Source organism: Brakhagea baltica (genome assembly GCF_052161605.1).
Lineage (GTDB): Bacteria > Planctomycetota > Planctomycetia > Pirellulales > Pirellulaceae > JBKCUI01.
The window spans coordinates 1,787,819-1,903,161 of the sequence record NZ_CP197409.1; the positions used below are offsets into that span (position 1 = coordinate 1,787,819).

Genomic DNA, 115,343 nt, shown 5'->3' on the forward strand with positions numbered 1-115,343 from the left:
ATGGCCTAGGGGTCGCGCGACGAACGATTACCAAGTATCGAAAAAAGATGGGTATCCCTAGTAGTCGTCAGCGTCGCGACTGGGGCAAATCCTGAGGGTGGCGGACGATTCTGGCGATAAGCCAAGGTCGCTTTTAGGGAGGCTGTGGTTTGGACGGATATGGCAACCCTTTCAAGGCGCCTTACTCGCGGGCTTCCATTCGGTGTTCAGCTTTCCATAGGTTATCACCTTGGTGGTGGAACCGCCAGGTGCCTGAGTTCACCGCCCAAGCTGCGGATTTCAGAGTCAGACTAAACCCAACTTCCATTTCGGTATTCTTTTGCCAAACCATTGGGCCTGTTTCGATTAGCGAAACGCAACCACGGCCGCCGCTCAGTTCCCCGGAATAGTCAAGAAACAGCTGGCGGTGCATAGGGAGGCGGCGCACCAAAAGTGTTCCCCAGTAAGTTGGTTGAAGTGGCAATTCGAAGGCCATCAAGCTGCGATCGTCGGGGGATTCTCCAGAACGTGTCTGAAGCAGTAGGTCCAGGTGGTCGGAACGTCCCAACAGCGGAGTCGTTTTGTGCTTCAGCAGCGTGAATCTCATAAAAATTAGAAAAGTATCGGAATTAGAAAACCAGCCCCTACAGGCGGAACTAATCATACCATTTGTCATCAAAATCGACGTTGAAGGCTGCGCAATCGGTATGTGTGTATCGATTTGACTACAGTTTTTGATGGTTTTAGGGTGGAAACGTTGTAAATCCCATCAGATTTTCCCTTGAAACCCACCCGAATGGTGCTTGTTGGTTGCCAATCGAGGCGCGGCAAGGTCTGCGCGATCGATGCAAATTTGCATCCCAGACGGGTCTAATTATACTCGAAATCGAGGCTAAACCGAATGGTCGCAACGACAAGGGAGCCGTATCTCCCTTTAGTTCGACCGGTGCTTTGCCTCGACCTCGTCATTTCGCAGCTCGTTTTTTGAGCTGGGGCGTTAACGACACTTTTGCACTGAGGGTTGGTGATGACCATCCGCCGGCTTCGTACGAACAAAACTTCTCAAGACACAAATTCCACTTCCTCTGAGCGTTTTAGCAGGCAGCGCAACGATACCGCAAGGTCGAATACCAAGCGGTTCGCGTTTCGCAAGAGCCTGATTGAGACGCTGGAATCCCGACAGTTAATGGCGGTGGGGCCACGATTAATTGGCGTTCAGCCAAACAACAGTGATTTGATCGAGAATGGCGTCATTCGGACCGTTGCGCCCACAGAGCTGACTTTCCGGTTTGATCAAGTCCAGGTTATTGATCCCGCATCATTGAGTGGAATCCGAGTCACGCGAGCTGGAGGAGACGGTTCTTTTGGACTGCCCTCGGTCTCGACCGACTTCGGCTCGGACGGTCGGGTTGACATTCAGCTCACAGCACGTAACGCGGGGGATTTTTTGCGGATCGATGTGTCCACTAGCAACTTGGGACCAGGTGCAGGTCCGCAATTGTCGTTGAATGGATCGACTGCCTCGATCGTTTTGAATTCCGCTTCGGGATCGTTGATCACGGCTACCAATCTCGTTAATGCAATAAACAGTTCGCCTGCATTGTCAGCTCGGCTAAGTGCCAGACTTAACGGTGGGCATGCCGCGACTGCGCTCGGTGGAGCGGCGGCAGATCGATACGGCAGTATCGTCATGAGGACTGACAATGACGTTATCGTACAACCCGGAGCAGTGATCATCGGTGATCGTCCCAATGAGAACGAAGTCACTCTGAGGTTCGCCGAGAATTTGCCTGACGATGTTTACCGACTGGAGGTCTTTGGTTTTGATGATGCGGGTAGGGGAATTACTGGTCTGCGAAATCTAGATGGTCAGCTGTTCCAACCCTCAATGTCCGGCACTCGTCAAGACACTATCGAATTCCGATTAGATCTTGGATCTCGGGTCACGGGTGTTGTTCCGCAGCCAGTGGTTCGAAGTGCAAATGGGGAGCTGACGCAACTCAGGGATACCATTGTCGTTTATTTCGATGATGACAAGTTGTTTGTTGAGAACGATGCGAATGGCAATCCGACTTCTGCTAGTGCTGAAAATCCCGAATTCTACCAGCTCTACTTTACCGCTAACACGGTTCGCAACACGGACGATGATATCTTCTTCCCTGTTTCGGCTCGGTACAATGCGTCTGCGAATACCGTAACGCTCCGGTTTAATGACGATCTAGATCGATTGGCGGGGCCATCTTCGAATCCATCGGCCTTTCGGCTACGCGTCGGGACTCGCGAGAGTCGCCCCATGGAACCGGTGCAAAGCGAAGCGGCAGCAACTGCCATCATCGATATGAACACCGACGGGGCCGCTCGTGTTAGATTCACTGCTCGGGCTATAGGTTCGGCAGGTAACGGGATCACGGTCAATTTCGTCAACAGTAACAATCCTAACGGCGGTGAGCCAACGGTGACTGTCAATGGGTCTGCCATTACCGTCGACCTGGTTTCCTCTACGACGACCGTGGATCAGGTCATCGCGGCTCTGGAAACGTCGGCGGCGGCCACATTGGTTCGGACAACGCTCGAGCCCGGGTCGCAGGGCAATTTTGTCGTTGGTTCAAGACCTATCAACTACAGGGCTACACTCGTCGGGCTGGGGGATACCTTTGACACCTCGATGAACCTGGGTACGATCGGTTCCGCAGCGGTTCCTCAAACCAGTTTGATTTTGCGATCTGAGTTGCGAGCTGGGGTTCACCGATTGGATTTGCCTGGTGGGCCTGACGACATCAGCCAGCGGATCGTTCCCGAAGTGTTTGAAAATCACATCAATCCCGATTTCGGTGCTGATGATTTCCCCGGAATACGCACGCTGTACTACAACTTCCAAGACGTATATGGCACCGTGCTTGGCTCGCCAGTTAACAATTCCATATCCGAAAAACAGAAAGAAAGAATCCGAGAGGCACTCCACCTTTGGACTCGTCACCTCGGAGTTCAGTTCGTCGAAACTGCTAACGCGGGTATAACCTTTGCACTAGGTGACTTGAGAGCAGTTCCGACTGCGGGATTCCGACAAGCTGGCAACACAAACTTCCAAGTTCGGATCGATCCAGAATACAACCGATCCCTGGTGGTTTTCTCCGCGAGCAATTCTTGGCAGAACGAGTATGGAGAGAGCTTGACCCGTTCCGCAGCGGCTAGCATTGGGTTCGTTCTCGGCTTGTCCTATGCTGGGGATTTGGAGCCCGACACGCTGATGAGCATGGATCCAGGGTTCCTGAACTTTCCGCCTGGTGCTGATAGGAATTTCGAGCCGATCTTCCCAGGAAACCAGGACGTAATTCATGGGCAATATCTACACCGGCCTGAGGGAAGCGACGTTGATTTCTACCGATTCGACATCGACTTTGGACCTAACGGCGAGAACAGGACCGGGGTTTTCGTTGCTGAAACATTTGCAGAGCGAAGCGACCTAGGTAGCTTGCTTGACACGCGACTGGCGTTGTACAAGCAAGTTCAAGCGACAGCTATGTCGAATTTGGGAGCAGGCCAGGATATTCAAGTCTCCTTCACTGCGGAACAGCCCGGCAAACTCGGTAACAATTTGCAGATTTTCGTCACTCGTAGCCCTCGTGGAGAGAACGAACTACCATTGGTGCAGGTGTTCCCAAATGCCATCGTCGTGGATTTGAACTCGACGGTTGGTAGCGAGAGTACGGTTCAAGATTTTATCACTGCTCTCGATAACGACATAGCGGCTCGATCGCTGGTCAAGGTACGCCTGGAATCTGGCGCCGCAGCAACGAAGATCGGCGGTCTTAATATTACGTATTCTCCGATCACTCTTCGCGGTGGTCGAGTGGATCTTATCGCGCAGAACGATGACTACTTTAGTCGTGATTCGTTAATTCGAATAAATTTGGATTCCGGAGTCTATTTCGTAGGTGTATCGGCTTCGGGGAACGATCAATACGACCCTACCATTCCGAATTCCGGATTCGGTGGGCGCACCCAAGGTCACTACGACCTGCGGATGACTTTCCGCGCTCAGACGGACGGCGTTGACACGATTACGGATGTCGCGATGAACGGCGACACACGAGTTCCATTGGACGGTAATGGTGACGGCTTGCCTGGTGGAGTGTATGACTTCTGGTTTGAAACTCGCCAGCTAGACCGTTCGTTCCGTTTCACCTCCGGCGCAGTGAGTGGCTTGGAAGGCCAGATCATTACTTTGACGAGTGCGGATGGAATCGTTCGCCGATTCGAGTTCAGTCAGGATTTGATCGTTGGAACGGGAAATACAAGAATCCCTTACTCTCCAACCAGTTCCGCGTTGGATTTGGCGATTGCAACCGCGACGGCGATCAACTCTCGAACAGAGCTGAACATCACCGCTTCTGCATCGGGCGACCGGGTGACTCTACGGCGCGAGCGATTGTTGCAGGTAAGCCCAGGTCTCAATCAATTCGTTGATGTTCTGGGACGAACCATTTTCGTTGACAAGTCTGCTGGTCCAAACGCAGATGGTTCGCTAGAGAGACCATTCAACAATATATCTGCTAGCGGTGTTCCAAACGCGTTCGGGGCCACATTCCCAGGTGACATCGTTCGAATACTACCTAACGGTGGTATCGATGGCAGGATGGAAACGCTCAATGACAACCTGGCTTACGAAATTGGATTTGGATTGCTAGCCGGTACAGTGCTTTCGGATGGTGCGTCGATGGATGTGCCTAGGGGAGTTAACGTAATGGTCGAGCCTGGGGTTATCTTCAAGCTGAATCGAGCTCGCATCGGCGTGGGTAGCTCGACTCTTGGGGTTGACCGCAGTGGGGGAGTGCTGCAAGTTCTCGGAGCACCGATTTTGCTTGACGCGAACGGCAATGCTGTATTGACGCCTGAGGGACAAAGAGCGGCTGGTAGCGTTTACTTTACGTCCTGGCTGGATGAATCGATCGGATTAGATAACTTCTCGCCGACCACGACTCCTCGAGCTGGAGATTGGGGCGGCTTGGTTTACCGTCGAGATCTCGACCGAGAGGCTGGTCGCTTTGATCTCGAGGACGAAGGGATTTTCTTACAATATTTGAACAATGCTGATATTCGCTTTGGAGGCTCCAACGCGGTAGTCGTTGATTCTGTTCAGCGTACGGTTCATTCGGTCGAGGTATACGGCTTCCGCCCAACCATTACCAATAACAGAATTACAAACAGCGCCGGTAACGCAATGCTTGCAACGCAAGACAGTTTCCGAGAAACGTTGTTCAGCGAGCCACTTTATCAGCGTCGTGGCATTTTCACGCCCGATTACGATCGCGTCGGCTTGAATCTTCGCGGTAACATAATGTTGAACAACTCGGTCAACGGTTTGTTCGTTCAGATTCCTACTCCACTGCCTGGCGGCGAGCAACGGCAGCTTGAGGTGCCTGTCCGATTCAATGACACCGACATCGTGCATGTCTTCTCTGAGAATCTCCTGGTTCGAGGTCGTCCTGGTGCGAGCATATTGGACCAAACGATTCCACCAACCAACTTCGTGTCCTTGCAAGGAACCACTGGCGGAAGCTTGATTCCTGGTTCCTATAATTACAAAATAACCTTTGTCGACCGAAATGGATACGAGACTCCACCGTCGGAAGCGACGCAATCGGTTGTAGTAGCTGCTGGCCAATCTGCCGTTCGATTGTTCGGTTTGCCCGGCACCTCGGGCGAGTATGTTGCACGCAGGTTATACCGAAGCGATGTCAATGGCAGCGGTACCTATCGGCTTGTCGCAGAACTCGACGCGGCTTCGACCAGCTTCCTAGATCGCGGTCAATCGCCAGCTGATGTCGATGCTTCGTTGCTACGCGATAGGCCGAATGTCTCTGCTGTTGGAGTCACGCTTGCGACGGGAGCTTCAACCCTTGCCATTGGCACCTATAACTATCGAATTGTTATGGTGGATTCGATGGGACGAGAAGGCTTGGTATCCAACGTAACGCAATCCGTCACCACCAATGGCACGCAGCGCAACATAACGCTTAACAACTTGCCAGCAGTGCCTGAGAGTTATGTCGCTCGTCGAATCTACCGCAGTGCGGTAGGTGGCGCCGGTACGTATGTTTTGGTAGCTACAGTTGGTCCGGCTTCGTCTGTTTACACCGACACGGGTGCAACGATCGGCACACCGCTATCGATTGAGACCTTTGGGAATTTGCGGCCAACTCTCAGTGCGTCCGTGGTTTTTGATCCAGGGATGATTGTCAAACTCGAGGGGGCTCGAATCGAGTTGGGGCAGACCGCCAACTTCATTGCAGAAGGTACCGTTCAGAATCGGGTTGTCTTCACCAGCAAGCTTGATGATCGATTTGGTGCGGGTGGAACATTCGACACGAACAACAACGGTTCGAATCTTGCAAGTGATGCTTCACGCGGCGATTGGAGCGGTATTTATGCTGCTCCCGGATCGAAAGTGAGCCTTGACTATGGTGTATTAGCACATGCTGGTGGTGTTTCTCGAATTGAAGGAACACTCAAAGCATTTAGTCCGATCGAGTTGCAACAAGCCGATGCGCGGATAGCGCACTTTATCTTTGAGAATAACGCCAATGGCATGGGCGGTCAGGGGCCAATCGATCGGCTAGGACGTCCCGCGAACGAGAACTATCCGTTCGGAAACAACAACAGCCGAGGCTCGACGTTGTTTATCCGAGGAGCTCAACCGATCGTTGTAGGAAATATCTTCCAGAACAATAGCGGCACCGCCATCACAATAGACATCAACTCTATGGACGCTACCATTCGTGGTGACCTAGGTCGTCAGACGGGTGCTGTCGATCGATATACGACTATGGACACCAATCGCGGTCCATTGTTCCGGGGCAACATGTTGTTCAACAATGCCATCAATGGTCTAGAGATTCGCGCCGATGCAACCACGAACAACTTGACCGAGAATGTTCTGGCGGTGCGTGATCTGCAACGAAACTCGCTATCCACGGAAAGTGTTTGGGACGATACTGACATCGTGCACGTGTTGTTCGATTCGGTAACGGTTGGCAACCTACAGCATAGCGGTGGTCTAAGGTTGCAGAGTTCCGTGAACGAATCATTGGTCATCAAGATGGAGGGACCTGGATCGAACTTTGACCAAGAGCGAGGGACAGGTTTCACGGCTACCGGCTCTTTCGGTGGAGTTGACAACCGCGTTGGTGGCACGATCCACGTCATCGGTCAACCTAACTTCCCCGTTATCTTTACCAGTCTCCGGGATGACACCGTGGGAGCAGGCTTGCAGCCAGATGGAACCCCGCAAACCGATACCAACAATGACGGCTTCGCAACCATTCCTAGACCTGGTGATTGGCGCAGCTTGTTGTTCGATACCTATAGTAACGATCGCAATGTTAGACTCGTTATGGAGATCGAATCCCCGAACTCCGTTGCTCCTGGAGTGAACGACACAGTCGTCACAGCTCAGTTCCTGGGAGCCCTTGCCCCGAACGCTTCCAAGTCGGACGAGAATCTACCGCTTGGATATGTCGTTCATGGTGTTATTAGCGAACCTGGCGATAAAGACGTTTACAGCTTCACGGCGGAGGCCGGGACAGAAGTTTGGTTTGATATCGACACGAACACCTCCAGTTTGGACACAGTGATCGAGTTGTTGAATGGCAATGGCGAAGTCATAGCCCGAAGCACAAACAGTCTCGAAGAGCAGTTGGATCCCTCGCTGATTTTGCGTACGGATTTGATTGATCCGTTTTTTGTCAATCCACTTATTCGCCGAACAACGGAAAGCGTGCGTCGATCGGCATCTGGCATCTTAAAGGATGATGGTTCAACTAACGAGAAAGATGCAGGTTTCCGCATTCTCTTGCCTGGAGTAGCTGGTTCGCAAAGCACTTATTTTGTCAGGGTAAGAAGCAACGGCGTTAATGTGGACAATCCACGGGCAGGTCTTACCAGCGGTGCTTACATGATGCAAATCCGTCTCCAGGATATGCAGGAGTTTGCTGGTTCGATTGTTCAGTTTGCTGATATTCGTTATGCGACCAATGGCATTCAGGCCAACGGATTGCCATCTCGTTCACCGTTCACAGGTGAAGCCAAGGTTGGAATGTATGACGGAACTCTGTTCCACCTGGACAATAATACACCTTTCTTAACCACCACCAATGTCGGTTCGGTTCACATGACCGATCTGCAGGCGATTAGTGTTGCAGGTACACTCGCCTCTTCGTTTGCGGAACACCGCATCGTGTTCAGTGTTGGAATACCAACCAGCGGTTTGGTGGGAGCGGCCTCGGGAAGTGCAACCTATCCAATCGTTTTGGATATTGATTATGCTGATGGGCTGAACAGACCCGATTTGCAAATGACTTTGCTTAATGCAGCGGGAACACAGATAGCGTTTAGCGCATCTAGCAATGTGTTTGACGACCAAGCTGGGCCACTACGGGGTGCAGACTTGGCAGATTTGAGCAGAGGTTCCGTTGGAACGGGTGATCCGTTCATCAAGACCTTCCTGCCTCGAGGTACGTACACGGCGGTAATCCGTGCCCAATCCGCCTTCACGGGAAGCGGGGCATATCAGCTAGAAATCCGAGCTGGCGATTCCGATCCGAACTTGTTGCGAGGGGCATTCGGTACTTCGATCCAGGTTCCAATCGGTTTGGAAATACCAGATAAGTCGGTCATGGAGATGACCGATGGGGTCAATCGAATTCGGTTCCAGTTTACTTATGATGGAACCTTTGACTTCGGAAACACTCCGATTCCGATCACAGCGACCTCGACAGCTCCTCAGATCGCGAGAGCACTGCGGGATGCGATCAATGCCATGTTCACTCAGAATCGTTGGCGAATCAGCGCAGCCAATAGCAATGGAGTAGCGACTGGCGATGCGGGGACGAACCGAATGTTGCACCTCGTCGGAGATGTGCAATTCCTGAGTGGTGCTGACTTGCTCGGTGCAGGCGCGATCATTGTCTCCGAGGGTAAAGGTGATGTGAATGTCCGACGTGATCAGGGACAGTTTGTTGTTGCGAACAATACTTTTAGCAACGTAAGGGACTTCGCGGTATGGTCCGCACCAGCTGACAAGCATTATGCGGATGGAAGAGCGCGCCAGCCTGTTCAAGGCAACACGTATGTCCCTCCTCCGACACTCGGTGGTGCGTACGCCCGAAACCTACCTGTTTTGAACACTGTTCCCTTCGGCGTTGCTGCTGGATCGGTGGCAGAGCGCGCTGGGGTAACCCCAGGAATGGTCGTCGTTAACAATCTATTTGACTCGGCGGGGCTTGGTGGGCTGCACATCCAAGGAGAGGGCCCCACCTGGAGAATCACGGCTCGGCCAGGTCTTAGAGATCGAATTCAGAATGCGAACGCGATCAATGATCACAGTGGTTCGTTCATAAACGACGGTGATCAGTTGTTTATCGACTTCCAAAGGCAATCGGTTCGATTTGAATTTGATGATATCGCTGGAGCGGGTACTGGTGCCCCTGCCTTTGGTAGCGGTGTCGTAGGCGGTAATGGCCTCAACAATGCGGACGCCATTCCCATCTATTATCGGGAGGATACCGGCGGCCAGTACATGCGGCCTGCTGGCGATTTAATTAGCGGTGATGCTTCTGATGACGTCATCAAGCAAATTCATGGCTCCATTCTTGGTAGCCCCTTGGTAACTAACGGTACTACACAAAGGCTCGATGCGTGGATCGAACCCCAGGCGAATGTTATTATCGTCAATCCTGATGATAATTCTACATGGATCTATCCAACAGCTTCTTTGATTCTACGCGGTCCACAGGCTATCGTGCAATCGAGAGGAGTGTTCGATATTCAGCGATTGGGAGAATACACCGCCGCCCCATTTGTGCGTGCCGTCAATAACACGATTATCGGCAATAGCGGCCGAGCTTCCTTCCATGCCTCAACGGTAGATGTGGAAGGCAACAGCACGATTGCCGGAGCCACAGAAACATGGCAGGGAACCGGTGGTAACCCCAAGATTTATTCGATGGAAGGAACGCTACCAGCGGATCCGTTATCGACAGGGTCGTCAGATGTCGACATGTTCAAATTCCGTTTGGAAATCGGGCATCGAGTTCGGGTTGATGTGAGCTCACTAACGGAGGGACTGGACACTACACTTCGAATTTTCAACTCTAGCGGTGTCGCTCAGAATATTGGCGGATCGCCAGAACCGACCGTAATAGTTGGGTCTGTGATTGACTTCACTGCGACGGTACCTGGAGACTACTATCTGGGAATCAGCGCGAACGGAAACAATAACTACGACCCACTTTCCTTTGCTGACAGGGCACGTGGCAACTCCCACGGTTCCTATCGATTGAACCTGGAAGTGATCAAGCCCTTCAGCCATGTAATTACGGTGGATGGAGCGGGTTCCTATGCCAATGGAGAAACCTTTACGATTACTCAGGTTTCCGATTTACCGGGGCAAGGTACTAACACAAGAACGTTTGAGATTGTGGTGGGCGGACCTAGCGCGACGCCACCAGCAAACGGAAATATTCCAGTGTACATCGGGCCAGAGTACAGAACCCCTGATGTGGCACGTGCCATTGCGGCGGCCATTAACAATTCTGGTATGAATAATATCCAGAACTTGCCAAATGGTTTCGACAATTTCGGAAACCCACGGCTTGCCAACCCACTGGCACCAGTGTCTGCAATAGCAATCAACGGCGAAAATGGGTTTTCTCCCACGACCGCTCTGTCGCAGAACACTCCTGTTGGCCAAGGTAACTTGGATGTGGGTATCAATTCTGGAGCACCACGCGGTGCTCAATTGCAAGCTGGCCTCAGCAGGTTCATAGCAGGTCAAAATGATTTTGCGCCTTTTGATGTGACCGTAACCCAAGGGCAAAGCAACGGAGTAACAGCGGCTACCACCACTCAGCAAACGGGAACGCATCGCGGTTTCGGCCACGACCGGACCATGTCAATTGCGGTTCTTCCGTTGGTAAACTCCCCAGTTACCGCAACGGGCCAAGGAACGACGGAAAAGTATGTGATTGTCCGCAACGCCTACTCCATCGTTTGGAATAACAGACGTGTAGAGGGTGGCAACACGGGCAACAACATCAACTCGCTTTTGCCCGAGTCCGGAATCTTGGTCACGGGTGGTGCCTCGCCAACCTTGATGAACAACGTCTTCTTCAATGTTCAAACACCTATCGTACAGGAGCGACCTTCGGTCACGCAAACGGTGACTCGCGTTGCTCAGCGGCCATCTGCTGTTGTCGTGGCTGGGAACACCTATCAGTACTTTGATGGGGCACAGCCGCCCGCTCGATTGGGCGTGGCTATCGAAGCTGCACCGACCAATGTGCCTAACACCGGTATTGACTTCAACCAAACGGCGGGTGTTACAGAGAACTTGTTCGTAAACGTACCTGGTGGCAATCTCCTTCCCTCCCAGCGGTCGCGGATCATCGATAGCTCGATCGATTCGTTGCCAGAGCGAGAGGGCTTCCGTACGGTCAAGCAAGCGATTGGAATTGCTCCATCACCAATCTTGGCTCCAGATCGGGATTTGAATGGCGTGCTCAGAGCGGACGATCCGTCGATTGCGCCTCCCAACGGGTTGGGTGGAAACATCTTCAAGGATCGCGGTGCCTTTGAACGTGCTGACTTTATCGGGCCAACCGCTATCATCCTGAATCCAAAGGATAATGATGCACAAGGTGTAGACCAAGACGCAACGGAGTCGATTATTGTGCTTAACAGCGGGGTCTATCCTGAATTCCGCATCCAACTGCGAGACGGTTTCGAGACGGCAAATCTCGGTGGTGGAACCGGCATTTTAGATGATTCCGTAGTCGGGCGTTCTGGTGGCAATCGAATGCCTGGATCTGCTGTAACGATTACAGAGAACGGACGTCTATTGGTTGAAGGAATCGATTACGCGTTCTCTTACGACTCGACGACAGATCAAATCGTCTTGAGACCGTTGGCAGGTGTTTGGCGAAACGATCGCGTCTACGACATTTCGCTCAACAACCGGGATCGATTTGTAATCGATGCAAGCACGGGCGATATCGTTTCCGACGGTGACCTGTTCACGATTCGAGATAGTTCGGGTGGTTCGGTTATATTCGAATACGATAGTGGGTACCGGCTACAGATTCCTCAGGGAATTCAATTGCAGATTCCATTAGCAGGTGGAGGCGCTGGAGGGATCGTCGATGGTGACCGGTTTGTCGTGTTCGATCGAGGTACTAGCCACGTATTCGAATTCGACTCAAACAACAACTCGATTCCTGGCCACCTTAGAATTCCATTCACGAGTTTGTCTTCCAGACAGAATATTGCGGAGGCGGTTCGAGCTGCGTTAGCAAGTATTCCAGCTCTTCAGCCGCAAATTCTAAGCAGTGGAGATGTTTTTGTTGGTGCCGTTGCGGGAGTGACGATCGACACCACTAATACACCGGCGATTAACCAACCCAATTCCACGCTAGCGTTGCAAGTCCCCGAGCTTGGAACCAGACCAGGTGGAATCACAGATGGACAAACCTTTGGCGTTTCCGACGGACGGTCTTCGTTTGTATTTGAGTTTGACTCCGATAACGCGATCGCTCCAGGAAATGTTCGGATCGACATTTCTCAGGCAACTTCGCCAGCCGATGTTGCCAACGCCATGATTTTGGCACTGGACAGCATAGGTTTGGGAATCTCCCCAACCATCGTGGATCAAAGAAATGTACACTTGTCGTTGACCAATGCAGGACGAGTTGATCTGATCAGTTCGAATCTAGCCTTGGTTGGCGTGTCTCGGGCCATTGCCGATGGTCAGTCTATCACCATTGTGCGAACGACCTCGACTGGAGTGACAACCCGGACCTTTGAATTCACCACCGATGCGACTGTGACTCCTGGAAACATCGCTGTGCCGATTTCGTCTAGTGATTCTCAGGAGGAGATCGGTGTCAAGTTAGCAGATGCCATTCAGCAAGCCGGATTGGAATTAGAACCACGGCACGTGAGGGACGGTAACGTGTTTGTTGGCGGCTCGGAGGAATACTCGATCACCGTGTCACAAGCTCCAACGGTTGGTTTATTCGGGCGTCCTGGGGTAAGGGGTAATTCGACCCTTGAGATCTTCGGAACGTTGTTGATGCAGCTTCCTGCTAGGGGTGGAATCGATATTCCAGAAGATTCGACCTTCACTATCTCGGCAAATGGTCGCACGGTAACATTCGAGTTTGATAGCAACTTCAGCGGTGCATCGCTCCCGAACAATGTCGTGATCAATTACAACCAAACCATTACCGCAGCGGATTTGGTAACGGTAATGATTCCGATCATCGCAAATGCTGGGCTGGGATTGGCTCCTCGCGATGCTGGGGGTGGTCAGATCGATCTGGGACTCTTGCCCACTAGTGCTGTGAATCCACTAGGATCTGGAATCACACTTTCGAGAGGCAACGTTCTTGATGGCGACTTCTTTACCATCAACAACGGAACGATTTCGGTAAGCTTTGAGTTCGAGAACTTGAGCGTTGGCAACGGACGCGATCCAAACCGTGTTCCCATTCGCTACAACAATCAAAGCTCTCGACTCGAAGTTTTGCAAGCCATGAAGGCTGCAATTGAATCGACTGCACTCGGGTTGACCACAGAGATACAAGCCAACGGTTTGAAGTTACTTGATAACCCTAGGTACAACATCAACATTGACAATGCTCCGTCGTTGTCTTTGACTGGGGTTCCAGGTGGGGCTATTCCTGTGAACTTTGTTCAGGATGAATCCTTCTCGGAAGAGGAAATGCGCAACGCGATTATCCGGGCGATCAACCAAGCCAACTCAGAAGGCAAAACTTCTCTTTCGGCTCGCGTCCGCGGAGGTTCGACCTTCTTTGTAGAAAACGCTGTTACCATCAGTCCTGAAGTAACGAGTTTCTATCTGAGAGGTATTGCCGACAAAGCATCTAACTTCCTCAAGAGCAACCGCATAAATGGTGAAACGCAATTCACGATCTTGATGCCTGGAATTGAGTTGGATTACGGTGATGCTCCTGATCCCGTCACGACGACTCCAGGTCGATACCCAACAACTCTGGCAAACGACGGTGCTCGGCACGTCATCATCCCGGGCGGATTGCGTCTTGGAGAACTGGTAACGCCGGATCTTGATGGACGCCCGACGCCACTGGCGAATGGCGACCAGGGAGACGACGGGGTTTCGTTCCAATTCCAAGGTTTGGCCATGCCGTTGTTCAATCGTCATGTCAGCACAAGCGTGACGGTGCAATTGAGTCAGCCAGGTTTTGTTGATGCGTGGATCGATTTCAACGCGGATGGCGACTGGACAGATCCAGGTGAGCATGTGTTGCAGAATATTGAGTTCACCTCGACAAGTTTGGTGCAAACTTTTGAGATTCGCGTTCCATCGACCTTCCCTGTGCCTGCGACTGGCTTGACGTCGTTCGCACGATTCCGCGCTTCGACAGCTGGCAACCACTTGCCGACCGGTTTGGCCTTGGACGGCGAGGTTGAGGACTATTTGGTTCGAATTATCCCTGGTGTACCGCCGATCCCTACAAATGATCAGTACACGATGGACGAAGACCAAGTCGGTGGGCTAGTGACGACCGATCCGGACGGAACACTCACTCCTGGATTCGTTGTGGATGACGGCGTTCTCGCTAATGATCAGCGATTGGATAGCCGGCCACTTCGAGCCAGACTGGTCCAGTTTGATGGTCCGGGGGATTTGATTAACTTCAATTCCAATGGAACATTCACATACATTCCGCCTCCGGACTTCAACGGTCAAGTCACTTTGGTTTACCAGCCGTTCATCGTCATTGATGAGCTGCGTGGTGAAATTATCGAGAGCGAAACGTTGGGAACAGCGACCATAACGGTTCGGCCTGTGAACGATCCGCCGGTAGCGAACACGTTCACGATGACGACGCAAAAGAATCTGGCCAAGAGCTTGACTCAAGCAGAGGTCATTGAGCGTTCCGGCGCGGTACCTGGACCGGAGAACGAAAGTGATCAGACATTGACCATCACCGTCCCCAACAATGTAACCAATCAATCGGGATCTGTGTCAGTCGTGTCAGGTGTCTTAACCTACATTCCGGCTCCAGGGTTTGTCGGCAGCGATACATTCGTTGTTACGTTCACCGATAATGGTAGGACGGGAGATCTCCCAGATCCACGTTCGGTGAATCGAGTTGTTACGGTTGTCGTTACGGATCGCAATGAGCCGCCAGTAACGACACTGAAGACAATTGACATCAACGAGGACGAAGTATTTGAAGCAGGTGTGGATTTCTTCCTGGAGGGGGATTCCCCTGTCGAACTTGATCAGTTCCTCGTCTTCACCGGAGTGGAGCCAATCAGTGTAAACGGTGGTACGGTTGAGTTTGTTGGTGGGCGAGTGATCTACACACCTCGATTGAATTTCAACGGCACAGACACATTCTTCTACTTTGTGACGGACAGCGATCCAGCTGATCCACAAACATCGCGAGGTACGGTATTAGTCAATATCGCACCTGTGAATGATCCGCCTGTTAGAATTGGCGAGAACATGGGGACCCTCACATTCCAGGAGGACGGTCCTGAACAAACGCTAACGATGTCCGTTTACTTTACGGATCCGGATATTGAAACCGATGGTGACGTTTTAACGTACAGCGTGAGTTCCAGCACCAACCCAACGCTGTTGGATATTAATTTCGTTGGTGAAACGATGTTTATTCGTCCACGACCAGATGCAAACGGAACCGCACTGATTACGGTGCGTGCGACCGATCGTGAAGGGTTGTTTGCGACCAGCCAGCTGACAGTGGTCGTGACTCCAGTTAATGATGCTCCTCGGTTGGTAACTCCGCTACCTGATTTGAACGTAAACGAAGATCAAATCATTGATCCAATCGTCCTTTCGCCGACCTACTTCTTCGACCCTGATGTTATCACGAATGGTGATGAATTGCGGTACGAGGTTCAGGTCAGCAATCCAGATTTGGTGACGGCGACGGTGGTCAATGGGGCATTGCGTTTGACCCTCGCACCAGATGCGTCCGGGTTTTCCACGGTAACGGTGACTGCTATCGATTTGGCAGGCTTAAGTGTATCAGACACATTTGATTTGGTAGTTGCTCCGGTCAATGATGCACCGAGATCGAATCCGAATAGTTACTTTGTCCCATTGGGATCCGTCTTTGTGACAACGGATGCGAGAGGTAATCAAACACCGTCAACGAATGATAACGGTGTTTTGTGGAACGACAGCGATCCTGAGGGGGATCCTTTCACCGCAGTTTTGGTAACACCGCCAACCCGTGGAACGTTGACATTGAATCCTGACGGAACATTCATCTACCGATCCAACAGTGCCCAGGCAACGGTTGGATCTGTGGACACCTTCCAGTACCGAGCGGTGGATTCGTTCGGAGCCCAAGGTGCGGTGACGACGGTGACCTTGAACATTGGCAATCGGCTTCCCTCTTCACATCAGAACCCAACCAATCGTTATGATGTCAATGCGGATGGGTTTGTTTCACCAATAGATGTGTTGCTCATCATCAACTTCATCAATGAAAATGGAGGGGGAGGAACTAGCATTGCTAACGCACCTGCTCCCCCGCCCTATCGTGACGTCGACGGGGACGAATTCATCGGGCCTTTGGACGTGCTCGCACTGATCACCTTCATCAACACCGAATCTTTCCGAGGGGGAGGAGAGGGAGAAGGCGATTCGGCGGATGGCGACAGCGTGTGGGTAATGCCGACGATGGACATCGGTCGCGTGCCTTTTTCACAAATGTCGACGCGAGACGGAGCCAATGTTCCGGTAGCCTTGGATTCTCCGGTCTATGGCCCACTTCCGCTTAGGAAGGCTGTGGACGCACAAACGTTGAGTTTGGCGGATTACCTCAGCAATCTGGATGAAGACGAAAGTGCTGTCGCATTAGCGTATGCGACGGAGCCAGTTGGGGATAATGAATCTCTGGACGCTTATTTCGCGGACGTATTCCGCGAGTAGTTATTAGAATGTCACCATGGGCACCTCGACGGAGGTGCCCATAGCAATTTATAAAGAATTAGCCCGAATCCACTTGTCCAATTAAGAAGCCTCACAAAGGTAATAGTCAGAAATGGGAATTGACGCATCAAAACTGTCCAGTCGCATCAAGTCTCTTGTGGAAGCCAAGAGGAAGAAATTTCGACGCCTCATGTGCGAAAGCTTGGAGCGACGAGAGCTCTTGGCGGTGTTCGCTCCTGGTACACCCCAGAGTTACATCGATTCATGGAATTCCGCGAATCCGATTCTGCAAGCCAGAGGTAATTGGAGAGAAGGGTTAACTTCTCCCATCGGGGGGGCCGGATTTAATGCACCAGGAGATCGCTGGACAGTTCCGACGGGTGGCGCAAGTCCGAATGAAGGAAACCCGGCAACAGTCAGTTGGAGCATTGTCCCTGATGGAACTCCAATCGGGACCCCGGGAGACTTGCAATCTTCCAATTTGATTGCGTTTCTTGACGGCATTTACGGAACAGCTCCTGGCCCTGTTGGAAACCGCCCGTGGTTCCGGATCATCGAGAATGCTTATAACTCGTGGTCGGACATCAGCGGCCTGCAATTCGTCTACGAACCCAACGATGATGGCGCGGCCTACTCATTCACATCACGAGGGATCGTCGGGGTCCGCGGAGATATTCGAGTCGGTGGGCGTACCGTAGACGGGAACTTCGGAGTTTTAGCGTATAATTTCTTCCCGAGTAACGGTGGAGCTAGCGGGTTTGATGGCAACATGGTCATTGATACCTCAGATATCTGGTACTCCCAAAATGCGGATGGCCCGAATGGTGAGAACCGTGGGTTTTTTAATGTCTTGATGCATGAAATCGGACACGGGATTGGATTGGACCATTCGTATCCAATCAACCAAACGAAGCTATTGGAGCCTTTTGTCTCGTTACAGTTCATCGGTGCCCAGCATGATGATATCTTGGGTGCGCAAACGCTTTATGGAGATCGGTTTTCGGGCAATAATTCCACGTCGACCGCTACGAATTTAGGGAGTCTGGAGAATGGGGTTGTTAACCTAGATGGTCTTTCGATTCATCGAAACGAGAGCGATGACTTCTTCCGATTCCGAATTGAGGCTCCTGGACGGGTGTCGGTTCGGCTTAATCCGGTAGGGTTTGAATATGTTGTAGGAAACCAAGCAAACTCTACGTCTCAGACCAATTCGTTGATTTATAAGGACCTTTCGTTCCAAATCCTAACTGAGGCTGGGGACGTTTTAGCTTCTGTAAATAGCACAGGTCCTGGAGGGATCGAGCAGATCAATGATTTACAATTACCCTCTGCTGGGAATTACTTTGTTCGCGTTTCGGGAGCTGGGTCTCAAACGCAACTTTACAATATGCGTCTGACGTTGTCGGGAATTACCACAGGTACAAACCAAGAAACATTCCGACTGCTTTCCGTCGCGCCCAACTCTGGCGATATTTTCAGTTTCAATCAGTTAAATGTTTTGGATGTTGCACCTACGGAACTGGTGTTGCGGTTTGACGATTTTATCGACACCAACGACTTGAGTGGAATCGAGTTGTGGGCCGCTGGTAAAGACGGGGAGTTCGGAACGGCGAACGATTACCAAGTCACTCCTGGATGGATCGGGGCGGGTGATAACTCGCGAGTGATCATCATGCGTTTTGCGGAAACGCTCAAGGATGACTTGTATCAAGTGCGTATCCGTACGACGGGGCCTAATGCCCTTCGTAACATGAGTGGACTCGCCATCGCGCCAAGGGAATTCGATTCGACTATTGATGATCTGACTGTGAATACAGTCGATTTCCGATTGCAGTTGGGGGCTCAGATTTTGGGGGTTGTACCCCAACCTGTAGATCGATTGCCGAATGGTACTTTGAATCCCCGCCTCGATATCATTCGCGTTTATTTCAATGATGACGATTTGTTCGAGACGGCGGTTTCTACCGGCGATATCACCCCGAACCCTACCGTTGTTGATCCTGCGTATTATCAACTTGTTTTCACGGCAGACACCATTCAACCTCACGACGATCAGCGATTCCTGCCAACCACGATCCATTACGATCCTCAAACCAACATGGCAGAATTGCGGTTCGCCGCGCCGATACACTCGTTGGTTCCGGGGGGAGGGACATTCCGATTAAGGATCGGTTCACGTGACGTGGTCAAGTCGACGTTAAATCCGCCGAACGTCACCCTGCTCACAGAGAATACTTTTCCAGGCGGAGAGGTGGGGTCGACCGTTACGGGAGCGGGTCAGATAGGGCCATTTGTTGGTTCTCGCGAATTCATCATCAGTGGAAGCATTATAACAACTTCACCCAATGTTTTGCCCCTGCCGTTTCCCGGATCGAATTTCGAACCAGGGCATCGAGACATTCAGGACGAAAGCCATTTGGATGGACAGGGTGATACGAATCCACAAATTTCAACCGTCTTATACAACTTTGCCTTAAACCGAAGTTATGGGAACGATTCTGCTGGACGGCCTCTATTCACGACGATCACCCCAGAGCAAATACTTCGGGTGCGTGAAATCTTCGATCTTTATTCGCGGCAGATGGGTATCGATTTCATCGAGAGCGAAAGCGACGGATTGACAATTGTCGTCGGTGACTTGTTTCCTTTGACGGGAGTAAGTGGGGGCGGGGTTGCTGGTATTGCTGGAGGCGGGCTGGCAATTATGGATTCCGGTCAAAACTGGGACAACAGCTTTGGAGCGGGGTTCTTTGACACCGCCATGCACGAGATTGGTCACCTTCTGGGGCTTGGGCATACCTATGACCTTCCCAACAATACGAACATGGGAAGCGAGTCCGAACTCTCCATACCGTCCGATCCACAAACTTGGTCGTTTCCTGGTGATCACGACGTCACTCATGGATTGCACCTTTATCGTCGCGACAATCGCGACGTGGACATGTATCGTTTCGTGGTGCCTGCGGGTGAGAAGGGGAATCTACGACTGGAAATACTTGCTGAACGCTTAGCGACCAGCAGCAATCTTGACGCACATTTAACTCTCTTTAAGCGAGGGGCTGATGGTGTTGTTCAAGTCGTTTCGGCGAATAGTCGAAGCTTTGGTTTGGATCCCTTTATCGAGATTGAAATCGAGGCTTCTGCATCGGATACGGAGTATTTCATCGCGGTCACAGCGATTGGCAACGAGGACTTCAATCCGCAGGTAGCCAACACTGGTAGTGGGGGCTTTAGCCAAGGCGAATATCAACTTCGAATTCATTTTCAATCCACGCTTGCTCAGACAACCCCGCTCACTATTCAGGATGTGGATGGAACTCCCATCGATGGGGATGGCGATGGCATAGCTGGCGGAGACTTTAATTTCTGGTTCCGGGCAGTAGCCCCATCAACAGGTGGTGTTCCCACGCAACCAAGAACCATTTTCGTAGATAAAGCTTATTCGGGAGCGATCTCGAACGGTTCTCCAAGCCAGCCGATGACCAATCTGAACTTTGCAAGTTGGCCGTTGCAGTTTCGCCCGCAACCTGGTGATATTGTTCGGGTTGCTGGTTTCGAGGGTGTGGCCGATTTAACAGAGATCCCAGCTTACGAATTTGGACGAGGGGGAGTCGGCAACCAAGTCCTAGCCGACGGATTGACCCTTCAAGTTCCTCGCGGAGTGACACTCATGGTCGACGCGGGAGCAATCTTTAAGCTCCAAGGAAGTCAGATCAGCACAGGTAGCCAAACCGCTGCGGTGGACAATAGTTTGTCAGCTCTGCAGGTTTTGGGCACCCCGCAGACGCCTGTTTTCTTCACCAGTTATCGAGATGAATCTCTAGGGTTGGATACCAATCCACTTTCGACCACACCAAACTCCGGTGATTGGGGTGGTTTGTTCCTTCGTGGAGATATTGATATTGCACAAGGACGTGCCAATTGGGAACGGCACGGGATCTTCCTGAACTACATAGCAGGTGCGAACATTCGGTTTGGCGGTGGTCAAGTAACCGTCCTAACAGGAAGCCCGTCGCGAAACGCGATTTCCATGCAATCGACCCGCCCAACGGTTCTGAATAACAATCTGATTTTGAACGCGAGCGCCGCCATGTCGGCGACTCCCAATAGCTTCGAGCATAGCCGGTTTGTGACTCCCAAGTATCAGATGGGGGGGGCATTTACTCCTGATTATGATCGCCAGGGACCGGAAATCCGTGGCAATCGCTTGATTGATAACTCTGTTAACGGTTTACTGATTAAAACCGAGACCCTGCCTGGGCAACCGCTGACCACATTAGACGTGCCAGCCGTTTTGAAGAGCACTGACATTGTTTATGTGCTAGCAGAGAATTTGATCATTTCTGGTCAGCCAGGCGGAAATATTTTGGATACAGTCGGTCCAGACGTATCTTTGATTGCAACACAGAACGTCGCCGCGACAAATTCAACGCTGGTGGCTGGTAGCCAAGTTCGTTACAAAGTCACGTTTGTTGACCGTTGGGGAAATCAGGGCATGCCTAGCGCCGCAACGGTGCCGCATACCGTCATAGCGGGCAATGCCGTTCAGATTTCCTCGTTGCCAGCGGTGTCTGGCGACTTCCAAAGTCGTCGTCTTTGGAGGAGCCTCGATGGGATCAATTATTCATTGGTCGCGGAACTAGACGGAGCAACGTCGACGTTTGTGGACCGCGGTGTCACGCAAACTCCGGTGCTTGCAAATCCGAACGCGACCTCGGCTATACGAGGACGCATTGACTCCCGTCTCCAGATTGCTCCTGGGGCAATCGTGAAGGCAACGGGATCCAGAATTGAGGTTGGGTTTGGTGGGCAGTTAATCGCCGAGGGGACTGCGGATAGGCCGATCATTTTCACCAGCCGATCTGATGACAGGTATGGGGCTGGTGGAACGTTCGATACCTACAACGACGGAATCAGTACGAACCCTGGTGCTGGCGATTGGGGGGGGCTCATTGCCCGTCATTTGTCGTCAATCAGTGTGGACAACGCCGTTATATCGTTTGGAGGGGGCGTTTCTTCTGTTCCCGGTGGTTTTGCCGGCTTTAACCCTGTAGAGATTCATCAAGCGGCAGGAAGAATTGCAAACACTAGGTTCGAATTAAATGGCTCGGGCACGGGCGGTAATGTTGGACCGACACGGGAAGGTCGCGGGCCAAATGACGCGACCGTCATCTATGTCGTCGGAAGCCAACCGGTGATCGTTAACAACACTTTCCGTGGTAATTCGATTGGTCAGACTGCTGCCATCAGTATTAATGCTAACGCATTGAATTCCGTTAATGTATTGGATCATGGACGTCAAACTGGTTTAAACAATCGCGTTTCAAGTTCTATTAGCAATGTCGGGCCCTTGGTGCGAGACAACGCCATGATTGAGACCGCGCTGAACGGGAAGCGGGTTCGCGGTCAAGTCTTGACAACGGAGTCAATTTGGGACGATACAGATATCGTTCACATACTTCAGAGTGTGATTGTCGTTCCTGATTTCCATACTTACGGTGGGCTAACTCTAAAGAGTCGTGTTGATGAGGGGTTGGTTGTCAAATTGGGGACTGGGGCAGGGTTTACTGCGTTGGGACGCCCGCTCGATATAACAGACCGCATCGGCGGTTCCTTCCGAGTTTTGGGGACTCCAGGGTTCCCTGTTGTATTGACCAGCTTGGCGGACGATACGGTTGGGGCGGGCTTTGATCCTAACGGTCGGCCATTATTGGATACGAACAACAATGGCCCATCGACTGGGACTCCGGGTAGCTGGAGAAGCATCCGTTTCGAGCCGTACGCTAATGATCGCAACGTCGCCAAAGTGGTGGAACTCGAAACCGACATGTTGCAGGACGAGGGTACCAACGATGATGTCAATGTAGCTCAGGAATTGGGACGGTTGGCAACGCATCCGATGGGGGGGGACGAAAATCTCCGTCTCGGTTTTGAAGTAGACGGAACAATCGCAACACCGAGCGATTTGGATGTATACCGATTCTTGGGAACGGCAGGAACACAGGTTTGGTTTGATATTGATCGAACTTCCGGTTCGCTCGACGCAGTCCTGGAGTTTTTGGATGAAGATGGCAACATCCTAGCACAAAGCAATAGTTCTCTGCTAGAAAGTCGTGGACTAGCCCAGCGATTTGTGTCGAGTGATACGACCAAGATTCTTCCCGCCCAAGTGAACGGGCTGGACGCAAATTTCCACGCGCCACGCAACCCGTTTGATGCGAATATTGCGACCGATTTTCATTCGGTAAATCCGCACGATCCGGGAATGAGGATCGTACTCCCCGGGACTCCTGGGGAACCGACGACCTATTATGTAAGAGTTCGCAGCAGCAACTCTCCATCAGGTAGTAATCCGGCCACGACTCCTGCGTTGCAAGACCCAGCGTTACTACGTGCGGGGCTATCGATGGGGAATTACCGATTGCAAGTTAGGCTATCGCAGACAAATGAAGTACCAGGGTCGGTGGTTCAGTATGCCGACATACGATTCTCGACGAATGGGATCGAGGCTCGCGGAATGCCTGGCTCTTCACCACTTTTGGGTCAAACTGCCGAATCTGTTGACGCAAGGGGATCGCTGGACGGTTCCGTTGCCACAAGCCTTGGTAATATTGCTAACTCTGATCGAGGCTCGATTTCCGTTGCAGGGCAGTTGATCGCTCAGAACGATATCGATTCCTACACATTCTCCATTAGCCGCGATTCGGTTCAGGCAAGTGGTGGATACCATGTCGCCGTCATTTTCGACATTGATTACGCCGATGGTTTTGGGGGCCCGGATACCTCTCTATGGGTATTCCGGATTGACGGTGGTACGGAGCAACTAGTCTATGTAGGCACAGGTTCTAATATTGCCGATGACCAGCCTTCGCCGCTCCGAGGTAATGACGTTACCGATCTCACGAGGGGCTCGGCGGGAACGCGGGATGCTTACATCGGGCCAGTGGAACTGCCCGAGGGCAATTATCGGGTCGTCGTTACCAATAGTCGTCTCGTTCCTCAAACGCTCGAGCAGTTTACGCTTGCTACCACCGATTCCGATTTAACCAGACTTGAGCCGGTTAATTCTGTTCGGCGTTTGGCCATTCATCGGTTTAATCCGCTGGGTGACGCGGAAACCAATTCGCAAGCGGCGGTTACGCAGGTGCTGTTCGATGCGAACCCAGGCAATCAGAGAGTGGAGTGGAACCTCTCCGACATTCTTTCTTATGTGGTTCGTGACTTCGGGACGGGTAGCCGACTTAGCTTCGCCAATCCGATGACGGGGGCACGGATCGCTGAAGTAAGCGAGTTTGTCAGAGTTAATGACGCCGCGATGGGGCCCGATGGGCGGTTGGTGGGATACCAAGTTCAGACAACTGCGGTAACCAACGACGCAAACGGTGGCAATTTTGTAGTATTGAACTCCGTCGGAGCACTTAACAGTGACGCCGTCCCCACGGGAGCTTCGACACAAGAGGGGACGTCGGGCATCCAGACTTTTACCACTCAACGGACAGACGCATTTACGGCCAACCCAACCTTCGCGATACAGCAGAGAGACCATGATGGACCAGGTAACGGAAATCAGCCAATTGGTGACGGGATTGTTTTCAATGGACTGTCCTTTTATCTAAACGATCCTGGCCAGGTCAAACTGTTTGGAGTGGGCTCCAGAGGCAATAATCAAACTTCTTTCGGGTTTCCCGTTTTCGACGAGAACGGAAACGTTGCCGGGGTTAATCCGGCTCAACGAAATTTCAACACTACCAACATAGTTTATAGGTTAGATCCTTTCACAGGAACCGCGATTAATCCCCAGGGAGTTGCGGATCGAGACGGGAACGCCCGAGTCAACGGAGCAGGAACAAATCGCGTTGAGTTTGGACGGTTTCTTTCCGGAACCGAGGCGAACAACTTTACCGACGGCAGGGTCTCTGGTTTAGCCGCTATTGGCAATGTTCTGTATGCGGTAAGTAATTTAGGAGAGTTTTTTGTTGCACCATTGGGAGCTAATGGAAATACAGGTTTTGCTTCAAACTTTGTGTCAACAAATCCGGCAGCCGTCTATTCTGGTCGGTTGCCAACAGCTACGATCATCGATCCGGAAACCAATGCTCCCGTTGTATTCGAAGGGCTCACAGCTGGGCCCCGCAATCTACAAGGCGGAGCGTTTGCCAATTTGCTCTTCGGCATCACCGCCAATGGTACTCTTTACGCGTTCAACACTAACGGGCAGCTTCAGCCTGTTTTCCCTGGTTTTTCCTATAAAGTGCAAACGACAACCCCGAGTCGGGCACTCGGAGGTGGCATAAAAGGAATCGACTTCTCCCCACTCGATATCAATCTGTGGCACCTCAGTGATCTGAGAGCGGGTGAACCTGGAAGCGGGCGTCCCCCCGCTCCAGACGGGTCGCAAACCGGCAACGAACCAGGCGATCGAAACCTCTACTTTGGCTTCAGAGATACTGGTGCGGTCACCCGTCAACAGGGGCAATGGAATCAGCTATATGATGGTTTTTACAACCAGACCTACAATCTCCCTGGCGGTGCACATGGCGCTTTGCTCACCAAGCCGATTGACTTAAGAAACTTCTCGGCGGATGACCTGCCGATGTTGTACTTCAACTATCTTATCGATTCTGAAAATCAAAATAGCGACCTGCAGCAGGACGGAGCGATGCGGGATGCGTTCCGCGTATACGGTGCTGGTGAGGATGGTCAGTGGGTTCTTCTGGCTACCAACAATACTGCTAGCGACCAAGGGCTGGTTAGGGATGGACGCAACGGTGCGACGGATGAACTCGACAATGCCGTAAATGGGAACTTTGATTCGTTCGGTAACCCATTGATTAGTCAAGAACTCTTTGACCAGAGTGGTTGGCGTCAGGCAAGGATCCCACTAGGCGCACTTGCTGGAAGAAACAACGTACGGCTACGCTTCGAGTTCAGCACTGCGGGCTCGTTTGGAACGGGAGATCCGCTCCTAGGTGGAATGGAATTGACTGCCATCGCAGGCAACCGTATCGTAGACGGCACAGGTTTCGTTTTGGGCGATGTCGAGGTACTGCCAAATATCACGAATCCAGCAGATGCTCTCGCCTTCTTTAATACGGCGAATCCTCGCCGGTTCGAGTTTGATTTAGGATTGGTGCTCTCTCTACCGAGCGGTGCAAGTATCCAGGATGGAGTAAGTAGTATCAACGGTATTGGTGCATCCTTGGTATTCTCGACGACCACGGATGATGCGAACACCATTCTGTACTCAGTCAACGACAGTCCTGCCCAGTTGGCACAACGTGTCGTCAACGCACTCACGAACAAGAGGGGGATTGCTGCAGCACGAATCAGTACAGATCCTGCGCGTCTCAATGTCATCGCGGTCGCAGATTTGCCAGCGGGGACGTACTCCGTAACATCCTTGCTCGCAACGGTGATCCAGGGGCTGCCAGGACGTACAGCAGCAAACTGGCCAATTCCTGGTGCGGCTCCGTTAACGATTCCAATCGTGGCTGTTCCCGTTCGCCTCGATATGACGCCGAACCAAGTGGGCGCGGAAATGCGACGTGCGTTTGCAACGGTGTACAGCAACCCTGACATGCTAGCGGCTGCTGGACCGACGGCCATTGATCAAGCGACAGCAGCTTGGCCACATCATGAAAACATTGTTCGACTTTACCGTCGAATGGCGGTTCCCGTGACCGGTGGGCTTGATCCTAGTTTCAACAACAGTGGAATCGGGATCACTGTTTCCAGGGTGGGAGATGTTTTTGGCGCGGATTTAAATAATCCTAGTCGTAGTCAGCTCGCACATATGGATGAGCGTGCTCTGAACAATAATTTCCAGGGTATTTTCATCGACGATATCATCATCGGCTTCGCGGAACGAGGCGAGATGGTGTTCAACGCTAACACTTTAGCGCTCAACAGCCCTTTCGTGCCCAATCGCGAGTACGCTGGAAATCTCTATGCGGACTTACCGGTAATCGATACGGGGCGTTATCAGCTAACGGTCCGCACGGCCGCCGAGTATGGGACATCGGAGGGGACTGGGCTCCTCGGTGGAGGCGGGTCGGGTTCTCTTTCTCTCCTCGGACCGGATGGTCGCGATTTTGACACCAACGATCGACTTTCTAGGACGCTTGGAATAGAAGTCAACGCCAATGCCGCTGGCAACATAAGCGACGGAACGACATTCACCTTGACGGATACGAGCCGCAGCGTGACCTTTGAGTTTGACGTAACATCGGGACCAGGAGACATTGCGGCGGGAGTAGTTCCAGGGAATGTCCCAATTTCGATTTCAACTCAGTTCACACCAGAGCAGATTGCGACAGCGATTCGCAACGCAATCAATTCTCCGACTGTGCAATCTCTAATCAATGTGCGAGCCTCGATCCGGGGGCAAAGTCAAGGATCTGCAATCAGTAACAACAGCAGATTCATTGAGTTGCACGGCCCCGTTTCGACCAATCTAGCGGGCGGCTTTTCCTTTACCGCCAACACGTTCCTCAGTACGATCGTTTGGGGCTCGGAAACCGATTTCGGCGAGGACTTGGGCGACTCGGAGAGATTGCGACCTCAAGGACAACTATTGCTCGTCGGCAACACGATTACCAATGCATCGGGCTATGGGATTGTGACCGAAGCGGGGACTCGCAGTCAACCGTTTGGCACCGTGGGTCCAAGACCTTATCCAGGTTCACCAATTAACTATCCCACGATCAACTCACAACGACTTGCTCCGGGCGCGGTCATTATGAACAACGTCCTGGCGAACAATGGCGCCGGGGGAGTTCGTATATCTGGTGATCCAGCAATCGATGCAACGGTACAGATTGCCCGGGTCATCAATAACACGTTCTTTTCCGGCACTGATGGAGTTCTGATTGAAGGGGGAGCGTCACCCACGATCCTCAACAACATCTTCTCCAGTACGGGAACTGCCGTGCGAGCCGTCGGGGGCACCACAGCTGTTCTCGGCGCTAATCTATTCCAGAGCAACACGACCAATTTCACTGGAGTCACCCCAGGGGAATTTAACATTCTGCTCGGCCCCGCTGAACCATTGTTCGTGAGCACGACGAATCGTAGATTCTATCTTGCTGCTGGATCGCGAGCCATTGATGCATCGCTCGAAGCTCTCCAGGAGCGTGCGGCATTGTCGCAGGTCAAGAACCCGCTTGGATTGCCACTGAGTCCAATGATTGCTCCCGATAGAGATGTGAATGGGCTTTTGAGAGTCGACGATCCAGCAGTTCCGTCGGCAAGTGGCCTTGGTGCGAACGTGTTCAAGGATAGGGGTGCTGTGGAGCGAGCAGACTTCGTTGCTCCGGTTGCTGTTCTTCTTCAGCCGCAAGACAATGATGCTGCGGGTGTTGATCAAGACCGTTCGGTGACCTACATTCGACTCGATGACGGGCGATTGGATTTCTTCTCCATCCTATTGGAAGATATCAATGGCACGGGGCCGGATCCAGCTACCGTTGTTGCCTCTGCGATCACTCTGACTGAAAACGGTCGAGTTCTCCGAGAAGGATCCGATTACGTGTTGGGTTACAACGCGAACAGCCGAATTTTGCGTCTCACGCCACTAGCGGGGATTTGGCGAAACGATAGCGTCTATGAAATCACGCTCAACAACCAGGTTGGGCGTCGGGTTGCGGTGCCATCGGGAGCTTCGATAGTTGAAGGCTCCACGCTGACCGTTGCAGCCCCAGGCGGATCGATCGTTTTCGAATTCGATAATGACGGCACCACCATCCCGGGCAACATTCCGCTCGAGTACACCGCCTTTTCTTCTGGCTACGAGCTTGCAGCGAAGATTTCCTATGAGATCAACCGCCGAGGTATCGCAGGGCTTGCGAGTCGCGTCGAAGGGTCGGGCCGCATTGTGGTTACAGGGTCGAGTGCCATCACATCCAGCACAGGATCCACTGTTTCGGTCACGAACATCAATCCGATTCGGGATCTTGCGGGAAATATCCTCGCACCGAATCGGGCGAATGCCTTGACTCAGTTCACGATTGTGATGCCAGCCGCTCAGTTGGACTTTGGGGATATCCAACGACCTAACATTCCAACCCTCGAGGGGAACGCACGTAACGGGGCTCGCCATGTTATTTTGCCTGTCGATGAGCGGCGTTTGGCTTTGGGAACATGGAGCGCACCTGATCTGGAAGGCATTCCAACGGCCGCAGCAGATGGTGATGACAACAATACCATTTTCAATCTAGGTACGTTGGGTGGCCTAGGTGGCGTGGTGCAAGGCCCGGCCGGGGCAGCTCGTTTGGCGTTTCCTCCGGCAGCGTTTCTAGATGGTCAAACTGTCACGATTACTGACGGAATCAATCGACCATTGACTCCGGTAACCTTTGAATTCGATACCGATGGTATAACCACCGGAGATCCTAACACTTTTGTCGTCGTCCTGTTGCCATCAGATGATGCGACTCAAGTAGCACAAGCATTCCGTGATGCAGTTTGGCAAGCTATTCTAGCTGGACGCCTTACAGGACTGGTTCCCGTGCAGGACGGTACCGAAGTGAGCTTAGGAGGAGGTTCGCAACATTTGGTAGATTTGGTGAATGCTCCTAACGTTATTCGCCTGTCGGTAGGGAATGTCGACATGGTTGTTCCGACGGACACCTCCACACTTGCTGATGGTCAAAGCTTTTCGATCACCGACTCGGTCGGGCGAACCTTAGTCTTTGAAATCAACGATCTCTCGTCTGCCAATCCTATTGTGAGTGCAGGCAGTATCGCGATTGACGTGGATCTTTCTGTAAACACTGCGGAGCAAGTGGCACTGGCCATCGCATCAGCAGTTCAGCAGCAGATCAGCATTGGAAACATTTGGCTAGGTCGGGCATTTGCTGCTGGTTCAACGGTTTCCATCATCGGGGATGACGAAGATGGCATTCGCTTCATCGGCGAGTTCAACTCTCGCTCTAATCCAGTCCGAGTTCAGATTCTCTCAACCGGATTCGGTATGCTGGATGCTTGGATCGACTGGAACGGCAACGGCGGATTCTCTGCAGCGGAACGGGTTGTCTTTTTGGAAACCCCCACGACGAACAATACGGTGGCAACCAGTATTCCGATTGTTCCCGGACTCAATGAGTTTTATATCCGAACCCCTCTCAATGCTGTGGTAGGAGTGACAACAGCGCGTTTCCGACTAAGCACAACCGGTGGACTGCTGGTTAACGGGGTCGGCATTGGCGGTGAAGTCGAGGATTATCTAATCGAGATATTGGATGGTTCTCCACCAGTCGCGGTCAACGATAGCTATCAAGTCAATGAAGATGAATTGCTGATGGTTTCGATGATTGGGAATGGGGTTCTTTCCAATGATACTGATTTGGACTCGTTACCTTTGGCACCTATGCCAGGTGTGAATATATGGGTTCACGATGAAGATCCTACAACGCCGGGCATCGAACCCTTGGTCGATGTGCAATTTGGAACGCTCATATTACTGGCTGATGGCCGTTTTACGTACACCCCGGATCTGGATTTCAACGGAATCGATTTCTTTGTCTACCGAGCTACTGATGGACGACTAATTAGCAACGAGCCCGCAACGGTTACGATCACTGTCAATCCGATTAATGATGACCCCGTAGCGTTTGATGACACGATCACCATGCTAGAGGACGCTACTTTAGCGGAATCGGGAATGACGTTTACGGCTAACGATTTCCCTCACTTCCGAATGGCCGACCCCGCTTTCGCGGGTGGATTCAATCTCAATGAATCAGGACAGGTTTTGACGGTTGTAGGTACCGAGATCGTTACCGAAATCGTGAGTGACCTCGGGATTAGTGGTACCGAAGTTCGCATTGCGTCGAAAGTTGGCCAGGGTATCTATGGAATCCGAGTTCGAGTCGAAACAAGCGATTTAGGCCTCGGAGCACTTCCTGTCGTATCCGTACCGAATCCGAGTACCATTCGGGTCACATTGAACAGCCATGCTGCTTCTCCATCTACCATTCAACAAATGGTCGATGCTATCCTTGCGAATTCAGCTGCCAGTGCTTTGGTCGACGTAAGCGTGCTCTCCTCGAACGGGGCGGAGGTCATCGGAACAGCCGTACCAGACTATTCACCCATTCTTGTCCCACCGCGGGGCGGAGACGTCAACGTTGTTGATAATGTAGTTACCTACACTCCTCCGTTGCATTACAACAATCTCATCGGCGGTCCGGCGATCGTTCGCTTAACCATTGCCGATGATGGAACGGCCGGACCGGTTGCAGGCTTGACCGCTACAAGCACGCTTACCATAAACATTACTCCTCTAAACGATCGCCCAAGCTTTACGCTTGATCAAACCTTGATCGACGAAATCGAGGATCCGGTACCTGCATTACGATCTTACGAGATCGTGCGAGATATAACGCCTGGACCGGACCAGGCGACCGATGAACTGGAATCGCAGCTTGTCGATCGATTTGAGATTCGAGTTCTTGCGAACCATCCTGATCCGGAGAGCTTGTTTAACGTTCTACCACATATCGTTGGTGCCCCAACGGATACCATACGTCGTTTAGAGTACGTTCTAGCTCCAGATGTTAACTGGATCATTGCAGGAGGAGACCTCTTCAACACTGATGGACTGGGAGATATCGTTCTCGAAATAGTCGCGTTTGACGACGGTCCCACAAGCCCGGCGGGAAATGTCAATGAATCCCTGGTTCAACGCGTCACCATTAGGATTGAACCCGTCAATGACGCCCCAGAGTTTACTCTGCCAGCTACCCATATCTCTCAAGAGGATGCTGGGGTTATTACCGTTCCCGGTTTTGTGACCGATATCCGTGCAGGAACGACGACAGCGACCGACGAGCTATTAGGAAGTCCGACTCACGATATACCACCGCAGCAAGTCCAATTTGAAATCGTATTCTGGGACGAAAACTTGTTCGTTTCCATCCCAACGATTACTCCTGATGGAACGCTGGAGTACCAGATCCGGCCTGATATCAACAGGAATTACTACAACACAGTTGGTGTTGCAGGGGTGACGCCAGTCATTGATCCAGTGGTTCGAGTAAGGCTCGTTGACGACGGCCGATCGGATGGGCCCAACGTCAACACCTCCGCAGTTCAAGCATTCACTGTGATCGTTACGCCAGTGAATGATCCACCGGTGCCAGGGGATCTGACTTTGGCTTCAGTGGAGGACATTCCGCTCGAGGTGGACGCTAGCCAGTTGACGTCGATTGCTCGCTCGGGACCGATCGATGAGGACTTGGTAGAACTCCAAGAAATTCGATTGACCAGCATCCAGCTTGTTACTGCTCAGGGCGGTACGATCGTTCCGGTATTTGCGGACGATGACAGTCGAATTTTGACCTTTACATATATTCCTCCGCAAGACTACTTCGGATTGGATACAGTCGAGTATGTAATTACGGACAATGGTACCGATGATGGCGAACTCAATGAACTGAGTGCCACGGGTGTGCTCACCTTTAACGTCGTACCAGTCAACGACCCGCCGTCATTTACGCCGGGTGAAGATGTCGTTCTGAACGAAGATGCACCGGCATTCGTTATTCAGTGGGCGACGGATATTTTGCCTGGTCCTCCAAACGAGGCCGATCAGACCGTAAGTTTTGAGATATCCGTTGTCAACTCCACCCTGTTTGCTCCATTCTTCAGCGTCGCACCTGAGATTGACTCAACAGGCGTCTTGACATTTACCTTGGCCCAGGACGTCAATGGTACAGTGCTCCTGGAGATTGTAGCAGTAGACTCAGGGCCATCCGGTGGTCCGAATAATGACAACAACCGTTCTTCGGTTCACACATTGACACTAACCGTGAATGCCGTGAACGACGTGCCGTTATTCACCCTAGATCAAGATTTGGTGGAACACATCGAAGACCCCACCCCGGCTCTTGTGCAATTGCCGATTATCTCCGGTGTTTTCCCATCGCGTAGTACCGCTTTGGATGAGCTGCTTGAACAGACCGTTAGCTTCGAATTGACTGTCGTGTCGGCGGTTCCAGATCGATTTGTGATTCCCCCTAGGATCGTAGGAACTGGAACCTCGCGCGTTCTTGAGTATCAGCTCGCGCCGGACGTCAATCGCCTTAACTCTGGCGGTGACATATTCGTCGATATTGTTGCAGTGGATAGTGGTTTGGGAGACGATCCTAACGTAAATACCAGTGGGATCGTTCGTTTAACACTACGCATCACAGAAGTAAACGATCCACCTGAGTTCGATATACTCTTTAATACGATAACCATACAGGAGGATGCGCCTCTGCAATTCCTGCCAGCGTTCTACTTTAATGAACGACCAGGACCTGCAACGGCTGTTGATGAACTAGATCAGACTATCACTAGAACGGTATCTGTTCCAGCGGGTGCAGAAGTGCTTTATTCGGTTCTGCCTAGATTGAATTCAGGTGGAGATTTGGAGTTCCAATTCGCACCAGACGTGAATAGCAATTTTGCCGCAATTTTTGGTATCGCTAATGCCTTTGAGATTTTCATTACGGCAACAGATGATGGACAAGAAAACGGCGTAACGATTCCAAGATCGACGACGCAAACGCTGACGGTAAATGTTACACCCGTCAACGATCCACCAGCATTCAATTTGAGTCAGAACCAAGTTGTGATTCTAGAGGATGCGGGACAGGTTTCTTTCAACAATTTTGCTTTGAACGTTCGCCCAGCAACGAACGCAACAGCGCTCGACGAAGTTGATCAGCTGCTTACGTTCGACCTAACCTTTTCGAATCCCGCTTTGTTCTCGGTGGTACCGACCATTGACTCCAGTGGTCGCCTATCCTTCCAGACAGCACCCGATCGAAATGGTACTTCGGTTGTGACTGCTCGTTTGCGAGATAACGGTCTAGCTGGACCTCCTCCGAACTCGAATTTGGGACCGTTGTTGACGTTCACGATTTCCGTGACGCCAGTCAATGATGCACCTGAGTTCACGATTCCGTCTTCCTTAACCGTTTTGGAGGACCAGGGGGTTGTATCAGTACCAGGCTTCGCGACAGGTATCCGCCCGGGACCTGAGACGGCTATCGATGAGAACAATCAGGTACTAACTTTTGTTTTGGAGTATGCAGATCCCGCTGTTTTTGAAGTTCTTCCATCGCTCCAAACAGACGGAACCTTGACATTCCGCACACGACTGGACGTCAATTCGAACACACCTGGTATCAATCCGGTTGTGAGATTCCGGCTTCGTGATAATGGTCCTTCGGATGCTCCCAATATTAATATATCGACGGAGCGATCGTTTACGTTGAACATTACACCGGTCAACGATCCACCGATTCCGGGATCCATTAGGATCCCAGGTGTTGAGGATGTTGTATTAGAGGTCGGGCCTGGTCGGGAGTTTGATATCGATGATATCTTGGCAACCGTAGTCCCAGGGCCTATCGATGAAATCATCGAGGGACAAACTGTTCGCATGACCCAGATTGAGCGAACGACTCAACGAGGTGGACAGATACTGCCGGTCTTTGAGAATGGCGTCATTGTTTCGTTCCGCTACGTTCCACCTACGAACTTGGCAGGAGATGATTTCGTTCGCTATGTAGTGACCGACAATGGTAATCCGGAAGCGAGTGCGACCGGCACCATTACCTTCGGTGTGGCTCCCATAAATGACCCGCCGCAGTTCACTGCGGGGCCGAATATCAGCTTGCTCGAAGATGCTCCTGCTTTCAGTCAACCTTGGGCGACCAACATTTTGGCTGGTCCACCATCCGCGTTGGACGAGATATCTGGTCCGAATGCGCAAACGGTATCGTTTGAGGTACGGGCGCTCACGACGAGCTTCTTCGCGGTGCAGCCTGCTGTTTCGCCGGCTGGGGTTCTGAGCTTTACGTTGGCGAGAGATGTCAACGGTACCACGGTCGTCGAAGTTATCGCTGTGGACAGCGGCCCTGGCGATGCTCCGAACAATAATCGTTCGACGGTTCACCGTTTGACGATTAATGTTGCAGCTGTCAACGATCCTCCCGGATTCGTTTTGGGGCCGAACATTACGATCGCGGAAGACTCGGGGCCATTCGACGAGCAGTTCGTCTCGAACATCGTACCGGCGGAGGGATTGAACAACAATCCGCCGACAGGTCAGGACGAGTTGGGGCAAACCGTTACGTTTATTGTTACCAACAGCAACAACAATTTGTTCTCAGTTCAGCCGACAATCACTCCTGCGGGGCGATTGAGATTCGTACCGGCCCCGAATGCATTCGGTGCGGTGACGGTTACGGTGATTGCTCAAGACTCGGGGCCAAGCACTCCACCGAATCAGAATCAGTCTTCGCCTGTTACATTCCAAATCATGATCACTCCTGTGAACGATCCGCCGTTTGCCGTGAATGATCGTTACGAAACCACAGAAGACGATGTGTTGACTGTGGCCGCGCCTGGGGTTCTCGGAAACGATATCGATCCAGATCTGCCTGATGACGTACTCGTAGTGGCCGAGCCAGGTACGTTGCAATCCAATCTTGGGGCTGTTGTAGTGCTAAATGCCGATGGTAGCTTTACCTACGACCCAAGGAATTCTGCGCGTATTCAGGGTTTGACAACGGGGCAAACAGACGTCGATACCTTTACCTATCGTGTTCGGGACAGGTCGGGATTGTTGAGTAATCTCGGAACCGTTTCGATAACGCTGACTGGTATTAACGATGCACCGGTGGCAGTCGATGATCGTTTCGTCGTAGCAACGGGAGTTCCGGTGATCCTGTCCATCTTGGACAACGACTTTGACGTCGATACACCGATTGACGTAGGATCGGTTACGATTGGCATACTGCCGCTGAATGGAACGGTTAATGTACTCCCCTCCGGTCGGGTCCAATATACGCCACGAGCTGGATTCGTAGGGGAGGATACATTTAGCTATAGAGTTCGAGATAGCCTAGGAGCGCAGTCCAACGAAGCAATCGTACAAGTCGTGTCAGGAATATCTCCGATTGCGGCTGATGATTTTGCTACCACGACTAGAAACGTGCCGATCGACATCAATTTGGTACTCAATGACGTGTCGTTCACAGGCGGACTAAATTTCAATTCGCTGCAGATTGCTTCAGGCCCGGACACGGGAACAGTAACCATATTGGGAGATGGAATTGTTCGATACACTCCGGCGACGGATTTCGTGGGAATCGGAAGCTTCCAGTACTTCCTGTCTGATACAGACGGTATACCTAGCAACCTTGCCACGGTAACGGTTCGGATCGTAAGTTCTCTTAATCAGAATCCTTCGAATCGTTTTGATGTTGATAACGATGGATTCGTATCGCCGATCGATGTGTTGATTCTGATCAACGAACTCAATTTGAACGGCAGTCGAATCCTACCGCCAAGTGCACCTCGTCCTCCATTCCTGGATGTGGATGGTGACGGTACGATTAGTCCGCTCGACGTTCTTCAAGTTATCAACTTTATTAACGAGCGAGTCGGGTCAGGAACCGGTCTCGGTGAAGGCGAGGGAGAGGGTATGGAGTCCCTAGGGTGGTTCGACACGGTTCAAATCATGAGCCCTCAGAGGTTTGTTGAGGTTTGCGAAGCCGAGTTCAATCGCCAGGTTGAGCGCGAAATTGGCAAATATCTTACACTTGGCCTTGCTGACTCCCTGAATATGGGCCCCCATCCGTACGCCGGAAGCTCCGAGGATCAGGAGTCAGACTCCTTTGAAGACATGTTGGCATTTGTTGCCGATTTGGAAGAGGAGCCTGCAAATGTACTCGATGATCTGTTTGCTCGAGACTGGAGCTAGTTGGAGCCTAGAATTGGATTGAAAAATGTCGCAGCCCCTACTCGGGGCTGCGATTTTTTTTTATGATCGTGTTGGTTTGCCATCGGTCCCATTGCTGCACCCGCATCTGACATTTCGTCGAATTATCCTGGTTGCCTGTGGACCAGAAAGAAGTTTCGACAGAATGGAAGATGTTTTGGCCCCACAAGTAGAGAAGTGCTTGAAAGAAACATTTCATTTGGAGACGTTTCGTGATGGCCAGCTATCTGTGATCCGGTCGTTATTAAATGGCAGCAATGCTGCTGCTATCTTTCCCACTGGTGGCGGAAAGTCGTTGTGTTACCAGTTACCGGCCTGTTTACTACCCGGTACGACGATCGTAGTTTCTCCGCTGTTGGCACTGATGAGAGATCAGGTCGATCGGTTGGTGAAACTGGGAGTTGGGGCGATTAGACTTGACTCAACCCTGACTGCGAAGGAGCATTCGGATGCGATGGCTGAACTGCGGTCCGGAAAGGTGAAATTGCTTTATGTCGCGCCAGAGCGATTTTTTAATGAGCGATTTCGTGAGGTCTTAAATGATTTGCCGATTTCTTTGATGGCGATTGATGAATCGCATTGCATCAGTCAGTGGGGGCACAATTTTCGGCCTGACTATCTCAAACTGTCTTCTATTGCAAAGTTGCTTAGGATTCCACTCATCCTGGCATTAACTGCGACGGCTACCTCCGAAGTAATAGAGGACATTAGAAATGGGTTTGGAATCGAGGAGGAAAATGTAATTTGCACTCCCTTTTATCGCCCCAACTTGCAGATTCGCTTTCGAGTTTCGAACGCAAAACAGCGTGCTAAAGAGTTGCTTGAACGATTAACTTCGCTACCACGCGGCAGCACGATCATTTACGTCACCACTCAGAAAACATCGGAAGAAGTGGCCCATTGGTTGACCGAGAATGGTTTCGCTGCGCAGGCGTATCACGCTGGCTTGGAGGACGATTTGCGAATGCAGATCCAGGACTGGTTCATGCAGGAAGACAACGCCATTGTGGTGGCTACGATCGCGTTTGGCATGGGTATTGATAAGCGAGATGTTCGCTATGTTTTTCATTGGAATGCATCAAAGGGAATCGAGAATTATGCGCAGGAGATTGGGCGTGCTGGCAGGGATGGATTGGAGAGTCTCTGCGAATCCTGGATCGTCCCGGAAGATAGGTCCACACTCGAGAATTTCGCCTACGGTGATACACCATCGCTTGCGTCTGTATACGGACTGCTCGATTTGATCGCGCATCAACCTGATTCGTTTTATTTGTCCTTGTATTCTTTGGCGTATCAATTCGATATCAAGCAGATCGTGATTCGCACGATACTTACCTATCTGGAGATTGATGGATACATCGAGGGTATTGGGCCACGACACGACAGTTACGAGTTCAAGCCCTTTGTTTCTTCTAAGGAAATATTGAGTCACTTCGAGGGTGAGTACCGCGCTTTTGTTCGTGATGTTCTAAGTTTGTCCGTGAAGAAAAAGCTTTGGTTTAACCTGCCTCTATCCAACATTTGTGAGCGATTAAAATGCGATCGAAAGCAAATCATTTCACTGATGGATCATCTTGTCGAACGAGGTTGGTTGGAGGTAAAGGTAAGTGGACTACTTTACGGTTATCGAAGACTTGTACCGATCTCGGAGCCCTCTCTGATTGCCAGCGAGATATTCAACAAGCTTGAGGCACTCGAGCGTCATGAGATTCGGCGGATTGATCAGCTCTTTCAGCTAGCCGTAGGAACGCAATGTCAGAGTAAGCGACTTGCGGAGTATTTTGGACAATCGGTTCAGGAGCCATGCGGTCAATGCAGTTCCTGCCGGGGCGAGACATACCGGGTGTTACCCGAGGGAGAATTTGCGAGGATAGGGACTTCTGCCCTGACTGGTCTAAGGCAGTTAATGCGGGAAATGCCTGAGGTGTTTGACGAGCCAAGTCGCCGAGCAAAGTTCCTGTGCGGAATCAGTTCCCCGCTGCTCAGTCGACGACGCGTGTCTAATCACCCGTATTACGGGTGCTGTTCGTCCGTTCCGTTTTCCGAAGTATTAAAAGCCGTTTCTTTCTAGAAATCCACACTGCTGCCAGTCAAGGGAAATTGAATCGCCTCTAGGCGGGTTTGGGCCGTTTTTGTTCGGCAAGGCATTCTTTGGGAATGCTCCGAAAATCGCCCGTGTGCACATGGATGAGAACGAGTCCGAACAGGGAAAGAAGCTGCAAACAAAGTTGCCTCAAAGGGCCAAGGTGGAGAACGAATTTGGTCGACAGGACCGGTGCAGTTCCGGTTATTCCTAGGAATCTTGTTGCGTGATTTTCTAAACCTTCCTAGTATAGCTAGATCGATCTGTATAGATGTATTGATCATAACCAATATTCGAACCAAGATGAATCCGCAACGGGTACTGATCTTATGAGCACGTCGTTTAAACACTCTCGCAGTAAACAGTCGCCAAAGCGGTCCTACCAATCTGTTGGGCGAAGTAGAGAGTTACGGCGTTCTTTTCGGAGAAGGCTTTTTGTAGAGACACTTGAATCCCGTCGGCTCCTCGCTGCCGATATCGTTCCAAGCGAGCCGGTTTCCATTCCCAGGGCACCTCTGGATTTGATGCTGGCCAACCAGGAGTACTTTCGTCAGTTCGATGGGATGTCTAGGGCAGAAGCCAGTCAGGCAGGGATAACGAACCTAGATAATACGTTTCGTCTGCATAGTCGACCGAATGCGACCAAGACCATTTATCTCGATTTCCATGGCTTCGTTGCGACCGGTACAGCTTGGAACGCCTTTCGCGGACGTGATCCGATTATTTCGCCTCCCTACGACCCGGCCAACAATGGCCCCGAATTTTCGAATGGCGAGCTGTTAGAGATTCAGGCGATCTGGCAATTGGTATCTACCGACTTTTCTCCGTTTGACATTAATGTTACTACGGAGGATCCCGGTGAGGCTGCGTTGGTGAATACCGGCGGAGGAGACGATAGGTGGGGGATACGAGTCGTGTTCACGCCGGATGATTTTCCTTTACCTGGCAGTGGGGGTGTCGCGTTTATCGATAGCTTTAACTGGGGGTATGAATCCCCGGGTGCGAGCGACACGCCAACTTACGTGTTCAATATTGGGGCGATATTTGCTGCCGCAGCAGCTAGTCATGAGGTGGGGCATACGATGGGCCTTTCTCATGACGGCACCAATGCGCAGCACCCCACACAGCCGAATGTCGAGTATTACACCGGCCATGGGACAGGCGAATTTAGCTGGGGGCCGATAATGGGGGTCGGCGGTTATTATCGTAATGTGACCACATGGGATAATGGCGTTTACTTTGGAGCAAACAATGGTGGTGCAAACGCAAACTATGGAGCTGGCCCAGATGACTTGCAGGTAATAACGACACGAAACGGGTTCGGGTATAGATTAGACGATCACGGTGGCACGATCGATACCGCTACAACTTTATCAGGACCAGTTAACGAAGCTGCGCGAGTAGAGATATCAGAATACGGTGTTATTGAAAGATCTGATGACCTAGATTTCTTCCAATTTCAAACCGGCGACGGACCGATCAACTTGACCATCAATCCATATGTTACCGAGATGTTTGTTAATGGTCCCAATGGATTTGTGCGAACCATTGAGGACTCGTTTCGCAATGCAACCAATTGGTCTCAAAACCAAGGGACGAATCTCAATGTTGAAGCGAGATTGTATGACTCTCAAGGTGCGCTGGTCGCGATTGCTGACAAAGTAGGTTTGGCGGCTCAATTTATAAACTTGGATCTCGTAGCGGGAACTTATTACCTCTCAGTAGATGGGGTTGGGTTCGGTGACCCGACAGCTAACCCACCGCTTGGCTTTACTGATTACGGCAGCCTCGGGGAGTATATGATCACGGGCGATATCACTGTTGCCCTAGGTCTACAAGTCTCGCGAAATCCCGTTATCTACGTGGAAGACAATCCAGCTGTGCCTATCGTTACATCCGCTCGTTTAGTGGATGCGACACCGGGAGGTTATCAAGGCGCCGTGGTATCGGCATCTGTCGTACCATTCTCCGGCCACACCGACGAGCTTCGATTTCTGCCCCCATCCGGTAGTGCGATTCGACGCGAAGGGACCTCGATTTTATTCCAGAACCTGGTGGTTGGAACATTGATTCATCTGACTCCAACCGATTTAGAAGTCAGATTCAACGCGGCTGCCACGCCAGCAGCCATCGAAGCAACAATTCCCGCGATCGCATTCATAGCGACGGGAGATGCGCCCGATCCGCGTCCTCGAAGTATTTCTCTAAGCATTCAGAAGGGGATTTTCTCGTCCACCACTGTCCTGCCACTGACGGTGATTCCTGTCAACGACGCTCCGATCGCCTTCCCAGTTTGGCTCGACCCCATTGATGAGGACAATGTGGATAGTCCTGGCACCTTGGTTCGCGATGTACTGGCCCGCGGTGTGATTGATCCTGATGGTGAGCAGCCTGTGGGAATCGTTATTAGTCAGAACCCCAATTCTCCCGACGGGACTTGGCAGTATAGGGCTGGAGCTGACTGGAGAAATCTGGGGCAGGTTTCAATCAACAACGGATTGGTTTTGGGAGTAGGTGCTCGCCTCCGATTCGTTCCATCGCAAGACTTCTTTGGCGATGCCCCGCTCTTGAGTTACTACGCAATTGACCCGACTTACTCGGGTAGTTTCACGACGAATACGGCCCGTGTTACCGCAGAAATCCCTGCCTTGATTGCAGCGACGACAAGTTCGGTCGCACCGAGTTTTATCAATAAAGTGATTCGACCAGTCAACGATGCACCGGTAGGTAACTATCCGAGTTTATCGGTTTCGGTTCTTCAAGACGACACTTTCACTTTGGTGTTGCCAGAGGATTTGTTCTTCGATGTCGACGATACAGAAATCGCTTTGAGCATTAGAAATCCCGGTGGTACCGCGTCGCCATCGTGGATTCAGGTGGATTCGGCCAATGGAATCATAACCGGCACTCCGAGAAACAATAACGTTGGAGTCACGGTTGTTAATATCGTGGGCACGGATCCTCACGGCTTATTCGGGATAGTACCCTTGATCATTACGGTTATAAATGTGAACGACAGGCCCGAGCGAGTTACTCTCACACCATCGGAGGTTCCAGAGAACAGTAGGAATTTCCGAATCGGTTCGTTCACCACTTTTGATCCTGATCCAGGTGATCGTCATACCTACACGGTCGATGATCCTCGGTTTTTCGTCATCGACAACATTCTTTTTACCTCACCTAATGCCAATATTGACTTTGAGGTAGAAAGGTCCATTACTGTCAACGTGATGGTGACAGACTCTGGTACTCCTCCACTGTCGTTGGTACAGCCAGTGGTAATAACTGTATTAAACGTAAATGAGTTTCCACCTCGCTTCGTGGAATCACCTGTTTTTACCGTTTCCGAATCCTTGGAGCCTGGTTCGCCAGTAGGTTTTTTGGTGGCAGTGGACGATGATGCGGATACAGTCGTGACGTATCAAGTTTTGAGGGCTTCGCCATTCTTCGATGTTAATCCCGCGACTGGACTGATCAGCCTTAAACAAGGCAGGACCTTGGACTGGACAGCGCAGTCCGTCCATGAATTCGTCGTTGTTGCCTCGGACGGACAACTCGGTTCGGCTGCTCAAACAGTTAGGGTTAATGTGGTTCCGAGAAATCGATTCGCCCCAGTCTTTACAACCACGACCCTAGAGGTCTCGGAGGTGACACAACCCGGTGTGCCTTTTGCTCGGATCATTGCCACAGATCCTGATCCGATGTCATCGGTCAACTATGAGGTAATCGATTCCGATTTGCCGCCGTTTGATTTGAACCCACAGACGGGAGACCTTACCTTGAGACCCGGGGCATCGTTTGATGCTTTTGTACGGAATCAGTATTCGATTTCCGCAAGGGCAACAGACAATGGAATCCCCGCACTTTCTGCCGAGATCGTCATTCCGATTACGATTCTTCCAGTCAGGAGACCTCCTACTTCGATCGGCACCAACCCTGCTACGGTACAGTCATCGATTTCGGGAGCGGTTGTGGGGCAAATTCAGGTGGTGCACACCAATGCCAACATCTCCTATAGGGCAGAATCGATTGATTCACGATTCGAGGTCGTAGATAACATCCTGCGAATGCGTCCGGGAAGAGCGATAGCGGAGAGTGAACCCGCGACGGTCTTAGTCCCCATGAGGGTTCGCGAGGTACTTGCTGATGGATCGACAGGACGGACTTTCTCGATGAATCTATCGTTGGGACGGGTCGCGAATCCCTCCCCATGGCAGAACCGACTCAACCAATTTGATATCAATGGTGACACCAACGTGAACCCTTTGGATGTCCTGGTCCTCGTCAACGCTATCAATGATGGTTTCTCCTTGACGATCCCCAGACCTGCATCGACTCTCTCGATGCCATTTTTTGATGTCGACGGAGACAACAGTTTGACACCGATAGATGTGTTGCTGTTGGTTAATCTGCTCAACACCCAGGCAGCTGGTGGGCAGGCTGAAGGCGAATCTCGAGACTTTGGCCCAGCGCTCGATTCCTCTTTAGATCTCGCGCTTTCGTCGGTTCTCCACGATTTGGAGAACGAAAGAGACGAGAGACGAAGAAGAATGATATGATTTGACTAGCCGTATCGAGAATCCGTATCAGGCTTGATTTTGCGTAGTAAATCTTGCCTTAGGGTGTCATCCATCTCCGTTGCAACAAGATAGACTTGCAGTGCTGTCTTGAGACGGTTCGCTTGACTGCGAACTGACTCCCCTCTTCGATCTCGGTTCTTCAGTGCTGTGATTTCCACATCCAGAAGAGTGCAGATACGCGTGCTGAGTTGTTGGCCTCCTGCTTTCATCTCCACATCTGCAACTTCAATACTCATCCGGAATCGACCTAGTCTCTCGTTTTTCGCTTTCGGTATTGGTGCCACGCGACAGTCCAGTTCCAGCACGATATTGCTCTGGTCAACGTGATGGACGACGACGTTATACTCTTGTACGAACCCTTTGAGTTTTTGAAGCGTCACCGCCTTCGGAACACTCGTGATTAGTTCAGTTCGCATGGAGTAGTTGCTCGACGTTCCTAACCAGCGAAACCATCCCGTGCTCGGAGAGGTATTCGATTGTGTTTTGGGAACGGTTTCTTCACCCAAACAAACGACTCTATCTCGTCCACTTTCTTTCGCAATGAGTAGCCCTTTATCGGCCCTCCCCAGGACGGTTTCGTCGGAATCCTCTGGAGTTATTGCTGCAACGCCAAAGCTCGCGGTGAGATACTGATTCCTGATGGCTGGAATAGGCAGCCGACTGAGTTTTCGACGGATGTTCTCACTGAATTCCTTTGCCTCTTTCAAATCACATTGTCCACAAAGGATAACAAACTCTTCGCCGCCGTAGCGAGCGATAAAATCGGATTCGCGACACGACTGTTTTAGTAGATTCGCAAAAGCAATCAGTGCCTCATCGCCGGCTTGATGGGAAAAGTTATCATTAATCTTCTTAAAGTAATCGATGTCACAAATAATGATGCTGCCTGGCTCATGAGTTCGTTGGTGGTGTGCAACAAACTCAGGGAGGAGGCGATTGAGTTCACCACGGTTAGCAACTTTAGTTAGTTGATCTTGGCAGGCTCGCTCCCTAAGGTGAATAATCTTCTGCTCCAGTTCAGCCGTCTCACTGACATCTTCGAGAATCATAGCTGCACCGCATAGTTGATCTTTCTCGTTTGTGATCGGCACAACCTCTACGGAAACCTGAACGAACGACGATTCAGAAGCTTTTATGGAATAGCGACTCTTCGACTGCTGGTTCTTCTCCAATAGTATCCGGAAAGGGCACATGGACTCGTCGATGCAAAAGCCCTCCGTGTCTCTGAGATTCGCGATATCCGTTGTCCAACGTTGATGGAGTACTGTCTGAGAGGTCCGTCCCGTAATCTTTTCTGCTGCCGAATTCCAATCCAGGATTCGGTATTCCGTATCGATGAAGATCACACCATTCTGGATGTGATTCAGCATTCTACGATAGAAGGAGTTGTTCAGCGAATGCACTATCGAGCTACCAATTCGGCTAGCATCATTGTCGATTCCAGGATTGAACAGTCGCTCTAGGTCATGTGATTCCAATTGGTTGATCCAGCGTTTGGCGACTTCGCTTTGGATTACCCGATCATGGCTCAGTACGAGTTCTGCAAAGCTGCGAGCAAGTTTCGGATCGAATTGTTTGCCCCCTAGACGAATGATCTCAGCCAATGCGGATTCTGTGGGCAGGCTATCGCGGTAGCATTGCTTAGCCGTCATGGAGTCGAAAGCATCGATGATATTCACCAGGCGACTCGCCATAGGCGCGATGCTATCGGAATGAATGCTGCTAGAGTTTTCGAAGCTGGTTCCGATACCAGCTATTGAGATGAGTAGCTCACGTTTTGCACCTGCGGCTCTAAGGATTTCAAGCCCTACTTGAGTGTGCATATCCATGAGGTTTTGCTCAACCTCTATCAGTCGTTCCGGCTTTTGCAGCACACGATCGGGAACCCCGATCTTGCCAATCTCGTGAAGTAGAGCCACGCATTCGAATAGTTGCAATTGATCTTCTCGCAACCCATGCTTGATACCCCAAGCGGAAGTCCAAAGTGCAACTCGCAACGAGTGCAATGCAGCTGGTGGGTGTTTGGCCCTAAGGGCAACATAGAGCCCAGCGATCGAACCGAACCTCGAACTCACCATCGTTTGAGCCGAAGCGTCGCCGTCTTCGTGCGGTTCTCGCTCGCTCGGCAACAGTGGCCAGTTGTGCACAAAACTGGCTAGATCGATGTTCGCGGTGCTGTTTGGAATCGTCGGGTTCATAATCTGGGGGGGACTTTTATCGAGGAATGAACGGTGTAATCTACGATCTGATCCGAAACCGATGCGAATATTCGACCGCATCAAACCTTAGATATCTCGCTATCGTGAAAAGCTTTCCGGATCATATGGAATGTTCTGGAAAAAACGAATCTGTGTTTATTCCGGGATCTGCTGAAAAAGACGGCGAGACCGGTTATCATCAGGTTTCACAACTCCTACCCACCGACGGTTATCCTGCCATGACGTTCGCATTTCATTACCCCAAGACGATTGGTTTCCTAGGTTGTTTCACGCTGGGATGGCTGTTCTGCGGAGCACTTCAGGCCCAACTCCCTTCCGGCTGGAAACAACACGACTGGGACCGCCCTCGCCCTCCTGTCGTGGATCCCGGTCCGGAACCCCCGATTCTGCCGGCTCCATCCGATGCTCTGATTTTGTTTGACGGCAGTAATCTGGACCAATGGCGTGCTGCCGACAAGGGACCAGCGAAATGGGTCATTAAAGATGACGCGATGGAGCCTGTTCCGAACGGAGGCTATGTCTACACTGCCGAATCGTTTGGGGACTGCCAACTCCATATTGAATGGGCTTCACCAAAGCGAGTCAGTGGATCGAGCCAAGGACGAGGAAACAGTGGAGTATTTCTCCAGGGGCTTTTTGAAGTTCAAATTCTTGACTCTTACGACAATCAAACCTATGCAGATGGGCAAGCGGGAGCAATTTACGGACAGTATCCCCCACTGGTAAACGCTTCCCGAAAGCCCGGCCAGTGGCAAACCTACGACATTGTCTTCCGAAGACCGCATTATGCAGAATCGGGTGAACTGGTCCAACCAGCCCGGCTAACAGTCTTACACAACGGAATATTGATCCAAGACAACGTCAAGCCTGTTGGCCCGACCTCCTGGATTCAGTTTCACAATTATTCGCCAACCCCCGAGCGATTACCTATTTCCCTGCAGGATCATGGTAACCCCGTCAGGTTTCGCAACATATGGATTCGAGACTTACCACCAGAATCGATCGAACCACCCTCCGTGCCCTACGATCCTGTGGTCGTCGAACTGACATCGCAGCAGATTGACCGAATTGTGGGAAGCTACTCCAGAAAAGGGGGAGGCACCTGGGAGATTTCTTATAAAAACGGTAAACTTTGGTTTCATACCATTCCCCGACCCTTGGAAATGATTCCTCACAGCGAACGGGAATTTGGTTTAAAATACACTGCCGGATCGGTTGACCTCGTATATGATGCTGAGGGGAACCCATCGGAGATTTCGTTCACCATGGGTGGCTCCACCTCACGCGGTACGCGAGCGCGTTAGTTATTGCGACGATTTTCTTTGACATTCATGAAAGACAATTGATGAACAGCGGACTACTTGCCCAAGCTCCCAGCGGCGGACCGATATACGCCATCGTGTTAGTGCTTCTATTGATGGGATTTGTGTTCGGGGCGATCTTTCTCGCCATCTTCTCCCGGTATTTTTGGCTCTGGATCCAGGCCAAAATGACTGGTGCAGGCGTAACCATCGTCGATCTGATCGGAATGCTTTTTCGACGTGTTGATGCCCGGACCATCGTACGGGGAAAGATCATGTCGATCCAAGCTGGCATCGATGACGCCGACCTCACAACCCGATCTCTCGAAGCCCACTATCTAGCCCGCGGAAATGTGCCTTTGGTGATTCGGGCTCTCATCGCAGCTCGCAAGAGCCGTCAAATTAGCCTCTCGTTCCGCGAAGCAGCCGCCATCGATTTGGCTGGCCGGGATGTGCTAGACGCAGTTCAAACAAGCGTCTACCCCAAGGTTATCGATTGCCCCCCCAAGGGTAGTTCCACTCCTTACCTAGATGCGATCGCTCGCGATGGAATCCAGCTCAAGGTAAAGGCTCGGGTCACCGTGCGTGCTAACCTGCAGCGACTCATCGGCGGTGCGACCGAAGAAACGATTATCGCACGGGTCGGTCAAGGTATCGTGAGCGCCATCGGGTCCTCGGCCAGTCATAATGTTGTTCTGGAAAACCCAGAAGTTATTTCCAAAAATGTTCTCGCGGCCCGACTCGATGACCAAACAGCGTTTGAAATTGTTTCGATCGATATCGCAGATATTGATGTCGGCGAGAATATCGGTGCTCGGCTACAAGCGGACAAAGCCGAGGCGGATACTCGCGTTGCACGGGCACGGGCTGAAAGCCGACGTGCAGAAGCTGTTGCCACCGAGCAGGAAATGATCGCTCGCATCGAAGAAAGTCGAGCCGCAGTGGTGGCATCCGAAGCCGACGTACCCCATGCAATCGCCCAATCGATGCAAACTGGTAAGCTGACGATTATGGACTATTACAAGCTTAGAAACATTACGGCGGACACCGAAATGCGACAAAGCATTGCTGGCACGAGCACCACCGGACCAACCAACCCGACTCGGCAACAGCCTTCGTAAAAAACAGCGCAATCCCGAACGAGATTGCAGCTTGCCACAACAGTTGCATATTCCAGGACAAATAATCGCCCGAAAGGCAATGAGCACAACATGTCTGATGACTTGGATGATTTCCTGAGACAAGCAGCAGAACGCCGCAAACAAAGACAGCGACAAAAGGAAACTCGCGGTTCACTCGCCGATTCAGCACCTGCGCCCCCTCCGGCGAGTGCCCCCGCTCCGCAGTCACGTAAGCCGATTTCAACCTTCGAATCACAACCTCTCAGCCAACAGCAAACCGTCGCCGAATCCCGACAGAAACAGAGCGAACATGTTGTTGTAGCGGAAGTTGTCGAACCATCTCGATTGAAATCGCAGTTCGATGCTCCCGCCAAACCGATCAAGCAACCGAAGAGACAAAAGCAACAACCGCAATCAATCAAACCACAAACATCTTCGTTAGCGAGTACTTCTGCAGCACCACAGGCATCATCTAGTTCTGCGCCGATCAACGCTCCGTTGAACTCGTCGAATATTCTCCTAAGCATTCGAGATCCACAGTCCTTAAAAACTGCGATCATCGTGCATGAGATTCTAAAGCGTCCCTGGCAAGATTAGCCTCCGAAGGGCTTGACTCTCGCGTCTTAATTCCAGCAAGGTCCCCTCAACCTCGGTGGAGCCTGAACGTAGTGGCTTCTGCGAGACTTCTAAACCACAGTGAGTGGAAAACGACTACAGAATTTCTCTCTTGCGATCGACGTAATCCCATAGAACAAAACGATCCAGGTCATTGCCGGCGGTAAAAAAGACCCTGCCTTTGGTTTGTTCAGCCATGCGATGTGCGAAACGAATATCTTCCTCAGATTGGGACCAACTGGGAACCAGAAAAATGTTGATCTTGATCCCGTCAGCGGCGCATGCCATAGCTTCTCGCATGGTTTCCCGCTCGGTGCGAATATCCGGTGGGTACAACAAGAACAGCATCTCGTTTTCAAAGTGTGCAGTCGGTAGACCATCCGTAATCAAGACGATTTGTTTGTTGACGGTATCGGCTGTTGCTAGGTTTTGCCTGGCGAGCCTAAGGGCATGCTGAATATTGGTAAAGTGGGTCGGGATGTCGTATTCGCCAACCTTGGGATCGCTCAAGTCCGCCTTGAGTCGAACCACCGGGTTATGAATCGTGACCGGCTTGGGCATCAGATCGATGATTTCTCCAGGCCTTGTCAATTTGGCAAAGGAATACATCTCGATAAATCGCAGAAAATCACCTGGGTATTGCGAAGTAATCAAACCTTGGAGAGCCAACGCCATTCGTTTGACGTTCCTGTACTGCCCGTCGTACCTCATCGACCCACTCATGTCCATGATGACCACCGAAGCACACTTCGGAGTATTTTTGGTTTTGTAAACCTCCAAGTCTTCGACTCGTAGCCTTATGGGAGATTCCCCCGGTCTCTTGATAGCCGCATTGAGTATCGACTGAGTTGTGTCGAGGTTTGCTACGGAGTCACCAAACTCATAGGGCTTCGTGCTGGGAAGCTCTACACTGCCGTCACCGACGATACGCCCTTCGTGACGACCAGATCGCGAAGCAGCCAAATTCGAGAAAATGCGATCCAACAATCTAGACTGAAACGCTTTGTATGCCTGCGGGGTCAGGTGATACTGCCCCCCTTCGCCACGCTCCAGTCCCTGCCTTTCCGCTTGTTCCCGGACCATGTTGCTGATCTGTTCTCTCAGTTCATCTAACTGGTTTAGGTCAGCTTCTGGAAACAGATCAGAGAGTGACTCTGTATCAATCAAACCGATTTGTGCCGTTTTTGCCGCCTCTTCGATTTGACGAAGCAGTTCATCTATCTTCTCCAAGATCTTTTTTATCTCGATAGCGTCGGGAATACTTAGGCGTTCATTTCCCGAGAATTGATACTTGGCTTGCAGTTCTTCGATCTCATAAAGATCGGTTAGCGACTCCATGGCATGCAGAACCTGAGCCGAGAACTGCGGCGCAGATCGATCAGAGCGATACCATAGTTGCTCGAGCAAATACAACTGTTTGGAGTTGATGGCTTGGTGGTAGTCGCGTGCTAGGTCGTCCGGTGGCTTGATTCGTTTCGCGGTTTTCTCAAATCTCTGCGATGCTTTTTTGTCTAGCCCATCGATGGAATAGGTCTCGAGGATCTTTCGTTTTCGCTCCTCGAGCATTTGTCGAATCGAGTCTAGGCTCGGACCTAGCCCCGCTATTTGACTGGGATCCAGGTGGATTGCGTTTGCGAGTTCCTCCTCCGTTAATTGGCGGTAGCTTCCGTAGGTGAGCGCATGCTCGAACGCACCGCTCACCAGGTCGGGTGACTCCGCAGTAGGACTAGGAAACTCTGATGGATTAAACTTCTGGTAGACGTGAACAATCCCACCAACTTTTTCAGAACGCATGCCGTACTCCCTTTTTCTCCGATATTATAGCCCCTCGGCAAATATCCAGAGCACATGCTGTCCGTGAACCTGATCTTTTCAGAGTTACGGAACCGAATGTTTGCGGTTTAGGTTACGCTTCATCTTAACATCTGAGAGTTTCCAGCGACGTGCGAGCTGCTGCGCAACAAAGCACTTTGGTGTACCCAATTCGGCGGCTTTCTGCATGGCAGATTTTCCGCTTATGCTAAGTACTATTTCGGCTCACGACATTTCTTGGCGCACTCGCGACACGCTTTCGCGCAAGCAGCACAAGCGGCATCGTCCGAGTGTTTCTCGCACTCGTCTGCACATCGGTCACAAGCCTCTGCGCAAACAGCCATCATCGCAGCCAACATAGGCCCCTTGCGAGCTGCGATCGCATCGCACGCAGCGCAGATTTGAGCACAATCTAGACACAGCTGTATACACTCTTTTCGGCCACTTTCATCTAAACAAGCAGCGACGCACGCCAGGCAGGTAGACCAGCAGCTGCCGCAGTCCGTACAACAAACCTCTGTATGATCGTCGTTTGCTGCGACCCGGTTTGCGAGCCCTGCAACTCCGGCGACCAACGCGGCACCTCCAAGTACAATATCTCTTCGTTCCATGGTAATCCTCACTTCGCAATAGAAAAAACAAACCTAATTGACACCACGTTTCGCGTCCTCCTCGATCAAGCATAGTCCCCGCTCGAGCAAATCAATGACGCAGTGATCCACAATGCGATAGTACACGTTGTTACCCTCACGTCTGCCAGCAACGATCCTTTTGTCTTGCAAACGCTGGAGCTGATTGGAAATTGCTTGGACCTTCATTTCCAAAGCTTCCGCCAACTCCATCGGTGTTGCCTCATCCTTTACGGCGATTTCATGCAACAACCTCAACCGTGTATCGTTGGCCAGAACCTCAAACAATGCCTCGACCGCAACGGCTTGCTCGTACGACATTCGCGGTCGTTGCTTCAAACTCGCTTTAACCGGACAACTGCTTGGAGTACTACTATTACGCACTTGATGTTCCTTTCTCTATACACTACTACGTGTAATTGTGTATTGCAAGACAAGGATTTCTGATAATCCGAAACAAGCCAAAAAATCCCCCATGATTGCCGGGCCAGTTGTGTTTATTATCTCTCTTCGCTTGATTTCAGAAGCAAAAATGGACCTCACGAAACACCAGGAGAATCTTTAAAAATGGCCAGGGAACGAGGAGCGTTGCTGACGCCAGTGGAGCTCGACTGGGATTCCGAGGAAGAAATCCCCGACGAGATTGAAGAGGTCCTGCGTATCGCGGATGAAATGCTGCAAACCTACTGGGATCAATGGCACCGGCGTCCGATTGAACAATACGTCGCGTGCGACTTTCGGGATGTATGGCGTGCCATTCACGCTGTGACTAAGGCCAATATCTCAATTGGTAACACCTTCCTCGAATGGGGAAGCGGGTTCGGCGTGGTGACCGGTCTGGCGTCGCAGCTGGGCTGGGATGCTGTGGGAATCGAGGCGGAACCGTTTCTTGTAGAGCAATCCAAGCGGTTCTTGCGTAAAACCGGGCTAACGGCACAAATCGCTTGCGGAAATTTCCTTCCTCCTGGTGCTGATCGGCTCGCGAAGAAACAAGCCAACCATGCCTCACTCTTTCATGACATCCCGTCCGCCTACGCCGAGCTAGACTTACAATGGGATGATTTTGCATTAGTATTTGTATACCCATGGCCTGGCGAGCACCATTTCTTGAAAGAAGTCTTTCGGGTTTATGCACAGGAAAATGCGTTGCTGCTCCTATTTCTGGGGCCATACGAGATCGAACTCTACCGAAAAACAGAGCATTAAACATTGATGAAACTTAAGAGTCTGCACGAAGATTTTCTCGTCGAGGAAATCACATCGGCACGTCCCTCGAGGGGCCCCTTTGCGTTTTATCGATTGGAAAAAAGAGGGATCGGCACCCCCGAAGCGATAAGTGCGATTTTGCGGGATTGGAATTTGTCGCGCAAAGCCGTCAACTACGGTGGCCTAAAGGATCGCCATGCCGTAACCGTGCAGTATCTGACGATCCACAAAGGTCCGAATCAATCTCATGAGGATCGTTCGTACAAGCTCGAGTATCTAGGCCAATTGTCAGAGCCCTATCACGCCAACCACATTAACGCTAATCGCTTTTCCATCAGGCTGCGGAATCTCGCGCACGCCGACAGGATCGAGATGGACCGCCGATGCGAAGCCGTTGAGGCGAACGGTATCGTCAACTACTTCGACGATCAACGCTTTGGTTCGATCGGTTACTCGGGTGAACTGATCGCTGTCCCGTGGTGCAAAGGGGACTATGAACGAGCTCTTTTCTTAGCCATGGCGGAACCAAACAGCCACGATCGAGGGCGAGAAAAAGAACAAAAAGAGATCATGCGAGAGCACTGGGGAGACTGGGTGACGCTCAAGCAGAAACTGGATCGATCGCACCGCCGCAGCGTAGTCACCTACCTCGTAGATCACCCGACTGGTTTCAAACGGGCAGTCGCTTTGATTCGACAGGACATGAGAAGCCTCTATCTCTCCGCGTTCCAAAGCTGGGTCTGGAACCGTTGGCTTTCGCAGCTGATCCGCGAAGGACTCGGAGAAGAGAATTGCACCTCTTACCAGTCCAGGTGCGGAGAGCTGTGTATTCCTAAAGGGGGAGCTAGTCTGCGACCGATTGATAAACTGAGAACCTCGGAGCTGCCTTTGCCTTCGTCAAGACAGCATGATTGGGATGAGTCGACCTTGCCGAGCCTGGATGCAATTCTCACCGGCCTCGGACTAACGAGACGAGAGATGCGGCTCAAGTATCCTCGCGATAGTTTCTTCTCGAAAGGTTTTCGTCGCACGTGGCTCAAGCCTGACAGCTTCAAATACAGTTGGGCAAACGACGAGCTGAACAGCCAACGACTGGCGCTGGACTTGTCGTTCGAGTTACCTCGGGGTTGCTACGCCACCATGGTCGTTAGAGCCATCTCCTCCACGCAGTGGGACACAGAAGAAGACCTAGCCTCGCTGGAGGCCGATCTCGACGGCGAAGACCTCGGCGGAGAAAGCCTCGACAACGAAGAAGTCGGCCGTAGCAGCGACGACTCGACAGGCACGAGTGCTGATGCATCGACGACTGCCGATACATCGAGCTCGCAGCCCCGATAGGTAATACCTCAGTACTGTATAGCTCGCCAGCGAGCCGTTCAGCAGCGAGCCGTTCAGCAGAGATTCGCAGCGACTACACTCCGACTGCGGCTTCGGTTCGTGCGGTACTGGAGTTAGTACAAGTTTCCTGTGTTTCGGTGCAGGATGCTGCGAGGGATCCAAAGTTTAACTCCAGCTGCTCGTACTCTCTGGCAAAGCCATGCTCCTTGTAGAGCATGCTTGGCTGGACATCGTGATTGTTCTGGTACTTTTCACTGCAGTACTCCTGAATGCTACCCGTGATCTCATGGAAAAAGATCTGGCAGATTCTGAGTCCAGCGTAGATGCGAACTGGTTGCACTGCAAACATTTCAATCGTCCAGTGACCACAAAAACCCACATCGCCAAAACCTGAGGCGCAGTGCACGAAAAGCCCTAGCCTGGCCACCGAGCTTCTGCCCTCGATCATCGGGACCAAGTTGCGAGTCTCCGTGTACTCCATGGTCCTGCCCAGATAGATCTGCCCTGGACTGAGAATGATTCCTTCGTCGGGAATCACAATGCGTCGGAAGCGATTCGGTTGCTTGGCGTCCAGAACAACTTCTTCGTAAACGAGCAGTTCGTTGTGCAGCGTCAGGTTGTAGCTGTTTGGGTTCAAGCAGTCTTCCTGGAACGGGGAGATGCTAATGTCGGAGCCCAATCGCTCTCGAATCTCTTGGCCGGAAAGGATCATGGCTGTCAACACTCCCGAAAAACAAGACTCAGCAACGCCGGGCTCTCGAGCCCAACCACCAATAGCCCTAGCATAACAACTTGCAGACTCGAATGGCACTAGATCGAGGAAAAACTTCCTAATTGGAGCATTCGAATGGCCGGAAAGCCAACTCGCGCGACAGAAGCCTCGCAATTGCTAAATCTTCTCAAGGCTTTTATGGCTCTGACATCAGCGCGCGAGAGCTTGGCGTATCCGGGTGGCACGCTCTGAGGAACGAAGAGCGCGCTGGGGCTCCACACTCGCAGCTATGGTTTACCACCGCTTCATCCGGCCAAGTTGGTGGAGCTTTCGAACAAGCGAGAAACTTTACTGGACAAGCCAGCGAAATCTAAAGATTGACACTATCGTTTTTTCCCCCGAAGAATGCTGGTGTCCTTTCCGGTATAATAGGGCACGTCAGGGGGGGGCTCTAACTGAAATAGATACTTCAGTAACGTCTGCGAAAGCACTCGACTTCCGGGGTAAAATGAGCGACCCTCTAACCACGGGAAACGCTAGTTGCGTCGATTCCTGCGTCTTGGGAAATGGTCATTGCCGCTGAACATGACTCATACTTTTACGGTCGGCTAAATAGAAGAGTACAATCCATGAAGAGAATCGAGGTTGCTGGTGAGAAAGCTATTGCCGAAATGCAACGCTTACGATCCGAATTTCCAGATACCGGTCTTTGGCCAATCCTCCTGGGCGACGATGAAGAGCTAGAGCGTATTGAGGATTGCTTGGAAGATTCGTCCGAATCGCCAGCCGAAATCCTGAGCGCTAGCAATGCGATTGATGCAAATGCTTGGTTCGTAGCCCGAACCCTTGAGGATCCAGAACTTTACCAATGTGAGGAAGGGGACTGGCCCTATGTTGAACCTGGGGAGATCGGAATCGTTACTCACCTAGATCTCTCCGGTTCCAAACCAAAGAAAAAAGTGCACATAGGATTGCTTCCCGTAATCCACTCTTTCGAATCCTTTGCTCAACTGAATTGGGGTGGATGGAATGATTGTCCATTCCCTAAGGAACACTGTGCTATTCACCGCTATTGGAAAGAAAAATACGGGTCTGAGGTTGTCAGTGTCACAGGTGATATTGTCCAATGCTTTGTGGCGAATCCGCCCCGTGATCGTGCCATGGCTATGGCTCTCGCAAGGGAACAATACAAGTATTGCTACGATATTGTCGATCAGGGTACGGGAACCATCGCAGCACTTGCAGCCAGTTTGCTCAATGCCAAGACTTGGTACTTCTGGTGGGATTAAAGATCGAGCCCCATGGACCGCAACGAGTTTTTAAGTCGATTCGCTGATCTGGCTGATGATCAGCTTCATTCACTACGCAGATCTGCTAGACTCGACGACTGGCCGAAGGAACCGTCTTTTTACATTGAACTCAGTAAGCTGTTTTTTACTGGTGATCCTCACAATGTTGATGAACGGCAGCGATTCGTAAGCATCCTACGAGAAATGGTCTACACTGACGGTCGAACTCTAGCGGCCTTGCTGTGGATTGCAGACAGGGCATTGTTAGAGCCCCAGCTTTACGGGGGAAACGGATTGAATTCTCTGGCAGGGATTTGTTGCTTTTTGGAATGGGCCGACCTCGCTGAAGATGAGAAACAGAATCTACGCAGATGGATGATTCGCTTCCTTGAAGAAAGAAAATATCTGGCCTTCAATGCGGAACAGTGCCTGAAGCTGCTTGATTCCTCTGAAAACTGAGAGAGAATTGCTGGGATCAATTGTTAATCTTTGGACAACAATCATGAGTCACCGGAAAGAGAAACGACGCATCGCCAATGGTGGCATGCCCCCTGGCGCTGTTCCTGCGGATACGTCAAAACAAATACCAGTCAGCCCTTATGGATCAAGCAAGAAATTCTACGTTGACATCGCCTTCAGATGTAGCGATTGCGGAGCGGATGAGATTTGGACAGGGGAGCAACAGAAGTGGTACTACGAGGAAGCCAAGGGATCACTGTACGCTACCGCCAAGCGTTGTCGTGGATGTAGAAAAGTATTAGCAGCGGTGAAAAACGTGCAACGCCGACAAATGGCTGAATCGGATAAAAAACAAGTCGGAACACCGAATGAGTAACCTTGCCGTGCTGTGAGATTGGTCCCAGCCACAATCCTGTCCCTTAGGCGAAACGTTATGAAGTTTGAAATCTCTCCAAAATTACTCACTCGCACGAAACCAAAGGTGCACGCTGATTGGGCTATATGGGAGAAAAAGAATTTCAACATTCATCGTGGAATCATCGGGCTTAATGCACCCAAAACCGATTCAATACACCAACTAGCCACACAAATCCGACAGGGTGTGCGAGAGGAGTTCAAACCAAACTGGTTCCGAGGTTTTGGATTTGGCACAATTATTCACTTCCATGATGTTCCTACCGACTTTGCAGAGATCTGTCAGCATATCGACACGAGAAACAAAACGGGTGGGGTTTGGCAATGGGCCGTGGTGATCTTACAAGAAGATAAATTAGCGATCGCGATACATACTTGGCTACACGGCTATCTGCGACCTGTGTATGACTCAATACTTCAACAGCTAGAGCATGATGGCTTTGAGTGCCATGCCTCCGATGCGGAAATGGATGAGCTAATAGCTAAGTTGCAAAAGATACAGGCAGCTTGTAGGATGATTCAAAGGGTTGCAGGAGTTGTCACATAGTAACCGTGTACTCCCAAGTTACCGTTCAAATGTCTCTTGATGCTACGTTCCCTGGATGGCATCTAGGAGAATTTTGCTGTGAGCTCGAAAGCAACGCGATGGATCGCAGCAATACCCAACAGTTCTGTGGAACCGATGATGCGATCGATCGATAGGCTGCCAGATTCTACACGGCACAATTATCGATGCCGTATGAAAAACGCGATCGCTTTAATCTCGACCAGTGAGCATCAGCGACTTCCAGGAAAAATTTTAGTTGCGGTGTCAAAGGATTTGCAGCGGATTTGGCGCATTACTAGACTGGTAGGAGACGAACCAGATAAAGTCAAAGAGATCATAGCCCAAAGATCTCAATGCAATTGGTATGATGAGAAGTGGCACTAGGTTCACAGGGGCTCCAATGCGTACCTTACTTGCATTTCTAGTCTGTACAGCTGCGATCATCATCCTTTTGTTCCTAGCTGACAGATCAACGATCCTGTTTGAATGTCAACTTTCGACACGTCATCGACTTGTGATTCGACAGAAGTCGATGCTATCCAATGAGATCGTTCTTCAGATCACATACCATAACCCTCCAGCAATCGGCCTTTATGCTGTCGCCGAACAAACCGTCATTCGCCCACCCAAACCGTTGTCGTTTTCCACAATTACGGATACCGAATCCGGTGTCATAAGCGTGTTTGACAACGATGGCGTCGGTTTCCTTTTGCTATACAATCCGGATAAGGACGACCTATGGGATTCGACGGGCCGTTCCGTTGGTTGGAACGGTTCGAATGTGAAGGAATGGAAAGATTTACTTGCCGAGTTAATTACTAGAAATCCTACCATACCTTACAGTGATTTGCCTGGGCAGCCACCTTCTTGACGGAATGGTACGGAGATCTAGACATGTTATCGCACTAAGCCAGTTTTAATTTGTCGCAAAAACGTCGCGAAAGGGGGCAAGATACTTACGTTGTGGCGACCAGTCGGCGATGGCGAAGACAACATCGGAAAACTGGCGTTTGAATGCCCCGCTCAAGGCAGCTTTGAAATCCTCTGCTGTTAGCCGCGAATCATTCATGAATGCCCCGCAACCCCATGCCCCTAACACTAGACTGTGATAGTTTAGCCCGGCTGCGATCTGAAGGATGCGATAAATGCGGGCTTGCAGCAGTTCTCGCGAACGAGGCTGACCAACACTAGGTGCATAAGGGGCGGCGGCGGTGATTATGTCGATCAGAACTGGCTTGTCGAACGTGTCTGCGGCGTCAGTGCAAAAGAAGGGAACCATCGGTGAAACGATAGCCCAGTCCGTCGATCCGGACTCGTCCAGGTAGGCATGATGCAGATACATGGGATCGCTTACCAAAGTCCAATAAAGGGAAGAACACCGACAAAGTGACTCTTCTTGCGCGTTGGCACCTGTTAAAAAACCACCACCTGGCGAAGTACCATTGGCAAAGTTCAGTACCAGCGGTCGCTTTCCTTGATCGATCAGTCGCAGCGCCGCCCCAAGAGTCGTCTCGTTCGTTACTTGTACACGCGTACAGTCAAACGCTGGTGATGGAATGGGTGGTAACTCCTGCCAAGGTGGGATCGATTTCTTGGATAAGCAAGCTGCAATGATTTCCTGACGCCAATCGACTATTTTACCGCCATTACTGTCGTACGTACCGATCTCGACGGCTGTTTTAACAAGTCGCGTCCGATAAAACGCGTATTCGCGAGATATGTGGAGTTCCTTTTTTCTGGCATCTGCTAATTCGTCGGAATCGAGACATTCAATCGCTATTAAATCTTTAGACATTATCGCTGTACCTTACGCAAAGGTCATGAAATGGATAGCGACATATTGTAACAAATTGCTTTGCATTGTTATGCAATCTTGCGACTGTTATTCCCAATCGATGCTCCTAGCTCGCAACTCCGATCGAGAGAAGATATACTACGACGGAAACGCTAAAACGCCAACCTCCCCCTCCCTCATTGCATAACCTCCCAAAATGTCTCTTGGTTCCAGATCTTGGATTCGACTCAACGACTCAGACAACTGTGTTGTCGCTCTTAGCACCATTCACGCTCACGAGCTAATCTCGATTGGCCCCTCTACAATCCAAGTGCCACAATCCATTCCTGCTGGCCACAAGGTTGCCTTGGCACCGATCCCCAAAGGACACGAGGTCATCAAGTACGGCTGGTCGATCGGTGCTGCGAGCCAGGATATTCTACCAGGCGAACATATCCATGATCACAATCTTAAATGTGAACATCGCATGGATTACACCGAGCTAGCGAGCCAGACACCACAGCCAATCGCTCCGTTAACAAATCGCACGTTTCTTGGTTATAAGCGACCGAGTGGAAAGGTCGGGACTCGTAACTACATCGCTGTGATCTCCACCGTGAATTGCTCCGCCTCCGTTTCCAAAGCGATCGCAAACTACTTTACCCCCGAACGATTGGCTCAATATCCTAACGTTGACGGCGTCGTTGCATTCAAGCACGATAGTGGATGCGGCCTAGCCTATAACGGTATCAAGCATCAAGTTCTCAGCCGTGTCTTGGGTGGGATAGCCAAGCACCCCAATATCGGGGCCTATGTCTTGATTGGACTTGGGTGTGAACAGAATACTCTCGGGCATCTCACGCAGTCGCAAAACTTAGTCAAATTGCGTTTGCCGAACCAAGACATCAGCACCCCAAACTATCTCGCAGAGATCCCGGTGCTCTCGATGCAAGATCTCGGGGGGACGGCAGCAACTGTTAAGCGTGGCGTGGACATGGTCACTGAGCTATTACCGATCGTCAATCGATATGAGCGAGAAACCGTTCCTGCGAGCGAGCTCATTCTCGCTACGAAATGCGGTGGATCGGATGGGTACTCGGGAATCACTGCTAACCCTGCGCTCGGTATCGCGGCGGATATGGTCGTCGCTTGTGGCGGCACTGCCATCTTGTCCGAAACTACGGAGCTCTACGGAGCAGAGCAATTGTTCACCAAGCGTGCGGCCAGCCCTAGTGTTGCAAAAAGTTTGCTGGACAAGCTGGAATGGTGGGTCGAATACACGCGCCACTACAACGAAGAGTTCGATAACAATCCGTCGCTCGGCAACAAAGCAGGCGGGCTGACCACGATTGTGGAAAAATCTTTGGGGGCAGCCAGCAAAGGTGGAAGTACGGCATTGCAGCACGTTTATGAATATGGCGAAGAGATTTCTCACAAGGGTTTGGTCATTATGGATTCGCCCGGTTTTGATCCGGTTTGCGTAACGGGTATGGTAGCAAGCGGGGCGAATGCGATTGTCTTCACAACCGGTCGTGGCAGCTGCTTTGGTTGCAAACCGGTCCCGAGCATGAAGGTTTCCACGAATAGCGAGCTGTACCAACGGATGGAGTCGGATATCGACCTGGATACAGGAACAATTCTTGGAGGAGAATCGATCGAACAAGCTGGCGCGCGTATGTTCGATGCCATTCTTGATATGGCGAGTGGCAAGAAAACGAAAAGCGAAGAGCTGGGATACGGCGATGAGGAATTTTGTCCTTGGGCAATCGGACCAACGCTCTAAAGTTCATGGCTCTGAACGGAATTGTTTGCTAGCCCCCGATCCTTTTGGCTTCAACCGATGTCCGTGCTCTATGCGTCCAGTTTTCCAGGACGATATCCGGTTAAGCTCAAGAAAGGCATTCGAAAACATGCTCACAATCGACGGTTCCTACGGTGAAGGAGGAGGGCAAATCCTGCGCTCGTCGCTAGCTCTTTCCATCATCACGGGAAAACCGGTTTGCATCACCAACATTCGAGCCGCAAGAAGTAATCCCGGCCTGCAAAATCAGCACCTGACCTCTGTCAACGCCGCTGTTGCTGTTTGCAACGCTGAAGTTCTAGGAAACCGGCTTCGATCGACAGAGCTAACATTTCGGCCCAGCAAAGTTCAGCCCGGCGATTATCATTTCTCTGTAGGGACGGCTGGCAGTTGCATGCTGGTCCTGCAGACGATCTTGCCGGCCCTAATGCTCGCCGACGGGACAACCTCCATCATTCTCGAGGGTGGGACTCATAACCCATTCGCTCCCCCCTTCGATTTTCTTGAGTGTTGCTTCTTGCCTCAGTTGAGAAAAATAGGCCCCAAGGTTAGCCTCCGGCTTGAACGGGCAGGATTTTACCCCGCTGGCGGTGGACTTTGTCGTGTCACCATCGAACCGTCGGTTCATCCCTTGCAATCGCTCGACATTACCTGCCGTGGTAAACTGGTCGATAGTCAAGCTATCGCGATCCTTTCTGGACTTTCCGAGGATGTTGGGAAGCGAGAGTTGGATACGGCAGGTCGTATTCTCGGCTGGCCGCAAGACTCGCGATCGGTTCTGTCGGTGCCGTCACCTGGACAAGGGAATGCGATCATCCTGCACGCTCAATTTGAGAACGTTTCCGAGTTGGTGACAGGTTTCGGGAAACGGAACGTTTCAGCGGAACAAGTAGCCAAGAAAGCTGCCCGCCAGATGAAGGATTTTTTGTCTTTGTCGGCACCGGTTGGTGAACACTTGGCGGATCAATTGTTGCTACCTCTCGCAATTGCTAAAGGCGGGGCCATCCGATGCACCGAAGCCAGTATGCACACCACGACCAATATCCATACAATCCAACAGTTCTTAGAAATTGACATTCAGTCCGAACCACAAACAGACGGATCGGTCTTAATAACCGTTCCTACATTTTGATCGAAGGAACTTTTTAACGCCTTAGCACGAAAGATTATTGACAATGAAAACACGCGAATTGAGCAACCTAGGTATCCCAAAAGGGGCTGCCATGGAGATTGCGGTCGAAACCATCCGCCAGGCAATAAAGAATGGCTTTGATCAAAAATTGCTACCGTCTGCCATCTCGGCCATTGTGGCTGCCCCAGAAAGCCAGCTAGCAGATCCTACTTGGGGAACGCTTGCACAAGAGTTGCAAACCGTATTTCAAACCCAATCTGCGTTCATCGCTCGTGAGGAGCCTGCACCCTGGAAGCAATGGGGGGCAGATTTTGAACACGATGCGATCGTGCAGATGACCAACGCTTGCAAGCTGCCTGTGACGGTGGCTGGTGCCCTCATGCCCGATGCGCATGTCGGTTATGGGCTGCCTATTGGTGGAGTGTTAGCGACCAAGGATGTGGTGATTCCTTATGCAGTTGGCGTCGATATCGCTTGCCGCATGAAAATGACGGTTATAGACCTGCCCGTTCAAACGCTCCAGACCAAGCAGGACAAGTTAAGGAATGCGATTGAGCGAGAAACCCAATTCGGAATCGGTGCAAGTTTCAAGCGAAAGCGTCAACACGATGTCATGGATGCAGACTGGTCGGTATCCCCTGTTACACAGGAGAACAAGGACAAGGCCTGGAAACAGCTTGGTACGAGTGGCAGTGGAAATCATTTCGTCGAATTTGGAACCCTAACGCTTGATAACGATGACCTGGGGCTTGAGAAAGGCGTTTACCTGGCCTTGCTGAGCCATAGTGGATCGCGAGGTACCGGCGCAGCCGTTTGTTCACACTACAGCGCATTGGCAAAGCGACTACATCCTGAGTTGCCAAAAGAGCTATTGAATTTAGCTTGGTTGGATCTCGCGACCAACGAGGGACAAGAGTATTGGAATGCTATGAACCTTATGGGGGAGTATGCTGCGGCAAACCATGCTTGTATCCATCGCGCAATCGCAGAGCACTTGGGGGTCGAATTTTTGCTCGATATCGAAAACCATCACAACTTTGCTTGGCGCGAACAACATGATGGCCAGGAACTTATCGTCCATCGCAAGGGAGCAACCCCAGCTGGGCAGGGAGTCCTCGGAATCATTCCGGGTTCCATGGGGACGCCTGGTTATGTTGTTCGTGGACGTGGCGTCCCGGAGTCGTTGATGAGCGCATCGCACGGTGCAGGGAGACGCATGAGCCGAACTGCGGCGATGAACAAGTTCCGCTGGCAGGATGTTAAGAAGTTTCTCGACGAACGTGGAGTCACGCTGATGTCCGCTGGACTGGATGAAGTTCCTATGGCCTACAAGGATATCGATCAGGTCATGGCATTACAAAGCGACTTGGTGGAAACCGTAGCTCGTTTCGATCCCAAGTTGGTGAAAATGGCAAAAGCTGGCGAACGTCCCGAGGACTAAGCCTGGTCTGCGTTGGCCATCTCCCGATTCGGTTTCTCTTTCGACCCCGCCCCAACTGCAATTACAATGAAGCGTTGGATTGCTGTTGGGCGATGGGCGCCTAACATTCGGGGCAATAAATTCTCCGGGCAAAAAATCACAACAGTAGGCTTTTCAAGGGTTTTCCGGTAAGCTACTCACCTTCCCACCGTTTTTGCCCTCTGCACACGTACTGTCAACCAATCATATGCCATACAAGACCCACGTAGAGAATCCACGCGTCGCGCTAATTGGCAGTGGAATCATGTCGGCTAATCTCGGAGCCATGCTGAAAAAACTGGATCCCGATATGAAGATTCAGTTGTATGAAGTCACGGAGGATCTGGCGCAGGAAAGCTCAAACGCTTGGAACAACGCAGGCACCGGTCATGCTGGTATTTGTGAGCTAAGTTACACCCCATTTCAGCGCGAGGATGGCACCGTAGACGTAACCAAGGCTATCGAGATCTTTGAGCAATTCGAGATGTCCAAGCTGTTTTGGGGATACGCGTTGCGAACGGGAATGATCCAGGGTGCACGCGATTTTATCAATTCGGTTCCCCACATTAGCTTTGTCGAAACCGAGAAGCAGGTTAACTATTTGCGAGCACGATTCCAGGGGCTTAAGCACCATCATTTTTTTGAGCCCATGACCTTCACGGACGACCCGGAAGTTATCAAGAGTTGGGCTCCTCTACTCATTTATGGACGAAAGAACGTTCCTGTCGCTGCCACCAAAATGGATCAAGGGACCGACGTGAACTTTGGCAGTGTTGCTCGCAAACTGATTCATTGGCTGTCCGAGCAACCTGGTTGCGGCGTTGCTTCCGGGCATCGTGTCATTGGACTCAAACGCATCGACACTGGCTGGGAGTTGACGGTTCAAGACAAAGATGGATTCCGTAGAAAGAATCGAGCCGAGTTTGTTTTCGTGGGAGCGGGTGGCGGTAGCATTCAGTTGCTTCAGATGTCTCGGATTGCAGAGAGTAAAGGGTACGGCGGATTTCCAATCGGCGGGCAGTGGTTGGTTTGCGACAAGCCAGAGATCGTAAACAAACATCAAGCAAAAGTGTACGGACAGGCGTTAGGAGCGGCACCGACCATGGCGGTCCCTCACCTGGATACCAGAGTCATCGACGGCAAGAAATCGTTGTTGTTCGGACCCTTTGCTGCTTGGACTACAAAATTCTTACACCGTCACGGCAGCTACTGGGATTTGCCAGGATCGATGAAGCTGGATAACGTCGGTTCACTGATCAAGGTGGGGCTCTATAACTTGCCTCTCGTGAAGTACCTTATGCAACAGGGGACACAGAGTTTGGCCTCGCGAATCAAGGTGCTTCAAGACTTCTATCCGGAAGCCCGAGCAGAAGATTGGCGATTGATCGATGCCGGGATTCGTGTGCAGGCTATCAAGAAGGAGGACGGACAGGCAGGAATCGTCCATTACGGAACCGAGGTCATTACCGACGCTGACAAAACCATCTCTGCGTTGCTGGGAGCATCACCGGGAGCCTCGGTTTCCGTTCATGTTATGTTGGAGGTGATCCGTAAGTGTTTCGGTGATCTGCTGGCAAGCGAATCAGGGGCGAGGGCCATGAAGGAAATGATTCCCAGCTATGACGTCGATCTTAAGCATCCGTCCCAAGCTCAATACTACCGCGAGTTGGATGCGAAAGCGGAGCAAGATTTACAGTTGCAATAGTAGCGGAACGGGCGCGAGCCCTCCGGTAGGGCGTCAACGCGCCCACCGCCCATCAACTCGCCCAGCCAATCCCCCTACGCCCGCGAACAAGTAGGCCGTAACAAGGCTTTGCGCCGTTACGGCATGCCTCGCCGCGGGCTAGGCCTCATCTGACTAATCCACGCATCCCTGGCGTGCCATGCCGTAACGGCATCGCGAAGCGATTTGTTACGGCCTACAAGGCCATCGCCTAACGTTGATGGGACTACATACTAAGAACTGGCAGACCAGCGCTCTGAGCATGCTGAGCAAAACTCGCAGCCACCGAACGAACCACGCCTCGGCAAACTGCCTCGAACGGCTTGGCCAGCACTGGATCTTGAAGTGCTTCGGCAAGTCGTCCTTCGTCCGACTCTCGCCTTAACGCGATCTGAATAGGGACCTCTCCCAAGAACGGCACTTGCAGTTCCTCTGCTTTGGCTCTCGCCCCGCCACGTCCGAAAATGTCGTAAGTCTTGCCTGTTTCCGGATCGGTGAAACCGCTCATGTTTTCCACCACTCCCAGAATCGGAATCTTGGTCTTCTCAAACATCGCAATCGCCTTGCCCGCATCCAGTAACGCGACTTCCTGTGGCGTGCAGACGATCACGGCACCAGTCAACGGCAACAATTGAGACAGGGTCAAGGCGACGTCACCAGTTCCAGGAGGCATGTCGATGATCAGATAGTCCAATTCGCCCCAATCGGTGTCTCTGAGGAACTGAGTAATGGAGCCATGCAACATGGGGCCTCGCCACACGACCGCCTGATTCTTTTCGAGGAGGAACCCCATCGACATAACGGGCATCGACCCGCACAGTTTCGGCTGAATCTTTCCGTCGACGATTTCAGGACGTCCGTCGAGACCAAGCAAATGAGGGATGCTCGGTCCGTAAACGTCTGCGTCCATGAGCCCTACTTTGGAGCCCATTTTCTCCAGCGTCAATGCAATGGACGCTGCCAGAGAGCTTTTCCCGACTCCTCCTTTGCCAGCAGCCACGGCGATGACCGCCTTTGCCTTTAGCCCAATTTGGCCGATGGGAACGGGCGGCTTGTGCAGGCTCTCAAGGCGAATATCGATTTCTTTAACACCAGGGATGCGACTGTTGATTAGGCTCTTTAGCCGATCAACGATTTCGTCGGCAATAGGCCTCAGCAAGGAGGTGATACTATATCGAAACGAAATCCGCCCGTCCGCCACCATAAAGTCCCCGACCTGACCAGTCGCGAGTACGGAGCGTCCCGTCTCGGGGTCCCGAAAGGATTGGAGGGCTTCTTGAAGCTGTTGGTTGATTTCGAGGTCTGACATGTTTTCCCTGTGGTATTTGGAGTTGCCTTCAAGTGTACCAAACCGGCAAATACCCGCCAGCCAACCGTTTCTCTCGACACTTCAAGCGGAGAAAATGCGAGTGAAAACTGGGCTAATTGGGATTCGCCGACGGGAAAACGGAAAAGATTCTGCCCCGTGGGACCAGACGTGTCACACCCCGGTACGAAGATTACTTGTGTCAGGGGAACAGCGAAAGTCATCGAAGGAGGTGGTGACGCTGAGCCAAACAACATCCAAACTTTTTGGTCACCTTGACACTCCCAAAGATGTTCAACCCTCTGCTCTCGCCCCCTCAATCGAGGGCAGAGCGGTTGGACAAATCCCGCAAGATTTAAGGCTCGCGGGGTAGACATGACAGTTCAACAAAGAAGCAAGGAAACGAAAATCATGGCAAAGTTCTACGTACAAAGCGGATCAGTTCGAGCAGTTGTCGACAGTGCCGATATGGATCGTGCAGCTCTCTGGGTTGTGAACGAGGTCATGACCACCACGCTGCCTATCGACGACATGAGCGATGTCGAAGTCACCCAAGACAACAGCCAGCGATCCGAAGGACAGTATCTGTCCGAGACGATCAAGATCAGTGAAGTTGGATTTGATCGCGACGATGCAAGCGAAGTCGATGTGCTAAACGCGTTCCGTCATTGGTATGAGCTTTACCAAGTAGTCACGATCTTGGCTGGAAAGCTATGTCAGCCAGCTGAGTCGGCGTATTGATCCTTGGGATGAGTCGATCAGGAACTTATCGCACGCGGACGGATAAGCCCAGGCTGAACGTCCAATTCGAGGCTGTCATAATCACCCTGATCGATTCGCTCCCAGGCCAACGCTCCCATGGCTGCGTTGTCAGTACACAACTCGCGTGGTGCGAATACAACTTCACACCCGTTCGCTCTACAAGCTGCTTCCAGCTGCTCTCGGAAAATCAGATTAGCGGCCACCCCACCGCCGACGCATACGCGGTGGATGCCCGTTTGCCGAGTTGACTGGATACACTTGCCGACCAAACAATCGACAACTGCCTGCTGAAACGACGCTGCGATGTCCGCCTTGTCTTGCTGGCCAAGCTCGATTTCACTCCAATCCTGCTTGCCCGTACCCGCGATGTGATACCTGACCGCAGTCTTCAAACCGGAGAAACTGAACTCCAATCGATTCTTGTTGTCCAACAAGGGCCGAGGGAACGAAATGGCTTTCGGATTGCCGGTTGTTGCGAGCTTTGCTAACTCGGGGCCACCAGGAAAGGGTAACCCTAGCATGACGGCGACCTTGTCAAAGCACTCTCCCGCAGCATCATCGATCGTCCCCCCCAAATACTCCCACTCCATGGCCGTATCACATCGGTATAGACTCGTGTGTCCACCACTTACCACGAAACCAATGCAGGGATAAATCGACTCGGGCCGCCCCATGCCACATGCATAAATATGGGCTTGAACATGATTGATGCCGACCAGCGGTTTTTGCCATGCTAACGCTAAACCTTTGGCCGTTGCTAACCCGACGAGCAACGATCCTGGTAGACCTGGATGTGTTGCAACAGCGATCGCTTCTAAATCATTGGGGGCGACTTGAGCCTGCTTGACGGCGGTGTCGATCACTGGAATCATACGCTCCAGGTGGGCTCGCGCTGCAATCTCCGGAACGACTCCGGCAAAGCGTTGATGCAAATCCTCTTGCGTTGCAATACATTGCCCCAAGATCTGGCCATCGCGAGTGATGACGGCCGCTGCGGTTTCATCACACGTGGATTCAATGGCCAATAGGATTCGCGTCATTCCCATCCCATCATTTCTAGACGTTCGCCCATTGACGATTCGCGGCACTCGCTAGCACAGCGTCGCAAACCTTTTGGGTTTCGAGTGCGTCCCGGAAGCTCGGGTGCGCTGGCTCGCCAGTCTCGAGACTCTTGAGGAAGTCCGCCACCTGATGAATAAACGAATGCTCGTACCCAATCTGTAAACCAGGGACCCACCAATTGCCCATATACGGCTGATCACCATCGGACACGTGGACACTTCTCCAGCCGCGAACGATCGACTCATCGGAATGGTCAAAGAATTTGAGCCGATGGAGATCATGCAAATCCCAAGCTATGCTGGCATGCTCGCCATTGATTTCCAACGTGTACAACGCCTTGTGACCGCGAGCATACCGGGTCGACTCGAACAGTCCGAGAGAACCATTATTAAAGTGGCAGAAGAATGAGCACGCGTCATCGATCCCGACTGGTTGCTTTTCGCCGGTCAAGGCGTGGACACGTTCCTTGACAAAGGTCTCGGTCACAGCCGAAACGTCCTTGATGGTTCCATTCAGCCAAATGGCGGTGTCGATGCAGTGGGCCAACAAATCTCCGGTAACACCGCTTCCGGCCGCTTCGACATCGAGCCGCCATGTCGCTGCTCCACCTTGTGGAACGTCAGCGTTAATGGTCCAGTCTTGAAGGAAGTTCGCTCGGTAGTGAAAGATCCGGCCCAGTTTGCCGGAATCGATAATCTGCTTTGCCAATGTCACGGCAGGAATGCGACGATAGTTGTACCAAACCATGTTAGGCACACCGGCCTTTTCGACCGCTTGGCACATCTCTTCGCCTTCTTCAGCATTCATGGCGAGAGGTTTTTCGCAGAGGATCATCTTGCCCGCCTTAGCGGCTTCGATCGCAATCTCTTTGTGGATGTTGTTAGGAGTACAAATATCGACCGCATCGATATCGTCACGAGCCAATAGTTTCCGCCAATCGGTTTCGATCGACTGATAACCCCAATTTGCAGCAAACGCAGCAGCCTTGTCCGCGTTCCTGGCACATAAGGCTTTCAGTACAGGCTTGTATTCCGAAGGAAAGAAATGATTCGCTTGGGCATAGGCATTCGAGTGGGCCTTGCCCATGAATCCGTATCCGATCATTCCAATTCGCAATTCTTTCATATTCACATTCCAACTATAAGAGGTGAGGCCAATAAACTAAGGCTAGTTGTGGGAGCAAGCCACCGGTGCAGCGGCTTGTTTAGTTACGTCGATTGCCATGGCAGGCGGTAAGCTCTAGATCGAAGCAGAGAGGCTTAACCATTGCTCATGGAGTCACGAACCTGTGTCATCACGCTGAGAATATTGTTCCAAGTCTCAGGCTTTTCCAAAGTCGCATTCGGGAACATGCATCCATCCCAGCAAATGTGCTGAATTCCGCGAGCAGCAGCTTCTTTTAGCCAGAACTGCGAACAGCGGACGATGTCCAGCTTGCCGTTCGGATCGTCGGCTGGGCAATGCTTGCCTGTCTTATCATGCGAACCTGCGCCGTGAACTTGTCCGTCGTTCTGAGCAACGTGGAAATCGATGGTCCATGGCCGAAGCTTATCTGTCATTGCTTCATAAGCGGCATAGAACTCGTCCTCGGAGTAGCCTTCTTTCAGTAATGCATACTCAGGTGCGTTATATCCGAGTAGATAGAGATACGTGTGTGCCAAGTCCGCTTGGAAGCCAAGAGTCTCAGGCATGCCAACTCCCTCGAGCACATCCAGCATATCTCGCCAACTGTGCATACCGGCCCAGCAAATTTCCCCTTCGGCAGCTAAACGCTGCCCGGAGTCGCTAGCGATCTTGGCAGCTTCCTTAAAAGTTTCCACGATCGTCTTGGTGTTGCCTACTTTATCAGCACGCCACTTCTCAATTCCGAACTCGGCGCTATCGATTCGAATGACACCGTATTTTCTTACACCGTGGTTTTCGAAAACCTTGGCGATGCGGCACGCCATCCGAACAGCATCCAGAAACTTGGCCCGCGAAGCCTCATCTCCCATCGCCGAATCCCCGACCGTGCCTCCCCAAACGGGAGCTACAAGAGATCCGACTGAGAAGCCGTAACTGGCGATCTTGTCGGCAATCTTGGTCAGCTCTTCGTCGGAAGCGGTCGGGTCGGTGTGAGGCAAAAACAGAAAGTAATCGATCCCGTCGAATTTTTGACCAGCGACATTCGCAGCCGCGGTGAGCTCGAGCATCCGCTCTAAGCTAATCGGTGGCTCTTGATCGGGACCGTCCCCTTTGCCGACCAGACCTGGCCACATAGCATTGTGAAGCTTTAATTTTGTCATGATTTACTCGATGGAATGGGAGGGAGATGAACGAATAGAAACGCAGGGATAAGTTCTTGAAGGATTATTGATTCTTCCAAGCACCATTTTTCGGCATGTTGGAGTGGGCATCGGGGCCAAAGTACCGCAACCCTACGAGCGGCTCGCTACCGGTATTCTCGATCTCGACTCCTCGCACGGCTGCTTCGTGCGAGATAAAGACTTCATCCTCAGTGTTTTCGCCGAATCGGATCATAGCAGGTGTTTGTAACGCGAGCTTGCCCATGCGTCCTTTACCTTGAACAGTGATCCAACCGCTGGTCGCTCCATCCTTGAGAATGCACTTGGCACCTGGCTCAACGGTTAATTCCTTGGCACTGAAAAGCTGTTGTCCATCGATGCTGCCGTAAACGATCCACTTGTCGGTGTAACCGGGCCCCGATTTGGATGTATCAACGATTGGCTCGATGTAGTTAGCATCCTTAAAGTGAGTGTCGACGTTCTTTTCCCAATCGAGCTGTCCGATGATAAAGTCCAAGTCTTGATGCTTGTCCTGTGGCATATCCTTGACAAGCAGCGACCATGGAACGTAGCGTCCCTCCACGATCGACTGGAACATGCCGAACACATCGCTACCCCATTGCGGTTCATAAGTGCAAAGAGAGCCGGGAGCGTGTAGAACCCCTGGTGGAATTAACCAGCCAGTCCCACGCTTCAATCGATAAGCTCTCGACAAATCGAGGATGCCGTTATCCCCTTTGTTCCAATTCTCGAGGCAACGACGAAGATCCTCTTTGCTCGTGCCTGGCTCGAGCCCCATGAATGTGTAGCAAAAATTGTTGTCAACGTTGTTGTACTGAGGTGGGAAGTAATAGCTCTCTGGCTTGCCTTCCTGCCCGACCAGCTTGGCATCTTCTTGTGATTGATGCATATGGTGCGGAATCGGGCCCATGTTATCAAAGAACTTGGAATAAACCGGCCAGCGATTGTATTTGCCAAAAATCGAACTTCCGACCAGCCGATCGCCGAGCTCCGCAACGGCATCTCGAAGCAAAAATTTCTTTCCCTCAAAGAGACAGAAACTGAGACCTTCGTGCCAAACGCGACCTTCGTTAGCCGCCTCCGTCGTGGAGGAAAACCAACGCTCGTCGATGCCGCCCCGGTTCGCACCGAACGCGTACAAATCCCCTGGATGTAGCTTAATTCGGCGTCCCGGATGCAAAAAGCTTCGAGGCACCCAAGTTGGCGTGAGTCGCAACAGCCCTTCGCCAGCGTCGAGCGCCGAATCCAAGAGTTTGGCGACGTTATCTTTAGTTACTAAGCCGCTATCCAATCCAGTTGTACCTGTCATGAAGCTGTATGTTTGGGGGTTGATGGGAGGTGGGAATTTCAAGCCGCCTCAGTCGCAGGCTTGATCACCGGGTAAATCCGGAATGCAAAAGCCATGTTGTAAATTGCTACGATCGCCCTTTCAAGCAGTCTATTGCCGTTTTAAGGGCCATTCGGCTCCGAAAGCCCCCTTTTTGAAGGGTACTTTCCAGAATTCTCGGTATTTCAAGAAGATCTTATCGACCGTCAGGTAACGCAACTTGCTCAACCGATTGCAAGTAACGCATGAGATCAAGGGCTTCTTGATCGGACAAAGTTGCCAACAGTCCGTCCGGCATCATCGACATGCTGGAGGTTTGCCTGGATTCGATCTCGGAAATCGGAATGACGATCAGTTCCGTTTGATCTGCCACGCGCAGCTTGATTTGCCGCTCGTTTTCTTCTGCCGGAATGCCGGAGTAGACTCGTCCATCCTGAGTTAGGATGAGCTGCATTTTGTACTCCTCTTGAATCACCGCACTCGGCGTGATGATATTGCTGAGAAGATACTCCAGGCTAGGACGATTCGCTCCCGTAATATCAGGTCCCACGACTCCCCCCTCTCCGTAAAGCTTGTGGCAAGACGCACAAACCTTCTGGAAGACTACGCGTCCACGGCTCAGGTCAGCTTGCGATAGATTCCGCTCCTGGAAAAGCTTTCTGTACTTCTCAAAGAGAACATCTTTGTCGGCGCTCAACTCATCAATAGGTCCCCATACGTCTATAAACGAATTTCCTACCGTTCTCCTCAAGACCCGAGCAAGGTGAGCTGGCACATCCTTCTTATCGATCTTGCCTTCGCGAAGTGCTGCGGTCAACTCACGTCCGTACGACGACCGGGATGCGAGCGAACTGATTGCGTCCGACCGCTCCTCGGGCTCGAGGTTCGGATACTGCTCAATAACTCGCCGAGCTAACTCGACATCATCGAAAGAGGCTAAGGCTCGGATCGCATCGCGACGGAGCTCTTTTTGGTTCATCAAGCGACGAAGCTCTCGCCTGAGCTCGTCTCGCTTTTGACCTGCAAGCAACTGAATCGCTTTGCGACGATCCTCTAGTGGACTGTCGGGATCTTTCAGTACTGCAAGCATCCGCTTGGCCGTCTCAGTATCGCCGAATTGTTGTGATATAGAGTTCACAAGGTCTCGTTCACGCGGAGAAAACGTACTGAGCTTTTCTTCTAACGACTTCCAAGCCTTGGGCGGAGCGAGATCATAACGGCCGTCCATCGCATCGCGCATGCCAAGCAAGAGCTGTTCTCGCTGTGGAGAGTCTGCTCGAACCAAGCCCTCCACCAAGCTGTCGAATTGTCCCGCGTCTCCTAAACGCCTCGCAGTATGCCTAGTCACCAGCGGTATCTGACTGCCACTAGCCAGCACAAGCCCACGAGCTGGATCCGAAGCGACCAAGCCTTCCACGGCAAACCAAGTCATCTTGGGCAAGTTATGATCGTCGGCGTCCGTTTTGTGCTGTACGAGTCCTGCAGCGACCTGCCAACGATTCTCGATTGGGATGCGTTGCATCGCGCTGGCCAGGTAGAGACGCACCACCGGCGAAGGATCTGTCTCGGCTATCGCTGCAAACTTTTCCAAAGCTGCGGTGCCGGGTTCCATGTCCTCGCATAGCAATTGAATCGCCCAAGCTCGAATGTGAGGAGCTTGGTCATCCAGCAAAGCAACCAACTGTTCCGTGGAAAGCTGCTGGATCGCGTGCAATGTCCATAAGCCTCTAAGTCGCATATCGATATCAGTGTGACTTGCCAATTGATTACGGATGAGGGCAATTGCTTCCGAAGCAATCGGGCGGCTTAAGGCTCGATGTTGCAAAATGATTCGTGCTCGTGTGGCATGCCACACGCTAGCTACCGATTGCATCTGAACCAGGGCCTGATCATCGAGCTGCTCCAAATCAGCACTGCGATGCGGGAATGAGACCGCATTCGACTTTTCCGGCGCAATGCGAAAGATGCGGCCTGTATCTTTGTTCAAGACTTCTTTGCCGCAGATGTCGGCATCATGCCAATCGAGAACGTACACATCTCCCATCGGCCCAACCTCGACGCTAAACCCGATCCACTGAGCATTGTTGGCTAATAGAAAGTCGTCACCTTCGCGACCGATGTAGCCACTGCCTGCTGGCTCGAGTATGTCGGTAAGCACGGCATGTTCATGGATGTTAGCCATAAAGATGCGGCCATGATACTTATCGGGAAAAGCATCACTTTGGTAGACGCGAGCGCCGCCGTGAGCGGATTGATGCGCATGATCGGTGATCGTCTTGATGTCCGAATAGACATAAGGATTGAAGTGCGTTCCTCCCTGCCTATGGTAAATGCCACCCGGAATTACGTGCCAGAGGTGAGGTATCACGCAAGCTGTTATAAAGAGCTGTCCTTTGGCATCGTAATCGATGCCCCACGGATTGCTGAATCCGTGCGAGACGACTTCGAATCGATCTTTGGTGGGATGGTACCGCCAAACACCGCCGTTGATATCGACAGGTTCGCCATCGAATTCGATTTGTTCCGGGTACTCCGATTTGCCGAATAGCACCCGGCCTTTACCTTTCGGTTTGCCGACTTTTGATGGAGTAGCGAAGCCTTGTAGTCCGTAGAGCCATCCGTCGGGGCCCCAGATAAAGCTGTTTAGCGTCTCGTGGCGGTCACGAATTCCCCATCCGGTGAGTCGGACCTCGATGTCGTCGATGTCCGCTTTGTCGTCATTGTCTTTGTCTGGAATAAAGAGTAAATTCGGTGGAGCTCCGAGCCAGAGCCCTCCCATGCCAACCGCCATACCAGCCGGAAACGGTATTCCCTCGACAAAGGTCTTGCGCGAGTCCGCTTGGCCGTCGCCGTTGGTATCCTCCAAAATCGAAATGCGACTCCGTCCGTCGTTCGCAAAACCGGAACCGCGTGTCTCGTAGTCCAAGTTTTCCGCAACCCACATACGTCCTCTTGCATCCCAGCAAAACGCCATGGGTTGCGCAATCATCGGTTCTGCGGCGTATACATTGACGTTGAAGCCAGGCTGGACGGTCATGATTTCGACCGATTGCTCTGGGGTGAGAAATTTCGCTTCACGACCTTCTTGCTGTGCAATCTGCCAGTGGGCATACGCGACTTCTTGTCCCGAGAACTCGGTCCATTTCTTGCCGACTGCCACATCGCTAAACTCACCGGTGTAGATCACAAATCGATGCTTGATGATTTCACGTCGCCCTTGCGGGATCGACCAATCTCCCATCCGCGACCGAGCGGTTCCTAGTCCGAACTGGCCGTCGACTCGCCAGGGAAGTGGGTACCCATTGTTTTGCGGATGATCGAAAATTGCGATGTGAGCTGGGGTATCTCGACCGGGAACCGTCATGGCGAGATTGGTCCATGCGGCTCGGCGACCTTCGGCGCGTTGATTGGTTTCGCGAGCACTATTAGTGATCTTCGCATCGATACCAGATTGCCAAGGCATTCGAACGAAGAGCCCGCCGTAATCATATTTTCCGATCGTTACATTAACCTTGGCATCGCCGTACCAATCGAGGTCCATCACATACTGGTCGCCAAGATCTCGCAACGTCCAGAGCTGCGACTCCTGGAGGATCGTTTCGCCTCGCTCGTCGAGAAGGTTATAGACGGTTTGCCACTGAACGGATTCGGCGGCTTGGATCGCCGTCGGCTTGATCACACTGACCGAGACTCGCTGCCAGTGGGAAGCACCGGGATTATGAAAGTAATCCCGACCGTTCAGTTTGGTATAGCCGTAGTAGATTCCGGTCTGATGTTTGTGATGGTCAGGAGCATATTGGGTCAGCGTGCCTTTACCGTCTGGTGCTACGATGGGATGCAGGAAGGGACGATGGTCTGGCGATGCCACTTGCGTGACGATCGGCGTTGAGCCCTTGGCTCGCTCCACGACAACGCTGTTTCCGTCTGCGGTGACTCTTGCAGTGAGTAACGGTGCGGTCTCCTGTTGTCCATGGGACAGAGTGGATGCCAATGCGATCACACACATCAGTGAGAAGCTTGAAAGCAGACTAAAGCCAGTAATTGACCTGAGTTTTTTCATAGGTAAGAGATGGTGAGGAGGGGGGAGGATATGGGGAGTTTTGGGGCTCGAAACGGGTGCTCCTGGGGCCGCCCCTCTATTTTAGTCCATTTTCAAAGGCAAAGATACGAGTATTCATTTCCCAACAATACTAGCCCGACAACGAAAGCGAGGGCCGGACCTCCTCTATGCCCGCCCTGATCCTCGCGAACAGGGAATCCTTCTCACAGCATTTATGCCTAGGAGAATTGGTAGCCAGGGAGTGAATGGCTAGCAAACAGATGAAGTCGGAGATTTGGAAATTTGATTAAAGTTTCTGGAGCATCCCTGACTGAACTGGTTGTGAGTGCCGTTTTCGGATACTAACTTCACGGCTGATGAGCGAAGGTGTTTATGGTGGTCTCGTCGCTCGTCACAATGATATCGGCTCATAGGATAGATGAAAAATGGAATCTCGAACCGTAATCCTCTTTGTGCTGTGTGGTGTGCTGCTATTTACCGGTTGCATGGGGACACCTTTGGCTGCTCCACAGCTAGAACGTTGGGGTGGAGGACTTTACGGTCAAGGGGACCAGGAACGTCAGAAAGCCCGAGCGGTTTACTTTGATCCATACCCATTGAATAGCATTGGCCCCCCGGTTGTAGGAGGACGGCCGCCTGGGTTCAGCAATCCTCTCCCGGAGGCGAAAAGAAACAAACTAGATCCGCGCGGCCGTTTCTATCATTAGGCACTTCGAGATGCTCCCACTCCGCCAAATCCGCATATCTGGCAGAATCTACTAATCTGCAAAATCCCAGCTTTAAATTCTTATCGATCTTTCAATTTTTTCGGAGATTTGCTAAAGTCCGGTTTGAAGAGCGCGGTTGGGTCCTCGCTCGATTCTAAGGCGTTAGAGGTTACCGAAGATAATTGCACGGAGGCGTTATCAAAATGAGAAACTGGTCTACGCGATTCATTGCTTTTCCCGTCCTTGTGTCGTCTCTTTTCTTGACGAAGCCGATCGTTCTTGGCCAGGAATCTGAGCCGAAACAATCGAGCCCAACTAAAGAAATCGATCTTGGCGATCCATCTGCCTCTACCATTGTTCAGAGTTTGTATATCGGTGAGCCCGAGTCGATTCCGTCTCAAAGCGAAAAGCTTATGGCGAATTGGCTCGGTGCGTGGCTCAAGTCGCCGGCTCGTTTCCGAACTGAGGTGGCAGTCCACTTTGCATCCGACGCGACCGAGAGCGAACGAGGAAATGTTATAGCCACCATTTGCTTCGAGAAAGCCGATGGCTTTGAGAACTCAGGGCACGCGACACAAGCTTCGGATAGATCTGAAACGGCCGAATCAGCACTTGGTACGCACCTGACCGTCAAACCGCTAGTATTCTCTACGGGTTTTGAAAAGTTCGTTGAAGAGGTCATTGCGTGCGGACATCGCATCTGCCTTGGGAACAAATGCTACGACGTCAAGGACCAGGTGGTCGCCGGGGATGATTGCTCGACATCCGAGGCTCCTGAATCGGAAGACGAGGAAGAAATCATGGTCGTACCAGCTGCTCCTCCCGCTCCGCCTCCGATGTACTTTACGCGGGACGAGCCACACAAAAACGGCCAGGAAATATTGCTGGACGACTCCGTTCTAAAGGAACTAGAAATAACCGGAGCGGCCAAGGTCGTGATGAATCTCTTGGTCGATAATGCCAAACTATCATCCCGGCTTGAGCTTACCGAAACTCTGATGTTGGAGCGACAAGCTGCAATGGAGCAAATATACGCCCTCGCAGAAAAGAATGCCCGATTGCAAACGCAACTAGCCGTTAATGAAGCAAAACAGTACGCTGCCGAGCAACTTGCCGCTAGCTTGATCGATAGAACGGAGATGGCGATGAGGATGGTTGCATTGCGTACCGACAACTCCCATGAGGAACCGAACTGTGGCGAGTCGAGCTTGACGCTCAAGAACATCCAAGAAGATTTGTCTAACATCCGGAAGCAAATCGGCCTCATGAAGCGGCAAGCGCCGGTCCCCTTCGCCCCCAGCTCCGTTGGGCTTCCTCGGGTGCAACCTTATGTTCCCATGCAGAACTACTGTCCTCCCGTAGAAACCTCCGAACCCGCCATTGCCAGCGAGCCTACTAGTACCAGCAAGTACTAGAGAATATTTCATCATATGTTCCGAAGGATTGTTTAAATCCTCGACGCATCTCATCCTTGCTGGTCGTTACCCCCCTTGCCAATTTTAGGTTAGTCCTATGCTCAAAAAACTACTATCATCAATATGTTTTGCTTCGTTCGCTTTGGCTTGTATCGGAGCGACGACCAGCTTCGGTCAAGATGCGTCCAAAAACGGCAGTCGGTCGCTGCTTGTAACGGACGCTACTAGCGCGGTGAATCAAGAGTCCAGTCGTGTTACCAATAAGGACGAAGCTAGCCCGAACAATGCAAAGAAGATTGAAACCAAAGCGGTATCCACGACGACTAGCAAGAGCGATGACGCGTTGCGTCCCGTAGCAAAAAAGGAGCTCACAGAAACTCCCTCTCCGATGGGTGGCCAGACCTACTTGCTCCGCTACAAATTCACTCCCGGGCTGCGAATTGTAAGTGAAGTAACCCACATGGCCAGAACTGACACCAAGGTTGACTCCACTGCTCAGGATTCGGATTCCAGAACGGTAACGCACAAGACGTGGGATGTAACAAAAGTCGATAATGGTAACATGACCTTTGAATATTCGATCACCGACATCGATATGTCACAACGAATTGGGAGTGGTAACGAACTCAGGTACTCGTCCAAGTCCGATGAGCAGCCACCGTTTCAATTCCAAACTGCAGCAGATTCGGTCGGGAAGGTAATTTCGACCGTGACCATCGACGTGCAAGGCTTAATCGTTGCGCGGAGTGATGAAACCAATCCTCCTCACCTGGGGATGGGAGACATTACGCTTCCCGTTCCAGAGAGTGCAGTTGCGGTCGGTGCAACCTGGGAGATTCCGCGAGAGCTCAATATCCGCCGAGAAGACGGCTCATTGAAGCGGGTTCGCTTTCGCGAACTCTTTAAGCTCGAGAAGGTTAGTGCTGGAGTAGCCACCGTATCGGTAGCCAGTGAGATGATCACGATCATTTCCGACCCCAAGGAAGAAGCGCAAGTGGTCCAGCAATTGAGCAACGGTACTATCAAATTCGATATTGATGCAGGCCGAATGATCTCCAAAGAGTTGGGATGGGATAAGAAAGTAGTTGGTTTTTCCGGCGCAGGCAGCACCATGGAATATTCAGCCCGGCTCGACGAAAAAGTGGTTGCGACAGAGACAATTCAGCCAGCGACAAGATCCGCAAAACGATAAAAGCGTATAGAGATAAACGTTTAACCGCACGGGTATCGCCCTGCGTTGGATTTTGTTTAACCGCACGGACATCGCCCTGCGTTGAGGCTTCCAGGGCAGCCCATAGACAGGTTTCACAGGGGACGGTGGCTCAAGCAACTTTATCAGATTCGGGTTTGCAAGATCATCGCAGGGCGTTGCCCATGCGGTTAAACGATGGAGCCCCTGCGTTGAGGCTTCCAGGGCAGGAGCATTGTGAACTCCAGCAGATATACCAAGTTGGCTATAACAAGGCATTGCACCGCTATGCTCTTACTGTTCCTTTTGGCTAGCGAGGTTGTCCACTAGCGAGGCCGTCCACCTGGGCGAAATGGTGAGAAGTCCAAGTTTTGTAATTGACTAAAATCGAACGGTTCGCCAATCATCTTCCGCCACGTTTCCCGTTGCTTTTCGTTGAGTACGGCCAGTAACGCTGACATCAACTCGGGGTCATATTGAGGCCCTCTGGGGGGGCCGCGAAATCGCTGCCCATTTCCCCTTGGCATTCCACCAAATCCTTGAGCGGTCAAGTATCTATCCTCCTCGATTTGCATCTGTTGCTTTTGAGCTCGCTCTAGGTTTAGCTTGGCCGAAACATTTAGATTTCGAAACGCCATATGGCCTTGGAATTGAATGGCGAGCTGCTTAATTCGTTGGCGTTGTTGATCCTGAAGGATGTCGTCAAGCCTACTGTCGCTCCACTTTGCTTGCTCGAGAATTTCCGCTTCGGTCGGTCTCGCTCCGAACAACCACTTCTGTCGGCGTTCGGCATACTGGGAGATGAAAAGCAGAACATCTGTTTCTTGCTGATTGTGGATGTTAAGATCGCGCCGCACTTCGGGGATACTTAGGAGCACGGTATCTCGATCGGCTTGTATCAAAGCCATATCTGCCAGAATCTTAGACAAGCGATCGGAGGTTTCGCGAAGATCCGATTGAGCTTGTGGATTCTCACGTTGTTCATCAATGAACGACTGATAGTATTTGAGTGCAGAAGACAAAAGTCTCATGCGCAGTCCCTCCTCAAAGGGATTGTCAGAGAGTTCATCTTCAGCCAGGCGTATCATCTCGTCGGCAGCTTGCTGAGCCAGGCTCAATCGCTTTTCGGCTTGCAAGGAGCGATCGGTTTCTCGCTTGAGCGATAACAGAGTCAAGGAGCGTTGATTCTCGACTAACGCTGTGGTGATTCCGAGGGCGATTAAGCTGACCAACATCGCAAACATGGCCGAGGCAACAACGGCTGGGTGGCGACGTGCCCATTTTCGACCACGATCTACGAACGAGGGTTTTCTGGCTTGGATGGGACGCTCGTCGAGGAAACAACGAAGATCATTGGCGAATGCTTCGGCGGATTGATATCGATCGGCTGGATTGTGCTGAGTAGCCTTTTGAACGATCGTTTCGAGCTCTACAGGAATGGACTTGTCAACAGATCGCAGGGGTTTCGGTTCCGCGTATAAGATCTGGTGCAGGAGTGAGGGACGATCCCCAGCGTCCATCATGGGGCGATCTACGAGCAATTCATACATGGTTGCCCCTAAAGCGTAGATGTCGGAACGATGGTCGACAATCCCCTTCTGCCCGCTCGCTTGCTCGGGGCTCATATACCGCAACGTCCCAACAAAGTCTCCTGTCTGCGTTAGGGGATTGTTGGCAGCGACCATTGCCAATCCGAAATCGGTTACCCAGATCTTTCCGCGAGAATCCAGCATCAAGTTCCCAGGCTTTACGTCGCGATGAACGACTCCGCAGCTATGTGCATAATCGAGTGCGTCCGCGACATTGGCAATCAACTGAGAGATAGTTCGATATCGCACGCGATTGGGATTTCCACTTGTTTTGGATGCCCCTGTGGCGGACGCTTGGGTTAAGTCTCGATTTTTCGCGCTGGTCGGTGGAGAGGTTCGGATGTCCAAAAGCTCCTCTGGCAAAACCTCTGTACTATGCCCATGGAGTCCGCGAAAGGATTGGGACGAAACGGGAGCTCCGTTGATAAGTTGCATGGCGTAATAATGCATGCCGCGTTCGCAACCAACCGCATAAACCGGTACGATATGATTGTGATGCAGTTGCGCGGCCGCTTGTGCCTCCATTTTGAAACGTTGCAAATATCTTTCATCGAGCGAAGCTGCCAACGGTAGAACCTTGAGAGCAACATGCCTGCCGAGCGACAATTGAATCGCTTCATATACGACTCCCATCCCACCTCGTCCGATTTCGCGCAAGATGCGAAAATCTCCCAATGGCTGAGGCGAAAGGGTTGGGTCGAGACTCGCTGCTGGAAGAATATGAGGTGACGTTTTCTTCATCGAATAAGCAAGCTCGATACCATCCAAACATTCTTCGATGACATCTCGAAGGTCCGTATATCGCTCCAGGAATGCCTGTCGATCTGGCTTCTGATTGCTTTCGAGAAGCGAGCAGTATTCTCTTGAAATCTGCAGCACACGAGGATCGTCGAATGGATCAACGCTGTCTGGCTGGCTGTTAGGAGTTGCGGGATTCATCATCAATTGCCATCGTAAATTCCTTCTTGAGCTTGCTGAGACCTCGCACCCAGAGCTTTTCGACACTGTCGACGCTTCGATTTAATTGGGCTGCAATCTCTGGAAATGTTTTCCCTTCGAGGTGTCGAAGCACAAGGACATTTTGGTAATCGGGACTTAGACGAGCCAAACACGCGACAACGATCTGAGACTGTTCTTCCTGTGAAACCAATTGGCTCGGCGATTCCCCGGGATCTATAAACATACCACCTAGTGACATGGCTGAGTGATCCAAGTCGTTTTGAATTTGTTGCTCTAGCCGAACATCGCGAGCTTGTGTCCCTAAGTAGCGGCGAGCATTATTCGACAGCCTGCTCGCCAGAATCGATCTGAGCCAAGCCATGAACTGATCGCGAGACTCCCCCTCAAATTTTTTGATCGCACGATGAGCCTCTAAAAACGTTTCCTGAACCACGTCCGAAGCATCCAGCTTGACTTGCAAATGCCGTCCAATCTGGAGCCTAGCAAGCAGTTTGAGATAGCTTTCGACGTTCAGCAATAACTCCCCCAACGCTTGCTCGTCCCCTTGTTTGGCCCGTGCCAAGTTTTCCTTGTCCATCAAAGTGTGGTGATGCCTCGTGAGAAATTGTTAAGAAATCTTCGCAATCAAGTGGCGGTATTGGACCGAAATCGTGTCTGATTGAGTAGAGCCAATCCTGGTTTCGCCTGTTTCCCGTGGAGTTTGTAATCATGTTGCGTAGCATATCTCGAGCGAGCCTTTTCGTCGCTCTTTCATTATCTATCGCCTTTCCGACTTTGTCATCGGCACAGCCTCCGACAGGAGAGCAGCCGCCTGGCCAAGGTCCGGCAGGATTCGGTCCACCGGGATTTGGACCGGGGGGCTTCGGGCCGCCAGGTTTTGGTCCACCAGGTTTTGGTCCACCAGGTTTTGGTCCACCAGGATTTGGACCGCCAGGGGGAATGCCAGGGGGAATGCCAGGTTTTGGACCTATGGGAGGTAGCAAGGTAGAGCTACTAGAAAAATTCGATGCGAACGAAGACGGCTGGCTAAACGCAACAGAGCGCAAAGCTGCACGCGAATGGCTCAGTTCGGAGGAGGGGCAAGCGTCGCGCCGCCCTGGTGGCGGTCCCCGAAGAGGATCTGGCGGTGGAGCCAGGCCAGGCGGCTTCGGAGGTCCTGGAGGCCCTGGTGGTTTCGGACCGGGGGGTGGTAGGCCTGGTGGCCCGGGAGGCCCAGGTGGATTTGGTGCTGACGGGCCGGGTGGATTTGGTGCTGGCGGGCCGGGTGGATTTGGGCCGGGCGGACCGGGGGGAGGCCGAGGGTTTGGGCCGGGCGGTCGGACTAGCGAGCCTGCTAAGCCTGGTATCACAGTGAATCCGGCAGATGTGAAGGCCGTTGATGGGGAGCTCTACGATCCTTCGATCCTGAGAACCATATTTTTGACTTTCGAAGAGGCAGACTGGGAAAAGGAGCTGGAAGCCTTTCACGATACAGATGTAGATGTCCCAGCGACGATGCTCGTCGACGGCCAAGAATACCACGGGGTGGGTATTCGGTTTCGGGGTATGTCGTCCTATCGAATGGTTGCTTCCGGAAGCAAGCGATCGCTCAATCTGTCAGTTGACATGGTGGATGGTGAGCAACGATTACTAGGCTACAAGACGCTCAACCTTCTGAATGCGCATGAAGACGAATCGATGATAGGTTCGGTTCTCTACTCCCATATCGCTCGTCAACATCTACCTGCCCCCAAGGCGAATCTGGTCAGGCTGGTAATCAATGGCGAAAATTGGGGCGTCTACAATAATGTTCAGCAGTTCAACAAGGAGTTCATGCAAGAAAATTTCGGCTCACCTAAAGGAGCTCGCTGGAAAGTCACAGGCTCACCCATGGGGGGGGGCGGTATGGTCTACATCGGGGATGATCCAAAACTTTACGAGTCCCGCTACGAAATGAAGTCGGGAAAGACCAAAGATTGGGAAGCGTTCATCGAGCTTTGCAAAGTACTTAACGAGACCCCAACAGAAAGACTGGAGCAAGAGCTCCGCAAGAGAATGGATGTCGATGGTCTGCTTTGGTTTCTGGCAGTCGACAATGCACTTATCAATTGCGACGGCTACTGGATCCGAGCTAGCGACTATTCTCTATGTCGAGACGGTGATGGGCTCTTCCATATTTTGCCACATGATATGAACGAAGCCTTTCGCAGACCGATGGGGCCGGGCATGGGCATGGGTGGAGGCCCCCCTGGATTCGGCCCGCCAGGTTTTGGCCCGCCCGGGGGCGGACCGCCAGGATTTGGGCAACCGCCGGGATCTGGCCAACAACAAGGATCTGGGCAACAAGGATCTGGGCAACAAGGATCTGGGCAACAAGGATCTGGGCAACAAGGATCTGGGCAACAAGGCGGCAGGGCGACCAATGGCGTCGAGTTGGATCCGCTGATAGGACTAGATGACCCGAACAAGCCGCTTCGAAGCAAAGTATTGAGTGTTCCTTCACTCCAGAGACAGTATTTGGATAATGTCCGTACTATTGCGGAGCGTTCGCTCGCGTGGGATGCTCTGGGTCCGGTCGTAGCTTCGCTGCGAGAGTTGATAGACGAACAAGTAAAACTGGATACTAAGAAGATGAGTTCCTATGAAGAGTTTGTCCATGCGACAGCGTCGAAATCGAGCGAAACGCAGCATACCGATCAAGTCTCTCCAGGACAGCGCGGCGCTCCCGTGTTATCCTTAAAAGAGTTTTCCGACCAACGTAGAAATTACCTCCTCAAGTATTTGGATGAGCGTAAATGATGGAACAATCAGTCGCCTCTAGCGAAGGTGATTTGTTTTCAAAGCGATACGAACTGAAGTTCACGGTCTCGTCAGCATTGGCTGACGAGATTCAGGCTTGGGCTCTCGATAACATGGGGCCCGATCCGTTCCTTGGTGAGAGTTCCAGTAGCTCTTACCAAGTCACATCGTTGTACTTGGACACTCCGCAGTTCAGCATTTTTCATCGCCATCCTGAATCGGAGAACAGAAAGTATCGCATTCGTCGGTACAGCGACAGCTCTCAGCTTTGGCTTGAGGTGAAAAGGAAAAAGGGGGACCTGGTGCGCAAGAAGCGAACGTGGATCGATGGTGACGCCCTAACGGAGCTTGCCGAGCCACGGGATACCAATGGAGATCCAAACATTGAGAACTCGGACCAATGGTTTCGAGAGAGGATCCATCGATTTCCATTGCAGCCGAGCACTTGGGTCGAATATCAACGATTCGCTCGGGTGGGGGAAACACATCAAGGATCAGCACGATTGACGATCGATCGGGATATACGATGCTTGACTGCTCGTGACTGGAGCGTTCCAACTGGCTTGGGAGCAGCAGCTCCTGCGATCACCCCCCACTGTCAATTAGAGCTCAAATTTTGCAATCATTTGCCACCCCTATTCAAAGCGGTAATGAGCAAGTTTTCGCTGACGAGGAGTGTATTGTCCAAGTATCGAACCAGCGTTAACGTTTGTTACCTCATCGTCCCTGTCGCCTCGTAAGATAGAAAGCCTGGTGTTCCGTTGGATCTATTTCAATGGGAAGAGTTACAGCAAATTCAGCTAGATGACTTAATTCTTCGGTTTGTTCTGGCAGCGGTCGGAGGGAGATGTATCACATGGATCGCCTCCTTGAAATCGGATAAGGAGACCGATCATACAATCGGCACAACGTTCGTTCTGATGTGCGTTCTCATTGCAATGGCAACTCAGATCATCGGTAGCAATGTGGCTCGCGCCTTCAGTTTGGTCGGTGCTCTTTCGATCGTTCGATTTCGGACTGCGATCACCTCGTCCCAGGACGTTGCATTCGTACTAGCATCAGTAGTCGTGGGAATGGCGATTGGAGCAGGGCAGTACTTAATCGCCCTCTTGGGTTTGGTCACGCTCACGTTTGTTACTTGGTACATGAGGTTCGATCAAAATCGATCGGACGTGAAACCAGGGACAACATGGCGAATTCAGATCCGATCGACCCTCGGAGGGGAAAGCTCCTGTTTGGAGATCCTTGAAGAACTATTCGGAGCGGTCGAGCTTGTCTCTGCACAAACGGCTCGTCGAGGAAGTGCAGTCGAGTACGAGTATCGTGTTTCGCCGCATCTAGAGAAGAACGCGGCCGATGTCCTAGCTATGCTTGGTGAGATCCCCCAAATCGAGAGCGTTTCGATTCGCTGCGATCCCACTGACTAGAAAACTGGGGTAGCCTGACGAAACGGTGTTTAGCCATAAGGTACGAGTGGGGGCACTTCCCTGATGATTGGGTGGCACGTCCCTGAGTCTTCGAAAGGCGTGTTTTAGGGCATGCCTGTGTAGCATTCACGATCGAGCTCGCTAGCCCAATTCACCTTGCGATCTTAATTCGGATTCGCTATCAACCCAAACAGGAGCTGATTTTGGGCTCAACAAGGCGTTTTTACGCTGTGGACTTCGTGTTCGATATGACCTCGCCAGCGTTATGCTCGCTAGCATTTCACGACTAGATTAATTAAGTCAGGGCTGAACTTTGCATCAATTTGAATCTGCGATTTCTTCGCGTCTAACATCAGACGAAAGTACGCTCGGCCAATTCATTCCCTTGCTGTATCACTACAACATGCTGCAAGACGATGATCGGGTTGGGGCGTTTCTGCAGGCAATACAGTTCCTGGTGCGCCCCGGTATGAATGTCGTCGAACTCGGAGGCGGAACCGGAATATTATCTTACTTTGCAGCTCGGTTGGGAGCTCGGGTTACCTATGTCGAACGAAACCCGGAGCTGGTTACCGTAGCCGATCGCTTTTTAAATTCCAATGGTCTCGGTGCCAACGTAAATTTAGTTCAGTGCGACGCGCTCTGTTTCGTTCCAGAAGAACCGGTGGATATTGTTATTTGCGAAATGCTACACGTTGGTTTGCTAAGAGAAAAGCAAGCCCACGTCATAGACACCTTCAAAGCGAACTACAGAACTAGATTTCCGGAGCTTATGCCTCAGTTCATCCCTGAGGTGACTATGCTCATGGCACAGCTAGTTTACCAATCCTTTGACTTTCATGGCTTCGAGGCCCCGGTACCGATGTTCCAAGCTCCTGTGATTGGCCAAGCACGCACGGCAGAGCTCTCCAAGTTTCATACATATGCCAATATCGATTATCGCGAACACATCCCACATCGTTTCGAACAATCGATCGAATTCGACGTTTGCGAATTCGGCCTCGTTAATGCGCTCCGATTCGCGACGCAAAACATTTTGGCGGTCAACCTAGCCGAACAACGCGCGATTACTTGGGCCAATCAGTGCTTGGTGCTTCCTCTCGATCAACCTTTGGAGGTTCAGGTGGCAGATAAAGTTCAGGTCTCGATGGCTTACAACGCTGGCGGCTCTGTCGAATCGTTGTGGCATTCGTTGGAAGCGAACCGAACGTAAGCCACTCTACCTATTTCGCCCTTCTACATCAGCCCAAGCTGCTTTCTCAGTACCCAAAATGTACCGAGCATGGTGGTCAAGATAATCACTGTCCAGGGGTGAGCCCAAATCTGCCATCGCTTCACCACTGTCGGTGGATCTGGCACCTCTTTGATCATTTGCGTCAAACGATCTAAATCGTCCAGAGGAATAACGGCTCCTCGACTAACTTTTGATAACTCCTCGAGGATTTTCGGTTTTGCAGCCAAACCAACTCGTTCCTGCGCGGTCCCTTGCACAAAAAAATTGGTGGTGAGTTTTGCTCCGGTCTCTTTGCAAGTGACTGCGACTTGATGCAAGCCTGGCTCGCTCACCGAGACTCTACCTTCGAACAATCCCCAACTATCCGCTCCTGCACTGAGCAAGGTCACGTAGTCCGCTTTGCCAGTGGGACTTGTCACTGCGACTTGCACCTCACCTGAGGAAAGCGGCTCTCCGGACTGGCCCATAACGCTCGCTTTCAGAGACAAGGTCTGCCCTACGTTAGGTTGCTCTGGAGAATAGAAGAACCGGATCGACTCTCCCTTTGCCATATTCCGTTGATATGCCATCCACCGTACAACTTGCCCCCAAAAACGGTAGTTATACTTATCCTCGACCCCTCGTCGCCATCGCCACGCACCATCTGTGGCCATATACAAAATCTTGCCCGCCCCGTAGGTCTTGGTCACAATCAGCGGAAGCCTACCGTATTCATTGCTCGTTTCTTGATGAACACTCAGTACTTCGGTGCCCGCTTTCGCTCGGATGACCGGGGCATGCCATTGAAACCCGGGCAACGTCGACCAAACCGTCCAATTGTCTTCGTCGGTGTCGGCCAACTTTGTGAGCAAGCTCCGACGTCCCGATTCGGTGAGCTCGAAATGCATGGGCGACTTGCTGCCAATGCCCAGAGGCAACGAGCGATTGGTAATCACTGGTATCAATGGTTCTAGTTCGGTCTCTTCAAGCGAAATCTGATTGCCTTGTGGACCAGGTAAGAAGACCAACCCGCTGGCTTGATACTCCACCAACCCCTTGAGCAATTTGCACTGTTCCGGTGTTAGTTGACCTGACTCTATCCCCACATCTCCGAGGAAGACTACATCGTATTCAGCGAGCTCTTCCAATTGATCCGGAAACTCCTTGATGTAGTCGCGCGATCCGCCACCCGTACGTCCCAGCGAGGGGTGAAACAACAAGCATGACACCTCTACTCCTGGATCTCTGGAAAGGGCGTTTCTGAGATAACGATACTCCCAGCGGGGTAAAGAATCGATCACCAAGACCCTGAGCTTTTCTTCACGAATCGAAATCGGCGCCGTTAATTCATTGTTGGTGGAGATCACCTCTTCGGGATGATTGGGCACGGTGAGCTTGACAGTAAAATCTCCAACCGACTTCGGAGTCCACACCACGGAATCGGTCGTTTTGCTCTTTGCACTGAGTTTGACTTCTTTGGTGAGACGCTCGCCATCCGACATTTCCACGACCACAGTGGTGACGTGGTCCCTGGCCAGTGTTGATTCGATAGTGAATGGGATGCGAACAGCCTTACCCGAAATCGCGAAAGAAGGAGAATCGAGTGAAAGAGCTTCTAGGTCCGGCAATCGAGTTGTTGCCCCTAGAGGAATCGCAAAGATCGGGACCCCCTGACTGCGATAACGAATTGCCGACTCTACCGGTGGCTTGCCACGATTCCAGTCCCCATCGGAAACCAATACGACTGCCACCGTGCGTTGTTTAGAATCCAACACTGATTCTAGAGCGGAATGGATATCGGTCCCGCCGCTACCGTTGTCTCCCTTCGCGAAAGGTTCGATTTGCACCGAGAATCGCGAATCGAGTGATGCCCAACTCTCGGGTCGCGATAAGAATGCGGATGCTTCGCGCCGAGTTTGAGCCTCGACTCGAGCGGTCACACCTGTTGGCAGAACATCGCGGGTATCCATACTGGCAGATTCATCGGCCAATACCACAATTCTTGGTTTCTCAAGCGGACGAAACTCCTGGGTCCATTCCGGCTGATTGAGCAAAGTCACAATGACCGCAATGATGACAAACCTAAGAGCTTCGATCATCATGACCGCACGTCGCCAGCGACTGCCATACGCATTCCAAACGCCTACACCTATAGCCGCAAGCAATGCGATTGCGCTCGCGGCGAGCAACCACGGTGAGTTGGAAAAAGAGAGATAGGCACTTTGCGATTCATTCATGCCAATATTCTAATTCAGAATGGGGCGATAGACTTCCATCCTGACGCCAAAAACTGGAGAAAGGTCAGCTGCAAGGCGAGCCATAACTAGGTCCCTTAGGTCGCGAGATACTTTTTCAGGGTCTCAATCAAATCCTTGAGCCGATCTGATGCGACCAACAGCACCGACTCGGAAAGATCTTCAAAGTATCGTAAATCGGTCTGAATATCCATGAGCATCTGGTTCCACTCCCTCGAAACCTTGGGGAGCATCTTCAATCGCTGCTCACAAAGAGTTCTGCGCTCGGTGGCTCGAACCAATTTCTTTCGTTCCAAACTGCAGGACATCTCCTCATCGGCTCGGCTTTTGGCCTGGCATCGCAACAGTTCTTCTCGAGCTTCGACCCAACGTTTCTCCGAGATGCGAAACTCGTTTCGCCAATAATCGGGGAGTTCCTTCTCGAGCCAAGTGCTAACTTTCTGTAATTGCGTGCGAATTTCGTCAGCCTGCTTCTGACTACCGTCTCGCAAACTCGCTATCGCAGCTTGAAAGATCTCGAGGGATTCCAGATTCTTGACGTTCGCCTCAGCCATGGCCCTTCTGGTACTCCTCGATGAGTTCCGCCTTGCGCATCAAATACGGAACATGCCGTTCACTCGATTCGATGAGTCGAGTCAATTGTTTCAACTCTTGTTCAAACTCTTGCACGAACTTCTGATGCTCTTGATCTCGCCAGGACGTTGCGAGGTGTTGCATCTGCTGCGAAAGTCTCGTAGAAGCATCCGATAGCAACCCGGAGAAGCGTTTTAGTTGCAATGCAAAATTGCGTAGCTGCTCCGGATCGACAATAGCTTGGCCCATGATTGCGCCTAATTTCCTTACTTGGATACACCGAACTGATAAGATGTGGTTTGCTCGAAGGACTGACCTGGCTTCAGCAACGTTGTTGGGAAGTTGGGTTGATTCGGAGTGTCAGGGAAGTGCTGGGTTTCGAGACAAAACGCACCGTGCTTGGGAATGTTTGCATTCGCAGAGGTGCCATCCAAAAAGTTACCGGTATAGAGTTGGATGCCTGGTTGAGTGGTCATTACCGTCATCGTACGACCCGACTTTGGTTCTACAACCTCTGCGGCCATGCGTAGCTTTCCTGGCTCGCCATCCACAACGAAGCAATGATCGTAACCATTCGTTTCAGGAAACTTGTCAATTCTCGCTCCGATAGCTGTCTTGGTTGTGAAATCCAAGTTAGTCGACTTGACAGAAGCCTTTTCCCCCGTGGGAATCATGTCGCTATCGATGGGTAGATACGAAGCACAGGCTAGCCTTAGCTCATGTTCGTAGACATTGCTAGAACCGATTCCTGCCAAGTTGTAGTAAGCATGGTTGGTTAGGTTTAAGTGGGTCGCTTTATCGGTAGTCGCCGCAAACTTGATAGTCAGTTTGTTGTCGTTGTCCCAAACGTAGTCCGCTGTAACCTCAAGGGTTCCCGGATAGCCTTCGTCACCGTCTGGGCTGGTCAATTCGAATCGCAATCCAACACTGCTCGCGTCGCTTAGTTCAGAAGCTTTCCACATCAACTTGTCAAATCCAATCTTCCCCCCGTGCAAATGGTTCGGACCGTTGTTGGTAGCCAGAGGATACTCTTTGCCATCGATTGAGAACTTGCCCTTGGCAATTCGATTACAAAATCGACCGACAGTTGCACCGAAGTATGGGTGGGACATTAGGTAGCCATCCATGCTATCGAAGCCAGCGTTAACATTCGCCCGTTTGCCATCCCTATCGGGTACATCTATCGAAACGATAATCGCACCGTAGTCGATCATCTTGACCGTATTTCCTTGGGAGTTAGTCAACGTGTAAAGGGTAACGGCATCGCCTCCTGACGTTTTTCCAAAACTCGACTTTTCTATACCCATTTTGCTATCCAATTCGTTTGCGTAACCAGGAAGAGGAACAAAGACCAAGGCTGCGAATGCTAACCGACAGATAAAATTCTTACGAGTACTTTTTTGCATGGATCTAACTCATGAGAGGAAAACATAATTCGTCATAAACGAAGCGTTACTCCCTCATTTTAGCAGAATTCAACTCCCAGATGGTAAAGTCAACCAGACCTTACCCGGAAAACTAGCTCGAGCTCTACTTCTGATTTTTACTGCTAAATTTTGTTTGAAGCCATTCTAGCACTGCTTTCTGGTCATCAACGGCCGCACGTCGTATTTGGCTTAAGAGATGATTTCGATCCGGCTTGGGAGGCCCAGCATTCGCGAGACCTTCGTTGCAGCTTGAGCATACGGCTCTAAGATTGTTTGGAGAGTCGTCGCCTCCTTTCGATTTGTCGATGATGTGCCCCATCACGAGGCGCACGGTTCGATTGGAAACGTACGGATCTGGATCGCCGGCAGCTGCCCCACACATTTGGCAGGTATATCCGTTTCGTTCCAATACCCAAGCTCGGGTTTCTTTGGAAATGTTCCGCTTAAAAGCGGGAATGCGTTTCTTCGTTTCTAAAAGATATTGATTCGGCTTCAGGTCAGCTCGATCTTTATGCGATAAAATCTGATAACCTTCTTCGTTCCGCAACTCGCGAACTCGTCTTGCCCATTCGACAACACCACCTCCTGCGGCCTGAATGTCTCTAGATTCAACCACTCTACCGACATTCGCCAGAAAAAATTCCAGGATGAGCTGTTTGGAGCTTTTAGGTCGTGACATCGACACCTCTGTCGCGTGCGCAGTCGGCATAGGTTTCGTTTAATTCGATCAATATTGCATGACGCTCCAAATTGTTCGCTACGATTCCTGTCGTACCTGACCCGCCAAATGGGTCGAGGACAGAATCGCCAGGACGAGAACCTAGGAGAATGCATCGTCGAGCGAGTTCGCGTGGGAATGCGGCCGGATGACCGTGATTGCTTGGATCGGGGCCTAATATCCAGTAATTACGAAGGTTCGCACCTGTTTCTTGCCGCACCGCTTTTGAGTCGTAGTAATAGGAAGATGATTTAGCAAACAGGAAAATTTCTTCCGTTGCATTTGTTGGACGGTTCTTCACGCTCTCGGGCATGGCTGTTTGTTTAATCCAGGTGATCTTGGACCTCAGGATCCAGCCATCAGCTTGAAGCGCAAAAGCCACTCGCCATGGGAGCCCCATCAAGTCTCGATCTTTCAATCCCCAGACATCGGGTACTTTGCAGTTGCGGCGTTGAATCAATTTTTTTGTGTTCCCGACGACGGCATTTGGTCCGCACTTTCCAGTGCCACCATTGCGTGCATAACCATCTCCGACGTTCAACCACAATGTTCCCTCTGGGTGTAGGGTTTCTCGTACCAAGCGAAAAACTTCAACGAGATTTTGAACATACTGTTCCGGAGACAGCTCTGCACCAATTTGCTTGGGATGATCGTAGTCACGAAGCCCCCAATACGGTGGAGAAGTCACACAGCATTGGATCGATTCACGTTCGATTGATGGTAGCAGCTGAGAACAATCACCAGTCAGAACTCGCAGTTTTGCATGGGATTCTAGGTTTAATTTGAGTTGAGCCATCTTTCCGCATCCTCACTCGAAAACGTTCTTGATCGATCATATCAGGTGACAATGCCATTGCCCAGTCCGTTGGTGTCGGTATCCATAGCTTGAGGATTCAGTCAGGCAAGCAGTGTGGCACTGAACTCTTTTTTGCAAGCTTCGATGACTCGGTTGATGACTTCGTCGGCTTGTGCGCTCGTCAGGGTCTCGGTAGGACTTTGCAGCTTGAGGCTGAACAGAACACGTTTCTTGTCGCCACCGTCCTTCTTTTTGTCTCGATAGATTTCCTGAAAATCGATGCCGATGCACAACGAACCAGCCGCAGCCCCAGCGATATTAGAAAGGTTCTTCCAAGTAACCGCTTCATCTACGATCATATTCAAGTCGCGAAGCACAACGGGAAACGGAACAATTGGCTGCAACTGTGGAACGCTGCGAGCATGCTCAAGCAATAATTCCAAATTCAATTCCCCCACGGCAACAGCATTGTCGAGTTTCATCGAATCTGCGATCGACTTTGCAACAACACCGATCCAGCCCAGCATCTTGCCGCCACACAGGAGCGACAAGCCAGTTCCTGGTGCTAGATAATCCCAAGCAACAACGTTTCGTTCGACTTGGGATTCTAGAAACTCTGGTCCGCACACGCGGTGAATGATCTCCTCGATAGCACCCAGCACGAGTCGAGGATCTTGCTCACCGAGTAAACCGAGATGCACTTGCTCCACCGGCCTAGAGTCATTGCTGGGAAGATAAACCCCCGACGTTTCGAACAGCCTTACGCCCCGATTCGACTGCTGCTGATTGAATAAACGGGATGCTAACAAACTCGGGATAAGAGACCGTCGCAGGAGGCTGGCCCCCTCAAGCAATGGGACCAAGGTCTTCATCGGCTCTAGATCTGTCCATGGAGAAATCGCCATGGCGGGGGACTTGCCGATCAAACTCGGTGTCATCGTTTCATCGAACCCGAATCCGCAGCAGACGTTCCGAACGGTCGACATCATCACATCCCGGGGGCGACGCGCGCTCGACACCATCGGGACCATGGCATCCTCCGGTATTTTGTCATAGCCATAGATGCGAGCGATCTCCTCTATGAGATCGATCTCACGAACCAAATCCATGCGATAACTCGGAGGGGTAACAGTGGCTGATTCAGCATCCTTTTCAGAGGTTGCTGTTGAACCAGCGGGATCAATCTGGCAGCCGAGTCTCGTTAGAATGTCGAGAGACTCGCTCCAGGGAACCTCAATGCCGAGCACGTCCCGAATACGGTTGGCTCGCAGGACAATCGATGTCGGATCTGTGGACTTGTCTCCCGTATCAACACTACCAGCCAGCAACTCACCACCCGCCAATTTCAAAATCAACTCGCAGCACCGAAGCGATGCCCACTCCAATTGCTTAGGATCCACCTTGCGTTCGTATCGATAGGACGATGGCGAGTGCAGTTTGAGTTTTCGAGCCGTTCGGCGTATCGCCATGGGAACGAAATCGGCGGTCTCTAGCAGGACATCCACGGTGCTTTCGGAAACTTCGCTATCGACTCCTCCCATAACCCCGCCTAAAGCGATCGCACGTTCCGCATCCGCAATCACTACCATCGACGGATCGAGCTGATAGGTTTTGTGATCGATGGCGACAAAGGTCTCTTTCGGATCTGCAGGGCGAACTATCACCTTGCCTCCACGAACGTTTGCTGAGTCGAACGCATGCAGCGGCTGCCCACATTCGAACATAACGTAGTTGGTCGCATCGACCACGTTATTGATGGACTTGACACCAATAGCAGCCAGGCGTCGCTGCAGCCACTCTGGGCTAGGGCCGACTTTGACTCCCTTGATGACTCGGGCAATATAGCGAGGGCAGCCATCCGCATATCGATTCTCGACCGACACGACCGAGTTAGTGGTCTTAGCAGATTCGGCAGGCTTGGGTTGTGGGATGCGTAGCTCTTGCTTGAGCAAGACAGCTGCTTCGCGTGCCACACCGACATGTCCGAGACAATCGCCTCGGTTGCTGGTGACTTCAAGGTCAATAACCGGATCGCCGCCAACAATGGAAGTGCTCTCGTGATTGAGACCGGTCATCGCCCAACGGGTCGCCATCTCCTCGTGTGCGACGGTCAAGTTGACGTAATCAGAAAGCCATTCCCAGGAAACTAACATCTTTCGAACCGATTCAATGAAACACAGGGGGAGTTGGTTATTTGGGGGAGCCAGCCTAGCAATGCTCGCCCCCGATTGATTTTAGATTGCTTACTGCGCGAACTGCCTCAGGAAGCGTACATCGCTGCGGTACAGATCGCGAATGTCTATGATTCCGTATCGACGCATACAGAGCCGCTCGACTCCTAAGCCGAATGCGAAACCGCTCCATTGCTCCGAATCAATGTTGAGATGCTGAAACACGTTCGGGTCGACCATGCCCGCCCCACCGAACTCAATCCATTGTCCATTCCACCAGTAGTCTACCTCGACGCTGGGCTCCGTGAACGGGAAAAAGGATGGTCTAAAGCGAACGTTCACATCGCCACCAAGATAACTGGTTGCGAACAAACGCAAAACGCTTTTCAGTTGCGCCATGGTAACGTTGCGATCGACCCAAAGACCTTCCATTTGATGGAACATCGGAAAGTGAGTCGCGTCGGGCGCGTCGGGACGATAAACTCTCCCGAGAGATATGATACGCAGCGGTAGCGGTTGCGATTCCATAACACGGATCTGCACCGTACTCGTCTGACTCCTCAACAGCATCGCATCTCGATCTTGAGGATTACCTGCTGCGGCTTTGGCTGTAGCTAAATAGAAATTGTCGAGTGGGTCCCGGGCAGGATGGTCTTCTGGGATATTGAGTGCAACGAAGTTATGCCAAGTGTCCTCAATCTCTGGCCCCTCGGTGGCAGTAAAACCGAGCCGCCCCATGATCTCTTTGAGATGCTCTATCGTCTGCGTGATGGGATGCAGTTGTCCCAACCTAGGACGGAGTCCTGGCAAGGTCGCGTCAGGCAATGCCTCCAATTTGGCAATCGCCCCTCCACCCAGTCTGGCTGTCGCCTCGTCGAGCAACGCCTGAATAACATCCCGAACTTCGTTGAATCGCTTGCCGGCTGCCGGCTTTTCTGAGTTCTCGACGGTACCAAGTAACTTTTGCACTGATTTGAGTGCACCGTTCTTTGCCCCGACAAACTTAACCCGCAAAGCCTCCAACGCGTCGTTGGATTCGACAGAAGCGAGACTATCACGAGCCTCGCTGGCGAGCTCATCGAGTGAGTTCAGGAAGTTTTGAAGCGACATGGCTTAGGATCGATGTGACGTGGGAGACGTTGGGATTGCGGATGAATGGGACCGACAAACGCCGATCCGAAAAGGGGTCAGACCCTTTGAAGGCGAGTCGATTTCATTGTTCTTTTGGCATCGCCGGAGAGGGTAAGCCCCTTTTTCGGATCGGCCAAAGTCTTAAAACAAAAACGGCCCTATCAAATAGGGCCGTTACAAAGTTCTCGCTGTACTGAATTGGTTGATTCCAACTAGCTCAGACCGAGGGCTGTCTTGGCCGCAGCAGCGACCACAGCAAAGCCGGCTGGATCGTTGACCGCCATTTCGGCGAGTTGCTTTCGGTCAATTTCGACCTGTGCCTTGATCAAACCATCGATAAACTGGCTGTAGCGCAGACCGTTCATACGAGCCGCTGCATTAACCCGAATGATCCAAAGCCGTCGGAAGTCACGTCGCTTGCGGCGTCGGTCGCGATAAGCGAAACAACCTGCCCGAACCAAGTTTTCCTTGGCGGTCCTGTAAAGTTTTCTACGTCCTCCAACGTACCCCTCGGCACGCTGAAATAGTCGGCGTTTCGCCTGACGGCGTGCCGAACCCTTTCTCGTTCGCATTTTCTTGGCAACCTTCTGTTGCTATCAGTGTTTCAGGTCGGTGCGGATTGTGGGAGGAAAAACCTCGCCTAGGCTGGCCCGAAATGACGCCAACCGCACCAGTTAGTACCCAAACACGTGGTAATTTTGGGGGCCTATCCAACAAAAACGATACTAGTAGCTGTACTTGCCCAAAGCATCGTGAACTGCACGCTCGAAGTTATGTTCGAGCACGCGTGTGCCTCGCAATTGGCGAATTTTCTTCGCTGGCTTGCTGATTGCCAAGTGGCTGGTGCCCGCTTTGCGGTGCTTCACCTTGCCATTAGCAGTGATTCTCATCCGTTTTTTGGTCGATTTGTGGGTTTTTTGTTTAGTCATAATTCCATGATCTTTCGGATTTTTGAGGGTCAAGAGTTTAACGACACGCCGAAATTCGTCCAAGTGTAAATTGAGGCTAAATTGACAGGTATTTCGTGACTTTCGGCCAGTCTGCCCCCCTGGAGTAGCTGGTTTTCGGAATATTCCGGGCGGAATTCGCGATATTTGAGCGAAACAGCCGTGTTGATTTGAGGGGGGGCATCTCCTACCATGCACTATCGATTGGAAGCAATAGCCTCCTCAAAACAGCTTAATTTTTGCCCTACCATCAAACCGGGATTCCCCAATGCGAACAAGAGCAAACCACGGAGTAACAAATATGTCGAGACTGATGCTTAGCGGATTGCTCATCACGGGAACCGTCTTTTCTACGCAACTCACCTCTTCCCAGCAAGCACAGTCCCAGCAGCCAACTCAAATTCCACGAGTCGCCAACGTGGACGAGCCTCCCCCAGAAACATCGACGATTGTCCGTACCGTTCGTGCTCTCGTTGAACGAGAACACATATCGCATCCCAAATTCGACGACGAAATGTCGTACCGAGGCTTTGACATTTTTCTAAGAAATGTCGATCCTCTCAAGTCCTATTTGCTGCAGTCAGACATCGACGAGTTCATGATCTACCGCGACAAACTCGACGATTTGATCAAGGTGAACGACATCCGATTCGCTTACGTGGTGTACAAGCGTTATCTGAAGCGGATGGAAGAGGTGATGCCTTATATCCATCAACAGATCGATGCGGAACACGATTTCACCGCTGAAGAATACATGACTGCAGATGCGAAAGAACTTCCTTGGGCATCCAACGAGGCTGAACTGAAGGATCGTATCCGCAGGAGAATTAAGCTCGAGATCCTATCCCTCCGAGCAGACAAGAAATCGGAAGAAGAAGTCAAGTCAACGCTCCACAAGCGTTACAAAACGATCCAAAACATGAAGACCCAGATGGACGTCGATGAACTTTTGGAGCTATACCTCACCAGCCTCACCAGTTCGCTCGATCCACACACGACTTATATGTCTCCCCGAGAGCAGGACGACTTTGATGTCCATCTCAAGCTTAAATTCTTCGGCATCGGAGCAACCTTGCGTCCAGATGGCGGCCAGACCGTCGTGGAGAACGTTGTACCAGGAGGAGCTGCCGATAAAGACGGTCGGCTCAAGCCAGGAGATTGGATCGTGGGCGTTTCTCAAGAAGAGGATGCTACGGTCGTCGAAACGATCGATATGAAATTGCAGGATGTCGTCGCCATGATCCGCGGCCCGAAAGGGACCAAGGTCAATCTGCATGTTAAAATCGGCGGCACGGGTGATACCAAGATCTATCAAATCACCCGCGACATCGTTAACCTCGAGGAGGATGCCGCGCGAGCAGAGATTGTCGAGCACGGAGAAAAACCAGACGGCAGCAAGTACAAGATCGGCTTTATCAATCTGCCGAGCTTCTACCTAGATATGGAAGGGGCACGTCGGGGGGCTGCGAACTTCCGCAGTACCCACCGCGATATCGCCAAGATCATCGAAGACTTCAAGTCCAAGGGGGTTGAAGCCATCGTTCTAGATCTGTCCCGAAACGGTGGAGGCTCTCTCCAAGAGGCTATCGCGACTACTGGTTTGTTCATCGAAAAGGGACCTGTTGTGCAGGTCAAAACTCCATCTGGACGAGTCGAGTCGCTAGATGACGACGAGCCATCTATCGTTTGGACTGGGCCACTCGTTGTGAAGAACAGCAAGATGAGTGCGAGTGCCAGCGAAATCTTTGCTGGAGCGATACAAAACTATTCGCGTGGGCTGATCGTCGGTGACCCGAATTCGCACGGCAAAGGAACAGTGCAAACACTGTTGGACCTAGCTCAAACCGTTGGCTCGAAGCGTTCGCTGGGAGGCCTAAAGCTGACCATCCAGCAATTCTATTTGCCAGATGGCCGCTCGACCCAATTGGAAGGTGTCTCCTCCGATGTAGTACTCCCCTCCATAACAGCAAAGCTTGACATCTCTGAGTCGGATCTGGACTACCCCATCCCTGAAGGCAAGGTCCGCGCACAGCCACACAAAGATTACAAGATGGTTGATGCGGCGATCAAAGCCGAACTGCAAAGCCGCGCTAACGAACGGATCTCCAATAACTCAGAATTCGGCAAGCTGCTGGATCGAATCGCCACCTATGTTCGGCAAAAAGCGGAAAAGCAAATTCCGCTCAACGAAGAAGCCTACATGGCAAGACGCAAAGAATTCAACTCCGAGAAGGAAGAGGAAGACGAGCTCATGCCACGCTCTCGCGAGCGATCGAAAGTTTTCAAGGATGACTTCTACAATCGTGAAGTTCTCAATATCACAGCTGACTACATCGAAATGCTTCGACAATCCAACAAGATCGTCGCCAAGTAGTGGCAGCCTGTACTTGGGTATAATTCTGACTCAATAGATCAGTGTGGCACGCTTTGAGCAACGAAGGGGCGTGCCACCCCTTCGTTCGTTAGGATATGCCATTCTGCTCCCCAGGTCGTTTCCCATTGTTGCGTCAGGCTACCCAGCGCCCCTGCCAAGTCATTCTTTAGTATTGCCGTTTTCGGTTTGCGCACACACTGGTTGCGATGTTTGATTCGCACCGAGAATACTCAGATTCAGATTGCCTCCTCGGAAGAGCATTTCGTTCAAGGCATTGTCGATGTCGTCTCTTAGGATTTTCGTGGCGGTCGTGTCTCGCTCCATGGAAAACTGCGTTGTACGACGCATCAGCTATTTGATAAAAGCCGCGCTCACGCCTTGTGTCCGAGTAACCAACTCGTCCATGCTTTCAGTCTCAAGTCCAACATTCGGAGCATTGAGCTCTATTAACTTGCGGCGTCCCGCTTGGTCGGGGACCGGAAACTCAATCGCTTGATCGATGCGACCGGGTCTAGAAGCAAGAGCCGCTTCGAGAGCTTCGGGGCGATTCGTGGTAAGGATAAACAAGATATCTGCGGCTTCCTTTAGCCCATCCATTTCGTTGAGAAGTTTGTTCAGCAAAACTTTCGATAGGACTCTGCCTGCGAAACAGCTTGCTCGAGCTTGGAAAAAAATGCCTGCGCGAGTTCGTTACCATGTACGTTGTTTGTAATACCGAATTGGATCTGCATGCCAGGAGCAGGAGGATTGGGTCGCGCGGTGACGGCTAGTGTGGAGAGATCCAGCGTTGGGCGATGCCCGTGCAGATAAACAATTCGGTCCGGTGGGTTGGGTGGAAGTTGACCTATCGATGGAGCCGTTTTATGACAAAATGCTACGAAAGACTTAACTGGATTAGCTTGCCCCAAGCGATGAATACGGATTTGTTTCATGACAATCGAAAAAATGCTTGCCGAATTGAACGTCGCACAAAGGGATGCCGCGACGATGCCGTGCGAGCATGCCATGATCATTGCCGGTGCTGGTTGCGGCAAAACGAAGACGATTATTTCCCGGGCTGCCTACTTGATTCACCAGGGCGTGCCGCCGCAACGGATTCAAATTCTGACGTTTACGCGGCGATCGGCATCTGAGATCGTTCACCGTGTTCGCTCCCACCTCGGAGATGCTGCTAACGGATTACAAGCCTCGACGTTTCACAGTTGGTGCATGAACTTGATCCGGATGGCCCCCGCGACTTTTGGATGTGCCTCTCATAGCGTAATCGATCGCGAAGACCAGCTTCAAATCTTCAAACTCTCCCGTGGTAAAGCCAAAGAGTCCCAACTGCCACGCGCCGCCGAGCTATGCGATCTGTATTCCTACGCTCGCAATACCAAGCGATCATTAAGCGCTGCTATCGCCAAACTAAACCCCGAGCTGGAGTCTCAAAAAGACAAAATCGCAGAAGCGATGAAAACCTATGAGACCAAGAAGCGAGAACGACGCTATCTGGACTATGACGACATTCTGGATGTGGTCGCCCAGAGGATGCAGAATTCGCCTGAGACCCGTGATTGGGTCGCCCATAATTTTGAACATATTTTGGTTGACGAGATGCAGGATACCAATCCACTGCAATGGGAGTTGTTATCCCCACTAAAGGAAAAATCCATTCTGTTTTGTGTCGGTGATGATGCGCAATCTATCTATGGTTTTCGCGGTGCCGATTTCAAGAATGTGCATAGCTTCCAAGAGCGAGTTCCCGGCGCACACATTCTAAAGCTGGAACAGAATTATCGTTCTAAGCAAGAGATTCTTGATGTATCCAATTGGCTTATTGGCAGGAGCCCACTCAAGTACGATAAGAAGCTTGTGGCGGTGCGTGGCAAAGGCAGTAAGCCGCTGCTCGCAAACTTTACCAGCGAATGGGACGAAGCGTCATGGGTCAGTGAAGATCTCATCGAACGACACGAAGCGGGGGCCGAGTGGCGAGATCATATGATATTGGTGCGATCTGGCTTCTCGGGTCGAACCATTGAGGCCAGCTTGCTGAAGCAAGAGATTCCCTACATCTTCATCGGCGGACAGAAATTGCTGGAATCCGCACACATTCGGGATGTTATGTCGATGCTGCGAATCGTGGCGAACCCAACGGATGAGCTAGCGTGGATCCGCTACTTGATGCTTTGGCCTGGGGTCGGAGAACGGACCGCGACTACCATAGTTCAGAAGCTAGCTGGAATCTTTGAGATCGATGGATGCCTTGAGTTACTGAAATCGGAGTCAAAGTTGAGCAATACGACACGCGAGTTACTGGAGATCGTTCATCAGTACCAAAACGATGTCGAGCGAGCCTTTGAGAAAGCCGTCAAAGGGCTGACTCCGTTGCTTGAGGAAAAGTTTAAGACACAGGACTGGGATAAGCGGAAACGAGATTTCGTGTTGGTCGAGAAACTCGCGTCGCATCATACAACGATTCTTGGCTTCATCGAGGAATACATGCTCGATCCTATCTACGCAAGTGAGCTCGAAGAGTCGAACTCAAACGATCGAGTTACCATTATCACGGTGCATAGCGCCAAGGGGACTGAGGCACCCGTGTGCTACATCGTGGATGCATCTCCAGGAGCATACCCTAGTACCAGATCGCTCGGCAGCGAAGATGAAATCGAAGAGGAAAGGCGGGTCCTTTATGTGGCCTTAACCCGAGCCAAGGATGAGATGATCATCACGCGGAGGAGCGATTCCACATGGGCTCGTCGCGGGTTTGGGAGCAGAGATACGACAGAAAGCTATTTCTTTAATAACTTACCCTCGAAGCTGGTCGATGAAACGCTTCGAAGGCGAGACCGCCCGTTTCACAGTCCACCTCCACCACCTGGCGACGATCCGTTTTTCGTCGGTATAGATTTCGGCTAGGCGATTTTCCAGCCCATAACAGACCGATTCAGGCGATTCGCATACCACAAAGCTCGTTAGCTTGGTACACTCAAAGGGTTTGTTGCCCTGTGGTGTGGTGGCCTGATGGGCTGAGTTGCGACTAGATGAATGGTGGTGGTTATGAATTACGACAGGCAAAGCTTTTCTACCGAGCAATCCAGTCTAATGGAGGCGATGGGGTGGCACTTGAAAAGGTGGAAAACAAACGGTGCCATGGCAGTTGCCGTCGTTCTGTTCGGTGCGTGTTGCGGAGTCTACGTCTCGGGCCAAGAAATCAGCAAGACTATCTCCACTGACTTAGATCACGACAACACGACAGCGATTCCCCTCACACTCCATTCGCTTCTAAAAAGAGAATGCTACGACTGCCACGGGGACAATTCTCCCGAAGGCAATCTCTCCCTAACACAACTTTCAGAACAAGAGTTCGGTGAGCCTCAACGTCAGATTTGGTGGAAGGTTCTCAACAATGTTCGCGCCGGCACGATGCCTCCTCCGGATGCAGGCTCCGAGATCACAGATACCGAGCGAGTCGAGCTAGCGAACTGGATCAAGTTTGATGTGTTTCAGATCAATCCCGCCGACCCTGATCCCGGCAAAGTGACGATCCGAAGATTGAATCGAACGGAATACACCAACACGATTCGTGACTTGATGGGGATCGATTTTAACGCAGATGTTGTCTTCCCACCGGATGATACCGGTTTCGGATTTGACAACATCGGTGATGCTCTGAGTTTGTCACCGATGCTCGTGGAGAAGTACTTGGCCGCAGCGACTGAAATTGTTGACAAAGCCGTCCCCAAGGTGCGTCGCCAGATACCAGCGATTAATCTCTCGGGGCGAGATTTTGAAAATAACTCGGGTTGGAACCTCAAGTTTGATCGCTCTGGTAAGAACCAAGTAAAAATCGATCGGCACGGTGAATATACAGTCAAAATCAAATTGCGAACGCACGGGACTTTTGAGTTTACGCCGCAACGCGGTGATTTGGTGGTCAAGATAGATGATTCCGTCGTTCACACAGGTAACTATGGTTGGGATGAATCCAAGGTGCATTGGCTGGAGTTTCCGAGGGACTGGCAAGAAGGGGAGCACTCCATTGAATTTGTACTAACGACAGTACCGCTCGCCGACGGTCAAGAAATACCTAATAATTTTTCAGCAAGTCTCAGCATCGACTCCGTAATTGTCGAGGGGCCCTCGGATCGTTCTGCATGGAATGTCCCAAACAACTATCGTCGCTTCTTTCCGCTAGATGATCCACCATCCGATCCGAAAGAACGACATGCATATATAGTCCGAGTACTAGATGACTTTACAACGAAAGCTTTTCGTCGTCCCGCCGATACAGCGACGCTTGATAAGTTAGTCTCAATCGCAGAGCGACTGATGGATCCGAGCGGAGAGAACTTTGAACAAGCCGTTGCACAGGCGATGGTTCCGGTGTTGGCTTCGTCACGGTTCTTATTCAAGACCGAGGGGATCGAGCTTTCCCAGACCGACAGTTCTTATTACGCGAGGCTCGACGAGTATGCTTTGGCCTCTCGGCTATCGTACTTTCTCTGGTCCTCGATGCCGGATGAGGAATTGTTTAGACTTGCGAGTCGCCAGGAATTACGAGCTAATCTCGCCCAACAGTTCGAACGGATGTTGCGAGATCCCAAATCCAAGGCGTTGGTTACCAATTTCGTGGGACAGTGGCTACGAACGCGCGATGTCGAAAAAGTTTCCATCGATGCCTTGGCTGCTCTCGGACTACAAAAAGAGTTCGATGAGTTACGGTCTTCCTTCTTTGGGAGACGTCGCCCTCGTTCCGATTCCGAACGCAATGCGGAGGATCCGGAGACCAAGCAACGCCGCGAGCGATTTCAGGAGATTGTAGCCAAACGCGATATGTTGGATGGCAAACTAAAAACATCCATGAAGCAAGAAACCGAGATGCTATTCGCTCACATTGTGAAGGAGAATCGCAGCATCAGGGAGATTGTTGACCCAGGCTACACCTTTCTCAACCAGAAACTGGTGGAGTACTACGGGCTTGGGGACTTGCCAGGGATGTCGGACATTCGGGGTGAGGAGATGCGAAGGGTGGAACTGCCCGCCGACAGTTGGCGGGGGGGTGTGCTGACTCAAGGCTCTATGCATTTAATCACATCGAATCCGACCCGTACCTCCCCGGTAAAAAGAGGTTTATTCGTTTTGGAGAACCTATTGGGCACTCCGACACCTCCAGCTCCACCGAATGTTCCTGAATTGGAGGATTCGGCGAATCGTTTTGGGGATCGGGAGCCTAGCCTGCGGGAACTGCTTGCGGTTCACAGGGAGTCGGCGTTGTGCGCGTCTTGCCATGCCAGAATGGACCCGTTGGGATTGGCGCTGGAGAACTACAACGCTCTAGCCATGTTCCGAACGGTCGAAGCGGAACAACCCATCGATTCGGCCGGGCAGTTGGTTACGGGAGAGGAGTTTCAGGATGTCAGAGATTTGAGACGGATTATTGCGAATGAGCGACGCCACGATCTTTACCGCTGTTTAACCGAAAAAATGTTGGTGTACGCCTTAGGACGTGGGCTCGACTATTCCGATGAACATATCATCGATGAAATTGTTGCCAAGCTGGATGAGAACGACGGCGCGATTCACGTGTTACTAAAGTCGATAGTCGAATCCAATGCATTTCAGCGACAGAGAGTCGCGAAACCGAAAACTTTAACCTCTCGGTCAGGAGACTTGCCATGACATTTTCGCAATCCTACCAGTTTCGCAAAGAGTTGATGAGCCGACGTCGCATGCTTCGCGGCTTGGGAGTCGCGTTGGCTCTACCTGCTCTGGAATCGGTTCCCTCGCAAGTGGTCGCGTCGGGGGCCAGCAACTCTGCCGCCACGACCGCGACTGGGGCTCCGCTTCGCATGGCGTTTATGTCCATACCTAACGGGGTGCAGCAAAAGCATTGGTTCCCAACCAGCAATGGAGGAAGTCTTGAATTGAATTCGACCATGCAGCCTTTAGAGTCGATCAAGTCGGAGATTCAGGTGATTGGTGGTCTCAAGCACGACAATGCAACAGCGGGTGCGGATGGAGCAGGCGATCACGCGCGAGCGAGCGCTACGTTCCTTACGGGTGCGAGAGCCAGAAAAACAGCTGGCAAGGATATCTTTGTTGGCATGTCGATCGACCAAAGAGCAGCCCACGCGATCGGGCAAGTGACCCGTTATTCGTCGCTCGAGTTGAGTTGCGAACCTGCGAGAAACTCCGGTGCTTGCGATTCTGGGTACGCATGTGCCTATCAGTACAATCTCGCTTGGAGTTCCCCGACTACGCCAGTCACTCCGGAGGCGAATCCCAAGTTGGTCTTCGAACGCTTGTGGGGGGCAGGCCCCAAAGAGGACCGGGCTAAGAACTATGCGATGCGCAACGAAACGCAAAAATCCATTTTGGATTTTGTGATTGAAGACGCCGCTCGGATTCAGAACGAACTGAGTGCAACGGATCGTCGAAAGCTTGACGAGTATATGGGGGGCGTGCGCGATATCGAGAATCGCATTCAATCGGCTGATCAGTTCGGGCACGTTCCCAATCCTGATCTGGATACACCGCCAGGGATTCCGGCTGCTTTTAGCGATCATATCGATCTCATGTTCGACATTCTCGCGCTGGCGTTTCAGACCGACACCACGCGGATTGCCACGTTGTTGTTAGCCTATGATGGCAGCAACCGAGTCTTCCCAGAATTGGGAATTGCCGAGGGTCATCATCACTTGACGCACAATCAATTCAAAGAGGAACTAGCGATTAAGGTAGCGGCTATCGATCAGTTTTACGTAGCACGATGGGCACGATTCTTGAATCAGTTGAACGAGATGAAAGATATCGACGGGAACTCGATCTTGCACAATTCGATGATCGTATTCGGTGGCGCCATAGCGGACGGTAACCGACACAGCCACGACAATCTGCCTGTGATTTTGGCAGGCAGAGGGGGTGGGGCTTGGGAGACTGGTCGCTATCTCAAGGCAGCCGATCAGCCCATGTCGAATCTGTTCGTATCGATGCTGAATCGCTACGGAGTCGAAGATAAATCGTTCGGAGATTCCACCGGACCGCTGGTCGAGTTGACCTAATAATTGTTCAACTGAAGACTCGAGCATGACGAATCAAGATCCGGCAATTCACCTGGACGCCCCAGGTAGAAGCCTTGAAAGAGATCGATGCCAAGATCTTTCATCAAGTTGAATTCTTGCTCGGTTTCGATACCCTCGGCCAAGATGAGTTGATTGCAGTCGCGTGCAATCTGAATAAGCCCGCGTATCACCGCAGTAAAGTTCTTCAATGTGGCTGCTTTGGAGACCAATTCTCGGTCCAGTTTAATTAGGTCCGGCGAGAGGCTTGCCAAGAGGCTCAAACCTGACGAACCAGCCCCTAAGTCGTCGAGAGCTGTCAAGAACCCCGCTTCTCGATAGTAATCCAAGATGCGACTGAGATGGTCGCGGTCTTTGACTTCTTCACTTTCAACCACCTCGAATACGATATTGCTAGGGTCTAGCCCCTCCTCTTTCACGACTCTTAGAGTGCTGCGTAGGCAAAAAACGGGCTCATAAATAGCCGTCGGCATAAAATTGATAAGGATCCGTTTGTCGCTAGGAACTTTTTTGGCTGCGTTCCGTAAATGCGTTTCGCGACAGACTCGATCGAGCATGGATAAAAGGTTTTCTTGTCGAGCCCAGTCCAAAAGTTGAGCTGGAGACAACGGCTTACCGTCGGCATCTTTTGCCCTCATTAGGCACTCATATCCCCAGACCGTTTTTCCATCCCGTTCAAAGACCGGTTGGAAGTGGGAATAGATGCGATCTCCCTTAAGTATTTCTAAGAGTGGTGAGGACGTTCTTGCAGCAAATTCCGTCAGCTTGATCAGTTCTCGTTCGCACGAAGATTGGCTTGTTTTGGTCGAGCAACAACCCGCTTCAAAACCGCCATCCCAACAGCATTCGATGTGCTCAAGAAAATCGTCGGACAGGAAGGCTGCCAGGAAATGAGCAATATCCTCGGGGGTCCTGTACGAGGAGTTGCCCCCTACCTCAACCGACCATACGCGATCATCCCGTTGGGACCAAAACGGTAGTTGAGACAAATCCTCGCTAAGTGTTTTGTCGGCTGAGTTCAATGCCAAACGGACTTGACGAGTACCGGATACGCACGCACAACCCATTTGCAATAGTCTCTGTTCGGGAAAAGATTCGATTTGATCTAAGGACACAGATTATTAGGGCACAATCCAGCAATTGTCGAATGTTACAAAACTGATATTTCACCTTTGCAACCACACCTTTTCCGTGGTTGTGGGTTTTGACGATCATTCCGGCAACGAGCCGCATTTACGTTGAATTTAGCAATGGCGATCGCCGTGCGGTGACGGGGGATGCGAAGCGAGCCGATTGATGCCTTTGGCAGCGAAAGCAAAAAATACCGGGGGGGGAGAGGGCTGGCTGGGTGGATGGATGGGCGGTGAAGGCGCTAGAGCCCTACCGGTGGGCTCGCGTCCAGTCCGCTTCGATTGGTATCGCTGCGTGCCCTGCTCCTAAATGGATTTGGTAGTTTTCATTTGCCGCTCGGTCCAGGAGTTAGGTTGTTAAGCAGGTAGCGGATGATCAGCAATCTGACGTGGACCGTTGTACCAGCACCTTCGCGCAAACCATGATCCCGATTTGGGTAAACCCAGTAATCAAAGGGTTTACCGAGCTCGATTAAGCGATCGACCAGGCCCTCGATGATTTGAATATGGGTATTCGTCTCGCCTGAACCAGTCACGATTAAGAGCTTACCTTTTAGACCCTCGGCATAATTGATCGCGGCTGCCGTCTTGTATCCTTCTGGATTCACCTTGAGGTCGCGCATGAAGATTTCTTGAAACCAAGCGTTGTAAAGATGTGGCTGTGGTTTGGGGACAACAGCGATCCCGACATGATAAGATTCAGGTTTGCGAAACATCGCGTTGAGAGTGTTAGAGCCTCCACCGCTCCAGCCCCAAATTCCCACGCGAGAGAGGTCCACAAAATCGAACTTTTGCCCGAGCGACTTCAAGGCAGCTTCTTGTTCCTCGGTCGACAATGGACCTAGACTTCCAAAAACAGCCCGTCGCCATGCAGCCCCCTTTGGAGCGGGCGTCCCACGATTGTCAAAAGACACGACGAGGTAGCCTAGATCCGCAATCGCCCGATGGAAATCGATTTGCGATGCGCCCCATTCATCTAGCACTGTTTGCAAGTGAGGTTCACCGTACACATAGATGAATACGGGGTACTTTTTTCTCGGATCAAAATCCTTCGGCTTGATCATCCAGGAATCTGCGTAGAATCCATTGCCGATATCCAAAGAGAAGAACTCGGTAGGATGCGTGATAACTTGCTTCATTCTCTCTCGCAAAGGCGAGTTTTCCTCTAGGACTCGCACAACTCGATGCGAAGGCAGCTCTACAAGTTCGACCACGGGCGGAGAATCCAGGGTCGAATACGTGTGGATGGCCCAGCGGGCATCGGGTGAGAATTGGTACTGGTGTGTGCCCGGTTGCTCGTTGGGTGTGACCCGCTCCAATTCACCTGAACCGTCGAGCGGAACCCGATAAAGATACTTTTGAGTACCGTTTTCTGGTGAGGCGTAGAAGTAATAGAGCTGGTTCGACTCATCGACTACGGCACGGTCGATCACGTCGTAATCTCCGGGGGTGAGGAGCGCGAGCTCACGACCATCGCGGGCATGGAGATACGAATGACGCCAACCATCTTTCTCGCTGATCACGATAAAGGCATCGCCGTTTCGAATCCAGGTGATCCCTGAAATTTTGCCTTGGCTCGATTCCAGCCAGCTCTCGCTTGTTTCCGAGTAGATCGTTGTCGAACTGCCGTCAAGCCGGTAAAGGATCACCTCTCGAACGTCACGGAAACGGCTGAACTTTTCAATCAATATTTCTTCAGAGTTACCGGCCCAGCCAATTTGCCCGAGGTACTGCCCGTTTTCTGGGGTTTTCAGATCGAGCCACGTAACCTCACCACCTTCGGCAGGAACGAAGCCAACCCGCAGCGATTCGATGGTTTCTCCTACTCGTGCGAAGCGATGGTTTTCGAGTCGTGGATAAGATGGATCATCCGAAATCAAAACTTGGCGAATCGGAACATCCGTCATATCCGATTCTAAAAAAAGTACATACTTACCATCGGGGCTCCAGCTTGTTTCGCGAATTCGCACATCGCGGTCCGCAGAAGCTTTATATAAAGTTCGTACTTTTTCCGTTCCCGACGTGCTGGTTTCTTCAAGGCTGCGAAGAGAGAGTTCGCGGTACTTTGTTTCGATTTTCCAAGATCGGTTGGGGGCAACTTGCTGCGACTCAGGTAGGCACGCTAATTGTTCGGTGGTTGGTTCGGAGCTCGTACCAGTTGACACGTCGTAAAAATTTCTGGTGGTATTTTTGGTACCAGATTCCAAGTGAGGGCCTAGGAAACCTGAGCTATCTGGTAGCCACTCCGCTTGGACTCTGCGGGGTTGGTAACGGTTTCGTTCATAAATATCGCGAATCCGCTCCTCGGCCTCGGCGGGGATGCGGGTCGATTTTTCAGGTTGGGCCTCGAGAAGAGAATCGCATCGCAAATCCACAAATACGATGGTCGATAACAGTGTAATGATTCGAAGCGAAATTCGCATGGGTTGGGAAAGCTGGTGGGAACGGTGGGGAGAATGTTTGCACCAAACAGGTGCCGGTATTGTATGTTACTAGTATTGCTTGTTTCAGACAGACCGCTTGGTGACTAGGGACTCTAAAAGACAGAATCGCGCACAATGGATATTTCGAAACTTTCGTCGGTGCGCCCAAGCCAGATCGATATCGAACTTTTGGAGATGTTGTTCGATTTATCGCCTGACGTGGCCTTTTTCATAAAAGACGCTGCTGGACGGTATATCACGGTCAATCAATCGCTGGTGGAGCGACATGGGCTCAAGAACAAATCAGAGGTCATCGGAAGATGCCCACGCGAGATTTGCCATGGGGAGTTCGGCCAGATTCCGACCGAGCAGGATCTTTCTGTTTTGGAAACGGGTAAGCCCTTGATTGAGCACTTGGAGATGCAATGGCAGACCCCCGAGAATCCCGTGTGGTGCTTAACCACAAAGCTTCCGATCAAAGATCCACAGGGAAAAGTGATAGGTATCCTTGGCTTTTCCAGGGATCTCCGAATTGGCTTGAACCCCAAGGAGATACCGGAGGATTTTGCGGCAGCTCTGCGGGAGTTCGAACAAACGTTATCCCCGGACTGCACGCCGTCGTGGTTGGCCGAGCGGTCAAAACTCACTCCGCAGAGATTGACTCGATTGACCAAGCGGTTGTTCGGGATAACTCCTAGCCATTTGCTGACCAAATCTCGAATTGCCGCTGCTGCTCGAATGCTAAAGGAGACCGACTTGTCTGTATCGGAGGTCGCCCATTCCTGCGGCTATTACGATCACAGTGCGTTCTCACGCTCCTTCCGATCAACAATTGGCTTGACGCCTTCTGAATTTCGAAGTCAGTCGTAGATCGCTAGTTTGCAACGCGACGTTTCGTTTCCTTAAGTGTTTCGGTCAGCTCGTCCATCGAACGTCCCTTGACCTCGTAAACGTACTTGAGGACCTCGGCTACGGCAGCGTACTCCGAGGTTGGAATCGGTTTGCCAATGTCAACTTGTTTGAACAAGGCTTGAGCCAGGGGTTTTCGTTCTACGATAGGAATTCCGTTCTCCAGTGCAATTCGTCGAATTTTTGCGGCTACCAAATCGGCTCCCTTGGCAAGAACGATCGGAGCCTTCATGGTTTTCGGATCGTACTTCAGTGCAATAGCTAGTTCCGTTGGGTTGGTGACTACGACATCGGCTTTGGGGACATCGACTGCGAGTCGCTGTTGTGCAAGTTCTCGTTGAACGCGACGGCGCCGGGATTTGGTATGCGGATCCCCTTGCGTCATTTTGTATTCTTCACGGAGTTCTTCGTCTGTCATGCGCAGGTCTTGTTCGTATTTCCATCGCTGAAAGACGAGATCCAAAAAGGCGAGAGCCACTAGTGCAATAGCCACATTGCGGCACAAAACCATCATCGTGGCCCAAAGAAACTTTCCAACAGTGGTCAGGTCGGCTGAACCGAGGGCTAAAATCTCGTTCCATCGGCTCCACACACCCAACAATAGGATGCCACCGACAAGCATGATCTTGAGCAAACCGAATCCCAATCGAGTCACATTCGTTATCGAAAACAGCCGCTTGGTACCTTGGATGGGATCGATTCTTTGAATATCGAACGCCAGTTTTTGGGGCAGCCACATCGGGCCGACTTGAGAAAAATGGACGATTAACGATGTCGCCACGAGCCCCGCCATCAATGGCAGGACGGAGATACCCACTCGGATGACTTGCCTGAGTAGCAAGGATGTCTCATCTCGTGAACTCGACACGATGATGGGAACAGAACCTTCGAGATCGGTGATCAACTGAATAAGTGCGACTCCGATTTGGCCACCATAATTGTCGAGCAGAATGACACCGATTAGCAACAAGACCGATGAGCCTAAGTCTTGCGATTTCGGAACATTTCCTTCTTCACGGGCACGCCAACGGCGATAGTCGGTTGCCTCGTGTTTCTTTTCACCAGCCCCCTGAGCCATCGATCTATGCTCCCTTATTCACGGGAAGCAAATCGATGGTTTTCTCGACCCAAATCCCCAATTCGTCTTGAAAAACCCATCCGATACTCGTGATGGAAAGGGTAAGAACGATAAGGAGCATGGTGACATTCACGTTGAATCCGATCGCCATGATGTTGAGCTGTGGTAGTGTTCGTCCGATCAACGCGGTAACCAAGTTCGCGAGCAGCAGCATGATGGCAGCCGGACCAGCAGCGCGGAGCCCTACAGACATGCTATGCCCAATCAGTCCGTAGAGTTGAGTGAGCCAAGCATCGTCGAGAGTAACTCCACCCGCCGGATAGTAGACAAAGCTGTCAATGCAAACACCTACGATGACGCGATGCCCACCGAGAACTAGAAACAGGAGCATGGCGACCCAGGTGAAAAGCTGGCTGATCACGGTGGTCGACTCTTGTGTCGTTGGATCAGCGGCCTGGGCAACGTCGAGGCTGGCCAAGGTGCTAATGACTTGACCGCCGATCTGCAGGGCGCTGACCACTATCGTGGCTGATGTCCCAAACAATAATCCCAAAAGCAATTCTTTGATAATTCCGATAGTTAATTCGAATAGATTCGACGGCAATGGCGTAGAAAACTCTAGGATGATGGGGGTCAAAACAAAGGAAACCATCAACACCACCAGAGCCTTGATTCTCATCGGAACCGCGCTTCCTTGGAGAGGAGGCATTAGCACCAGTAACGGACCAAGTCTGCTTAGTACGCAAAAAAACGTCCACATCGGACCGTTGAGCAGGGAAGAGACGGCTTGAAGACTATCCATACTAGGCAAAGGCTTTTTTTTGCAGCTCCCGAATCTGGTCTCTACCGAAAGATGCTCTAGCGTTTCGCAACATGGATTGGGATATCCCGAATCAAATCCCGCGAGTAATCGATCATTCGATCGGTGAGCCACGGCAGGCAAGCGATAATGGCAAACGTCATTGCGACCAGTTTCGGTACCGTACTAACGGTTTGGTCTTGAATTTGTGTCAGTGCTTGAATCAAGCCGATTAACAGACCGACAATCATTCCAATCACTAAGAGGGGAGCACCGAGGAGCAATGCCATAGCGATGGCGTCTCGAACCAGATCAACTGCTTCACTTGCGTTCATGATGGTCTAGGCAATCCTGAAAAAGGTTTGTTCAAGTGTTCAATGTTCCAAAGCTTTGGAGGAGAATGTCGACCACCAGTCGCCATCCATCGACCAGCACGAACAAAAGTAGTTTGAATGGGGTAGAAATCAGAGCGGGCGGGAGCATCATCATGCCCATAGAAACGGTAACCGAAGCGATGACGATATCGAGGATCAGGAAGGGCAAATAGATTTTGAAGCCCATCAAAAATGCCACTTTCAGCTCGCTCAGCATGTAGGCTGGTAAGAGGACTTGTAGCGGCACATCATCGAATGTCGCAGGCCCTGATGAATTGGGGGCATAGCGACTGTAGAAAAGGTGAACATCATCGTGGTTGTCGGCGTAAGCAATCTGCGTTGCCATGAATTCGCGAACGGGGGCAATGCCACGCTCCCATGCTTCTGTTGAGGACATTTGGGAGCCGGCTTGCGTATAGGGTTCGATCGCTTCGTTGTACACTCTCGTCCAAACGGGGCTCATAACAAAGAGGGTGATGAACAGTGAGATTGAGGTGATGACTTGGCTGGGAGGTAGCTGTTGAGCACCGAGTGCCTGTTTCAGCAATCCGAAAACGACGATCACTCGGACGTAACAAGTGGTCATGAGCAGGATCGCCGGTGCTAGGCTAAGCACGGTGAGGAGCATGAGAATTTGGAGCGAGCTCGACAGCCCCTTTGGGCTGAGCCACGCCTCCGGTCCGCCCGCTAGTTGGTTGGTAAGAGACTCGATTGCCGACTCGCCTTGCGCCTCCGTCGTTCCGGTGGCCGAAGCGTTATTTTGCAGCGATTGGCGTGCATCAGACTCGATTCGAGCTTGTTGAGCCCGCTGCAAAATTCCGGTAGCTTCCTGGGCTTGAGCAAGGGTTCCTGCGAGCCCGAGGTAGGCAACGAGTACCAGAAGCCTAGCCAGATACTTATAGAATGTTGATTGGTGAGGAAGAACGACCATTCGATTTTAGGGACCGTGGCTTCTGAATGGAGAAACTTTGCCTATTTTTTGGACTTTGTCTCAAGTAACGGATTCTGGGATTCGTCGCTAGGCCAATGTCACTAGTTGCCGTTCGGCCAATCGCCTTTGGCGATGGCATTTGATTAGTTCGGCGCAACTCTGTGTTTTTAACCGGTAGGTAATGATGGATGGATGGAATTTGACTCGCGCAATACCTTCCTGAAGAAAAAGTCGAGGATTCGAAATGGGGCTCGGCACACTAGTTTCCCGGTTCCTAGTCAGTCTCGAGACATCGCAAGGCGAGGCAGACACAAACTGGCGAGTTCTTGGGCTTGGCAGCCTGGGAAGACAGGGGGAAATGCGGATGAATACACAGATATCCAATAGCGAATCAAAAGTGGATCAAATCCGTAAAACTGCCGACAAACCACCCGAATGAGGGGTGCAGCCCCCCTTACGGCAAATTAGCGAGGTTTTATTTACCACAAAATGTTGCATCCTGCCGATAGGTTTGGTAGAACAAATACTGGTGGCGTATTGCCGCTGAATCGTTTTAGTACTTGTTTCCCCATCTTTTCCCGGGAGTGCTGTCGGTATGAAGAGAGTTAGAAATCTAGAAAGGCGAGGGTTTACGCTCGTCGAATTGTTGGTGGTGATAGCCATCATCGGAATTTTGGTCGGGCTGTTGTTGCCCGCGGTGCAAGCGGCCCGCGAGGCCGCCCGAAGAATGTCGTGTTCGAACAATGCGAAGCAAATTGGCTTGGCTCTTCTGAACTATGAGTCTGCGTTTAGAGCTTTTCCGACTCAAGGTATATATGGTCCGGGGAATCCTAATTTCCTCTTGCCATATCACACCACCTGGATTGTTGGGATCTTGCCATACTGCGAGGCAACCGCTCTTCACCAACAAATCAACTTTGCTTTACCTATCTGGCCGCAAGTCGATTTCAATGGAAATCGGATCATCAGTGCGAGATTGCCGTTTCTCCGTTGTCCGTCGGATTCTGCTTACGATGAAGTCTATCGTGCGCACGAGAATATCACTCCGACCAATTATGCGGGTAGTGAAGGCTACCACTGGTGGGAAACCGCGACGATCAATGGTACCAATGCGCCTTGGAACAGTTTTGGATTTCCAGCGGGGGTGACCTCCGAATTGTC

General features: G+C 51.6%; 68 protein-coding genes (2 of these 68 running past the window's edge). 34 read left to right on the forward strand and 34 right to left on the reverse strand.

The genetic code is table 11. The features are described 5' to 3' along the window. A protein-coding gene (rpoN, locus tag SH449x_RS06915) for an RNA polymerase factor sigma-54 (RefSeq protein WP_482380595.1) crosses the window boundary here: on the forward strand, window positions 1-95 show its 3' portion. Its footprint begins 1,396 nt before the window's first position; 95 of the gene's 1,491 nt are visible here — the last part of the coding sequence; its start codon lies off the left edge, out of view; the stop codon is at window positions 93-95. Between the two features lie 86 nt (window positions 96-181). On the opposite strand, the gene SH449x_RS06920 is transcribed toward rpoN, so the two are convergent. Further along, on the reverse strand, window positions 182-586 hold the full coding sequence (locus SH449x_RS06920; RefSeq protein WP_482380596.1) for a hypothetical protein: 405 nt from the start codon (window positions 584-586) through the stop codon (window positions 182-184). Between the two features lie 420 nt (window positions 587-1,006). Between SH449x_RS06920 and SH449x_RS06925 the strand changes: the two genes are divergently transcribed. The 4 genes from SH449x_RS06925 (at window position 1,007) to SH449x_RS06940 (ending at window position 43,409) form a co-directional block, all read left to right on the forward strand. Then, window positions 1,007-16,990, forward strand: coding sequence for a tandem-95 repeat protein (locus tag SH449x_RS06925; protein WP_482380597.1), 15,984 nt, complete (start codon window positions 1,007-1,009; stop codon window positions 16,988-16,990). A gap of 112 nt (window positions 16,991-17,102) precedes the next feature. Further along, on the forward strand, window positions 17,103-36,749 hold the full coding sequence (locus SH449x_RS06930) for a tandem-95 repeat protein (protein ID WP_482380598.1): 19,647 nt from the start codon (window positions 17,103-17,105) through the stop codon (window positions 36,747-36,749). Window positions 36,750-36,912: 163 nt separating this feature from the next. Then, window positions 36,913-38,838 carry a RecQ family ATP-dependent DNA helicase gene (locus SH449x_RS06935; RefSeq protein ID WP_482380599.1) on the forward strand — a complete coding sequence of 642 codons (1,926 nt, stop codon included), beginning with the start codon at window positions 36,913-36,915 and terminating at the stop codon, window positions 38,836-38,838. A 341-nt stretch (window positions 38,839-39,179) separates the two neighbouring features. After that, on the forward strand, window positions 39,180-43,409 hold the full coding sequence (locus SH449x_RS06940) for a cadherin domain-containing protein (protein ID WP_482380600.1): 4,230 nt from the start codon (window positions 39,180-39,182) through the stop codon (window positions 43,407-43,409). 5 nt (window positions 43,410-43,414) lie between these two features. On the opposite strand, the gene SH449x_RS06945 is transcribed toward SH449x_RS06940, so the two are convergent. Next, entirely contained in the window at window positions 43,415-45,628 is a 2,214-nt protein-coding gene (locus tag SH449x_RS06945; RefSeq protein WP_482380601.1) for a diguanylate cyclase, read from the reverse strand. 104 nt (window positions 45,629-45,732) lie between these two features. Between SH449x_RS06945 and SH449x_RS06950 the strand changes: the two genes are divergently transcribed. The 3 genes from SH449x_RS06950 to SH449x_RS06960 all read left to right on the forward strand — a co-directional run bounded on the left by SH449x_RS06950 (window position 45,733) and on the right by SH449x_RS06960 (window position 48,668). Continuing rightward, entirely contained in the window at window positions 45,733-46,953 is a 1,221-nt protein-coding gene (locus SH449x_RS06950) for a 3-keto-disaccharide hydrolase (RefSeq protein ID WP_482380602.1), read from the forward strand. A gap of 41 nt (window positions 46,954-46,994) precedes the next feature. Further along, window positions 46,995-48,071, forward strand: a complete 1,077-nt coding sequence (gene floA, locus SH449x_RS06955) for a flotillin-like protein FloA (protein WP_482380603.1) — start codon at window positions 46,995-46,997, stop codon at window positions 48,069-48,071. A 90-nt stretch (window positions 48,072-48,161) separates the two neighbouring features. Then, window positions 48,162-48,668 carry a hypothetical protein gene (locus SH449x_RS06960; protein ID WP_482380604.1) on the forward strand — a complete coding sequence of 169 codons (507 nt, stop codon included), beginning with the start codon at window positions 48,162-48,164 and terminating at the stop codon, window positions 48,666-48,668. Window positions 48,669-48,782: 114 nt separating this feature from the next. Here the strand turns inward: SH449x_RS06960 and SH449x_RS06965 are convergent, their stop codons facing one another. The 3 genes from SH449x_RS06965 to SH449x_RS06975 form a co-directional block, all read right to left on the reverse strand. Further along, window positions 48,783-50,480 (reverse strand): VWA domain-containing protein, encoded by a 1,698-nt coding sequence (locus SH449x_RS06965; protein ID WP_482380605.1) that lies wholly within the window; start codon window positions 50,478-50,480, stop codon window positions 48,783-48,785. 233 nt (window positions 50,481-50,713) lie between these two features. Beyond that, window positions 50,714-51,109, reverse strand: coding sequence for a four-helix bundle copper-binding protein (locus SH449x_RS06970; RefSeq protein ID WP_482380606.1), 396 nt, complete (start codon window positions 51,107-51,109; stop codon window positions 50,714-50,716). A 33-nt stretch (window positions 51,110-51,142) separates the two neighbouring features. Continuing rightward, window positions 51,143-51,448 carry an ArsR/SmtB family transcription factor gene (locus SH449x_RS06975; RefSeq protein WP_482380607.1) on the reverse strand — a complete coding sequence of 102 codons (306 nt, stop codon included), beginning with the start codon at window positions 51,446-51,448 and terminating at the stop codon, window positions 51,143-51,145. A 246-nt stretch (window positions 51,449-51,694) separates the two neighbouring features. Between SH449x_RS06975 and SH449x_RS06980 the strand changes: the two genes are divergently transcribed. Further along, window positions 51,695-52,333 carry a class I SAM-dependent methyltransferase gene (locus SH449x_RS06980; protein WP_482380608.1) on the forward strand — a complete coding sequence of 213 codons (639 nt, stop codon included), beginning with the start codon at window positions 51,695-51,697 and terminating at the stop codon, window positions 52,331-52,333. Window positions 52,334-52,339: 6 nt separating this feature from the next. Next, a complete protein-coding gene (gene truD, locus SH449x_RS06985) occupies window positions 52,340-53,671 on the forward strand; it encodes a tRNA pseudouridine(13) synthase TruD (protein WP_482380609.1) in 1,332 nt (443 codons plus the stop codon). Between the two features lie 73 nt (window positions 53,672-53,744). Here truD and dcd read toward each other — a convergent pair whose 3' ends face one another. Then, complete coding sequence (dcd, locus tag SH449x_RS06990) at window positions 53,745-54,383, reverse strand: dCTP deaminase (protein WP_482380610.1); 639 nt, start codon at window positions 54,381-54,383, stop codon at window positions 53,745-53,747. A gap of 629 nt (window positions 54,384-55,012) precedes the next feature. On the opposite strand from dcd, the gene SH449x_RS06995 reads away from it, so the two are divergent. From SH449x_RS06995 to SH449x_RS07020, 6 genes are all read left to right on the forward strand, one after another. Beyond that, entirely contained in the window at window positions 55,013-55,672 is a 660-nt protein-coding gene (locus SH449x_RS06995; protein ID WP_482380611.1) for a DUF4253 domain-containing protein, read from the forward strand. Window positions 55,673-55,684: 12 nt separating this feature from the next. Beyond that, the gene (locus SH449x_RS07000) at window positions 55,685-56,131 is read left to right on the forward strand and encodes a hypothetical protein (RefSeq protein WP_482380612.1); all 447 of its coding nucleotides are present in this window, start codon (window positions 55,685-55,687) and stop codon (window positions 56,129-56,131) included. A 43-nt stretch (window positions 56,132-56,174) separates the two neighbouring features. Next, window positions 56,175-56,507 carry a zinc-ribbon domain containing protein gene (locus SH449x_RS07005; RefSeq protein WP_482380613.1) on the forward strand — a complete coding sequence of 111 codons (333 nt, stop codon included), beginning with the start codon at window positions 56,175-56,177 and terminating at the stop codon, window positions 56,505-56,507. Window positions 56,508-56,564: 57 nt separating this feature from the next. After that, window positions 56,565-57,092 carry a hypothetical protein gene (locus tag SH449x_RS07010; protein ID WP_482380614.1) on the forward strand — a complete coding sequence of 176 codons (528 nt, stop codon included), beginning with the start codon at window positions 56,565-56,567 and terminating at the stop codon, window positions 57,090-57,092. Window positions 57,093-57,170: 78 nt separating this feature from the next. Then, complete coding sequence (locus SH449x_RS07015; protein ID WP_482380615.1) at window positions 57,171-57,476, forward strand: hypothetical protein; 306 nt, start codon at window positions 57,171-57,173, stop codon at window positions 57,474-57,476. 16 nt (window positions 57,477-57,492) lie between these two features. Further along, the gene (locus SH449x_RS07020; protein ID WP_482380616.1) at window positions 57,493-57,963 is read left to right on the forward strand and encodes a hypothetical protein; all 471 of its coding nucleotides are present in this window, start codon (window positions 57,493-57,495) and stop codon (window positions 57,961-57,963) included. Window positions 57,964-58,008: 45 nt separating this feature from the next. On the opposite strand, the gene SH449x_RS07025 is transcribed toward SH449x_RS07020, so the two are convergent. Then, window positions 58,009-58,887 carry a TIGR02452 family protein gene (locus tag SH449x_RS07025; protein ID WP_482380617.1) on the reverse strand — a complete coding sequence of 293 codons (879 nt, stop codon included), beginning with the start codon at window positions 58,885-58,887 and terminating at the stop codon, window positions 58,009-58,011. 196 nt (window positions 58,888-59,083) lie between these two features. Here SH449x_RS07025 and SH449x_RS07030 point away from each other — a divergent pair, with 196 nt between their 5' ends. The 4 genes from SH449x_RS07030 to mqo all read left to right on the forward strand — a co-directional run bounded on the left by SH449x_RS07030 (window position 59,084) and on the right by mqo (window position 64,963). Further along, window positions 59,084-60,649, forward strand: coding sequence for a UxaA family hydrolase (locus tag SH449x_RS07030; RefSeq protein WP_482380618.1), 1,566 nt, complete (start codon window positions 59,084-59,086; stop codon window positions 60,647-60,649). A 127-nt stretch (window positions 60,650-60,776) separates the two neighbouring features. Then, a complete protein-coding gene (gene rtcA, locus SH449x_RS07035) occupies window positions 60,777-61,799 on the forward strand; it encodes an RNA 3'-terminal phosphate cyclase (protein ID WP_482380619.1) in 1,023 nt (340 codons plus the stop codon). A gap of 43 nt (window positions 61,800-61,842) precedes the next feature. Next, window positions 61,843-63,240, forward strand: a complete 1,398-nt coding sequence (locus tag SH449x_RS07040) for an RtcB family protein (protein ID WP_482380620.1) — start codon at window positions 61,843-61,845, stop codon at window positions 63,238-63,240. A 226-nt stretch (window positions 63,241-63,466) separates the two neighbouring features. Continuing rightward, window positions 63,467-64,963: a malate dehydrogenase (quinone) gene (gene mqo / locus SH449x_RS07045; RefSeq protein ID WP_482380621.1), complete on the forward strand. Its 1,497-nt coding sequence runs from the start codon at window positions 63,467-63,469 to the stop codon at window positions 64,961-64,963. A 244-nt stretch (window positions 64,964-65,207) separates the two neighbouring features. Here the strand turns inward: mqo and SH449x_RS07050 are convergent, their stop codons facing one another. Continuing rightward, complete coding sequence (locus SH449x_RS07050) at window positions 65,208-66,290, reverse strand: Mrp/NBP35 family ATP-binding protein (RefSeq protein WP_482380622.1); 1,083 nt, start codon at window positions 66,288-66,290, stop codon at window positions 65,208-65,210. A 408-nt stretch (window positions 66,291-66,698) separates the two neighbouring features. Between SH449x_RS07050 and SH449x_RS07055 the strand changes: the two genes are divergently transcribed. Further along, window positions 66,699-67,028 (forward strand): hypothetical protein, encoded by a 330-nt coding sequence (locus SH449x_RS07055; RefSeq protein WP_482380623.1) that lies wholly within the window; start codon window positions 66,699-66,701, stop codon window positions 67,026-67,028. Window positions 67,029-67,045: 17 nt separating this feature from the next. Here the strand turns inward: SH449x_RS07055 and tsaD are convergent, their stop codons facing one another. From tsaD to SH449x_RS07080, 5 genes are all read right to left on the reverse strand, one after another. After that, complete coding sequence (tsaD, locus tag SH449x_RS07060; RefSeq protein WP_482380624.1) at window positions 67,046-68,089, reverse strand: tRNA (adenosine(37)-N6)-threonylcarbamoyltransferase complex transferase subunit TsaD; 1,044 nt, start codon at window positions 68,087-68,089, stop codon at window positions 67,046-67,048. Between the two features lie 16 nt (window positions 68,090-68,105). Continuing rightward, window positions 68,106-69,236 carry a Gfo/Idh/MocA family protein gene (locus SH449x_RS07065; protein WP_482380625.1) on the reverse strand — a complete coding sequence of 377 codons (1,131 nt, stop codon included), beginning with the start codon at window positions 69,234-69,236 and terminating at the stop codon, window positions 68,106-68,108. 134 nt (window positions 69,237-69,370) lie between these two features. Then, window positions 69,371-70,396, reverse strand: a complete 1,026-nt coding sequence (locus SH449x_RS07070) for a TIM barrel protein (RefSeq protein WP_482380626.1) — start codon at window positions 70,394-70,396, stop codon at window positions 69,371-69,373. A 64-nt stretch (window positions 70,397-70,460) separates the two neighbouring features. Beyond that, complete coding sequence (locus tag SH449x_RS07075; protein WP_482380627.1) at window positions 70,461-71,726, reverse strand: hypothetical protein; 1,266 nt, start codon at window positions 71,724-71,726, stop codon at window positions 70,461-70,463. Window positions 71,727-71,940: 214 nt separating this feature from the next. Next, the gene (locus SH449x_RS07080; protein WP_482380628.1) at window positions 71,941-75,804 is read right to left on the reverse strand and encodes a PVC-type heme-binding CxxCH protein; all 3,864 of its coding nucleotides are present in this window, start codon (window positions 75,802-75,804) and stop codon (window positions 71,941-71,943) included. A gap of 425 nt (window positions 75,805-76,229) precedes the next feature. Between SH449x_RS07080 and SH449x_RS07085 the strand changes: the two genes are divergently transcribed. The 3 genes from SH449x_RS07085 (at window position 76,230) to SH449x_RS07095 (ending at window position 79,118) form a co-directional block, all read left to right on the forward strand. Further along, window positions 76,230-76,511 (forward strand): hypothetical protein, encoded by a 282-nt coding sequence (locus SH449x_RS07085; RefSeq protein WP_482380629.1) that lies wholly within the window; start codon window positions 76,230-76,232, stop codon window positions 76,509-76,511. Window positions 76,512-76,714: 203 nt separating this feature from the next. Next, window positions 76,715-77,926, forward strand: coding sequence for a hypothetical protein (locus SH449x_RS07090; protein ID WP_482380630.1), 1,212 nt, complete (start codon window positions 76,715-76,717; stop codon window positions 77,924-77,926). A 97-nt stretch (window positions 77,927-78,023) separates the two neighbouring features. Next, window positions 78,024-79,118, forward strand: a complete 1,095-nt coding sequence (locus SH449x_RS07095; RefSeq protein ID WP_482380631.1) for a hypothetical protein — start codon at window positions 78,024-78,026, stop codon at window positions 79,116-79,118. A 323-nt stretch (window positions 79,119-79,441) separates the two neighbouring features. Here SH449x_RS07095 and SH449x_RS07100 read toward each other — a convergent pair whose 3' ends face one another. Both SH449x_RS07100 and SH449x_RS07105 read right to left on the reverse strand, forming a co-directional pair. Further along, window positions 79,442-81,646: a serine/threonine protein kinase gene (locus SH449x_RS07100; RefSeq protein ID WP_482380632.1), complete on the reverse strand. Its 2,205-nt coding sequence runs from the start codon at window positions 81,644-81,646 to the stop codon at window positions 79,442-79,444. Next, window positions 81,624-82,241 (reverse strand): sigma-70 family RNA polymerase sigma factor, encoded by a 618-nt coding sequence (locus tag SH449x_RS07105; RefSeq protein WP_482380633.1) that lies wholly within the window; start codon window positions 82,239-82,241, stop codon window positions 81,624-81,626. Before SH449x_RS07105 ends, SH449x_RS07100 begins: the two co-directional genes overlap by 23 nt. A 131-nt stretch (window positions 82,242-82,372) precedes the next feature. Here SH449x_RS07105 and SH449x_RS07110 point away from each other — a divergent pair, with 131 nt between their 5' ends. From SH449x_RS07110 to SH449x_RS07125, 4 genes are all read left to right on the forward strand, one after another. Then, window positions 82,373-84,442: a CotH kinase family protein gene (locus SH449x_RS07110; RefSeq protein WP_482380634.1), complete on the forward strand. Its 2,070-nt coding sequence runs from the start codon at window positions 82,373-82,375 to the stop codon at window positions 84,440-84,442. Next, window positions 84,439-85,182: a polyphosphate polymerase domain-containing protein gene (locus SH449x_RS07115; RefSeq protein ID WP_482380635.1), complete on the forward strand. Its 744-nt coding sequence runs from the start codon at window positions 84,439-84,441 to the stop codon at window positions 85,180-85,182. The genes SH449x_RS07110 and SH449x_RS07115 overlap by 4 nt, the downstream gene beginning before the upstream one ends. 21 nt (window positions 85,183-85,203) lie before the next feature. After that, entirely contained in the window at window positions 85,204-85,869 is a 666-nt protein-coding gene (locus SH449x_RS07120; RefSeq protein WP_482380636.1) for a DUF4956 domain-containing protein, read from the forward strand. 313 nt (window positions 85,870-86,182) lie between these two features. Beyond that, window positions 86,183-87,082 carry a methyltransferase domain-containing protein gene (locus SH449x_RS07125; RefSeq protein WP_482380637.1) on the forward strand — a complete coding sequence of 300 codons (900 nt, stop codon included), beginning with the start codon at window positions 86,183-86,185 and terminating at the stop codon, window positions 87,080-87,082. Window positions 87,083-87,105: 23 nt separating this feature from the next. Here SH449x_RS07125 and SH449x_RS07130 read toward each other — a convergent pair whose 3' ends face one another. The 10 genes from SH449x_RS07130 to rpmI all read right to left on the reverse strand — a co-directional run bounded on the left by SH449x_RS07130 (window position 87,106) and on the right by rpmI (window position 97,082). Beyond that, on the reverse strand, window positions 87,106-89,319 hold the full coding sequence (locus SH449x_RS07130; RefSeq protein ID WP_482380638.1) for a hypothetical protein: 2,214 nt from the start codon (window positions 89,317-89,319) through the stop codon (window positions 87,106-87,108). A gap of 95 nt (window positions 89,320-89,414) precedes the next feature. Next, complete coding sequence (locus SH449x_RS07135) at window positions 89,415-89,891, reverse strand: hypothetical protein (protein ID WP_482380639.1); 477 nt, start codon at window positions 89,889-89,891, stop codon at window positions 89,415-89,417. Continuing rightward, window positions 89,884-90,159, reverse strand: coding sequence for a WXG100 family type VII secretion target (locus tag SH449x_RS07140; protein WP_482380640.1), 276 nt, complete (start codon window positions 90,157-90,159; stop codon window positions 89,884-89,886). The genes SH449x_RS07135 and SH449x_RS07140 overlap by 8 nt, the downstream gene beginning before the upstream one ends. Window positions 90,160-90,176: 17 nt before the next feature. Then, window positions 90,177-91,316: an aldose epimerase family protein gene (locus SH449x_RS07145; RefSeq protein WP_482380641.1), complete on the reverse strand. Its 1,140-nt coding sequence runs from the start codon at window positions 91,314-91,316 to the stop codon at window positions 90,177-90,179. Between the two features lie 124 nt (window positions 91,317-91,440). Next, window positions 91,441-92,016: an HNH endonuclease gene (locus SH449x_RS07150; RefSeq protein WP_482380642.1), complete on the reverse strand. Its 576-nt coding sequence runs from the start codon at window positions 92,014-92,016 to the stop codon at window positions 91,441-91,443. Further along, entirely contained in the window at window positions 92,003-92,851 is an 849-nt protein-coding gene (locus SH449x_RS07155; protein WP_482380643.1) for a DNA-methyltransferase, read from the reverse strand. Before SH449x_RS07155 ends, SH449x_RS07150 begins: the two co-directional genes overlap by 14 nt. Before the next feature lie 101 nt (window positions 92,852-92,952). Further along, window positions 92,953-95,004 (reverse strand): phenylalanine--tRNA ligase subunit beta, encoded by a 2,052-nt coding sequence (gene pheT, locus SH449x_RS07160; RefSeq protein ID WP_482380644.1) that lies wholly within the window; start codon window positions 95,002-95,004, stop codon window positions 92,953-92,955. 90 nt (window positions 95,005-95,094) lie between these two features. Beyond that, the gene (gene pheS / locus SH449x_RS07165; protein ID WP_482380645.1) at window positions 95,095-96,132 is read right to left on the reverse strand and encodes a phenylalanine--tRNA ligase subunit alpha; all 1,038 of its coding nucleotides are present in this window, start codon (window positions 96,130-96,132) and stop codon (window positions 95,095-95,097) included. 233 nt (window positions 96,133-96,365) lie between these two features. Further along, on the reverse strand, window positions 96,366-96,725 hold the full coding sequence (rplT, locus tag SH449x_RS07170; protein WP_482380646.1) for a 50S ribosomal protein L20: 360 nt from the start codon (window positions 96,723-96,725) through the stop codon (window positions 96,366-96,368). A 153-nt stretch (window positions 96,726-96,878) separates the two neighbouring features. After that, on the reverse strand, window positions 96,879-97,082 hold the full coding sequence (gene rpmI, locus SH449x_RS07175; protein ID WP_482380647.1) for a 50S ribosomal protein L35: 204 nt from the start codon (window positions 97,080-97,082) through the stop codon (window positions 96,879-96,881). Between the two features lie 319 nt (window positions 97,083-97,401). Here rpmI and SH449x_RS07180 point away from each other — a divergent pair, with 319 nt between their 5' ends. Beyond that, the gene (locus SH449x_RS07180; RefSeq protein ID WP_482380648.1) at window positions 97,402-99,474 is read left to right on the forward strand and encodes a carboxy terminal-processing peptidase; all 2,073 of its coding nucleotides are present in this window, start codon (window positions 97,402-97,404) and stop codon (window positions 99,472-99,474) included. Between the two features lie 159 nt (window positions 99,475-99,633). Here the strand turns inward: SH449x_RS07180 and SH449x_RS07185 are convergent, their stop codons facing one another. Genes SH449x_RS07185 through SH449x_RS07195 form a run of 3 tightly spaced genes read right to left on the reverse strand, consistent with a single transcriptional unit; the run spans window position 99,634 to window position 100,406 of the window. Beyond that, a complete protein-coding gene (locus tag SH449x_RS07185; protein ID WP_482380649.1) occupies window positions 99,634-99,822 on the reverse strand; it encodes a hypothetical protein in 189 nt (62 codons plus the stop codon). A 3-nt stretch (window positions 99,823-99,825) separates the two neighbouring features. Further along, window positions 99,826-100,095: an AAA family ATPase gene (locus tag SH449x_RS07190; protein ID WP_482380650.1), complete on the reverse strand. Its 270-nt coding sequence runs from the start codon at window positions 100,093-100,095 to the stop codon at window positions 99,826-99,828. Then, window positions 100,089-100,406, reverse strand: a complete 318-nt coding sequence (locus SH449x_RS07195; protein WP_482380651.1) for a hypothetical protein — start codon at window positions 100,404-100,406, stop codon at window positions 100,089-100,091. The genes SH449x_RS07190 and SH449x_RS07195 overlap by 7 nt, the downstream gene beginning before the upstream one ends. Here SH449x_RS07195 and SH449x_RS07200 point away from each other — a divergent pair. The 3 genes from SH449x_RS07200 (at window position 100,405) to SH449x_RS07210 (ending at window position 106,520) form a co-directional block, all read left to right on the forward strand. Beyond that, window positions 100,405-102,375, forward strand: coding sequence for an ATP-dependent helicase (locus SH449x_RS07200; RefSeq protein ID WP_482380652.1), 1,971 nt, complete (start codon window positions 100,405-100,407; stop codon window positions 102,373-102,375). The two genes, SH449x_RS07195 and SH449x_RS07200, sit on opposite strands and share 2 nt — an antisense overlap. A 141-nt stretch (window positions 102,376-102,516) precedes the next feature. Beyond that, the gene (locus SH449x_RS07205) at window positions 102,517-105,138 is read left to right on the forward strand and encodes a DUF1592 domain-containing protein (RefSeq protein ID WP_482380653.1); all 2,622 of its coding nucleotides are present in this window, start codon (window positions 102,517-102,519) and stop codon (window positions 105,136-105,138) included. Then, entirely contained in the window at window positions 105,135-106,520 is a 1,386-nt protein-coding gene (locus SH449x_RS07210; protein ID WP_482380654.1) for a DUF1552 domain-containing protein, read from the forward strand. The genes SH449x_RS07205 and SH449x_RS07210 overlap by 4 nt, the downstream gene beginning before the upstream one ends. Here the strand turns inward: SH449x_RS07210 and SH449x_RS07215 are convergent. Next, a complete protein-coding gene (locus SH449x_RS07215; RefSeq protein WP_482380655.1) occupies window positions 106,517-107,605 on the reverse strand; it encodes an EAL domain-containing protein in 1,089 nt (362 codons plus the stop codon). The two genes, SH449x_RS07210 and SH449x_RS07215, sit on opposite strands and share 4 nt — an antisense overlap. 389 nt (window positions 107,606-107,994) lie before the next feature. Beyond that, on the reverse strand, window positions 107,995-110,091 hold the full coding sequence (locus SH449x_RS07220) for a S9 family peptidase (protein WP_482380656.1): 2,097 nt from the start codon (window positions 110,089-110,091) through the stop codon (window positions 107,995-107,997). A gap of 135 nt (window positions 110,092-110,226) precedes the next feature. On the opposite strand from SH449x_RS07220, the gene SH449x_RS07225 reads away from it, so the two are divergent. Then, window positions 110,227-110,961, forward strand: coding sequence for a helix-turn-helix domain-containing protein (locus SH449x_RS07225; RefSeq protein ID WP_482380657.1), 735 nt, complete (start codon window positions 110,227-110,229; stop codon window positions 110,959-110,961). Between the two features lie 4 nt (window positions 110,962-110,965). On the opposite strand, the gene SH449x_RS07230 is transcribed toward SH449x_RS07225, so the two are convergent. Genes SH449x_RS07230 through fliP form a run of 4 tightly spaced genes read right to left on the reverse strand, consistent with a single transcriptional unit; the run spans window position 110,966 to window position 114,182 of the window. After that, a complete protein-coding gene (locus tag SH449x_RS07230) occupies window positions 110,966-112,078 on the reverse strand; it encodes an EscU/YscU/HrcU family type III secretion system export apparatus switch protein (RefSeq protein WP_482380658.1) in 1,113 nt (370 codons plus the stop codon). 4 nt (window positions 112,079-112,082) lie between these two features. After that, window positions 112,083-112,880 (reverse strand): flagellar biosynthetic protein FliR, encoded by a 798-nt coding sequence (locus tag SH449x_RS07235; RefSeq protein ID WP_482380659.1) that lies wholly within the window; start codon window positions 112,878-112,880, stop codon window positions 112,083-112,085. Window positions 112,881-112,936: 56 nt separating this feature from the next. Continuing rightward, window positions 112,937-113,212 carry a flagellar biosynthesis protein FliQ gene (gene fliQ, locus SH449x_RS07240; RefSeq protein ID WP_482380660.1) on the reverse strand — a complete coding sequence of 92 codons (276 nt, stop codon included), beginning with the start codon at window positions 113,210-113,212 and terminating at the stop codon, window positions 112,937-112,939. A gap of 31 nt (window positions 113,213-113,243) precedes the next feature. Then, window positions 113,244-114,182 carry a flagellar type III secretion system pore protein FliP gene (gene fliP / locus SH449x_RS07245; protein WP_482380661.1) on the reverse strand — a complete coding sequence of 313 codons (939 nt, stop codon included), beginning with the start codon at window positions 114,180-114,182 and terminating at the stop codon, window positions 113,244-113,246. A 595-nt stretch (window positions 114,183-114,777) separates the two neighbouring features. Here fliP and SH449x_RS07250 point away from each other — a divergent pair. Then, window positions 114,778-115,343, forward strand: the 5' portion of a protein-coding gene (locus tag SH449x_RS07250) for a DUF1559 family PulG-like putative transporter (RefSeq protein ID WP_482380662.1). The gene runs 487 nt beyond the window's last position; 566 of the gene's 1,053 nt are visible here — the first part of the coding sequence; its start codon is at window positions 114,778-114,780; the stop codon falls past the right edge of the window.

Excerpts from the sequence above, each read along its gene's own strand:
- SH449x_RS06920 (WP_482380596.1), bottom strand. The coding sequence starts at position 586 with ATGAGATTCACGCTGCTGAAGCACAAAACGACTCCGCTGTTGGGACGT.
- SH449x_RS06925 (WP_482380597.1), top strand. The coding sequence starts at position 1,007 with ATGACCATCCGCCGGCTTCGTACGAACAAAACTTCTCAAGACACAAAT.
- SH449x_RS06930 (WP_482380598.1), top strand. The coding sequence starts at position 17,103 with ATGGGAATTGACGCATCAAAACTGTCCAGTCGCATCAAGTCTCTTGTG.
- SH449x_RS06935 (WP_482380599.1), top strand. The coding sequence starts at position 36,913 with ATGGAAGATGTTTTGGCCCCACAAGTAGAGAAGTGCTTGAAAGAAACA.
- SH449x_RS06940 (WP_482380600.1), top strand. The coding sequence starts at position 39,180 with ATGAGCACGTCGTTTAAACACTCTCGCAGTAAACAGTCGCCAAAGCGG.
- SH449x_RS06945 (WP_482380601.1), bottom strand. The coding sequence starts at position 45,628 with ATGAACCCGACGATTCCAAACAGCACCGCGAACATCGATCTAGCCAGT.
- floA (WP_482380603.1), top strand. The coding sequence starts at position 46,995 with ATGAACAGCGGACTACTTGCCCAAGCTCCCAGCGGCGGACCGATATAC.
- SH449x_RS06960 (WP_482380604.1), top strand. The coding sequence starts at position 48,162 with ATGTCTGATGACTTGGATGATTTCCTGAGACAAGCAGCAGAACGCCGC.
- SH449x_RS06965 (WP_482380605.1), bottom strand. The coding sequence starts at position 50,480 with ATGCGTTCTGAAAAAGTTGGTGGGATTGTTCACGTCTACCAGAAGTTT.
- SH449x_RS06970 (WP_482380606.1), bottom strand. The coding sequence starts at position 51,109 with ATGGAACGAAGAGATATTGTACTTGGAGGTGCCGCGTTGGTCGCCGGA.
- SH449x_RS06975 (WP_482380607.1), bottom strand. The coding sequence starts at position 51,448 with ATGTCGTACGAGCAAGCCGTTGCGGTCGAGGCATTGTTTGAGGTTCTG.
- SH449x_RS06980 (WP_482380608.1), top strand. The coding sequence starts at position 51,695 with ATGGCCAGGGAACGAGGAGCGTTGCTGACGCCAGTGGAGCTCGACTGG.
- truD (WP_482380609.1), top strand. The coding sequence starts at position 52,340 with ATGAAACTTAAGAGTCTGCACGAAGATTTTCTCGTCGAGGAAATCACA.
- dcd (WP_482380610.1), bottom strand. The coding sequence starts at position 54,383 with ATGATCCTTTCCGGCCAAGAGATTCGAGAGCGATTGGGCTCCGACATT.
- SH449x_RS06995 (WP_482380611.1), top strand. The coding sequence starts at position 55,013 with ATGAAGAGAATCGAGGTTGCTGGTGAGAAAGCTATTGCCGAAATGCAA.
- SH449x_RS07000 (WP_482380612.1), top strand. The coding sequence starts at position 55,685 with ATGGACCGCAACGAGTTTTTAAGTCGATTCGCTGATCTGGCTGATGAT.
- SH449x_RS07005 (WP_482380613.1), top strand. The coding sequence starts at position 56,175 with ATGAGTCACCGGAAAGAGAAACGACGCATCGCCAATGGTGGCATGCCC.
- SH449x_RS07010 (WP_482380614.1), top strand. The coding sequence starts at position 56,565 with ATGAAGTTTGAAATCTCTCCAAAATTACTCACTCGCACGAAACCAAAG.
- SH449x_RS07020 (WP_482380616.1), top strand. The coding sequence starts at position 57,493 with ATGCGTACCTTACTTGCATTTCTAGTCTGTACAGCTGCGATCATCATC.
- SH449x_RS07025 (WP_482380617.1), bottom strand. The coding sequence starts at position 58,887 with ATGTCTAAAGATTTAATAGCGATTGAATGTCTCGATTCCGACGAATTA.
- SH449x_RS07030 (WP_482380618.1), top strand. The coding sequence starts at position 59,084 with ATGTCTCTTGGTTCCAGATCTTGGATTCGACTCAACGACTCAGACAAC.
- rtcA (WP_482380619.1), top strand. The coding sequence starts at position 60,777 with ATGCTCACAATCGACGGTTCCTACGGTGAAGGAGGAGGGCAAATCCTG.
- SH449x_RS07040 (WP_482380620.1), top strand. The coding sequence starts at position 61,843 with ATGAAAACACGCGAATTGAGCAACCTAGGTATCCCAAAAGGGGCTGCC.
- mqo (WP_482380621.1), top strand. The coding sequence starts at position 63,467 with ATGCCATACAAGACCCACGTAGAGAATCCACGCGTCGCGCTAATTGGC.
- SH449x_RS07050 (WP_482380622.1), bottom strand. The coding sequence starts at position 66,290 with ATGTCAGACCTCGAAATCAACCAACAGCTTCAAGAAGCCCTCCAATCC.
- SH449x_RS07055 (WP_482380623.1), top strand. The coding sequence starts at position 66,699 with ATGGCAAAGTTCTACGTACAAAGCGGATCAGTTCGAGCAGTTGTCGAC.
- tsaD (WP_482380624.1), bottom strand. The coding sequence starts at position 68,089 with ATGACGCGAATCCTATTGGCCATTGAATCCACGTGTGATGAAACCGCA.
- SH449x_RS07065 (WP_482380625.1), bottom strand. The coding sequence starts at position 69,236 with ATGAAAGAATTGCGAATTGGAATGATCGGATACGGATTCATGGGCAAG.
- SH449x_RS07070 (WP_482380626.1), bottom strand. The coding sequence starts at position 70,396 with ATGACAAAATTAAAGCTTCACAATGCTATGTGGCCAGGTCTGGTCGGC.
- SH449x_RS07075 (WP_482380627.1), bottom strand. The coding sequence starts at position 71,726 with ATGACAGGTACAACTGGATTGGATAGCGGCTTAGTAACTAAAGATAAC.
- SH449x_RS07080 (WP_482380628.1), bottom strand. The coding sequence starts at position 75,804 with ATGAAAAAACTCAGGTCAATTACTGGCTTTAGTCTGCTTTCAAGCTTC.
- SH449x_RS07085 (WP_482380629.1), top strand. The coding sequence starts at position 76,230 with ATGGAATCTCGAACCGTAATCCTCTTTGTGCTGTGTGGTGTGCTGCTA.
- SH449x_RS07090 (WP_482380630.1), top strand. The coding sequence starts at position 76,715 with ATGAGAAACTGGTCTACGCGATTCATTGCTTTTCCCGTCCTTGTGTCG.
- SH449x_RS07095 (WP_482380631.1), top strand. The coding sequence starts at position 78,024 with ATGCTCAAAAAACTACTATCATCAATATGTTTTGCTTCGTTCGCTTTG.
- SH449x_RS07100 (WP_482380632.1), bottom strand. The coding sequence starts at position 81,646 with ATGATGAATCCCGCAACTCCTAACAGCCAGCCAGACAGCGTTGATCCA.
- SH449x_RS07105 (WP_482380633.1), bottom strand. The coding sequence starts at position 82,241 with ATGGACAAGGAAAACTTGGCACGGGCCAAACAAGGGGACGAGCAAGCG.
- SH449x_RS07110 (WP_482380634.1), top strand. The coding sequence starts at position 82,373 with ATGTTGCGTAGCATATCTCGAGCGAGCCTTTTCGTCGCTCTTTCATTA.
- SH449x_RS07115 (WP_482380635.1), top strand. The coding sequence starts at position 84,439 with ATGATGGAACAATCAGTCGCCTCTAGCGAAGGTGATTTGTTTTCAAAG.
- SH449x_RS07130 (WP_482380638.1), bottom strand. The coding sequence starts at position 89,319 with ATGAATGAATCGCAAAGTGCCTATCTCTCTTTTTCCAACTCACCGTGG.
- SH449x_RS07135 (WP_482380639.1), bottom strand. The coding sequence starts at position 89,891 with ATGGCTGAGGCGAACGTCAAGAATCTGGAATCCCTCGAGATCTTTCAA.
- SH449x_RS07140 (WP_482380640.1), bottom strand. The coding sequence starts at position 90,159 with ATGGGCCAAGCTATTGTCGATCCGGAGCAGCTACGCAATTTTGCATTG.
- SH449x_RS07145 (WP_482380641.1), bottom strand. The coding sequence starts at position 91,316 with ATGCAAAAAAGTACTCGTAAGAATTTTATCTGTCGGTTAGCATTCGCA.
- SH449x_RS07150 (WP_482380642.1), bottom strand. The coding sequence starts at position 92,016 with ATGTCACGACCTAAAAGCTCCAAACAGCTCATCCTGGAATTTTTTCTG.
- SH449x_RS07155 (WP_482380643.1), bottom strand. The coding sequence starts at position 92,851 with ATGGCTCAACTCAAATTAAACCTAGAATCCCATGCAAAACTGCGAGTT.
- pheT (WP_482380644.1), bottom strand. The coding sequence starts at position 95,004 with ATGTTAGTTTCCTGGGAATGGCTTTCTGATTACGTCAACTTGACCGTC.
- pheS (WP_482380645.1), bottom strand. The coding sequence starts at position 96,132 with ATGTCGCTTCAAAACTTCCTGAACTCACTCGATGAGCTCGCCAGCGAG.
- rplT (WP_482380646.1), bottom strand. The coding sequence starts at position 96,725 with ATGCGAACGAGAAAGGGTTCGGCACGCCGTCAGGCGAAACGCCGACTA.
- rpmI (WP_482380647.1), bottom strand. The coding sequence starts at position 97,082 with ATGACTAAACAAAAAACCCACAAATCGACCAAAAAACGGATGAGAATC.
- SH449x_RS07180 (WP_482380648.1), top strand. The coding sequence starts at position 97,402 with ATGTCGAGACTGATGCTTAGCGGATTGCTCATCACGGGAACCGTCTTT.
- SH449x_RS07185 (WP_482380649.1), bottom strand. The coding sequence starts at position 99,822 with ATGCGTCGTACAACGCAGTTTTCCATGGAGCGAGACACGACCGCCACG.
- SH449x_RS07200 (WP_482380652.1), top strand. The coding sequence starts at position 100,405 with ATGACAATCGAAAAAATGCTTGCCGAATTGAACGTCGCACAAAGGGAT.
- SH449x_RS07195 (WP_482380651.1), bottom strand. The coding sequence starts at position 100,406 with ATGAAACAAATCCGTATTCATCGCTTGGGGCAAGCTAATCCAGTTAAG.
- SH449x_RS07205 (WP_482380653.1), top strand. The coding sequence starts at position 102,517 with ATGAATTACGACAGGCAAAGCTTTTCTACCGAGCAATCCAGTCTAATG.
- SH449x_RS07210 (WP_482380654.1), top strand. The coding sequence starts at position 105,135 with ATGACATTTTCGCAATCCTACCAGTTTCGCAAAGAGTTGATGAGCCGA.
- SH449x_RS07215 (WP_482380655.1), bottom strand. The coding sequence starts at position 107,605 with ATGGGTTGTGCGTGCGTATCCGGTACTCGTCAAGTCCGTTTGGCATTG.
- SH449x_RS07220 (WP_482380656.1), bottom strand. The coding sequence starts at position 110,091 with ATGCGAATTTCGCTTCGAATCATTACACTGTTATCGACCATCGTATTT.
- SH449x_RS07225 (WP_482380657.1), top strand. The coding sequence starts at position 110,227 with ATGGATATTTCGAAACTTTCGTCGGTGCGCCCAAGCCAGATCGATATC.
- SH449x_RS07230 (WP_482380658.1), bottom strand. The coding sequence starts at position 112,078 with ATGGCTCAGGGGGCTGGTGAAAAGAAACACGAGGCAACCGACTATCGC.
- SH449x_RS07235 (WP_482380659.1), bottom strand. The coding sequence starts at position 112,880 with ATGGATAGTCTTCAAGCCGTCTCTTCCCTGCTCAACGGTCCGATGTGG.
- fliQ (WP_482380660.1), bottom strand. The coding sequence starts at position 113,212 with ATGAACGCAAGTGAAGCAGTTGATCTGGTTCGAGACGCCATCGCTATG.
- fliP (WP_482380661.1), bottom strand. The coding sequence starts at position 114,182 with ATGGTCGTTCTTCCTCACCAATCAACATTCTATAAGTATCTGGCTAGG.